Origin of the sequence: Blautia faecis (assembly GCF_020554845.1) — a bacterium.
GTDB lineage: Bacteria > Bacillota > Clostridia > Lachnospirales > Lachnospiraceae > Blautia_A > Blautia_A faecis.
Genome location: NZ_JAJCIA010000005.1, coordinates 57,672 through 164,551, shown reverse-complemented (window position 1 = coordinate 164,551; position 106,880 = coordinate 57,672). Strand labels below are relative to the sequence as shown.

99 protein-coding genes, 3 pseudogenes and 1 riboswitch (1 of these 103 only partly in view) are annotated in these 106,880 nt (G+C 44.3%); of the genes and pseudogenes, 85 read left to right on the top strand and 17 right to left on the bottom strand.

Translation table 11 applies throughout. The annotated features are described in order from the left end of the window. The first annotated feature begins 256 nt into the window (after positions 1 to 256). A complete protein-coding gene (locus LIZ66_RS04435) occupies positions 257 to 1,936 on the top strand; it encodes an AAA family ATPase (protein WP_148460987.1) in 1,680 nt (559 codons plus the stop codon). A gap of 43 nt (positions 1,937 to 1,979) precedes the next feature. Here the strand turns inward: LIZ66_RS04435 and LIZ66_RS04430 are convergent, their stop codons facing one another. Further along, the gene (locus tag LIZ66_RS04430) at positions 1,980 to 2,804 is read right to left on the bottom strand and encodes a TrmH family RNA methyltransferase (protein WP_148460988.1); all 825 of its coding nucleotides are present in this window, start codon (positions 2,802 to 2,804) and stop codon (positions 1,980 to 1,982) included. A gap of 513 nt (positions 2,805 to 3,317) precedes the next feature. Between LIZ66_RS04430 and LIZ66_RS04425 the strand changes: the two genes are divergently transcribed. Then, positions 3,318 to 3,752 (top strand): RrF2 family transcriptional regulator, encoded by a 435-nt coding sequence (locus tag LIZ66_RS04425; protein WP_148460989.1) that lies wholly within the window; start codon positions 3,318 to 3,320, stop codon positions 3,750 to 3,752. A gap of 377 nt (positions 3,753 to 4,129) precedes the next feature. Then, entirely contained in the window at positions 4,130 to 4,546 is a 417-nt protein-coding gene (locus tag LIZ66_RS04420; RefSeq protein ID WP_227198921.1) for an ABC transporter permease family protein, read from the top strand. Positions 4,547 to 4,618: 72 nt separating this feature from the next. Here LIZ66_RS04420 and LIZ66_RS04415 read toward each other — a convergent pair whose 3' ends face one another. Both LIZ66_RS04415 and LIZ66_RS04410 read right to left on the bottom strand, forming a co-directional pair. After that, positions 4,619 to 7,510: a sensor histidine kinase gene (locus tag LIZ66_RS04415; protein ID WP_227198922.1), complete on the bottom strand. Its 2,892-nt coding sequence runs from the start codon at positions 7,508 to 7,510 to the stop codon at positions 4,619 to 4,621. Between the two features lie 90 nt (positions 7,511 to 7,600). Continuing rightward, positions 7,601 to 8,296 carry a response regulator transcription factor gene (locus tag LIZ66_RS04410; protein ID WP_148460991.1) on the bottom strand — a complete coding sequence of 232 codons (696 nt, stop codon included), beginning with the start codon at positions 8,294 to 8,296 and terminating at the stop codon, positions 7,601 to 7,603. Positions 8,297 to 8,755: 459 nt separating this feature from the next. Here LIZ66_RS04410 and LIZ66_RS04405 point away from each other — a divergent pair, with 459 nt between their 5' ends. From LIZ66_RS04405 to LIZ66_RS04390, 4 genes are all read left to right on the top strand, one after another. Next, a complete protein-coding gene (locus tag LIZ66_RS04405) occupies positions 8,756 to 10,873 on the top strand; it encodes an EAL domain-containing protein (RefSeq protein WP_215659914.1) in 2,118 nt (705 codons plus the stop codon). A 133-nt stretch (positions 10,874 to 11,006) separates the two neighbouring features. After that, complete coding sequence (locus LIZ66_RS04400; protein ID WP_215659916.1) at positions 11,007 to 11,588, top strand: TetR/AcrR family transcriptional regulator; 582 nt, start codon at positions 11,007 to 11,009, stop codon at positions 11,586 to 11,588. Positions 11,589 to 11,753: 165 nt separating this feature from the next. Further along, a complete protein-coding gene (locus tag LIZ66_RS04395) occupies positions 11,754 to 12,338 on the top strand; it encodes an HdeD family acid-resistance protein (protein ID WP_195380081.1) in 585 nt (194 codons plus the stop codon). 12 nt (positions 12,339 to 12,350) lie between these two features. Further along, complete coding sequence (locus LIZ66_RS04390) at positions 12,351 to 13,724, top strand: radical SAM/SPASM domain-containing protein (protein WP_118582075.1); 1,374 nt, start codon at positions 12,351 to 12,353, stop codon at positions 13,722 to 13,724. 119 nt (positions 13,725 to 13,843) lie between these two features. Here the strand turns inward: LIZ66_RS04390 and LIZ66_RS04385 are convergent, their stop codons facing one another. Then, a complete protein-coding gene (locus LIZ66_RS04385; protein WP_118582078.1) occupies positions 13,844 to 14,032 on the bottom strand; it encodes a hypothetical protein in 189 nt (62 codons plus the stop codon). 326 nt (positions 14,033 to 14,358) lie between these two features. Between LIZ66_RS04385 and LIZ66_RS04380 the strand changes: the two genes are divergently transcribed. The 8 genes from LIZ66_RS04380 (at position 14,359) to LIZ66_RS04345 (ending at position 24,008) form a co-directional block, all read left to right on the top strand. Further along, positions 14,359 to 15,219 (top strand): class I SAM-dependent methyltransferase, encoded by an 861-nt coding sequence (locus tag LIZ66_RS04380; protein ID WP_173773551.1) that lies wholly within the window; start codon positions 14,359 to 14,361, stop codon positions 15,217 to 15,219. 267 nt (positions 15,220 to 15,486) lie between these two features. Next, positions 15,487 to 16,767 (top strand): aspartate aminotransferase type Ic, encoded by a 1,281-nt coding sequence (locus LIZ66_RS04375; RefSeq protein ID WP_195380082.1) that lies wholly within the window; start codon positions 15,487 to 15,489, stop codon positions 16,765 to 16,767. Between the two features lie 316 nt (positions 16,768 to 17,083). Further along, positions 17,084 to 18,484, top strand: a complete 1,401-nt coding sequence (locus LIZ66_RS04370) for a L,D-transpeptidase family protein (RefSeq protein WP_195380083.1) — start codon at positions 17,084 to 17,086, stop codon at positions 18,482 to 18,484. Positions 18,485 to 18,629: 145 nt separating this feature from the next. Beyond that, positions 18,630 to 19,664, top strand: a complete 1,035-nt coding sequence (locus LIZ66_RS04365; RefSeq protein WP_148461004.1) for a D-alanine--D-alanine ligase family protein — start codon at positions 18,630 to 18,632, stop codon at positions 19,662 to 19,664. A gap of 213 nt (positions 19,665 to 19,877) precedes the next feature. Beyond that, positions 19,878 to 21,245 carry a UDP-N-acetylmuramoyl-tripeptide--D-alanyl-D-alanine ligase gene (locus tag LIZ66_RS04360; RefSeq protein ID WP_148461005.1) on the top strand — a complete coding sequence of 456 codons (1,368 nt, stop codon included), beginning with the start codon at positions 19,878 to 19,880 and terminating at the stop codon, positions 21,243 to 21,245. A 266-nt stretch (positions 21,246 to 21,511) separates the two neighbouring features. Next, positions 21,512 to 22,150: a hypothetical protein gene (locus LIZ66_RS04355; protein WP_148461006.1), complete on the top strand. Its 639-nt coding sequence runs from the start codon at positions 21,512 to 21,514 to the stop codon at positions 22,148 to 22,150. A 155-nt stretch (positions 22,151 to 22,305) separates the two neighbouring features. Beyond that, on the top strand, positions 22,306 to 23,262 hold the full coding sequence (locus LIZ66_RS04350; RefSeq protein ID WP_195380084.1) for a D-2-hydroxyacid dehydrogenase: 957 nt from the start codon (positions 22,306 to 22,308) through the stop codon (positions 23,260 to 23,262). 128 nt (positions 23,263 to 23,390) lie between these two features. Continuing rightward, complete coding sequence (locus tag LIZ66_RS04345; RefSeq protein WP_195380085.1) at positions 23,391 to 24,008, top strand: ribonuclease H1 domain-containing protein; 618 nt, start codon at positions 23,391 to 23,393, stop codon at positions 24,006 to 24,008. An 86-nt stretch (positions 24,009 to 24,094) separates the two neighbouring features. On the opposite strand, the gene LIZ66_RS04340 is transcribed toward LIZ66_RS04345, so the two are convergent. Both LIZ66_RS04340 and LIZ66_RS04335 read right to left on the bottom strand, forming a co-directional pair. Further along, complete coding sequence (locus LIZ66_RS04340) at positions 24,095 to 24,919, bottom strand: transglutaminase-like domain-containing protein (RefSeq protein ID WP_118582104.1); 825 nt, start codon at positions 24,917 to 24,919, stop codon at positions 24,095 to 24,097. Continuing rightward, positions 24,916 to 25,191, bottom strand: coding sequence for a hypothetical protein (locus tag LIZ66_RS04335; RefSeq protein WP_173717839.1), 276 nt, complete (start codon positions 25,189 to 25,191; stop codon positions 24,916 to 24,918). The genes LIZ66_RS04340 and LIZ66_RS04335 overlap by 4 nt, the downstream gene beginning before the upstream one ends. Before the next feature lie 279 nt (positions 25,192 to 25,470). Here LIZ66_RS04335 and LIZ66_RS04330 point away from each other — a divergent pair, with 279 nt between their 5' ends. Beyond that, positions 25,471 to 27,729, top strand: coding sequence for a hydratase (locus tag LIZ66_RS04330; protein ID WP_173717840.1), 2,259 nt, complete (start codon positions 25,471 to 25,473; stop codon positions 27,727 to 27,729). A gap of 147 nt (positions 27,730 to 27,876) precedes the next feature. Here the strand turns inward: LIZ66_RS04330 and LIZ66_RS19795 are convergent, their stop codons facing one another. Beyond that, on the bottom strand, positions 27,877 to 28,062 hold the full coding sequence (locus tag LIZ66_RS19795) for a DUF6783 domain-containing protein (protein WP_408611495.1): 186 nt from the start codon (positions 28,060 to 28,062) through the stop codon (positions 27,877 to 27,879). A 1,105-nt stretch (positions 28,063 to 29,167) separates the two neighbouring features. Here LIZ66_RS19795 and LIZ66_RS04325 point away from each other — a divergent pair. The 3 genes from LIZ66_RS04325 (at position 29,168) to LIZ66_RS19790 (ending at position 31,281) form a co-directional block, all read left to right on the top strand. Further along, positions 29,168 to 29,899, top strand: coding sequence for an RluA family pseudouridine synthase (locus LIZ66_RS04325; protein WP_148461010.1), 732 nt, complete (start codon positions 29,168 to 29,170; stop codon positions 29,897 to 29,899). 141 nt (positions 29,900 to 30,040) lie between these two features. Beyond that, positions 30,041 to 31,141: a substrate-binding domain-containing protein gene (locus LIZ66_RS04320; RefSeq protein ID WP_148461011.1), complete on the top strand. Its 1,101-nt coding sequence runs from the start codon at positions 30,041 to 30,043 to the stop codon at positions 31,139 to 31,141. A gap of 62 nt (positions 31,142 to 31,203) precedes the next feature. Then, positions 31,204 to 31,281 (top strand): hypothetical protein, encoded by a 78-nt coding sequence (locus LIZ66_RS19790; protein ID WP_368361887.1) that lies wholly within the window; start codon positions 31,204 to 31,206, stop codon positions 31,279 to 31,281. A 93-nt stretch (positions 31,282 to 31,374) separates the two neighbouring features. Here LIZ66_RS19790 and LIZ66_RS19005 read toward each other — a convergent pair whose 3' ends face one another. Next, complete coding sequence (locus tag LIZ66_RS19005) at positions 31,375 to 31,428, bottom strand: hypothetical protein (protein WP_308768375.1); 54 nt, start codon at positions 31,426 to 31,428, stop codon at positions 31,375 to 31,377. Here LIZ66_RS19005 and LIZ66_RS19000 point away from each other — a divergent pair. The 15 genes and pseudogenes from LIZ66_RS19000 (at position 31,423) to LIZ66_RS04255 (ending at position 43,380) form a co-directional block, all read left to right on the top strand. After that, positions 31,423 to 31,601 (top strand): annotated as a pseudogene (locus LIZ66_RS19000) (DUF6783 domain-containing protein). The gene LIZ66_RS19005 and the pseudogene LIZ66_RS19000 sit on opposite strands and share 6 nt — an antisense overlap. A 204-nt stretch (positions 31,602 to 31,805) precedes the next feature. Further along, the gene (locus LIZ66_RS04315) at positions 31,806 to 32,069 is read left to right on the top strand and encodes an AtpZ/AtpI family protein (RefSeq protein WP_227200259.1); all 264 of its coding nucleotides are present in this window, start codon (positions 31,806 to 31,808) and stop codon (positions 32,067 to 32,069) included. 14 nt (positions 32,070 to 32,083) lie between these two features. Beyond that, a pseudogene (locus tag LIZ66_RS19785) lies at positions 32,084 to 32,146 on the top strand (DUF6783 domain-containing protein); the annotation flags it as partial. A 9-nt stretch (positions 32,147 to 32,155) separates the two neighbouring features. Continuing rightward, positions 32,156 to 32,581, top strand: coding sequence for an ATP synthase subunit I (locus tag LIZ66_RS04310; RefSeq protein WP_118582119.1), 426 nt, complete (start codon positions 32,156 to 32,158; stop codon positions 32,579 to 32,581). A 108-nt stretch (positions 32,582 to 32,689) separates the two neighbouring features. After that, complete coding sequence (locus LIZ66_RS04305; RefSeq protein ID WP_195391857.1) at positions 32,690 to 33,448, top strand: F0F1 ATP synthase subunit A; 759 nt, start codon at positions 32,690 to 32,692, stop codon at positions 33,446 to 33,448. 122 nt (positions 33,449 to 33,570) lie between these two features. Continuing rightward, complete coding sequence (gene atpE / locus LIZ66_RS04300) at positions 33,571 to 33,849, top strand: ATP synthase F0 subunit C (RefSeq protein WP_179962564.1); 279 nt, start codon at positions 33,571 to 33,573, stop codon at positions 33,847 to 33,849. A gap of 143 nt (positions 33,850 to 33,992) precedes the next feature. After that, entirely contained in the window at positions 33,993 to 34,496 is a 504-nt protein-coding gene (gene atpF / locus LIZ66_RS04295) for a F0F1 ATP synthase subunit B (protein WP_118582125.1), read from the top strand. Beyond that, on the top strand, positions 34,493 to 35,032 hold the full coding sequence (gene atpH / locus LIZ66_RS04290; RefSeq protein WP_118582128.1) for an ATP synthase F1 subunit delta: 540 nt from the start codon (positions 34,493 to 34,495) through the stop codon (positions 35,030 to 35,032). The genes atpF and atpH overlap by 4 nt, the downstream gene beginning before the upstream one ends. A gap of 15 nt (positions 35,033 to 35,047) precedes the next feature. Next, entirely contained in the window at positions 35,048 to 36,577 is a 1,530-nt protein-coding gene (gene atpA, locus LIZ66_RS04285; RefSeq protein WP_118582131.1) for a F0F1 ATP synthase subunit alpha, read from the top strand. 22 nt (positions 36,578 to 36,599) lie between these two features. Next, the gene (atpG, locus tag LIZ66_RS04280) at positions 36,600 to 37,454 is read left to right on the top strand and encodes an ATP synthase F1 subunit gamma (RefSeq protein WP_195590908.1); all 855 of its coding nucleotides are present in this window, start codon (positions 36,600 to 36,602) and stop codon (positions 37,452 to 37,454) included. Positions 37,455 to 37,676: 222 nt separating this feature from the next. Further along, positions 37,677 to 39,080 (top strand): F0F1 ATP synthase subunit beta, encoded by a 1,404-nt coding sequence (gene atpD, locus LIZ66_RS04275; protein WP_148461013.1) that lies wholly within the window; start codon positions 37,677 to 37,679, stop codon positions 39,078 to 39,080. Positions 39,081 to 39,092: 12 nt separating this feature from the next. After that, positions 39,093 to 39,494, top strand: coding sequence for an ATP synthase F1 subunit epsilon (atpC, locus tag LIZ66_RS04270; protein ID WP_118582140.1), 402 nt, complete (start codon positions 39,093 to 39,095; stop codon positions 39,492 to 39,494). 340 nt (positions 39,495 to 39,834) lie between these two features. Further along, the gene (locus LIZ66_RS04265; RefSeq protein WP_173770104.1) at positions 39,835 to 41,301 is read left to right on the top strand and encodes a sodium-dependent transporter; all 1,467 of its coding nucleotides are present in this window, start codon (positions 39,835 to 39,837) and stop codon (positions 41,299 to 41,301) included. A 45-nt stretch (positions 41,302 to 41,346) separates the two neighbouring features. Further along, positions 41,347 to 42,540, top strand: coding sequence for a pyridoxal phosphate-dependent aminotransferase (locus LIZ66_RS04260; RefSeq protein WP_173735282.1), 1,194 nt, complete (start codon positions 41,347 to 41,349; stop codon positions 42,538 to 42,540). A 129-nt stretch (positions 42,541 to 42,669) separates the two neighbouring features. Beyond that, positions 42,670 to 43,380, top strand: a complete 711-nt coding sequence (locus LIZ66_RS04255) for a glycosyltransferase family 2 protein (RefSeq protein ID WP_148461016.1) — start codon at positions 42,670 to 42,672, stop codon at positions 43,378 to 43,380. Between the two features lie 299 nt (positions 43,381 to 43,679). On the opposite strand, the gene typA is transcribed toward LIZ66_RS04255, so the two are convergent. Continuing rightward, positions 43,680 to 45,515 carry a translational GTPase TypA gene (gene typA, locus LIZ66_RS04250; protein WP_118582152.1) on the bottom strand — a complete coding sequence of 612 codons (1,836 nt, stop codon included), beginning with the start codon at positions 45,513 to 45,515 and terminating at the stop codon, positions 43,680 to 43,682. A gap of 275 nt (positions 45,516 to 45,790) precedes the next feature. Here typA and LIZ66_RS04245 point away from each other — a divergent pair, with 275 nt between their 5' ends. The 12 genes from LIZ66_RS04245 (at position 45,791) to LIZ66_RS04190 (ending at position 55,558) form a co-directional block, all read left to right on the top strand. Next, positions 45,791 to 46,414, top strand: a complete 624-nt coding sequence (locus LIZ66_RS04245) for a single-stranded DNA-binding protein (RefSeq protein ID WP_118582155.1) — start codon at positions 45,791 to 45,793, stop codon at positions 46,412 to 46,414. Positions 46,415 to 46,680: 266 nt separating this feature from the next. Then, positions 46,681 to 47,184, top strand: coding sequence for a cob(I)yrinic acid a,c-diamide adenosyltransferase (locus LIZ66_RS04240; RefSeq protein WP_118582158.1), 504 nt, complete (start codon positions 46,681 to 46,683; stop codon positions 47,182 to 47,184). 24 nt (positions 47,185 to 47,208) lie between these two features. After that, entirely contained in the window at positions 47,209 to 48,102 is an 894-nt protein-coding gene (gene dapA, locus LIZ66_RS04235; RefSeq protein ID WP_118582161.1) for a 4-hydroxy-tetrahydrodipicolinate synthase, read from the top strand. A gap of 173 nt (positions 48,103 to 48,275) precedes the next feature. Next, on the top strand, positions 48,276 to 49,034 hold the full coding sequence (dapB, locus tag LIZ66_RS04230) for a 4-hydroxy-tetrahydrodipicolinate reductase (RefSeq protein ID WP_148461017.1): 759 nt from the start codon (positions 48,276 to 48,278) through the stop codon (positions 49,032 to 49,034). A 364-nt stretch (positions 49,035 to 49,398) separates the two neighbouring features. After that, entirely contained in the window at positions 49,399 to 49,761 is a 363-nt protein-coding gene (locus LIZ66_RS04225) for a transporter substrate-binding domain-containing protein (RefSeq protein ID WP_408611494.1), read from the top strand. A gap of 291 nt (positions 49,762 to 50,052) precedes the next feature. After that, a complete protein-coding gene (locus tag LIZ66_RS04220) occupies positions 50,053 to 50,703 on the top strand; it encodes an amino acid ABC transporter permease (protein WP_118582170.1) in 651 nt (216 codons plus the stop codon). Next, positions 50,704 to 51,444 carry an amino acid ABC transporter ATP-binding protein gene (locus LIZ66_RS04215; protein WP_207741815.1) on the top strand — a complete coding sequence of 247 codons (741 nt, stop codon included), beginning with the start codon at positions 50,704 to 50,706 and terminating at the stop codon, positions 51,442 to 51,444. Positions 51,445 to 51,450: 6 nt separating this feature from the next. Next, the gene (locus LIZ66_RS04210) at positions 51,451 to 53,154 is read left to right on the top strand and encodes an N-acyl-D-amino-acid deacylase family protein (RefSeq protein WP_195380088.1); all 1,704 of its coding nucleotides are present in this window, start codon (positions 51,451 to 51,453) and stop codon (positions 53,152 to 53,154) included. Positions 53,155 to 53,359: 205 nt separating this feature from the next. Next, positions 53,360 to 53,806 (top strand): LptM family lipoprotein, encoded by a 447-nt coding sequence (locus LIZ66_RS04205; RefSeq protein WP_118582182.1) that lies wholly within the window; start codon positions 53,360 to 53,362, stop codon positions 53,804 to 53,806. A 146-nt stretch (positions 53,807 to 53,952) separates the two neighbouring features. Continuing rightward, complete coding sequence (gene hisA, locus LIZ66_RS04200) at positions 53,953 to 54,723, top strand: phosphoribosylformimino-5-aminoimidazole carboxamide ribotide isomerase (RefSeq protein WP_195380089.1); 771 nt, start codon at positions 53,953 to 53,955, stop codon at positions 54,721 to 54,723. Between the two features lie 94 nt (positions 54,724 to 54,817). Next, positions 54,818 to 55,345 carry a ribosome hibernation-promoting factor, HPF/YfiA family gene (gene hpf / locus LIZ66_RS04195; protein ID WP_118582188.1) on the top strand — a complete coding sequence of 176 codons (528 nt, stop codon included), beginning with the start codon at positions 54,818 to 54,820 and terminating at the stop codon, positions 55,343 to 55,345. Between the two features lie 48 nt (positions 55,346 to 55,393). Further along, positions 55,394 to 55,558, top strand: coding sequence for a hypothetical protein (locus tag LIZ66_RS04190; protein WP_173770386.1), 165 nt, complete (start codon positions 55,394 to 55,396; stop codon positions 55,556 to 55,558). 3 nt (positions 55,559 to 55,561) lie between these two features. Here LIZ66_RS04190 and LIZ66_RS04185 read toward each other — a convergent pair whose 3' ends face one another. Then, entirely contained in the window at positions 55,562 to 56,182 is a 621-nt protein-coding gene (locus LIZ66_RS04185; protein WP_187565128.1) for a 4'-phosphopantetheinyl transferase family protein, read from the bottom strand. Positions 56,183 to 56,419: 237 nt separating this feature from the next. Here LIZ66_RS04185 and secA point away from each other — a divergent pair, with 237 nt between their 5' ends. Then, positions 56,420 to 58,996 (top strand): preprotein translocase subunit SecA, encoded by a 2,577-nt coding sequence (gene secA, locus LIZ66_RS04180; RefSeq protein ID WP_148461021.1) that lies wholly within the window; start codon positions 56,420 to 56,422, stop codon positions 58,994 to 58,996. Between the two features lie 824 nt (positions 58,997 to 59,820). On the opposite strand, the gene LIZ66_RS04175 is transcribed toward secA, so the two are convergent. Continuing rightward, positions 59,821 to 60,666: an AraC family transcriptional regulator gene (locus LIZ66_RS04175; RefSeq protein WP_227227633.1), complete on the bottom strand. Its 846-nt coding sequence runs from the start codon at positions 60,664 to 60,666 to the stop codon at positions 59,821 to 59,823. 251 nt (positions 60,667 to 60,917) lie between these two features. On the opposite strand from LIZ66_RS04175, the gene dapF reads away from it, so the two are divergent. The 7 genes from dapF to LIZ66_RS04130 all read left to right on the top strand — a co-directional run bounded on the left by dapF (position 60,918) and on the right by LIZ66_RS04130 (position 70,311). Continuing rightward, complete coding sequence (gene dapF, locus LIZ66_RS04170; RefSeq protein ID WP_195379610.1) at positions 60,918 to 61,766, top strand: diaminopimelate epimerase; 849 nt, start codon at positions 60,918 to 60,920, stop codon at positions 61,764 to 61,766. 82 nt (positions 61,767 to 61,848) lie between these two features. Beyond that, complete coding sequence (locus LIZ66_RS04165; RefSeq protein WP_173735271.1) at positions 61,849 to 62,019, top strand: hypothetical protein; 171 nt, start codon at positions 61,849 to 61,851, stop codon at positions 62,017 to 62,019. A gap of 162 nt (positions 62,020 to 62,181) precedes the next feature. Beyond that, positions 62,182 to 65,544 (top strand): penicillin-binding Tp47 domain C-containing protein, encoded by a 3,363-nt coding sequence (locus tag LIZ66_RS04160; RefSeq protein ID WP_227200257.1) that lies wholly within the window; start codon positions 62,182 to 62,184, stop codon positions 65,542 to 65,544. A 135-nt stretch (positions 65,545 to 65,679) separates the two neighbouring features. Next, complete coding sequence (locus tag LIZ66_RS04155; protein ID WP_264467151.1) at positions 65,680 to 67,638, top strand: FMN-binding protein; 1,959 nt, start codon at positions 65,680 to 65,682, stop codon at positions 67,636 to 67,638. Positions 67,639 to 67,641: 3 nt separating this feature from the next. After that, a complete protein-coding gene (locus LIZ66_RS04140; RefSeq protein ID WP_227200255.1) occupies positions 67,642 to 68,277 on the top strand; it encodes an FMN-binding protein in 636 nt (211 codons plus the stop codon). Continuing rightward, positions 68,274 to 69,062 carry a 4Fe-4S binding protein gene (locus LIZ66_RS04135; RefSeq protein ID WP_227200254.1) on the top strand — a complete coding sequence of 263 codons (789 nt, stop codon included), beginning with the start codon at positions 68,274 to 68,276 and terminating at the stop codon, positions 69,060 to 69,062. The genes LIZ66_RS04140 and LIZ66_RS04135 overlap by 4 nt, the downstream gene beginning before the upstream one ends. Positions 69,063 to 69,255: 193 nt before the next feature. Then, positions 69,256 to 70,311 carry an FAD:protein FMN transferase gene (locus tag LIZ66_RS04130; RefSeq protein WP_227200252.1) on the top strand — a complete coding sequence of 352 codons (1,056 nt, stop codon included), beginning with the start codon at positions 69,256 to 69,258 and terminating at the stop codon, positions 70,309 to 70,311. A gap of 297 nt (positions 70,312 to 70,608) precedes the next feature. Here LIZ66_RS04130 and LIZ66_RS04125 read toward each other — a convergent pair whose 3' ends face one another. Together LIZ66_RS04125 and LIZ66_RS04120 are read right to left on the bottom strand one after the other, a co-directional pair. Then, positions 70,609 to 71,094: a Gx transporter family protein gene (locus tag LIZ66_RS04125; protein ID WP_118580355.1), complete on the bottom strand. Its 486-nt coding sequence runs from the start codon at positions 71,092 to 71,094 to the stop codon at positions 70,609 to 70,611. A gap of 3 nt (positions 71,095 to 71,097) precedes the next feature. Next, entirely contained in the window at positions 71,098 to 71,466 is a 369-nt protein-coding gene (locus LIZ66_RS04120) for a NusG domain II-containing protein (protein ID WP_227200250.1), read from the bottom strand. 383 nt (positions 71,467 to 71,849) lie between these two features. Here LIZ66_RS04120 and prfB point away from each other — a divergent pair. From prfB to LIZ66_RS04065, 11 genes are all read left to right on the top strand, one after another. Next, positions 71,850 to 72,978 (top strand): peptide chain release factor 2 gene (gene prfB / locus LIZ66_RS04115; protein ID WP_148461030.1). Its coding sequence is split into 2 segments (ribosomal slippage): positions 71,850 to 71,924 and positions 71,926 to 72,978, totalling 1,128 coding nucleotides; the frame shifts between segments, so codons are not numbered across the junction. A gap of 123 nt (positions 72,979 to 73,101) precedes the next feature. Then, the gene (locus LIZ66_RS04110) at positions 73,102 to 73,554 is read left to right on the top strand and encodes an ACT domain-containing protein (RefSeq protein ID WP_173735268.1); all 453 of its coding nucleotides are present in this window, start codon (positions 73,102 to 73,104) and stop codon (positions 73,552 to 73,554) included. Between the two features lie 7 nt (positions 73,555 to 73,561). Further along, positions 73,562 to 74,779 (top strand): homoserine dehydrogenase, encoded by a 1,218-nt coding sequence (locus LIZ66_RS04105; RefSeq protein WP_173735267.1) that lies wholly within the window; start codon positions 73,562 to 73,564, stop codon positions 74,777 to 74,779. Between the two features lie 97 nt (positions 74,780 to 74,876). Next, positions 74,877 to 76,085 (top strand): aspartate kinase, encoded by a 1,209-nt coding sequence (locus LIZ66_RS04100; protein WP_118580501.1) that lies wholly within the window; start codon positions 74,877 to 74,879, stop codon positions 76,083 to 76,085. A 31-nt stretch (positions 76,086 to 76,116) separates the two neighbouring features. Next, positions 76,117 to 77,328, top strand: coding sequence for a hypothetical protein (locus tag LIZ66_RS04095; protein ID WP_148461033.1), 1,212 nt, complete (start codon positions 76,117 to 76,119; stop codon positions 77,326 to 77,328). Positions 77,329 to 77,377: 49 nt separating this feature from the next. Further along, positions 77,378 to 78,265, top strand: a complete 888-nt coding sequence (locus LIZ66_RS04090; RefSeq protein WP_148461034.1) for a DegV family protein — start codon at positions 77,378 to 77,380, stop codon at positions 78,263 to 78,265. Between the two features lie 162 nt (positions 78,266 to 78,427). Further along, positions 78,428 to 79,255: a DUF975 family protein gene (locus tag LIZ66_RS04085; protein ID WP_173716544.1), complete on the top strand. Its 828-nt coding sequence runs from the start codon at positions 78,428 to 78,430 to the stop codon at positions 79,253 to 79,255. Between the two features lie 30 nt (positions 79,256 to 79,285). Continuing rightward, positions 79,286 to 81,445, top strand: a complete 2,160-nt coding sequence (locus tag LIZ66_RS04080) for a Tex family protein (protein WP_173717867.1) — start codon at positions 79,286 to 79,288, stop codon at positions 81,443 to 81,445. Positions 81,446 to 81,555: 110 nt separating this feature from the next. Beyond that, positions 81,556 to 81,819, top strand: a complete 264-nt coding sequence (locus LIZ66_RS04075) for a DUF1294 domain-containing protein (RefSeq protein ID WP_227200248.1) — start codon at positions 81,556 to 81,558, stop codon at positions 81,817 to 81,819. Positions 81,820 to 81,997: 178 nt separating this feature from the next. Next, positions 81,998 to 82,906 (top strand): mechanosensitive ion channel family protein, encoded by a 909-nt coding sequence (locus LIZ66_RS04070; protein WP_227227632.1) that lies wholly within the window; start codon positions 81,998 to 82,000, stop codon positions 82,904 to 82,906. A gap of 94 nt (positions 82,907 to 83,000) precedes the next feature. Continuing rightward, positions 83,001 to 83,138, top strand: a riboswitch (FMN riboswitch). A 163-nt stretch (positions 83,139 to 83,301) separates the two neighbouring features. Further along, the gene (locus LIZ66_RS04065; RefSeq protein ID WP_118580386.1) at positions 83,302 to 83,937 is read left to right on the top strand and encodes an ECF transporter S component; all 636 of its coding nucleotides are present in this window, start codon (positions 83,302 to 83,304) and stop codon (positions 83,935 to 83,937) included. On the opposite strand, the pseudogene LIZ66_RS18995 reads toward LIZ66_RS04065, so the two are convergent. Beyond that, positions 83,901 to 84,053 (bottom strand): annotated as a pseudogene (locus LIZ66_RS18995) (DUF6783 domain-containing protein); the annotation flags it as partial. The gene LIZ66_RS04065 and the pseudogene LIZ66_RS18995 overlap by 37 nt on opposite strands. Here LIZ66_RS18995 and LIZ66_RS18990 point away from each other — a divergent pair. Continuing rightward, on the top strand, positions 83,991 to 84,155 hold the full coding sequence (locus LIZ66_RS18990) for a DUF6783 domain-containing protein (RefSeq protein WP_306797058.1): 165 nt from the start codon (positions 83,991 to 83,993) through the stop codon (positions 84,153 to 84,155). The pseudogene LIZ66_RS18995 and the gene LIZ66_RS18990 sit on opposite strands and share 63 nt — an antisense overlap. A 15-nt stretch (positions 84,156 to 84,170) precedes the next feature. Next, entirely contained in the window at positions 84,171 to 84,785 is a 615-nt protein-coding gene (locus LIZ66_RS04060) for an NUDIX hydrolase (RefSeq protein ID WP_118580392.1), read from the top strand. An 88-nt stretch (positions 84,786 to 84,873) separates the two neighbouring features. Here LIZ66_RS04060 and LIZ66_RS04055 read toward each other — a convergent pair whose 3' ends face one another. Then, a complete protein-coding gene (locus LIZ66_RS04055; RefSeq protein ID WP_227200245.1) occupies positions 84,874 to 85,368 on the bottom strand; it encodes a hypothetical protein in 495 nt (164 codons plus the stop codon). 308 nt (positions 85,369 to 85,676) lie between these two features. Between LIZ66_RS04055 and LIZ66_RS04050 the strand changes: the two genes are divergently transcribed. From LIZ66_RS04050 to LIZ66_RS03995, 12 genes are all read left to right on the top strand, one after another. Next, entirely contained in the window at positions 85,677 to 86,024 is a 348-nt protein-coding gene (locus tag LIZ66_RS04050) for a (2Fe-2S)-binding protein (protein WP_118580398.1), read from the top strand. After that, positions 86,021 to 87,598 (top strand): FAD-dependent oxidoreductase, encoded by a 1,578-nt coding sequence (locus tag LIZ66_RS04045; RefSeq protein ID WP_195699567.1) that lies wholly within the window; start codon positions 86,021 to 86,023, stop codon positions 87,596 to 87,598. Before LIZ66_RS04050 ends, LIZ66_RS04045 begins: the two co-directional genes overlap by 4 nt. Positions 87,599 to 87,612: 14 nt before the next feature. Further along, positions 87,613 to 87,945 carry a (2Fe-2S)-binding protein gene (locus LIZ66_RS04040; protein WP_330634116.1) on the top strand — a complete coding sequence of 111 codons (333 nt, stop codon included), beginning with the start codon at positions 87,613 to 87,615 and terminating at the stop codon, positions 87,943 to 87,945. Beyond that, positions 87,938 to 89,065 carry an NAD(P)/FAD-dependent oxidoreductase gene (locus tag LIZ66_RS04035; RefSeq protein ID WP_195699566.1) on the top strand — a complete coding sequence of 376 codons (1,128 nt, stop codon included), beginning with the start codon at positions 87,938 to 87,940 and terminating at the stop codon, positions 89,063 to 89,065. The genes LIZ66_RS04040 and LIZ66_RS04035 overlap by 8 nt, the downstream gene beginning before the upstream one ends. Before the next feature lie 148 nt (positions 89,066 to 89,213). Then, positions 89,214 to 90,341: a tyramine oxidase subunit B gene (locus tag LIZ66_RS04030; protein ID WP_195379616.1), complete on the top strand. Its 1,128-nt coding sequence runs from the start codon at positions 89,214 to 89,216 to the stop codon at positions 90,339 to 90,341. Between the two features lie 39 nt (positions 90,342 to 90,380). Beyond that, positions 90,381 to 91,217, top strand: coding sequence for a helix-turn-helix domain-containing protein (locus LIZ66_RS04025; RefSeq protein WP_195379617.1), 837 nt, complete (start codon positions 90,381 to 90,383; stop codon positions 91,215 to 91,217). An 81-nt stretch (positions 91,218 to 91,298) separates the two neighbouring features. After that, entirely contained in the window at positions 91,299 to 91,643 is a 345-nt protein-coding gene (locus LIZ66_RS04020; RefSeq protein ID WP_195379618.1) for a P-II family nitrogen regulator, read from the top strand. Positions 91,644 to 91,754: 111 nt separating this feature from the next. Beyond that, positions 91,755 to 93,164 (top strand): APC family permease, encoded by a 1,410-nt coding sequence (locus LIZ66_RS04015; RefSeq protein ID WP_195379619.1) that lies wholly within the window; start codon positions 91,755 to 91,757, stop codon positions 93,162 to 93,164. A gap of 274 nt (positions 93,165 to 93,438) precedes the next feature. Next, entirely contained in the window at positions 93,439 to 95,403 is a 1,965-nt protein-coding gene (gene rsxC / locus LIZ66_RS04010) for an electron transport complex subunit RsxC (protein ID WP_195379620.1), read from the top strand. Position 95,404: 1 nt separating this feature from the next. Further along, positions 95,405 to 96,025 carry a methylenetetrahydrofolate reductase C-terminal domain-containing protein gene (locus LIZ66_RS04005; RefSeq protein ID WP_195379621.1) on the top strand — a complete coding sequence of 207 codons (621 nt, stop codon included), beginning with the start codon at positions 95,405 to 95,407 and terminating at the stop codon, positions 96,023 to 96,025. Between the two features lie 41 nt (positions 96,026 to 96,066). Continuing rightward, positions 96,067 to 96,945, top strand: coding sequence for a methylenetetrahydrofolate reductase (locus LIZ66_RS04000; RefSeq protein WP_118071790.1), 879 nt, complete (start codon positions 96,067 to 96,069; stop codon positions 96,943 to 96,945). A gap of 365 nt (positions 96,946 to 97,310) precedes the next feature. Further along, positions 97,311 to 99,032 carry an MATE family efflux transporter gene (locus LIZ66_RS03995; protein ID WP_173771536.1) on the top strand — a complete coding sequence of 574 codons (1,722 nt, stop codon included), beginning with the start codon at positions 97,311 to 97,313 and terminating at the stop codon, positions 99,030 to 99,032. A 300-nt stretch (positions 99,033 to 99,332) separates the two neighbouring features. Here LIZ66_RS03995 and LIZ66_RS03990 read toward each other — a convergent pair whose 3' ends face one another. Both LIZ66_RS03990 and LIZ66_RS19780 read right to left on the bottom strand, forming a co-directional pair. Further along, positions 99,333 to 100,235: an AraC family transcriptional regulator gene (locus LIZ66_RS03990; protein ID WP_148461043.1), complete on the bottom strand. Its 903-nt coding sequence runs from the start codon at positions 100,233 to 100,235 to the stop codon at positions 99,333 to 99,335. Beyond that, on the bottom strand, positions 100,232 to 100,396 hold the full coding sequence (locus LIZ66_RS19780; protein ID WP_368072602.1) for a DUF6783 domain-containing protein: 165 nt from the start codon (positions 100,394 to 100,396) through the stop codon (positions 100,232 to 100,234). Before LIZ66_RS19780 ends, LIZ66_RS03990 begins: the two co-directional genes overlap by 4 nt. A gap of 98 nt (positions 100,397 to 100,494) precedes the next feature. On the opposite strand from LIZ66_RS19780, the gene LIZ66_RS03985 reads away from it, so the two are divergent. From LIZ66_RS03985 to LIZ66_RS03960, 6 genes are all read left to right on the top strand, one after another. Further along, on the top strand, positions 100,495 to 101,676 hold the full coding sequence (locus LIZ66_RS03985; RefSeq protein WP_118580427.1) for an MFS transporter: 1,182 nt from the start codon (positions 100,495 to 100,497) through the stop codon (positions 101,674 to 101,676). Positions 101,677 to 101,888: 212 nt separating this feature from the next. Next, entirely contained in the window at positions 101,889 to 103,646 is a 1,758-nt protein-coding gene (locus tag LIZ66_RS03980; RefSeq protein ID WP_173771534.1) for a S8 family peptidase, read from the top strand. 471 nt (positions 103,647 to 104,117) lie between these two features. Next, the gene (locus tag LIZ66_RS03975; RefSeq protein WP_173771532.1) at positions 104,118 to 105,434 is read left to right on the top strand and encodes a glycoside hydrolase family 32 protein; all 1,317 of its coding nucleotides are present in this window, start codon (positions 104,118 to 104,120) and stop codon (positions 105,432 to 105,434) included. A gap of 46 nt (positions 105,435 to 105,480) precedes the next feature. Continuing rightward, positions 105,481 to 105,747, top strand: a complete 267-nt coding sequence (locus tag LIZ66_RS03970) for a hypothetical protein (protein ID WP_173771530.1) — start codon at positions 105,481 to 105,483, stop codon at positions 105,745 to 105,747. A gap of 11 nt (positions 105,748 to 105,758) precedes the next feature. Continuing rightward, positions 105,759 to 105,830: an SEC-C metal-binding domain-containing protein gene (locus LIZ66_RS03965; RefSeq protein WP_227200264.1), complete on the top strand. Its 72-nt coding sequence runs from the start codon at positions 105,759 to 105,761 to the stop codon at positions 105,828 to 105,830. 954 nt (positions 105,831 to 106,784) lie between these two features. After that, a protein-coding gene (locus tag LIZ66_RS03960) for a helix-turn-helix domain-containing protein (RefSeq protein WP_173771526.1) crosses the window boundary here: on the top strand, positions 106,785 to 106,880 show its 5' portion. 111 nt of this gene lie beyond the right edge of the window; 96 of the gene's 207 nt are visible here — the first part of the coding sequence; the start codon lies at positions 106,785 to 106,787; the stop codon falls past the right edge of the window.

The following is a 106,880-nucleotide window of genomic DNA, read 5'->3' as shown; positions in this document are numbered from 1 at the left end:
GAAGTGTGGTAACACACGGAGCTGACTGTTACTAATAGGGTGAGGGCTTGACCAAGAAATGAGAAAGACGGCTGCAAAGCGGCTGCCGGACTCACGCAGAGGTAAAATGATTCCATTAGGATGTAACATGTATGTAGTTTTGAAGATACAGTAAATGAGACGGTAACCATTTGGTTATCGTTTTTTTATTTGCTGAAACTATACTGCTGTGTTATCATGTTTATATAAAAAATATCTGTTTAGGAAGGAAGGGCATATGGGAAATCCTAATATTCCAGTAGGTATCTCTGATTTTAAAGAGATACGTGAGAATAATAACTATTATATTGATAAAAGCGGTTTCATATCTGAACTCCTAACCGATGGTGCAGCGAAAGTAACATTGATTACCAGACCGAGACGATTTGGGAAAACATTGGGCATGAGCATGCTCTACTATTTCTTTAATGTTCGAAATGAGAGTCAGAAATTATTCGAAGGGCTTGAAATTTCAAGAAATCACGAGCTTTGTGAAAAATGGTTGAATAAGTGGCCTACTATTTTTTTGACATTTAAAGATATAGATGGACTTGATTTTGCAAGTGCGTATGACCAGCTGGTATTTACCATCTCTGATTTGTATCAGAAATACAGTTTTTTGCTGGAAAGCGAAGAAATTGATGAAGAAGATCGTAAGCGCTTTAAACTTCTGAAATCTGGTGAGGGAAGCAAAATTTTGGTTATCAGATCTCTTAGTCTGCTTATGCGTCTGCTCGAGAATTATTACCATAAGCAGATGATTTTGCTTATAGATGAATATGACGTTCCTATAGCAAAAGCCAGCAGCAAAGGATATTACCAGCAAATGCTGGAAATTATCAGAGGTATGATGAGTACTGCATTAAAAGATAATACTTCATTGAAATTTGCTGTTATCACAGGCTGTTTGCAGATTGCAAAAGAGAGCATTTTTACAGGGACAAATAACTTTGTTACAGATACGATTGCAAATACCGGATTCAATGAATATTTCGGATTTACCCAGCAGGAGGTCAACAAAATCCTGGAAGATACAGGGACAGTGCAGTATGCAAAGCAGATGAAGGAATGGTACGATGGATATCATATGGGAGAAATTGATGTGTACTGCCCGTGGGATGTTATGAATTATTTGCGGGAACTTCAGAGAAATCCCAAAGCGCAGCCAGTCAGTTATTGGAAAAATACCAGTGACAACGCAATTATCCGCTCTTTCATCGATTTTGCAGGCAATAGCATTACGGACAAAATGGAAACATTGCTTTCTGGTGGATATATTCTTCAGGATATTGATGAGAACCTGACTTATGATTATTTGCATTCATCCGAAAGTAATCTTTGGAGTATTCTTTACATGACTGGTTATCTGACAGAAGCGCGGATTTCAGAAGGGAAAACTGCATTTTCACCGGATACCAAAGCATTAAAGATACCAAATGCGGAAATAAGAGAAATTTTTGAAACTACGGTAATGAAGTGGTTTGCTGACAGTGTGAAAAAATGGAATCGAACAGCGATTTTTCAGGCTCTCTGGAATCAAAAACCAGAAATTATAACCAGAGAAATGAATCTATTGCTGTGGAATACCATCAGTTATCATGATTATAAAGAAGACTTCTATCATGCGTTTCTCACAGGCATTTTTATGGGAGATGGTGAACAGATTGAATCGAACAAAGAGCATGGATTGGGAAGACCAGATCTTGTGATTATTGATAAAGCCAATGGAAAGGTAGCGATTTTCGAAGTAAAATATTCGCAAAGCATGAAACAGTTAAATAAAGATTGTGATAAAGCACTGGCGCAGATGAAAGAGAGAAAGTATGCAGAGGATTATAAGGACAGGTATAAAGATATCTTTTGTTATGGAATCTCATTTTATAAAAAGGAATGTCTGGTGAAAATGCTGGAGTCTTAGAACCTGTTTAAACACGCTCTGGAAAAGGTGAGGAAGCATTCCCTCACCTTTTTCCAAGTTCCCAGAAAGCCACAGCACTTGCGGCAGCTACATTCAGGGAATCCACTTCATGGGACATGGGGATTTTTACGGTGTAATCGCAGCCGGTGATGGTTGCATCCACCAGTCCGTCTCCTTCAGCTCCAAGGATAATCGCCAGTTTTTCTTCGGCTTGAAGGGCTGGGGCGTCAATGCTGATGGAATCGTTCCGAAGAGCCATTGCTACAGTTTTAAATCCGAGAGAGCGAAGCTGCTCCATTCCAGCTTCCGGCCAGGACACTTTTTTATGAAAATAAGTCCATGGAATCTGAAAAACAGTACCCATACTTACCCGGGTGGCTCTGCGGTAAAGAGGATCACAACAGCCTGGGGTGAGAAGAACCGCATCCATATGAAGCGCGGCAGCTGAACGAAAAATGGCTCCGATATTGGTTGGGTTCACTACATTTTCCAGAATGGCGATACGGCGGGCATTTTTGCAGATATCTTCCACAGAGGGAAGGTCCCGGCGAGTCATGGCACAAAGCATTCCACGGGTAAGTGCAAAGCCTGTAAGCTTTACAAGTACCTCATAATCTGCTGTATAAACCGGAATTCCCGGGAACTTTTGTAACAATTCTTTTCCTTCTTTTTCCAGATCCTTGTGTTGAACTAAAAAAGAAACCGGCTGATATCCGGCATTGGCCGCGCGTTGGATTACCTTTGGGCTTTCTGCGATAAAAAGTCCTGGTTTGGGCTCATAGAATCGTAGAAGCTGCACCTCCGGAATTCTGGCGTAAACATCCAGCTCCGGGGCAGTGAAATCTGTTATTTCAATTCGGTTACTCATTTCGTTTTCTCCTGTTTTTCAAGTGCTTTTTAAATGATACTTGTTTGATAAAGCATTTTATTATCAGCATTATTATAAGGGAAAGACAGGTAAATTGCGATTCTTTTTTCAGCATATTTCTGCAATCGACACGCTCTAGCTCGGGAAAGGAAACGATATGAGAAAAATTAGAATTTTAGGGACTGCTGTTATTACCCGCCAATTGATGGGGAAAAGGATGTCACGTTTAAAATCATCCAGAATGATCAGGCAGTTGAAACTCTTGACAGCCTTATGACGACACAGCAGTTCCGGTAATTTATGAGGGAACATCAGAGAGTGAGAAAAAGTTCACATTGCGAACCGGCTTATCAGTTCGCGCAGCGGCTCATGCGCAGACGATAACTATTTCCGGAATACTGGATTATCTGCGAATAAAAAGGTAATTTCCTATTGAAATAATAGGAATTAGAAGGTATAATCTTCTGTAGAGTGATTTTGCATTTGCAGAATCACAGAGCAGGAGGAATGAAGATGAGAATATCCACTAAGGGTAGATATGCAATAAAGTTAATGCTTGATCTGGCTACCAATGACAATGGAGAGCCGATCAGGTTAAAGGATGTAGCGCGCAGACAGGAGATTTCTGAGAAATATCTGGAGCAGATCATTTCTGTATTAAATAAGGCTGGATATGTGAAGAGTGTCCGCGGACCACAGGGCGGTTACTCCCTGCAGCGAAGACCAGAAGAGTACACAGTAGGCATGATCCTCAGACTGACAGAAGGCTGTCTGTCACCGGTAGACTGTGTCGCACCAGACGGAGGCGGCTGCGAGAAAGGTGATGCATGCGTCACACGTATCCTCTGGAAGAAGATTGATGATGCTATCAATGAAGTGGTAGATAATATTACATTAGGAGACCTTCTTGACTGGCAGGCTGCAAGCGCAGATGATTATGTAATTTAATTGTAACTATTCAGAAGGCAGTATTCCGCCAGGTGTTTTTTGTAAACGTAGTTCACAGAAAATCCGAGAATTGCGGCGCGAAATCATGCAAAGCATGATTTCTGTGCATCGCGGAGCGTGTAACTGTGAAGGTACTGAACAGTTACATTTAATTATAAAATGCATATTGAAAAGAAAAAAACATATGCTATAATGCCAATGGGCAAAGAGATGTGAAAAATCCATGTAGTTCAACTACAAACGAAAACCCCAGTGTTGCAGCACTGGGGTTTTCTATTCCAAATTTTTGATGGAATGTCCGCCGCATAAACACACCTGCCCTGCGTGAAGCGCTGTATGTAAAGTACGGTCTGGATCAGCCAGTAGCTGTCCAGTTTGTGAACTACGCAAAAAATATGTTAAAAGGTGATCTTGGTGTCAGCTACAATATTTCCAAGAACACTCCTATTTCCCAGATGATTCAGACAAGACTTCCAATTTCTATTGGAATCGGAGGACTTGCCGTTATCATCGGAGCGATAGTAGGACTGCTACTGGGACTATTGGCAGCCCTGAAATATAACACCATATGGGATTCGCTGGCCACGGTCATATCGGTAATCGGTGTGTCGGTGCCGTCTTACGTATTTGCTCTTGCTCTTAGCTACAGCCTTGGTTTCCGCCTCCAGTGGTTCCCGATGCTGTACAAAGCGAACAATGCAGGCATGTCCAGTGTACTTCCAAGCATTGCTCTTTCCATGTTTACCATTGGAGAGTTTGAGAAATTTAAGAGTATGCCGAGACTGGAATATTAATTGCAAAACAGCAGCAGAAGTAAACTAATCGCTTACTCCTGCTGCTATTTTTATAGCTGCATATGATAAAAATCATCTCGCTTCCGGTTTGGGCTGAGCAGGGACTTCTGCGTCAGTGCACTTGGAATTCTGCGCCTGGAAGGTGATAGTCACTTTGAATAAATCCCCATCCAGGTAAAGCTGGAATTTGCCGCCCTGGAGCTCAGTAAGACTTTTGGCGATGCTAAGTCCAAGCCCGCTTCCCTCGGTGCCACGGGCTACGTCACCGCGGACGAAACGCTCGGTAAGTTCCTCGGCAGCGAAATTTAACGGCTGGGCGGAAATATTTTTCAGGGTGAAAACCACCTGACCGTGGGCGTTCATTACTTCCGCGTAAACCCGGGTGTCTTCCATGGCATATTTTGTTACATTTCCGAAAATATTTTCCAAAACACGCCACAGCCGCTGGCCATCCGCATAGATTACAGAAGGCACATCTGGAAAATGTACTATCATGGTAAGATGGTGTTCTTCGAAACGCTCCTCGAACTCTCCGATTACCTGATGGAGCATTTCTACGAAATCAAGATTATTCATGTTCAGTGTCAGATTTCCGGTGCTGGCCTTGGAGGCTTCTACCACATCCTCTGTGAGTACTTTCAGCCGGGCTGCCTTGGCTTCCAGAATATCCAGATATTCCAGAACCTTAGGATCTGTAAAATTCTCACGTTTCAGAAGATCAACGTAGCTGATAATGGAAGTCAGTGGGGTCTTCAGATCGTGGGAAACGTTGGTGATCAGCTCGGTTTTCATTCGCTCATTTTTCACACTGTTTTCTACGGCTGCGTCAAGACCGCTTCCAATGTTATTAATATATTCTGCAATATGTTTATCATCGCCCCAAAGCCGTTCCAGAGGAATTTTATATTGCAGGTTTCCATTGGAAATTTCTCTCAGTCCTTTTATGATCTGTTCTCTGCTGCAGGCTTTTGTAATGACATATAGCAGTATCAAAAGATCAGCCAGACAGCTGAAGAAAAAGAACAGCTGCATGCTGCCAAGTAAGGGACCGCAGATTATATATTTGATGAAAAGAAAGCAAAGAAAAGCGAAGGTTGCTTTCAGTCTGGCAGCAGTGTTTCTGGAGTAGAGATCAGCAAGGGCGTGAAGCTTGTGACTGGCTGAATGAATCAGTCTGGAGGTCAGGACAAGAAGACGGCGCAGGATGCTGTTTTTCCAGAGCTGCTTTGCCTTGATCCGCCGTACCAGGCTAAGGTAGCCAATCTGGAACCAGAATAAAGTGTAAAGCCCCAGAATCATAAGCTTCAGCAACAGACTCACATCAAGGAGCGATGTGGCACGCAGTCGGTCAGTCTGATAGTCTGCAAAGGACAGGCATTGTAAAAGGAATATCAGGACAGGAAACCATGCAAGCAGAATCAGTCCTGCAGAAAGCTCGGTTGGCCAGCGGTCAAAAAAGCAAAGGTGCAGCTTTTGGTCGCTGTTTTTTCTTCCGGCAATTGCTGTTAGCCATACAAACGCAGCCAGGAAAAGAAAGCCGCACAGCAGGAAGAAAAGAAATACCGGCTTCTGATATCTGGAATAGTTTTCAAAAAATGTTTTGTCAGTGGCAAAGGTATCGGAAACAGGAAATGCCTGATCCACATAGGCGGCAAAGATGAAATTGCTGTTTACTGCTGGCAGCAGGGAGTTTGCCACCTCCTTCCAGGAGTCGCAGGTAACATTGTTTCCGGGGAAAGTATTGTATTTCCTGAGCCCTGCCAGGTTGCTGGTAAATCCATCTGGTTGATATTGGATAAGAACATAGGAAATACCATTTATAGATTTTAAAAGATCTGTCAGTTTTGTGCAATAATCGATGGTGCCCCCCATATTGTCAGCTGTAGGATTTTCTATGGCTGAATCAGCGTGTGTTACACTGCGTTCCAAGGTATAGCCCAGCTGGGCTTTCAGCTTGCTGTTATTGGAAATAACCTGTCCGTCATCCTCGTTAATGTAAATGTAACTCATGTTGGAGTGACCCTGGGAATAATTTTTCAGAATCTGCTCCTGCTGGATATAAAAGTCAGTTCTGGAAAGAAGGCTGTAAAGAGATTCGAAAGCCTCATCTATGCGGTCGTTCCATTTGGCATTGGAATTTAGAACATCCAGAATGCTGTCTGCGCCTTGGGGCGGATAAGCCTCTGTTGGTTCATAATATCCATCATAGAGGGAGATGGAATCATAGAGCACTTTGCCGCCCCCGGATGTGATCTGAATGCCGGAAAGATCATCCATTACACCATATTGCATGTCGTCTTTGATGTCTTCGATAAGCTGTTTGAGATTTTCATCGTAGGATGCTATTTCAGTTGCAGAGTCACTGAATCCGTAATACTCCATATCCACAGAAAAATCCAGTTCTCCGCTGTCAATTTTTTCCAGAAAATCCTGAACATAATAATAATGCCGGGAAAGTGACTCGCCGGCAGAAGAAGCCTGGTGGCAGATCACAATGGGATTTCCACTGGAGGTATCAAAGTCCTGCGCCCATTTTTCCAGGTCTGAAACTGAATAGGCCAGACCGGAGGTGTTTTGAAAAGAGATTTCTTCATCGTTGGCAATTTCATTAAGATCAACTACTTGGGATGCAGATGTCTGATTTAAAGAAGCGTGAGCCTCAGATGAGGCATTTTTGTCAGATGACTGGGAAGCTTCATTTTGGGCAAGGCCTTTCCAGGATACATTAGTATAGGGAAATGTAACAGAAATTCCGTACATCACGTCATAGGCTGCGTCGTAGAGGGTATTGGCAAATGCCGTGGAATCCAGATAATCTTTCCCGGAATCAGAAAGCCTCAGACCATGTGCCAAAGAGGTAATTAAAAATAAACCTGAGAAGATTACAGCTCCCAGAAAAATATATTGAAATAGGAGCAAAAGCCCTTTGATACCAGGGCTGCGGTGCCATTTTTTCTTTTCCATATGATTAATCCCTTTCTTGATAATGTGCTGCTTATCGTATTGGTAACGCCATTTGGCATATTCAATAGCGAATCTTTCAAATACTTTTAATCAAAGCTTTTCAATTTTATATCCAAGTCCCCAGACAACTTTTAAATACCTGGGCTCCTTGGGATTGATCTCAATCTTTTCCCGGATATGCCGGATATGCACGGCAATTGTGTTATCTGCCGCAATTGCTTCTTCATTCCAGATATTTTCATAAATTTGATTGATGGAAAATACCCGGCCCTGATTCTTTATGAGAAGAAGCAGAATATTATATTCAATTGGCGTAAGCCTCAGGGTTTCGCCATCCACCTGAACTTCTTTCTGATCGTCATTCACCGTCAGCCCGCCGGTTGTATAAATATGCTGACTTTCACAGGAAACCGCTGCACCCAGCTGGGTATATCTTCGAAGCTGGGAACGAACCCTGGCAATCAGCTCTAAAGGACTAAAGGGCTTGGTTACGTAATCGTCAGCTCCAACATTCAATCCAAGAATTTTATCTGCATCCTCGGACTTTGCTGAAAGAATAATAATAGGAAGAGAATGTTCCTCCCTGATTTTCAAAGTTGCCCTGATGCCATCCAGCTTCGGCATCATTACGTCGATGATCAACAGATCTACCTCATTTTTCTGTAAAACCAAAAGTGCCTGTTGTCCATCGTAAGCCTTTAGAATCTGGTGACCTTCCTGTTCCAGATAAATGCTGATGGCTTCTACAATATCTTTATCATCATCACATACAAGAATTGTTGCCATTTTCTTTTTCACCTCCCCTGTAATATATAAGGTATCAGACAAAATTTAAGATGAAAGGGGTAAAATCTTAAGATATTCTTATGAAAATATTGTACGTAAGCTTATGGATACACTGCACTGTGTAAAAACGTACTTGTCCGATAAATATAAGTGTAAAAGAAAGCCCCGCTAAATGCAACAATATTGTCGGCTTTTGTCAGCTTTTAGCTGCTCCACTCTTTTTTGAAAGTGAGCAATAGGGTCATCATACTGTTTTTCCAATTCATCCAGCCAGCCAATAGATTCTATTGTTTTCTGGCGGGAGTATTTCTTAGCTTTATCGTAATATGTGTCATTATGCCTAAAAAAAACAGAAAAACTTTCGCGAGTTGACCTGTTGCGTATTGAAAAGGAATAGCTTATAATATTTTTAATAGTTTTAATCGTTGGATTTACATTCAGAAATGGAAAAGGACGCGTATGAGACAGGAGAAGAGAACTGAGACAATTACATACATAGTAGATGAGTCATATCGAATTCAGTATATGAGTAAAGCACTGATGAAACAGTTTTCGGATTTTGAGCCCGGAGAGATCTGTTATGAGAAGTTTCGGGGAAGAGAGAAGCCCTGTCGTAATTGCCCGTTGGCACATCCGAACCGGAAGACCGATTTATTCTATAATGAAGATCAGAGGAAATGGCTGAAAATCAATGCCGGAGAGGTCGAGTGGCCGGGAGCAAGGAACTGTCATGTAATTTTGGCAAAGGATATTTACGAGGAAGATATGGATAATCTTTGCCGTTTTGTAAATATGAAGAAGGAGATCCTGGAACGGAGAAACCCGGGCAAGACGGAGAAGAATAAGCTTACAGGTTTATTTGCCAGAATTCCTTTTTTTACACAGACAGAAACCTTTCTCAGAATAAATGAAGCTGCGGCAGGGAAATACTGTCTGGTAGCCATTGATATTGAACATTTTAAGCTTTTTAACGAATGGTATGGTCAGGTGGCAGGAGACAAGCTCCTGAGAGAAATCGGGGCGCATCTTAATAAAATGCGTCAGGAATTTGGCGGGATTGCCGGATATATGGGTGGGGATGACTTTGTAATTGTTCTTCCAAATGATGAAAAAGTTCTCGAAAATCTGAAATGCCGTATTACCGGATTTGTGCGTGCATACGGTGGACATACCGGATTCCTTCCTGCTTTTGGTTTTTATGTAATTGATGATATCAGTCTCAGTGCTTCACAGATGTATGACCGGGCAATTCTTGCGCAGGAGACAGTAAAGGGAAATTATGCTGTACGCTGTGCTTATTACAGCTCAGATATGAAGACACGCCTGGAGAATAATCATGTGCTCCTTGCTGAAGTGCAGGCCGGTCTGGAAAGAGATGAGTTTATCTACTATCTTCAGCCGAAATGTAATCTGAACACAGGTAAGATCGTCGGACTGGAATCTCTGGTGCGCTGGAAGCATCCTGAGAAGGGAATTGTGGCACCTGGATATTTTATTCCGGTTATGGAGAGTAACGGACTGATCACAGAACTGGACATGAAGGTGTGGGAGCAGGTTTGCCAGACGCTGCAGGACTGGATAAAAAGCGGACACAAGGTAATTCCTATTTCTGTCAATGTATCCAGTGTGGATATTTATGCAATTGATGTAGTAGAGCATTTTAAAAATCTGGTTCGCAAATATGGGCTTCCGCCGGAATATGTAGAGCTGGAGATTACAGAAAGTGCTTATGTAGAAGAATATAAGGTGATTACCGGTGTGGCAGAGGCACTGCGAAATGCAGGCTTTACCGTTCTGATGGATGATTTTGGAAGCGGATATTCTTCTTTGAATATGCTGAAGGATGTAAATGTAGACGTTCTGAAGATTGACATGAAGTTCCTGAAAATGGATGAGAATACCATGGACAAGGGAATGGGAATTCTTGAGGCTGTTACCAGAATGGCAAATATTATGGGACTTCGCATGATCGCAGAGGGCGTTGAGACGGAAGACCAGATCAATTATCTGCTGAATATGGGCTGTATTTATGGCCAGGGTTATTTCTTCTACAAGCCTCTTCCGGTTGAAGAAATAAAAGTACTTCTCAATGATGAGAATAATGTGGATTACCGGGGGATTCAGGCACGAAAAATTGAGCATGTACGTTTCAAGGATCTGTTTCAGTCTGAGCTGGCAAGTGACAGCATACTGAATAATATTCTTGGACCAATTGCCATTTATGATGTATATTGTAATAATGTAGAATTGCTGCAGGTAAATGATAAATACTGTCTGCTGGTTGGACAGGATCCTGTGGATCTGGCAGAGAATGTTCAGGTTATGGAGGCAATACACCCGGATGACAGGAAAAAAATGCAGAATATTTTCCAACGGTCTTTCCAGAGACTGGCTGAAGGTGCAGAGGGAACTGTGCGCCGCAGAAGAGAAGACGGTCAGTATATATGGATAAATATCAAAGCATTTTTCCTGAGAGAACAGGATGGACATAAAATGTTTTATGGAGCTGTCCGGGACGTATCCGAAGAAATGAATCAGTTCCAGAAATTGATGTTTTATCAGAACAGGGGAAATTAATGTAAATGCAAGGGCGCGTTGTCCTTGCATTTTAAATTGGTTTGTGGCATAATCTGTGATAATAACTTAACAAGCCGGAAACATAGCCGATTAGGCTTTTTTACGGCTTCATTTCAAGATGACAGGTGAGAAAATGTCTGGTTTTACGAAAGAAATTATTATCAGGACTTTGTTTGAACTGCTTAATGAGAAACCTCTTGCGAAAATTACAGTGAAGGATATTGTGGAGCGCTGCGGTGTGAACCGGAATACTTTCTATTATCATTTCCGCGATATTTCTGATGTTGTGGAATCAGCTCTTCTTCGGGAAGTAGACAACGCTTTTGAACATCCGGTGGAAGTGGATTCTATGCTGGAATGCCTTGAGGTACTGGTGAAGCTGATCGGAGAGAACAAGAAGGCCATGCTCCATATTTACTGTTCCGTGCAGAGAGAAACGTTTACCAGTGCACTGGATAAAATGTGCCAGTATGTTATAAAGCAGTATATCGTACATAATTTTAAAGAAGAAATTATGGAAAAAGAAGATATGAAGGTGCTCATGCATTTTTATAAATGTGTAATGATCGGAGTGATTCTGGACTGGATGGATCACAGGATGTCTTATGATCTGACAGAATATGCAGGGAAGCTGCGTGAACTCTATGAAAATACTTTTGAGAAAACATTGGAAAAGGCGGCAGGAACCAAACCTGCTTATCTGAAAATCGTATAGGGAATTTATAAATCTGCTTTTTTCCTCGGAGAATGGAAATGCGGTAAGCTTTTAGGCAAATACAGGATTGTGTCTGAATTTCAGACACAGTCCTTTTTTTGTCCGTTCCTTTTTGAAATTTATCTTACTATAATAAATCCATGAAAAGCAGAAAGGAGAATCAGAATGAATTCGTCAGGAACTTTGAAAATAGCACGAAATGGATATATAGTGATAGCAGTTGTTTTCTGTGCTTTGGGAATTTTTTTGATGGCTGTTCCGGAAAAAGCCGTGAAAATAATTTGTGTTCTTGCAGGAATTCTGTTTATTGCAGATGGAATTATAAAAATAATCGGATATTTTTCCAGAGATTTTTACTGTCTGGCTTTTCAATTTGACCTTGGCTTTGGAATTCTCATGATTGCAGTTGGAATTCTGATTCTGGTGAGAAGGGAAGCCATACTAAGACTGATTTTCGTGATTTTCGGTCTGGTGATTCTGACCGATGCATTGCTTCGGATCCAAATGTCAGTGGAAGCGAAAAAATTCGGCTTGAAGCTCTGGTGGGCAGTTTTGCTTATCGCAGTAGCAACCGGAATATTTGGAATGCTTCTTCTTGTTGATCCGGCAGGAGGTGCAAAGCTGACTGTGGTTTTTACAGGCGTGGCATTTCTGCTGGAGGGAATACTGAAGCTTTGCGTGGTAGTATACACTGTGAAAATCCGTGAGAATGAAAATGTAGTCTGGGAAGATGAATTCAGAGAAATTTAAAGGAGGAGCATTATGAAACTGATTGATAAAGCAAAACAGGCCGCTATGGAAGGTGCTGTAACAAAAGCATTAGAATATCTGGAAAAGGATCCGGAGACAAACATTCCGAAGCTGATGGAGCTGGTAGATAAATTCACTCCGCAGGACTGGTATAAAGGTCAGAGAGATGCCATTCGTAATGCAATCCAGGACACAGACAGCAACTGGTATAAGCTGATCATGAACCTGTATCAGCTGGATCCAGGTGTTCGAAAAGTATTTTTCCAGAACTTTATTGTAAATGCCAGCTTAAAGGGAAGTGCAAGACAGGAAGAGGTTGCTGCACAGAACAATTGCAATGTTCCGTGGGCAATCCTTCTGGATCCTACAAGTGCCTGTAATCTGCATTGCACAGGATGCTGGGCAGCAGAGTATGGTCACAAGCTGAACCTGGATCTGGAGACCATTGACTCCATTATCAGACAGGGTAAAGAGCTTGGTGTTTACATGTATATTTATACCGGTGGTGAACCTACTGTACGTAAGAAGGATCTTATTAAACTTTGTGAGATGCATCCGGATTGTGAGTTCCTTTCCTTCTCAAACGGGACACTTTTCGATGAGGAATTCTGTGATGAAATCTTAAGAGTAAAGAACTTCGTTCCGGCATTCAGTCTGGAAGGTTCCGAGGAAGCCAACGACGGACGCCGTGGAGAGGGAATCTATCAGAAGGTTATGCATGCAATGAAACTGTTGAAGGACAGAGGTCTTCCATTTGGAGTTTCCACCTGCTATACAGGCATGAACGTAGACAGTGTAAGCAGTGAGGAATATTTTGACAAGCTGATTGACTGTGGTGCATTATTTGCATGGTTCTTCCATTACATGCCAGTTGGAAATGATGCTTCACCGGAGCTTCTTCTGACACCGGACCAGCGAGAAGAAATGTATCATGCAATTCGTAAATTCAGAAGCACAAAAGCAATCTTTACGCTGGATTTCCAGAATGATGCTGAATTTGTACATGGATGTATTGCAGGTGGAAGACATTATCTGCATATTAATGCAAATGGTGATGTGGAGCCTTGTGTATTCATCCATTATTCAAACTGCAATATCAAAGATACTTCTCTTCTGGACGCACTGAAGAGCCCGATTTTCCAGGCTTATCATGATAACCAGCCTTTCAACGAGAACATGCTTCGTCCATGTCCAATGCTGGAGAATCCGGAGATCCTGCGTAAATTAGTTGCAGAGACCGGCGCGAAATCCACTGATCTTCAGTCACCGGAGAGTGCAGAGCATCTTTGCGGCAAATGTGATAAATATGCAGCCTGCTGGAAAGAGAGAGCAGATCAGCTGTGGGATGAGAGACAGAAGGAAAAGGCAGAAAAAGCCAGATGCTGATAGTTTGCTGCAGGAATATGCAGAAAGAATGATTTCATAATAAAGTCTGAGTATAGTATGTCACTTGCAACGGCATCTGTACTCAGACTTTTTGTGCATGAGGAGCAAAAAACAGAGGACTAATAATTGTATGCACCCTCATAAGCATTGCAGCGCTCCTTGCGCTTCGACTGATTTTCGCAGCTGCTGCACCTGTCGCAGAATTCCTGTTCATAGCAGGTGGAACAGACGCAGCCCTTGCAGGCGTTGCGGTCGTAGGCGGAGGTACAGGTGTAAGGAAGTTTATTATCGGTAGTCTTTTCTGACATTTGAATCACGCTCCTTTTTAATGTGATTATAGTGCGAAAAAATATGTGGTTCAATGGGAAAAATCCGAAAAAAGTGAGGCAGATTTTTGGGCACTTTTTCAGGGAAGAAGATGAACAAAATTGACGTGGGTACAGTTTTCTGCTATCATAAATTTGTTCTTTGATATTAGGCGAAATGAAAGTCAGTTACATTGCGTTTGTGGCGATTCCCAGGGGTTGTCCGCATTCGTGCTATAAATGATTCATGATTTTACTTATACAGATATGATTCATGGATGACATTTAGGACTTTTGTGCGAAATAATAGAAAATGAGGTAAAAATAAAATGTGGATAGCAAATGGCTGGAAAGAATACGAAGTAATTGATACTTCCTGCGGCGAGAAACTGGAGAGATGGGGGAAATATCTCCTTGTCCGTCCGGATCCGCAGGTAATCTGGGATACACCGAAGACAGAGCCAGGATGGCGCAAGATGAACGCACACTATCACCGCAGCTCCAAGGGAGGCGGTGAATGGGAGTTCTTTGATCTGCCCCAGCAGTGGGATCTTCATTACAAGAATCTTACGTTCCATCTGAAACCATTCAGCTTCAAGCACACCGGTCTTTTCCCGGAGCAGGCAGCAAACTGGGACTGGTTTGGAGACAAGATCCGCAAGGCTGGCAGACCGATCAAGGTTCTGAATCTGTTTGCTTATACAGGTGGTGCAACTCTTGCGGCGGCAGCCGCAGGTGCATCCGTTACACACGTAGATGCCTCTAAGGGAATGGTTACCTGGGCGAAAGAGAATGCGGCAGCAAGTGGTCTTGCTGATGCACCAATCCGCTGGCTGGTAGATGACTGCGTGAAGTTTGTAGAGCGTGAAATCCGCCGGGGGAATCACTATGACGCAATTATCATGGATCCTCCGTCCTATGGAAGAGGACCAAAAGGCGAAATCTGGAAAATTGAGGATGCCATTCATCCCCTGGTGAAGCTTTGCACAAAGATTCTCAGCGATGATCCCCTGTTTTTCCTGATCAATTCCTACACCACCGGACTTGCTCCGGCTGTACTTACTTATATGCTGGCAACAGAGATGAAGAAGTATAAGGGACATGTAGATTCCCAGGAAATTGGTCTTCCGGTGAAGTCAAATGGGCTGGTATTGCCATGCGGTGCTTCTGGAAGATGGGAAGCGGTTTAAGTTACTGTTCACTGGTAACATTCCGCGAAGTGTTTTTTGTGAACAAAGTTCACAGAAAACCCGAGAGTTGCGGCGCGAAATCATGCAAAGCATGATTTCTGTGCATCGCGAAGCGTGTTACTGTGAACGAAGTGAACAGTAACCGGTTTAAGAGGGATTTTATATAAAATAGAGCCAAACACTTGACAACCGACAATTTAGCATACTAAAATGGAAAAGATATACGAGGAGGATACACCAAACAGGCAATTGCCGAAGGAGGAATTTATGAAAAAATATACCGAAATGAATCATGAAGAGCTTCTGGCACTGAAAAAAGAGCTGGACAAAGAATTTGAAGAGATCAAGGCACAGGGACTTGCCCTTGACATGTCAAGAGGAAAGCCAAGCAATGCACAGCTGGAACTTTCTATGGAAATGATGGACGTTCTGAAGGGCAATTCAGATCTGAAATGCGAGACTGGAGTAGATTGCCGTAACTACGGTGTGATCGACGGTATTCCGGAAGCCAAGCGTCTTCTTGGAGAAATGTCTGAGGTAGATCCGGAACACATTATCATATATGGAAACTCAAGCCTGAACGTTATGTTCGACAGTATCGCACGTTCCATGACTCAGGGTGTAATGGGAAATACTCCATGGTGCAAACTTGACAAGGTGAAATTCCTCTGTCCGGTACCAGGTTATGACCGTCACTTCAAGATCACCGAATTTTTCGGAATCGAGATGATCAATGTTCCGATGACTCCACAGGGACCGGATATGGACATGGTAGAGAAGCTGGTAAGTGAAGATGCAGCGATCAAGGGAATCTGGTGTGTTCCGAAATACTCAAACCCACAGGGTTACACTTACTCCAAAGAAACCGTAGAGCGTTTTGCAAGACTGAAACCGGCAGCACCGGACTTCCGTATTTACTGGGATAATGCATACAGCATCCATCATCTCTATGATGATAATCAGGATTTCCTGGTTGAAATTCTTGGTGAGTGTGCAAAAGCTGGTAACCCTGATCTTGTTTATAAATTTACATCCACTTCAAAGGTAAGCTTCCCAGGCTCCGGAATCGCTGCCGTTGCAGCTTCCAAGGCAAACCTGGATGATTTTCGCAAATATATGCAGGTTCAGACCATCGGTCATGATAAACTGAACCAGCTCCGTCACGTAAGATTTTTCAAGAATCTTGACGGACTTCACGCCCACATGAGAAAACACGCAGATATCCTCCGCCCGAAATTCGAGCTGGTTCTGGATACGCTTGACAAAGAACTTTCCGGACTTGGAATCGGTGAGTGGACAAAGCCCCACGGCGGATATTTCATTTCTTTTGATTCCCTGGATGGCTGCGCAAAGGCAATTGTAGCCAGAGCAAAAGAGGCTGGTGTTGTCCTTACTGGCGCAGGTGCTACTTATCCATACGGCAAGGATCCGAAAGACTCCAACATCCGTATCGCACCATCCTTCCCTACACTTGAGGATCTTGGCAAAGCAGCACAGGTATTCGTACTTTGTGTGAAGCTTGTCAGTGTAGAAAAACTTCTCGGCTAAAAGCGTGTTGCTGTGAACGGCAACCTTTCCGTAAAAGGTGAGCCACAATTTTCAAACAGGCTCTGAAATCGGAAATTTGCGCATAGAATGTAACCATGCCAGATCAGGAAAAGTACCTGATCTGGCATATAAAAAGAGGCAGAGTAATCTACTGTTATCTGTGAACAGTAATCATCTGCTTTTTATTGTCTTTACCCGTCTGCATTTGGAAGGCATAAATAAATGCCGACTATGGAGTTTATTTCCTGCATAAGGTTAAACAGAAGATGTGGTCGTGTAAAGGCAATAAGAATTCATCATAAGCAGGGAGGAATTTATGGCAAAAAATAAGGAAAAAGCAGGCGCAGGAAGAACGATTATTATTTTACTTGTGGTTTTGCTGCTGCTTCTTACAGCAGGAGCTTATGGATATGGCGTGCACTACTTTTCCAGTCATTTTCTTCCAGGCTCTATGGTGAATGGATTTAATTGTTCCTACATGACTTCGGAAGACACCGAGGACCTTCTGAACCAGCGTGTAAGCGCTTATGTTCTTGCTGTGGAGACCATGAAAAACGGTCAGGAAGCCATTTCCGCCCAGGATGTGGGGCTTTCCTATGTGTCTACCGGCATTGTGAAGCAGTTGATCAAAGATCAGGATCGATTTACCTGGTTTCTTGCTTTTAACCAGGATAAGAATTATGATATTTCAGAATCCCTCAGCTATAACGTGGAGCTGATGGGGCAGGCTGTTGATAATCTGAAATGCATGCAGCCAGAGAATGTAGTCCAGCCTGTGGATGCCCAGATCCAGGATACCGGAGATACTTTTGAAATCATTCCGGAAGTAGTGGGAAATGCTCTGGATCGCACTAAGACGGAGGAAGTGATTTCCGCAGCCATGCTCCGGGGAAAAACTTCTGTAAATCTGGAGGACGAGAGCTGCTACCGGAAGCCTTCGGTGTACAGCACAGATGAGCTGCTGAAAGCCAATTGTGAAAAAATGAATCAGCTTGTCAAGGTGATCATAACTTATGACTTTGCTGATCGTACTGAGACTGTGGACCGTACCCTGATCAAGAACTGGTTCGGTTATGATGAGGATGGCAATGTGATCCTGGATGAAAACCTGGTGCGGCAGTATGTGGCAGACCTTGGACTGAAATATGATACTATGGGACAGACCAGGACTTTTCTGACTTACGATAATCGCCAGGTGGAAATTAAAGGCGGCGATTACGGCTGGGTGATCGATCAGGACGAAGAAGTAAAAGCGCTGATCGCTGCTATCGAAAGCGGTGTTACCCAGGTTCGTGAGCCTGTTTATCTGTATTCAGGCTATAGTCGCGGAACCAATGATATTGGTTCCACCTACGTGGAGATAGATCTGACAAACCAGCGTCTTGTTTTTTACCAGAAGGGAACTCCAATCGTGGACACACCTATTGTAAGCGGAAATCCGGATATAGAAGGCTGTGGCACTCCTACAGGCTGTTATGCACTGGATGCCAAGGAATCTCCGGCAGTGCTTACAGGAGAGGACTACGAAGCAAATGTGACCTATTGGATGCCTTTTGCAGGAAATGTGGGAATCCACGACGCTTCCTGGCGGTCTGAGTTTGGAGGAAATCTTTATCTGTGGGAAGGCTCCCATGGATGTGTAAATGTTCCATATGACAAGGCTGCCGAGATTTATGCAAATATTGAGGTTGGCATGCCGGTGGTTGTGTATGAGTAACTATTCAGTAGAGAATATTCCGCGAGGTGTTTTGGGAAATTCAGCGCGAAATCATGCGAATGCATGATTTCTGTGCATGGCAAAGCGTGTAACTGTGAAGGAACTGAACAGTTACGTTTACGAACAAAAAAGGAGATATAAGATTATGAAGATAGTAGTTTTGGCTGGAGGAACCAGTACGGAGAGAGAGATTTCCATTGTATCCGGTACCGGAATCTGCGGTGCGCTGCGCCAGAAAGGCCATGAGGCAATACTTGTAGATATTTTCTGTGGAGTTGAGAATGTAGACTGGGAGAATCCTTTCCCGGCTGAATATGATGTGGAAAAGGCAGCAGAGTATATGAGCAGCTTCAATCCGCAGATCAAGGAGATGGAGAAAAAACGCAGAAGCTTTTTCGGACCAAATGTTCTGGAACTTTGCGAAAAATGTGACATTGTGTTCCTTGGACTTCACGGCGCAAATGGTGAGGATGGCAAGGTGCAGGCTGCATTTGACTTGATGGGAATCCGTTATACAGGAACCGGTTATCTCAGCAGCGCCATGGCAATGGATAAGCGCATTACAAAAGAAGTCTTTCTGATGAATAATGTGCCTACACCAGGCGGTTTTACTATGACAAGAGACAATCTGGAGAAAGACATTGCCAAATATAACCTGCAGTTCCCGGTAGTTGTAAAAACAAGCTGCGGCGGTTCCAGCGTAGGTGTTTATATTGTAAATGACCAGAAAGAGTACGAAGAGGCTCTTACAGATGCATGCCAGTATGGCGCAGACATTGTTGTGGAGGAATATATCAAAGGCCGTGAATTTTCTGTTGCAGTTGTAGATGAAAAAGCATATCCGATTATTGAAATTGCACCAATCCAGGGCTTCTATGATTATAAGAATAAATACCAGGCTGGCTCTACTGTAGAGACCTGCCCGGCTGAGATTTCTCCGGAGCTTACAGCAAAAATGCAGGAGAATGCAGTGAAGGCAGCGAAAGCACTGGGACTTACCGGCTACAGCCGTCTGGATTTCATGATGAAAGAGAACGGAGATATGTACTGTCTGGAAGCAAATACCCTTCCGGGAATGACTCCTACCAGTCTGATTCCTCAGGAGGCGAAGGTACTGGGAATGGATTATCCGACGCTTTGCGAGGAACTGATCCGGATTTCATTAAAGAAGTACGAATAATAGTAAAAGACAGGTCAAAAGAACGTTCGTGATACGTTCTATTGCATATATGAAATGAAATTACTTTAATTTGCATATTTCGTTTAGATTATTTATGAAAGTAACACTTTGATTTGTATGTTATAAATTGTGAAATAGTTATTTTAAATTAAAATGTCTTGCAAAGTATTATTTACCGAATGTTTATATTAAATATAAAAAGGATTAAATAAAATGAAAAATCTTACCCTGGAAAACCTGACCAAGGTCTGCGGCGGTGTTTATTTCGGACCGTCTGACAAGCTGGAGCAGGAGGTTTCCTCTATTACAACAGACAGCCGGAAAGCAGAAGCCGGAACCTTATTTGTTCCCATCGTAGGCGAACGTGTAGATGCCCATAAATTTATTCCCCAGGTGATGGAGGCAGGTGCGCTTGCTACCTTATCTGAGAGAATCCTGGAGAATGCTGATTTCCCATATATCAAGGTGGAATCTTCCCTTCAGGCTGTAAAGGACATTGCAGAATTTTACCTGCAGCAGCTTCAGATTCCGGTTGTTGGAATTACCGGAAGTGTGGGAAAAACAAGTACAAAAGAGGTAATTGCCTCTGTGCTGAAAGAGAAATACCGTACCCTGAAAACACAGGGAAACTTTAACAATGAGTTAGGTCTTCCTCTCACCGTTTTCCGTCTTCGTGACGAGGATGAGATCGCAGTTCTGGAAATGGGAATCAGCGATTTCGGTGAAATGACCCGTCTGGCAAAAATTGCAAGACCGAATACCTGTGTGATCACCAATATCGGTACCTGCCACCTGGAGAATCTTGGGGACAGAGACGGTGTACTGAAAGCAAAAACTGAGATCTTTAAATATCTGCAAAAAGATGGTCATATCGTGTTAAACGGTGATGACGATAAGCTTTGCATGGTAAAAGAGTACGAAGGAATCAAGCCTGTATTCTTCGGCATGGAAGCTGACAAGGATGTATATGCAGACGAGATTACAAGCAGAGGCTTAAAGGGAATGACCTGCCGTATTCATATAGGCGGAGAATCCTTTATGGCAGATATTCCGATGCCGGGAATCCATATGGTATACAATGCGCTGGCTGCTACAGCGGTAGGCCGCATTTATGGGCTGACACTGGAGCAGATCCGTCACGGAATTGAGACCCTGGAAGCCATCAGCGGCAGATTCCACATGATCGAGACAGACCGTTTCCTTATCGTAGACGATTGTTATAATGCCAACCCAATGTCCATGAAAGCATCACTGGATGTGCTGAAAGATGGTGCTGGCAGAAGAGTGGCAATCTTAGGCGACATGGGAGAGCTTGGAGAGAATGAAGTTCAGCTTCACGCAGAGGTAGGCGAGCATGCAGCCCAGTGTGGAATTGACGTATGCATCTGCACCGGTCCTCTTTCCGCAAACATTGCGAAGATGGCGAGAAAGAACCCGGAGCTTATCGTTATAGAAGAACCGGATCGTGACAGCCTTTTGTCCCATCTGTCTGATTATGTGCAGACTGGTGATACCATTTTGGTAAAGGCGTCTCACTTTATGCAGTTTGAGAAAGTGGTAGCTGCATTACAGGAAATGTAAGGAAGATAATATATTGCCCCTTAAACAGACTCTGTAGAAATAAGTAGAATCTGTTTAAGGGGCATTTATATTTATTTTCGCAATAAATCAAAAACTAATTGATATATTGTGGAAAGTCTTTATATAAGTGATCGTAAAATAGAAAAATATGCAGAAAAACAACAGAATAAGTGAAATTCTCCGAGAATTTGACGAACGATTTATGTTTCATACAGAGCAGGACAGCGGTATAATGGTCCTAAAAGTTAAGAGTATGGGAGGACATTATGCTGGAGAAAATTATGGATCTGCAGATATTGCTCTACAGTATGGCAGCCCTGGGGGCTCTTGGAGCAATTGGAATGCTGACGACAAACCTCACCTACAGAAGAATGCTGAAAAGTACCGGAAGCAAAACCACAGGCGCGAAAAACACCCAAGGAACAGGCAGCAGCCAGCGGATCAGCCTGAAGGAAAAATGGCTGAGGCTTTGGAAAACACGGGACAGGCTTCTTCACAGAATGAATCGGCTGGTGTGGTATCCGGCACTTTTGTCCACTGTGATCCTTGGCTGTGCCATCTATTTTTCCCAGACGTTAAGGATAGAAGAGGGGCTTCCTCTGACCTATCTGTATGTGGGCGCCACTGTACCAGTTACATTATTGCTTTTGCGTCAGGCTCTGGATTTTTCTTACAAAGAAGAGCTGGTGATGGACACGCTGACAGATTATGTGGAGCAGATGAGAAGCTGGGCAGAAGAGATTCCTGCTGCGAAAAAAGCGGACCCCGTTTTACAGGAAGAAATCGTGGACAAGATTACCAGCAGCATTAAGCAGACCGCTGCTTCCGGAAGTCATTTCAGTAAGATGCTGACTCCTGAGGAAGAGAAGATTATGCGTGAGATCATCCGGGAATTTATGGCTTGATAATTACAGACTGCTAAATAAGGGCGCAGGCACTATCAGCTTTGCGCTCTTATATTTTGGGGATTGCATTTTCCTGGAGAAAACGGTATTTTATAAAACAGATGAGGAAACGTACGACTATATAAGTGAGCACAGAAGAAAGAGAGGAGTACATTATGAAAATTGTAATTCTGGAAGCAGACAGCCTGGGACAGGATATGGTATTTACCCCATTTGAGGCGCTGGGCGAGGTAGTTATTTATCCTACTACAACCGCAGATGAAATGGAAGAAAAGACAAAAGACGCAGATGTGATCGTAGCTAACAAGGTTCCAATCTGCGAGTCTACCATTGGAAAAGCCCAGAACCTGAAGCTGGTCTGCCTGACCGCAACTGGCTTTAACAACCTGGATGGAGACTATCTGAAAAAGAGAGGAATTGCAGCTTACAATGTTGCCGGATACTCCACAAACGGAGTGGCACAGCATACCTTTGCTCTTCTTTTCTATGTTCTGGAAAAACTGAATTATTACGACAATTACGTAAAATCCGGAGAATATGCAAGAGGCACCTGCTTCTCTCACTTCGGTCAGAATTTCTTCGAGCTGGATGGGAAAACCTGGGGAATCATTGGACTTGGCGCAATCGGAAACAAGGTGGCGCAGATCGCTAAGGCATTCGGCTGCCATATTATCTGCTACTCCGCTTCCGGGAAGAAATACAATACAGAATATGAACAGGTAAGCCTGGATGAGCTTCTTTCCCGCTCCGATATTCTTTCTGTCCATGCGCCGCTGAATGGGTACACGGAGAACCTGATGACACTGGGAAAATTCCGTAAGATGAAGAAAACCGCTATTTTCCTGAATGTTGCGCGAGGCGCCATTGTAAATGAGCCAGATTTGTATACAGCTCTTACCGAAGGCTCCATTGCAGGTGCAGGCCTTGATGTTCTTTGCAAAGAGCCAATGGATCCGGAGAATCCGCTTCTTAAGATCCAGGACAGCAATAAACTGATCATTACTCCGCATATTGCATGGGCTGCGAAAGAGACCAGATTCCGCGTAGTGGATGAAGTGGTGAAAAACATTCAGCGGTTCCAACGTGACGACAGGACAAACAGGGTATATTAAAGTTTCGGGCCAGGGATAGATTAGAGTGTGTTGTGGACATGCTCTAATCTATTATTGAAGATAAGAAACAGTTTCGTTATAATTAAAGAAAAAGTGTTTGAGAATGTCTGATACAGAAGGGAGACTACATGGCAAAGAAATACTATGCAGTAAGAACAGGCAGAAAAACAGGTGTATTTATGACCTGGGCAGAGTGCCAGAAACAGGTCATGGGATTTTCGGGAGCAGAATTTAAGAGCTTTTCCACTATGGAAGAGGCACAGGCATTTGCCGGTGTGAGTGCAGAGGGCATCCCGGATACACTTTCCAGGGCAGAAAAACCTGCGTCAGACCAGGTGATTGCCTACGTAGATGGCAGTTACCGCTCTGACACCGGCGAATTTTCCTACGGAATGGTCATCCTGAAGGATGGAGAAGAGCACACATTCTGCGAAAAAATGACAGACAAAGAGCTGGCACTGATGCATAATGTAGCAGGAGAAATCAAAGGCTCCGAAGCGGCAATGCAGTATGCTGTGGATCATAATATTCCGGAAATCACCATTTACCATGATTATGAAGGCATTGCCAAATGGTGCACCGGTGCCTGGAAAGCTACCAAACCCGGAACAATTGCGTATCAGAGCTTTTACCGGGGGGTCATGAAGAAAGTAAAAGTCCATTTTGTAAAAGTAAAAGGACACTCCAACGACAAATACAACGATATGGCTGACCAGCTTGCAAAAAAAGCTCTCGGAATCCTGTAGCGGATCCGGGAGCTTTTGTAATCTGTGCGCCGCATATATTTTGTCTGAATTTAGTTGTTGTAGCCAGTACAGCGAATATTAACTATTTATGAGATCTTATATTTCAAAACCGGGTAAAGTCCATAAGAACCATAGGTTGCACCGTAATACTTGCTGTAACTCTTTGCCTCTGCGAAAAGCGGGTCATAAACATACCCGTTGATCTCACACCATGCGTGGGCATTGTTGTTGCTTTGCACAGCGTCGGCACATACATAAACATTCTTGTATCCGATTGCCTTGGCGAGGTAAGCAAATGCGCCAGCGTCAGAAACGCAGTCTCCGTTGTGATGCAGAAAATGGTCATTTGCAAAAGTAGCCGGCCAGTCCTTGCCGCCCTGGTCAAAATCACGCCAGATATTATAATAGCCCTTGATCACCCAGTTGAAACATGTCTGAAGCTTCTGGGATTTGGACATGCTGGAATTGGTGATCTCTGCTGCAATCTGCTTGGAGCGGAGGTTGGCAATCTGAACCTGAGTCATTCTCTTTCCGCTGGCAGTATAGTAGGTAGAACCCTTTTTTCTGCCGATTACATGACTTTTATTGTCGATGTAGTAAGTAAATCCCCTGTAACCTTTATTAACAGTAGTATTTTTTAATAGGGTTCCCTTGGCACTGAAATAGAAATAATTCTTGCCAATCTTCTGGAAACCGGTGAGGCGTTTTCCTTTTCGATAGTATCTTCTGATTCCGGATTTGGTCTTCACCCAGCCTTTTTTCTGTGGCTTTTTGGGTGTCGGAGTAGGGGTGGCAATAACAGTTTCCGTTACCTGAGAAGGTGCAGCTTCAGCTGCGTTTGCAGTTACCGGAGTAAGGGCAAGTACTGCGCTGGTGAGAACCAGCATAAACATTTTTGTCTTTTTCATCATTCTTCTCCATCTTCCTCTATTACCTGTATTTCCAGGTAATCAAAGTCAATCTGTTCAATAAAATTATCCTGATAAAAACGTGTTTTACTGTGCTTCTTAAAATCCCGCACCGTAGTATCCAGCCAGATTGGATTACCAAGATCCAGCTCATAACAGATCTGCTCCAGACAGTGAAAAACCTTGTGCGTTCTGGTCTCCTGGCGGTCATCACAGATCACGGTATCCTTCAGCATATGGTTATCTTTCCAGATTCGTCCCCAAAGGCGAAACATCTTAGAACACCTCCCATTATTTCAGTGTTGGTAGATTCTACCTTATCACTGATTTGAAAAAGTTGCAACAGAAATGTGGAGCAAAATTACAGACCATTTTTTGCAAAAAAAGCTTTTTAGCACGCTAAAGTGTTTTTGCTTGACCCTTTCGGAGAAATCTACTATAATTAACGATAATGTTGCTGCTGTTCACAAAAAATACCTCTCAGAATGTTGCTGGTGAACAGCTGCATAATATTTGTTACTTATAAATCTCTCAAGATGAGGAGGAGCTTTATTATGAAATTATATGATACTGGCGTGTATCTGCAGAATGGAAAGGAAATCATTCCGGCAGCTGAAGCCCAGCTTCCTGTTTCCAGAGAAGATGCAGCAAGAAATACCATTGCCTATTCTATTTTAAAAGCCCATAATACTTCCGGTAATATGGACAAGCTTCAGATTAAATTTGATAAACTGACATCCCATGATATTACTTTTGTAGGAATTATCCAGACTGCACGTGCTTCCGGACTGGAGCGTTTTCCGGTACCGTATGTTCTGACCAACTGTCACAACTCCCTCTGTGCAGTTGGCGGTACTATTAATGAGGATGACCATATGTTTGGTCTTACCTGTGCGAAAAAATACGGCGGTGTCTATGTTCCGCCACATCAGGCAGTTATCCATCAGTTTGCCCGCGAAATGCTTGCTGAGTGCGGCAAGATGATTCTTGGCTCAGACAGCCATACCCGTTATGGCGCTCTTGGTACCATGGCTATGGGAGAGGGGGGACCGGAGCTTGTGAAGCAGCTTCTTTCCCAGACATATGATATCAATATGCCAGGAGTTGTTGCTATTTATCTGAAAGGAAGCCCACGTCCGGGCGTAGGACCGCAGGACGTTGCTCTTGCTATCATTGGTAAAGTATTTGCAAATGGTTATGTGAAGAATAAAGTAATGGAGTTCGTAGGTCCTGGCGTAGCTAATTTAAGTGCTGATTTCCGTATTGGAATCGATGTTATGACTACTGAGACTACCTGCCTTTCCTCCATCTGGCAGACAGATGAGAAGATTCAGGAGTTTTACGAGATCCATGGAAGAGCCCAGAGCTATAAAGAGCTGAAACCGGGAGATGTGGCTTACTATGACGGCTGTGTGGAGATTGACCTTGGCGAGATCAAGCCAATGATCGCTATGCCGTTCCATCCAAGCAATACTTATACAATTGATGAACTGAATGCAAATCTGGATGACATCCTTGCCGATGTTGAGAAAAAAGCTCTGGTAAGTCTGGACGGCAAGGTTCCTTATACTCTCCGTAATAAGGTTGTAGACGGAAAGCTTTATGTTGACCAGGGAATTATTGCAGGATGTGCAGGCGGTGGATTTGAGAATATCTGTGCTGCAGCGGATATTCTCCGCGGAACCAGCATCGGTGCAGATGCCTTTACTTTAAGCGTATATCCGGCAAGTACTCCGATTTATATGGAGCTGGCTAAGAATGGAGTTCTGGCAGATCTTCTTGAGACAGGTGCTGTTGTGAAAACTGCATTCTGCGGTCCATGCTTCGGTGCTGGAGATACTCCGGCAAACAATGCTTTCAGTATCCGCCATACCACCAGAAACTTCCCGAACCGTGAAGGTTCCAAGATCCAGAATGGTCAGATTTCTTCTGTTGCACTTATGGATGCCCGTTCTATCGCTGCTACAGCTGCAAACAAGGGATTCCTTACCTCTGCTGAGAATTTCACAGGAGAGTACAGAGGACAGAAATATTTCTTTGATAAAACGATTTACGATAACCGTGTATTTGACAGCAAAGGCGTGGCTGATCCGTCTGTTGAGATCCAGTTTGGACCGAACATCAAAGACTGGCCGAAGATGCCGGCACTTGCAGAGAATCTGGTTCTGAAGGTTGTTTCCGAAATTCACGATCCGGTAACTACTACCGACGAGCTGATCCCATCCGGTGAGACTTCCTCCTACCGTTCCAATCCTCTTGGACTGGCTGAGTTTACTCTTTCCAGAAAGGATCCGGCTTATGTTGGACGGGCAAAAGAGGTTCAGAAAGCAGAGCATGCCATTGAGAACGGCGAATGTCCGCTGGATGCACTGCCAGAGCTGAAGCCGGTTATGGAAGCGGTGAACAAAGAGTATCCGGAAGCTGGCAAAGGCAATCTTGGCGTTGGAAGTACTATTTTCGCAGTGAAGCCCGGAGATGGTTCTGCCCGTGAGCAGGCTGCTTCCTGTCAGAAAGTACTTGGCGGGTGGGCAAACATTGCCAACGAATACGCTACCAAACGTTACCGTTCCAACCTGATTAACTGGGGAATGCTTCCATTCCTGATCCCGGCCGGTGATCTTCCGTTTGTAAACGGTGATTACCTGTTCTTCCCGGAAATCCGCAAGGCAGTGGAAGAGAAAGCCGACAGCATTACCGGTTATGTGGTAAAAGAGAGCGGACTGGTTCCGTTTACCGTAACACTTGGAGAGCTGACAGATGATGAGCGGGAAATCATCCTGAAAGGCTGTCTGATCAACTACAATAGAAAATAAAATGTTATGAGGCAGGTCATTCTTTTTGAGAGCGACCTGCCTTTTTATCAGAATTCCCTGTTACATAAAAAGTTCTACATGGTATGATCACACTGCAACGAAAAGGCAAATATCGCTCAATGTGTTTCTACATAGGCTAGAACGTGTTTAAAAAAGCATTTCCGCAATCTGCACGTCCCACTTTGCGGTATATTTTTCCCGAATTCGGTTGTCGTAGCCCGCTATGATACCCTCAACCGGACAAAATCTCCCACAAATCATGACGTATATCTTGCAGAAAGCCTTTTTTAAACACCCATTTAGCCTTTTGCAAAAAGGAGTCTTTCTTGTTATATAAACAAATATTCTGAATAATTACAATAATTAGTAAAAAACACAGAAATACAACGTGAAGTGCCAAAATAAAACAGAAATAAAACAAAAAATACAAGAAAAAGTATTGACAAATAAGATCAGAGATGGTAATATAAGCTCATCAAAAGAAAAACAACTTTATAAAGAAAGGAGCTTAGTGATTCCAATGGGAACATAAAATCTTTCTAATCAATATAAGAGAGACAGGAATCGCATTTCCTGCAAGAAGACCTGATACGAGAACCGTGTAAATAGAAAATAAAGTATCACTTGATTCAGCTGATACTTATAAACGTATCCAAGGTAAATAGAAGCGATTACTTATATTGAATAACTGTCCACCACTAATACAAAGATCTGGAACTTGTGTAAAGAAACATTTCTCCAGAGGATATAACCCCTTATCACAGATAAGCAGGATATCTTGAGATTCCTATTGAACCTTTAGAATATGAATCGAAACTTTGCATTAGAAGAATATCATAATTGATATTCCAGTCAGAAATAGATCAGGAACTTCCGCTCAAACTTTTTTGTATAATACATATAAGAGAGCATATGAACCAGTAAGTGGTTTTGGATTTAACCGAATTAAGTTTGAAATTGTTTATGATAATGATTCAGAGCCTGAGAAGTATATCCGATATTTCTGCAGAAGAAATTATAAAACGTGAATTATAATTTCAATCTATCAAACTTCTAAATAAACCGAATGATAAACATCATATCGTTTATGAGCAGGAAATAAGATAAGATATTTTAAATAAAAACTTAAAACTGAATATAGAACAACTGAATAAAGACCACGTAAATATTAAATTGTAAATCAATTTGAAAAACGAGGAAAAGACCATTGAATACTGAAGAATTTTAGGACGGTCATCATTTGAAATATAAGTAAAATGATGACCGTCCTTTTCCATGCTGTGAGAGACAAAAAAGCGGGATGATGTATTGGATACGAAGTGAACAGGAACCGATATGCAGCATAAAGCATACCGGAATAGAAAGTGTGAGCTTGTAAATCAGGCTTTAATCCGCTATAATGAGCGGAGAAAATTGGAAACTATGAGGGAAGCAGACGATGTTTAGTGGGAAAATAGAGGACTACATTCTTTTCGAAGATAAAGAAATTATAGTTTGCCGTAAGCCAGCGGGAATTGCGGTACAGAATGCAAGAATCGGTGCCATGGATCTGGAGAGCAGCCTGAAAAATTATCTGGCAATGCAAGACGGTGGTGGGAGAAGGATTCCATATCTGGCAGTAATCCACAGGCTGGATCAGCCGGTAGAAGGTATTCTTGTATTTGGGAAGACACCTGAGGCCGCGAAATCGTTAAGTGCACAGATTACAGCTGGAAAGATGGAAAAAATTTATCTGGCAGTAACATATGGAAAGCAGGCCGAGGCTGGGAAAAAAGAAAAAGTTCTGGAGGATTATCTGAAAAAAGATGGAAAATCCAATACTTCTTCCGTGGTAAATGCGCACACTCCTGGTGCGAAGAAGGCCAGACTTTCCTATGAGGTTCTCGGTGAGGCTGTGGATGCAATTTCCGGAAAGAAAAAATGGCTGCTTCGAATTCATCTGGATACAGGCCGTCATCACCAGATCCGGGTTCAGATGGCTCATGCAGGAATGCCTTTGGCTGGTGACCGGAAATATGGTGCCGGAACGAATGTGACCATCGGGGCAGGCAGCCTGGCTCTGTGCGCCGCAAGCCTTACCTTTTTCCATCCGGTAACCGGAAAGGTGATGAAATTCGTGACAAAGCCGGAAGGGACTGAGTTTAAGGGGATTTCTATCCCGCAAATGTGAAAAAACCATAAAAACTATAGACGTGGAACCGAAATTGTGTATAATGTAAAAGCAAGATTAAACAAAGATGAAGACTGCGAAAAATAGTTATAAAAAGTTTTTTTGAAAAAACTTTAAACATTCAGATGAGGAGTGAATAAAATGAAAAAAGTAGCAGTGATACCTGCTGTTGTTCTGGCTGCATTATGCACCTTCACAGGCTGTAAGAAAGAAGAAGTGGAGAAAGTGATCGCGCCACTGGTTTCTGACGGGCAGACTACGGAATCCACAGAAGAAGCCCAGGAAGAAAAGGATCCTCTTATTCCTGAAATTGATACATCTGTAGAACTCCAGGCAGGATCCCGGGTGGCAGTTGTAAGCAAGAGTACAAGCGGAGAGTTCTGGGGACTGGTTAAGAAAGGAATGGAGCAGGCAATTGCCGATGTAAACGAGGCATATGGCTTCAAGAAAGAAGATCAGGTGACCATGACCTTTGAAGGCGCCAGCGATGAGAAAGATGTGGAGAGCCAGGTAAATACCATAGATGCGGTAATTGCAGAGAATCCGGATGTACTTTGTGTTTCTGCCAGCGATATGGATTCCCTTCAGGCGCAGCTGGAAGCTGCCAAGGAGAATGGAATCCCGGTTGTGGCATTTGACTCTGGTGTTACAGACAGCAAGATGGTCCGTGCATTTCGTGGTACGGATAATACCAGGGTGGGCGAAATCGCTGCGTATAGATTAGCCACAGCCATCGGAAAAATGGGTAAGGTTGCAGTCTTTTCTGCGCAGGAAAAGACGCAGAGCATTCAGGAACGTGTAAGCGGTTTTACCAATTATATCACCAATTATCCGGATATTGAAGTTGTGGAGATTGTTTATCAGGATCAGGTAGATGATATGACAGCTGCCATGCAGGAGGTTCTTGACAAATATCCGCAGCTGGACGGTGTTTTCTGCGATAATGCAGATATTGCCGATCTGTATCTGGACATGAAAAAGGATGAGACAAAGGATTCCATTGTGATGGTTGGTGTGGATGCCACAGCGAAACAACAGGAGGCTATCTGGAATAGTAAAGAGGTCGGCGTGGTTTCCCAGCAGCCTTACGCGATGGGATATCAGACCATCTGGACAGCACTTTTGACTACAGCACCAAAGAAGAGTGTGGAAATCAAGCGGAATGTGCGTATCGACCCGGCATGGATTGATTCCTCAAACATTGATGATCCTACATACAGTTCTTATTTGTATGCAAATTAAAACAGCTTTCATAAGAGGCACGTCATAATTTTCAGGAATGATTTCACAAACACGCTCTACGAATTTGGGCAAAATATGCTGCAAACCGGGGCGTGCAGATTGCGAGAATGATTTTACAAATACACTCTAAAATAAGATAGAGCGGTTCATAAGAAACTATGAAAGAGAAACTGCTTTGTACAGCATGAATTTACCAGGAATGGGAATGCTGATACAAGGCGGTTTTTTGCATATCAAAGGATATTGCAGCTAGAGCGTGTTTCAAAAATCATTCCCGCAATCTGCACGCCCCACTTTGCGGTATATTTTGCCCTCTTTCAGTCGACGTAGCCCGCTACGCCGCCCTCAATCGGACAAATCTCCCACAAATTGTGAAGTACATCTTGCAGAAAGCCTTTTTCAAACACGCTCTAGAGCCTGTTTCAAACACATTCTAGACAATACTACCTGCCGTGTCTGAATTTTAGTCAATGTTTAACGATTGTATAACGACAAAATAACAAGAATTTGTTAGCATGTAATTACTTTTTGAAGTGTGAAAAAATTGACGATATGCAATAAAATGGAAGTCGATTTTTAAATAATGTGCACAATAAAAGTTGCTATCCACACTGAATTGTGTTAAAATCTGTCTATAAAATGAGACTTGAGACAGGAGGCTTTTATGAAAAAATGGGGAGATATTATCAAGAATATGACTTTGCTTAGTCAATTTAGTTTATCCTTTATCACTCCTCTGCTTCTGTGCCTGCTGATCTGCTGGTGGATGAGTACCAGCCTGGGAATAGGAGAATGGATTTTTATTCCTGGCTTTTTTTTCGGACTGGGAGGTTCCTTTACAGTAGCTTATAAGCTTTACCAGTCTGTAACCGGCCATCAGAAGAAAGAGAAAAAGAAGAATAAAGTTTCGTTTAACAGACATCATTAGAGTGTGTTTGAGAAATCATTCCCGCAAAGTGTGACGTACATTTTGCAGAAAGCCTTTTTCAAACACGTTTCAGAAGGGAGATTTGTATGAGCAAAATGTTTGCAGATGTGCAGCCGGCAGTGAGGAAAGAGACTAAGAAGGTGGCGATTGGTACATTTGTATGCGTAGTCCTGATGTGGGCTGTATTTGGAATCGGACATCTGGCAGTGCCGGAGCAGATTCCGTTTGATTATACAGTGCTTCTCGCCGGATTTATTGGCGGGATGGTGGCAGTACTGAACTTTTTCCTTATGGGACTGACCGTTCAGAAGATAGTTTCCATGGAGGACGATAAACAGGCTGCAGCGAAGATGAAGGCCAGCTATAGTCAGAGAATGATGCTTCAGCTTATCTGGGGCGTTCTGGCGATTGCGGTTCCCTGTTTTCAGTTTGTAGCCGGAATCTTACCATTGCTTTTTCCAAACATTGTGATCAAGACAGTTGGAATCATTGGGGGGAGGAAGGCCGCATAATGATATATACAATTTTATGTAACTATTCAGCAGGTACTGCTCCGCGAAGTGTGTGACAGATGTGGTACGGAACAGTTACAAATTTATAATGACAGGAGGTGAGAGTACATGGATATCGAAATAACCGGTGGCAGGATATTCTATACGTTTCCGTTCGAGATTCCCATCCTGGGGAAATTCCAGATCACGGAGACTCTGGTTGTAAGCTGGCTGGTTATGCTGTTGATCACAGGACTTTGTATCTGGCTGACACATGATCTGAAGGTGGAGAAAATATCCAGGAGACAGGCTGTGGCTGAGCTACTGGTGGAGACAGCAAATAAGTTCGTCATCGGAAATATGGGGGAGAAATTCAGCTATATGATTCCTTTTGTGGCGGCGCTTTTTGCTACCAGTGTGGTATCCAACCTGATCAGCCTTGTAGGACTGCGAAGCCCTACAGCAGATCTTTCCACAGAAGCTGCATGGGCAGTTGTTGTATTTACCATGATCACGGCACAGAAGATCAAGACAAATGGTTTCGGTGGATATATGAAGGGATTTACAACTCCAATCCCTATTATGACACCATTTAATATTCTTTCTGAGATTGCCACACCGATCAGTATGGCATGCCGTCATTTTGGAAATATTCTTTCCGGTGTAGTTATCAATGGTTTGATCTATGCAGCGCTGGCGCTGGCAAGCTCCAAACTGTTTGGACTGATTCCGGGTATTGTGGGAGAGGTTTTGTCGAAGATCCCATTCCTGGACGTTGGTATTCCGGCAATTATGTCAGTTTATTTTGACTGGTTTTCCGGAATCATGCAGGCATTTATTTTCTGTATGCTGACTGTAATGTATATCGCGAATGCAGCAGAAGAGTAGCGTAAAGAAGGCGGATGTTCACGAAGTGGGCAGAAAATCGGAAAATGCAGAAAATATTTTGCAGTTTCCGGATGAATTGAATTTTTAACAAGAGAAATCATAAATAACAGGAGGATTTGATTATGGATTTTACAGTATTGGCAAAAGGTATCGCACTGGCTGGTTGTGCAATTGGTGCTGGTCTTGCACTGATCGCAGGTATCGGACCTGGTATTGGAGAAGGTAACGCAGTTGCAAAAGCTCTGGAAGCAATCGGACGTCAGCCAGAGTGTAAAGGTGATGTAACCTCTACCATGCTTCTTGGTTGTGCGATCGCAGAGACTACAGGTATTTACGGTTTCGTAACCGGTCTGCTTCTGATCTTTGTTGCACCTGGTACCTTCATGAAGTTCCTTGGATAATTAAGGACAAGTATCACAGGCGTTACCATTCACAGACCGCTGTTATGGAAGCTCCATAGAGACGGCACCAAAGCAGCTGGTTTCTATACTGGTAAGATACTGGAACGGTATAAATGGTAGCAGTTACAACAGGAGGTTAGAACATGCAGGTACAGGAACTTGTAGGAATTGTGCCGTGGACGTTTATCGCACAGATCTGCAATCTTTTTCTTCAAATGTATCTGATAAAAAGATTTTTGTTTAAGCCTGTCAATGAAATGCTTCAGAAGAGAAGAGCAATGGCAGATGCCGAAATCCAGGATGCTACAAAGGCGAAGGAAGAAGCTCTTGCCATGAAGACAGAGTATGAACAGAATATGCAGCAGGCCAAAGCAAAGGCCAGCGATATTGTCACAGAGGCACAGAGGACAGCTTCCCTCCAGAGTGAGGAGATCCTGAAAAGTGCAGCCCAGGAAGCCCGTGCTATGAAAGAGAAGGCTGAGAGCGACATTGCACAGGAGAAACGAAAAGCTGTCAATGAGGTGAAGAATGAGATCGGCGGCATGGCAATGGAGATTGCCGGCAAGGTGATCGAGCGTGAGATCAAAGAAGAGGATCACGCGAAACTGATCGACGAGTTTATTTCGAATGTAGGTGAGGCATCATGACGCAGATTGCCAGATTATATGGCAGCAGCATGTATGATCTTGCTGCTGAAGAACAGCTTACCGACACTGTGCTGGAGCAGATGCAGACAATCCGGCAGCTTTTCCGGGAGAATCCCGATTATGTGAAATTGTTGTCAGAGCCTTCAATCCCGAAGGAAGAGAGGACAAAACTTCTTGATACTGCATTTGGAACAGAAGCAGAACGGTATCTGGTGAATTTTCTGAAACTGCTGTGTGAGCGCGGAATCCTGGGAGAGTATTCCGGATGCTGTGAGGAATTTACACGGCGGTACAATGTGGACCATAACATTGCCACTGCAGTGGTGACCAGCGCGGTTGCACTGACAGATGAGCAGATGGCAGCGCTTAAGGACAAGCTGGAGAAGATAAGCGGTAAGACCGTTACCCTGACCCAGAAGACAGATCCTACAGTGCTTGCAGGTCTTAAAGTGGAACTGGAGGGCAGACAGCTGGACGGTACAGTAAAGAGCCGTCTGGATGATCTTTCCAGGAAATTAAACGAGCTTATAGTATAAGGATGGATAGAGAAAATGCAGCTTAAACCTGAAGAAATTTCAAAAGTCATCCGCAGTCAGATCAAATACTACGATAACGCTATCAAACAGAATGAGACCGGTACGGTTCTTATGGTTGGTGATGGTATTGCAAGAGCCAGCGGTCTTATCAACTGTATGGCAGGAGAGCTTCTTGAGTTTGAGGACGGAAGCTTCGGAATGGCGCAGAACCTGGAAGAAAACAGTGTTTCTATCGTTTTATTTGGGGATGATTCCGGTATTGGCGAAGGTCAGACCGTAAAGCGCACCGGAAAGGTGGTATCCGTTCCGGTTGGTGAGGCTATGATCGGGCGAGTTGTAAATGCCCTTGGACAGCCTATTGACGGTGCAGGACCTGTAGTGACAAGTGAATACAGGGCGATTGAGAGCCCGGCACCAGGTATCTGCGAGAGACAGGGCGTTAACCAGCCTCTGCAGACCGGTATTAAGGCAATTGACTCCATGGTTCCCATTGGAAGAGGTCAGCGTGAGCTGATTATCGGTGACCGTCAGACTGGTAAGACCACTCTGGCAGCAGATACTATTATCAATCAGAAGGGGAAGGACGTGATCTGTATCTATGTTGCAATTGGTCAGAAGCGTTCCACCGTATCTTCCCTGGTTGAGACTCTTACAAGAAATGGCGCTATGGATTATACCATCGTTGTAGCGGCTACTGCTTCAGAAGCCAGCCCGCTGCAGTACATTGCACCGTATTCCGGATGTGCAATGGGTGAATATTTTATGTATAAGGGAAAAGATGTACTTATCATTTACGATGATTTAAGTAAGCATGCGGTTGCTTATCGTGCACTTTCCCTGCTGATCCGTCGTCCACCGGGACGTGAGGCATATCCTGGAGATGTTTTCTATCTCCATTCCAGACTTCTGGAGCGTGCCGCAAGACTGGATGAGGCACACGGCGGCGGTTCCCTGACTGCACTTCCGATCATCGAGACACAGGCAGGAGACGTTTCCGCATATATTCCCACTAACGTTATTTCCATCACAGACGGACAGATTTTCCTGGAGACAGAGCTGTTCCATTCCGGTGTTATGCCGGCTGTAAACCCTGGTATTTCCGTATCACGAGTTGGTGGAAATGCACAGATCAAGGCAATGAAGAAGGTTGCCGGTACTTTGAAGCTGATTTATTCCCAGTATCGAGAGCTGCAGAGCTTTGCTCAGTTTGGATCTGATCTGGATGCAGATACCAAGGCCAGACTGGAGCAGGGAGCCCGTATTGTGGAGGTTCTGAAGCAGAACCAGAATGCGCCGGTTCCAGTTGAGAAGCAGGTAGCTATCCTTTATGCAGTAACCAAGGGAATCCTTTCCCGGGTTGCTACAGAGGATGTAAGAACCTATGAAGCTGGTCTTTATACCTGGATTGACAGTGATGCACAGGGTGCTGCTGCAATGCAGGAAATCCGTTCCACAGGTGCATTATCTGCGGAGACAGAAGAGAAGCTGAAGGGCGCATTGGAACAGTATACTGAGAATTTTGTAAATACAAGACCTGAGAAATAAATTGTGACAAGGAGGACTTTTTATGGCTGCAAACATGAAAGCGGTAAAGCTGCGGATCAAAAGTGTGCAGAGCACTATGCAGATTACCAAGGCAATGGAGCTTGTAGCATCCTCCAAACTGCGTAAAGCAAAAGAAAGGGCGGAAGTCTGCCGGCCCTATTTTGAGACTATGCATCAGACTCTGGTGGATATTGCACAGGGGAATACAGATTTTTCTTCTGTATATGCCAGAGAATCCGGGAATGAGAAGTGCTGCTATGTACTGATCGCCGGAGACCGTGGTCTGGCTGGCGGATATAACACCAACTTGTTTAAATGTCTGGAAGCAGCCTCTGTGAATCAGGATTTCCTGGTTCTTCCCATTGGGAAAAAGGCTGTGGAGTATTCGAAGCGAAATGGATTTGCCTGTGTTACAGAAAGCTTTGGCGAAATTGCCGATGTTTCTGTTGCAGACTGCTTTGAGATGGCGAATCTGCTCTGCGGGGAATTTAAGAAGGGAGAATTTGGACACATTGATCTTTGTTACACAAAATTTGTTTCCATGCTTTCCCAGCAGCCATCAGCGATACCGGTGCTGCCTCTGAAGGACCTGACAGATGAACAGGATACAAAGAGCATCCGGAATCTGATTCTGTATGAGCCGGATGCGTCGGAAGTATTTGATGCCATCGTTCCAGAGTATCTGGCTGGTTTGATCTATGGTGCGGTTTGTGAGAGCGTAGCCAGTGAGCTGGCTGCAAGACGTACCGCCATGGAGGCTGCGACCAACAATGCCGAGGAAATGATCGAGAAGCTGAATCTGCATTACAACCGGGCACGTCAGGCAAGCATCACGCAGGAGATCACAGAGATTGTTGGAGGTGCGGAGGGAGTATAAGATAGGTGCAAAATATATTGCTGCCACGAAAAAGACAGTATTTACAATAGTAGTTGATATTTTGCATTTATAGAATATTCATCCGCGTGCTGGCTGGACAAAAAATAAGATATAGTGAAAAATATAACGAAATATCACTATATGGATTTTTCGGATGGTCAGTCACAGAAATAATGATGATTATGAAGGATTTTACCCTTCAATCTATAAGGAGATTGCTAAATGAGCGAAAAACACATTGGCGAGGTGGTGCAGGTAATCGGTCCGGTACTGGATATCCGGTTCGGGCATGACGAGCTGCCGGCACTTCTCAATGCCATCGAAATTGATCATGAAGGCACAAAGCTCACAGCAGAGGTTGCTCAGCAGATCGGGGATAATACGGTACGCTGTATCGCCATGAATTCCACCGATGGTCTGGTAAGAGGAACCAAGGCTGTAGATACTGGTGAACCCATCAAGGTTCCGGTTGGAGAAGAGTGCCTTGGACGAGTATTTAATCTTCTTGGTGATCCGGTAGACAATCTTCCGGCACCAGAGACGAAAGAGCACTGGGCAATCCACCGTCCGGCACCATCCTATGAGGAGCAGATGCCGGCAACCGAGATCCTGGAGACCGGTATCAAGGTCGTTGACCTGATCTGCCCGTATGCAAAGGGTGGTAAGATCGGTCTGTTCGGAGGTGCTGGTGTTGGCAAAACAGTTCTTATCATGGAGCTGATCCACAATGTTGCCACAGCACACGGCGGACTTTCCGTATTTACAGGTGTTGGAGAGCGTACCCGTGAGGGTAATGACCTTTACAATGAAATGAAGGAAAGCGGCGTTATCGACAAGACTGCACTGGTTTATGGTCAGATGAACGAGCCGCCGGGAGCACGTATGCGAGTTGGTCTTTCCGGACTGACTATGGCAGAGTATTTCCGTGATGTGAAGAATCAGGACGTGCTTCTTTTCATTGATAATATTTTCCGTTTTACACAGGCTGGCTCAGAGGTTTCCGCACTTCTTGGACGTATGCCTTCCGCTGTAGGTTATCAGCCAACTCTGGCTACTGAGATGGGTGCCCTTCAGGAGCGTATCACTTCTACCAGAAAGGGTTCCATCACATCTGTACAGGCTGTTTATGTACCTGCCGATGACCTTACAGACCCGGCTCCGGCTACTACATTTACCCATCTGGATGCGACCACCGTACTTTCCCGTGAGATCGCCAGCCAGGGTATTTATCCGGCAGTGGATCCGCTTGATTCCACCAGCCGTATCCTTTCCCCGGAGGTAGTTGGACAGGAGCATTATGAGATTGCACGTGCAGTACAGAGAGTTCTGCAGCGTTATAAAGAACTGCAGGATATTATTGCAATTATGGGTATGGATGAGCTTTCAGAAGAGGATAAGCTGACAGTAAGCCGCGCGCGTAAGGTGCAGCGATTCCTGTCACAGAGCTTCTCTGTAGCAGAGCAGTTTACAGGTATGCCGGGACAGTACGTTCCGCTGAAAGAGACTCTCCGTGGATTTAAGATGATCCTGGATGGCGAGTGCGACAGTATTCCAGAGAGCTGCTTCCTGTTTGCCGGAACTATTGACGATGTATTTGAGAAAGCAAAAAATAACCAGAATCAGTAAAGGAGGCTGCCTATGAGGACATTTCCCCTTAGAATCGGTACCCCCGACGGCCTGCTTTTTGAGGGAGAGGTGCAGCGCATTGTGTGCCGCAGCATTACCGGTGATCTGGCAATCCTGGCAGGACACTGCAACTTCTGTACCGCTCTTGGAATGGGCGAGGCCCATGTGATACTGGAGAATGGCACCAGCCGCAGTGCAGCCTGCATCGGTGGCATGCTCACCGTAATGGATGGCAATTGCAGTCTTCTTGCAACCACCTGGGAATGGCAGGAGGACATCGACGCCGACCGCGCTGGAAAAGCCAAAGAGCGTGCCCAGGAAAAGCTGGCCAAGGGTGGACTTTCCGATAAGGAATACAAGATCGTTGAAGCCAAGCTGCAGAGGGCGCTGGTGAGACTTAGTGTGAAAAGTTAAGGAATAATGAAAGAGGACAGTTTTGCCTGGAAAATGGTGTTTAAGGTGAGACTGTTCTTTTTATGTATAAAAGTTTGCGGACACCAATACATTGGTCTCTGTTACTGCGAAAAAAATCGTAAATTATCACCAATGATTTATTTTCGACTTTAAAACGTCAAATTTCCATCACATAAAAGCGTTGACATAAAAGTGTGGGCGCGTTACAATAAGATATCAGGAAAAATATGAAAAAGGGCTGGATATAACCGGTCCTTTTTATTACTTTCCAACAAAAACAAAGCCTGGAAGGTGCAGCTGCCAGGCACTATAAAATGAAAAAGAAAACAAGGGGGACGATTTGAAAGAACGAGAAACCTTTGGATCACGGCTGGGATTTATCCTGGTCTCTGCAGGATGCGCCATTGGACTTGGAAACGTGTGGAAGTTTCCGTATATGGCGGGAAAATATGGTGGAGCGGCATTTATTCTGATTTACCTGATATTTCTGGTTTTGTTGGGATTGCCAGTACTGGTATGTGAATTCGCAGTAGGACGTGCAAGCCGTAAAAGCACGGCAAGGGCATTTCACGACCTGGAACCGGAGGGCGCCAACTTCCATAATTTCAGCTACATGAGCATGGTTTCCAACTATGTGCTGATGATGTTCTACACCATGGTTGCAGGATGGATGCTTTACTACTGTTATGCAATGGCAGCCGGCAAACTGGACGGGAAAGATTCTGCACAGGTGGCAGACTATTTTACAGGACTTCAGGATTCAGCTGGTACAATGACTTTATGGATGATCATTGTAGTTGTTTTATCCTTCGGAGTGTGCTCTTTGGGAGTGCAGCGTGGCCTGGAGAAAATCACAAAAGTAATGATGATATGTCTTCTGGCGCTGATCGTAGTGCTTGCGGTTCATTCGCTTACGCTTGACGGAGCGATGGAGGGAGTGAAATTTTACCTGGTGCCGGATTTTGCCGCTATGGCCGAGATCGGAATCGGAAATGTGATCTTTGGGGCACTGTCGCAGGCATTTTTTACATTAAGTATTGGTGCAGGCTCTATGACGATTTTCGGAAGCTATCTTGGAAAGGATAGATCCCTTCTGGGAGAATCTCTGCATATTACGATTCTGGATACCTTTGTCGCATTGATGGCAGGATTGATCATTATTCCGGCATGCTTCGCATTTGGTGTGGAGCCAGGAGCAGGCCCGGGACTTGTATTTATTACATTGCCTAATGTATTTAACCAGATGACAGGAGGGAAAATCTGGGGAGCTCTGTTTTTCCTGTTTATGTCCTTTGCCTCCCTGTCTACTGTAATTGCGGTCTTTGAAAATATTATATCCTATTCAATGGACAGAAAAGGCTGGAGCCGTGGAAAAGCTGTTATAGTCAACATGGTGGCAATGATCCTTCTTTCTCTGCCGGCAGTATTTGGCTTCAACATTTTGTCAGGAATACAGCCGCTTGGAGCAGGAACGAACATCATGGATCTGGAAGATTTCATTGTATCCAATAATATTCTTCCACTGGGTTCTGTAGTATTTGTAATGTTCTGCGTGTCCAAATATGGCTGGGGCTGGAAGCGCTTTATTAAAGAGGCGGATACCGGAGAAGGGCTGAAATTCCCTGCAAACGTACAGAAATACATGCTGTATGTGATTCCGGCGATTGTAGTTGTGATTTATCTGAAAGGATATTATGATATGTTCAGCCCGAAGGGACCGGTTGTGCTGACCGTGTGGATGATTGTGAGTCTGCTGGTGCTGGGACTTGTAGGATGGATTATATTTGGGAAAAATAAGACGAAATAATAGAGAAATCTTAATAAGAAATAAGCAAAAGAGGAGTGACATAAAATGATAGCAGAAAAAATGAAACCATATGTAAAAAACAATTCTGCAATCCGTATGATGTTCGAGGAAGGCAATCGCCTTCGCGCGATTTACGGACCGGAAAATGTATTTGATTTCAGCCTTGGAAATCCAAGCGTTCCCGCACCGGATTGTGTTCGTCAGGCCATTATTGATCTGGTAAATGAGGAAGAACCGACAGTTCTCCATGGCTATATGAGCAATGCAGGATTCGAGGATGTTCGCCAGACAATTGCAGAGTCCCTGAACCGTCGATTTGGCACTTCTTTTGCAGCAAAAAATCTGATCATGACAGTTGGTGCAGCCAGCGGATTGAACGTAGCATTTAAGACAATCCTGAATCCTGGAGAAGAGGTGATCGTTTTTGCACCTTATTTTCTGGAGTATGGTGCATATGTACGCAATTATGACGGCAATCTTGTGGAAATCTCACCGGATACTACCACATTCCAGCCGAATCTGAAGGAATTTGAGGAGAAAATCACACCGAAGACCCGTGCTGTCATTGTGAATACTCCTCACAATCCGACTGGAGTTGTTTATTCAGAAGAAACAATCAGGAAACTTACGTCAATTCTGGAAGCGAAGCAGAAAGAATTTGGCACAGTGATTTACCTGATTTCTGATGAGCCATATAGAGAACTGGCCTATGACGGCGTACAGGTACCCTATCTGACAAAATATTATGCAAATACAATCGTAGGCTATTCCTACAGCAAATCCCTTTCTCTTCCAGGTGAGCGTATCGGTTATCTGGTTATTCCAGACGAGGCAGACGGAAGCGAGGAACTGATCGCAGCAGCAGCCATTGCTAATCGTACTATCGGCTGCGTAAATGCTCCATCCCTGATCCAGAAAGTAATCGCGAAATGCGTAGATGCAGAGGTAGATGTGGCAGCTTACGACAAGAACCGCCTTGCTCTTTACAATGGACTGAAAGAACTGGGATTTGAATGTATCAAGCCACAGGGAGCGTTTTATTTATTCGTGAAATCTCCAGTTACAGATGAAAAAGCCTTCTGCGAAGCTGGCAAAAAATACAATATCCTTATGGTGCCAGGAAGCTCCTTTGCCTGCCCTGGATATGTAAGACTGGCTTATTGTGTATCGTATGACACGATTATGAACTCTTTGCCCCAGTTTGGAAAATTAGCAGAAGAATTTGGGCTGAAAGCGTGATTTCTGTGTACCGCGAAGCGTGTAGCAGTGAAGGTACTGAACAGTTACAATATGATATATAAAGTACGGTTAAAGATATGCTGTTAAAGCTTAAAGCCTGTTTGAAAAATCAGTAAATGGGAGGAAGTTATGTCCAGTTTATATATCGTAATTCCGGCATATAATGAATCGGAGAATATTGAGAAAACCATTGACCAGTGGTACCCAGTAGTGGAACGTCATAACGACGAGGGAAATTCCAGACTGGTGATTATTAACGATGGAAGTAAAGACAACACCTACGAACTTCTGCAGAAATGTGCCGCTACAAGACCCCTTCTTGTCCCACTGGATAAACCAAACGGCGGTCACGGTCCTACAGTACTTTATGGATATCGCTACGCCATCCGGCAGAAAGCCGATTATATTTTCCAGACTGATTCCGACGGTCAGACCAATCCAGACGAATTCGAGCCATTTTGGAACCAGAGGGGCCGGTATGATGCAATAATCGGCAGCCGCGCTGTACGTGGCGACGGAAAATCCAGAAAATTCGTAGAGAATGTTGTATGCTTTCTGCTGAGAATGATCTTCGGTGTAAAAGTTTCCGACGCCAATGCGCCGTACCGCCTGATGAAATCCAGCCTGGTAGCCAAATATATCGACAAACTCCCAGAAGATTTCAACATCCCCAACATTATGTTTACAACATACTTCGTCCATTACAAAGAGAAAGTTAAATTCATTGAAATCACCTTCAAACCCAGACAGGGCGGAACTAATTCCATTAATGTGAAGAAGATTGTGAAAATTGGCTGGAAGGCTGTGAAGGACTTCTATAAACTAAAAAAAGAATTGTAAGGGCTTGCCTTTCCAGTAACCAGCGATTTTGCAATGTATATTCGCAAGCCGCGCATTTTAGGAGCGGTTTTAGTGGAGGCGAGATCCATGACTTACGGAGACTTAGGCGCGAAGGCTTTTCTGAGCGTCTTAGTCTCCGTAAGTCATTAGCTTGCCGGAACACCTGGACGCGCGGCGGTGAATATACATTGTGAAATCGCGTCCGGAATAACGACCAACTCACTAAATCGCAATTATACAAAAGAGCAGATAAATCTTACTCAACCTAAGATCTATCTGCTCTATTTTCTTATAATCCCTTACGCATTTTTCTTAATAGAAGCTCTCTTACGATCACGGGAATCCAGAATCTTCTTACGGATACGAAGGCTGCTTGGAGTAACCTCCAGAAGCTCATCTGTATCGATAAACTCAATAGCCTGCTCCAAACTGAGAACTCTTGGCGGAGTCAGTTTCAGTGCCTCATCAGCAGAAGAGGAACGAGTATTGGTCAGATGCTTGGTCTTGCAGACATTCAGCTCGATATCCTCTGCCTTGCCATTCTGTCCGATAACCATACCACTGTAAACCTTTGCACCAGGTCCGATAAATAAAGTACCACGCTCCTGAGCTGCAAACAGACCATAAGTAACAGCCTCGCCGCCCTCGAAAGCAATCAGGGAACCCTGTTTACGATACTGGAAATCTCCCTTATATGGAGAATAGCCATCAAAAATAGTATTGATAATACCAGTTCCCTTTGTGGAAGTAAGGAAATTTCCTCGGAAACCAATCAGTCCACGGGAAGGAATGTGGAACTCAAGACGAACGGAACCGTCGCTTGCAGTGCTCATTCCCTGCAGTTCACCCTTACGCTCGCTGAGCATCTGGATAACGGTACCGGAAAATTCCTCCGGAACATCAATGTAGGCAATTTCCATTGGCTCTAATTTCTTGCCACGTTCATCAATTTTGTAAAGTACCTCTGGCTTGCTGACTGCAAATTCATATCCCTCACGTCTCATATTCTCAATAAGAACGGAAAGATGAAGCTCACCACGTCCGGAAACCTTAAAGCACTCAGTTGTCTCAGTGTCTTCTACGCGAAGGCTGACATCTGTGTTCAACTCTCTGTAAAGTCTGTCACGGAGATGACGGGAGGTGATGTATTTACCCTCCTGTCCTGCAAGCGGGCTGTCATTTACCAGGAAGTTCATGGCGATAGTCGGCTCAGAAATCTTCTGGAATGGAATTGCCTCCGGGTTATCTCCGCCGCAAAGGGTATCTCCGATATGAATTTCAGCAATACCGGAAATTGCAACAATTGATCCGATAGTTGCCTCTTTTACCTCAACTTTATTCAGACCGTCAAACTCATAAAGCTTGCTGATCTTAACCTTCTGTTTTTTGTCCGGATCGTGGTGGTTCAGAAGAGTAAGCTCCTGGTTTACGGCAATAGTGCCGCTCTCAACCTTACCAACGCCGATACGTCCAACATATTCGTTATAATCAATGGTACTGATCAGTACCTGTGTGTCTGCATCCGGGTCTCCCTCCGGAGCCGGAATGTATTTCAGAATAGCCTCAAACAGCGGCTCCATGTTCTCTGGTGTATCCTTCAGATCCAGAACAGCGTGTCCTGTTTTTGCAGATGCATAGAGGAATGGGCAGTCGAGCTGCTCATCGGAAGCACCAAGATCCATAAGAAGTTCCAGAACCTCGTCAACAACCTCGTCTGGCCTTGCTTCTGGACGGTCTATCTTATTAATGCAGACGATTACGTGCAGATCCAGCTCAAGAGCTTTTTTCAGAACGAATTTGGTCTGAGGCATAGCGCCTTCGAAAGCGTCAACCAGAAGGATAACGCCGTCTACCATTTTCAGTACACGCTCAACCTCGCCGCCGAAGTCAGCATGTCCTGGGGTATCGATAATGTTGATCTTTGTGTCTTTGTAATGAACTGCTGTGTTCTTGGAGAGAATTGTGATACCACGCTCTCTCTCAATATCGTTGGAGTCCATGACACGTTCCTGAACCTCCTGATTGGCACGGAAAACACCGCTCTGTTTCAGAAGCTGGTCTACCAGAGTGGTTTTACCATGGTCAACGTGGGCAATGATGGCTACGTTACGTACATCTTCGCGTTTCGTCTTCATAAAAATCGAAATCCTTTCTTTATCGGGCAGAGGGATTCTGCCTCTTTCTTTCCATATTAATGTAGTTTCTTCTTTATATTGTCCAAAACCTCAGTTTACCACATTTTTCGCGAATTACAAGGTGTTGAAAAAAATTTTTGAATTTCTATGAAAAAAATATTTTAAATTTCTGGTTCTAAACAGGGTGATTTTCTCATAGATATTATAGACCAACAAGTAAGACAAGTATTATATGTCTGCAGAAAAAAGTGAAAATAAGGAAGGAGAACTACAACATGGCAGATAAAATTATTGAAAACAATCAGGTTTCCATCACGGGAAAAATCGTTACAGGTTTCACATTCAGCCACCAGGTTTACGGAGAAGGATTTTATACCATGGATCTTCTGGTAAAGAGGCTTAGCGATTCTGAAGACAGGATTCCGGTGATGGTATCTGAAAGGCTGGTGGACGTTACCCAGGATTACGTGGGACAGTATGTGGAAATTCACGGACAGTTCCGTTCCTATAACCGTCATGAAGAAAAACACAACCGGCTGGTGCTTTCCGCATTTGCACGGGAATTAAAATTTCTGGAAGAAGAGGATTCTCTGGCACCGGTAAACCAGATTTTCCTGGACGGATATATCTGTAAGCCGCCTGTTTACCGGAAAACACCGCTGGGAAGAGAGATTGCCGATCTGCTTCTTGCAGTGAACCGACCTTATGGAAAATCAGATTACATACCGTGTATTTGCTGGGGACGAAATGCCCGCTATGCTTCAGCCTTTGAAGTGGGCGGTCATGTACTGATCTGGGGCAGGATCCAAAGCAGGGAATACATGAAGCGAATCGGGGAAAATGAGACACAGAAGAGAATCGCTTATGAGGTATCGGTGAGCAAGCTGGAGTATGTGTAAACCAACTGCAGTGGCGGGAAATACGCCATGGTCTGCTAGTTGCTTTATGGAAGGCAGCCAGCCCAATTTTTCTCCAAGTTTCTTCTGCTTGCATTTCTGCTGGTTTTGCGGTAATATAAGCATATTAAAAATGGCGCAGTTTGCGGTTTCTATTTGCAAAGCGCGATATCTGAATGAATGGTATCATTTGCGGAGACGGCATTGCGAGGAATGTTATTGATCTATGGCAGACGGTAACATTATTTTTAACAATAAGAGGAATCAGTATGGAAAAAGAAATAACAGAAGTATATTGCGGAAATGGCAGAGGTAAGACCACACTGGCAATTGGTCAGGCACTGCGGGCATCTTCTCAGGGCAAAAGTGTGATCATCATTCAGTTCCTGAAAGGAAATGAACGGCGCGAGCTGGACTTTCTGGAAGAACTGGATCAGCTGGATATCAAGATCTTCCGCTTCGAAAAGATGGAGACCTGTTACGACCAGTTGAATGAGGAAGAGCAGGTTGAAGAGGAGCGCAATATTCTCAATGGTTTAAATTTTGCCCGTAAAGTGATTGCTACACAGGAATGTGATTTCCTGGTACTGGATGAAATTCTGGGACTTCTGGATAAGCATATTGCTACTGTTGATATGGTTGTCGGGCTTTTGAAACAGAAGGACGAATCTATGCATTTGATACTTACAGGAAATCGGGTAGACCCTGGCATTTTGGATTATGTGGACAGTGTGACTACCATTACCACTCTTGGAAGAGAGCAGAACTCATGATAAAGATGAATAGGAGGAAATAATATGGCAATTTTCAAAGGTGCAGCCGTTGCAATTGTAACCCCGATGCATGAAGATGGAAAGGTAAATTATGAGAAACTGGAAGAACTTCTGGAATATCAGATTGCGAACAGCACAGATGCAATCGTTATCTGCGGCACTACAGGCGAGTCTTCTACATTGACACACGGAGAACATCTCCAGACCATCAAATTTGCAATTGACAAGGTAGCTGGAAGAGTTCCTGTTATTGCAGGTACCGGTTCTAATTGCACAGAGACTGCAGTCATGATGTCGCAGGAAGCTGCTTCTTATGGCGCTGATGCACTTCTGATCGTGACTCCATATTACAACAAGGCAAGCCAGAAGGGTCTTATCCGTCATTATACAGAGATTGCCAATTCTGTACCGGAAACTCCGATCATTATGTATAATGTGCCAAGTCGTACAGGCTGCAATATCCAGCCTGCTACAGCAGTTGCTCTTGCGAAGAATGTGAAGAACATTGTGGGAATCAAGGCTGCAAGCGGAGATCTTTCCCAGATCGCCAAGATGATGTCCATGGCTGACGGAGCTCTCGAGCTTTATTCCGGAAATGATGACCAGGTACTTCCGATTCTTTCCCTTGGCGGACTTGGAGTAATCTCTGTTTTATCCAATGTTGCTCCGAAGAATACACATGACATGGTTATGAAATTTATGGAGGGAGACCTTGCTGGTGCTGCCAGACTTCAGCTTGAGGCTGTTCCTCTTATCAATGCACTGTTCTGCGAGGTAAACCCGATTCCGGTTAAGACTGCCCTGAACCTGATGGGCTGGAAAGTGGGACCGACCCGTATGCCTCTTTGTGAGATGGAGCCGGAGAACGAGGAGAGACTGAAAAAAGCTCTTGCTGATTACGGAATTAAGCTTGCATAAATAATGTTGAAATCCCGGACAGAGCCTGTCAGCTCTGGTGTGCGGCAGCATATTGTCTGACAGCGGCTGACGGGATTTCTTTGTAATATGTAAGCAGAGAAAAACAGAGCGCGTATATTGTTGAAATAATTTTTACAAGCTCGTTAATTTACAGTAAGAAAGGAAAAAATAAAATGGTTAAAATTATCATGCACGGATGTAACGGTCATATGGGACAGGTTATTTCCAATATTGTTGAGAAGGATGCAAATGCCCAGATCGTAGCAGGAATCGACATTGCAGACCAGGGGAAAAACAGCTATCCGGTATTCACAAACATTGACGATTGCCAGGTGGAAGCAGATGCTGTTATCGATTTTTCCTCCCCGAAGGCTTTTGATAAGCTGATGGACTACTGCGAGAAGAAAAATATGCCGGTAGTTCTTTGCACCACAGGTTTAAGTGAAGAGCAGCTTGCAAGAGTAGAAGAGAGTGCAAAAAAGATCGCCGTTCTGAAATCTGCCAACATGTCCCTTGGAATCAATACTCTTTTGAAACTGGTTCAGGATGCAGCTAAGGTTTTGGCAGCAGCTGGTTTTGACATGGAGATTGTAGAGAAGCACCATAACCTGAAAGTGGATGCACCAAGCGGAACAGCTCTTGCCCTTGCAGATAGTCTGAACGAGGCAATGGACAACCAGTATCATTACGTATATGACCGCAGCCAGAGAAGAGAGAAACGTGACGCTAAGGAGATCGGTATTTCCGCAGTTCGCGGAGGCTCTATTGTTGGCGAGCATGAAGTGATTTTTGCCGGACCGGATGAAGTGATCGAATTTAAGCACACAGCATATTCTAAGGCTGTATTTGGCAAGGGTGCTGTAGAAGCAGCGAAATATCTTGCCGGAAAACCAGCTGGAAGATATGATATGAGCAACGTGATCGAAGGTTAACAGAAATATACAAAAATTGTAAAATGCATACAAAATAATTGCTGAATTTATGGATTTACAGATAGCAATGTGTTTGCTATAATTCCATCATAAGTTGCAACGGAGCAAACTACTTAGAGAGTTTGCTCCGTTTTTTGCGTTTATGGTATGGCAGGTCAGAGTATTTGCTGATAAAGCATTTTTGCACTTGTTTCCATAACGTACCGAAACTTCATAAGAGAGAAATGCAATATCGCATTTCTGCCATGCAGAAAGGGCTGCCACAGGGCGGTCCTTTTTGCGTTAGTAAAGCTGGAAATTGGGATAGCATAACTGCGATGGTCTGAAGGTTGCCGTAAAAGAGGGCGCAACTTCTTATAATGTAGTGCAGAGCTTTCTGGATGAGAATCCGGATGTTTCCTATGAGATTGTTCAGTACAAGGATACAGTAGGATGTGTATCAGATCTTCTGGCTGGTCGTGTGGACGTTGTGGTAAACGACCTTTTGAACCAGAAGATCCTTTCCCAGGAATACGAAGGTGCCAAAATCGTGTGTGATCCATTTACCCACGCAGAGAACGCCATTGCCGTACAGAAGGGAAAAGATGATCTTCTTGCATTTATCAATGAATGTATTGACGAGTATTATGCAGACGGCACTTATGATACACTCTGGACAAAATGGATCGATGCTTCCGGTGAGGGAGAAGAAGCAGCTGCAGCAGAAGATGCGGAAACCGCTGAATAAAACAGGCATATACTTCTATGCAGAAAACAAGTTGCTGTGAACAAAGTGAACAGTAACCGGAAAGTTACTGTTCACTGGTAACATTCCGCGAGGTGTTTTTGTGAACAAAGTTCACAGAAAACCCGAGAATTAAGTTTGCGCAGCAAACGCTACTTCTTGTGCTTGTCACAAGAAGGTTCGTCTTTCTGTGCATCGCGAAGCGCGTTACTGGTCACGGAGTGAACAGTAATACCGGAAAAGTAAGGAAGAAAGGATAAACCGGCTATAATTACTGGTCACAGGGGAAATAGTATGGTAACATTGAAATGGTCACTTGTATTTGACAAAATGACATCACTGCTCCAGGGATGCGCAGTGACGATGGAAATATCGGTTCTCACGCTTATTTTTGGTACGATTCTGGGCGTTGTGCTTGCGCTGATGAGGGACAGCCATATAAAAGTGGTATCCAGACTGGCACAGCTGTACATCTGGATCTGGAGAGGAACCCCGCTGATGGTGCAGGCATTTCTGATCTATTTCGGTTTGCCAAACCTGGGCATTACTTTCAGCGCTATGACAGCAGGTGTGCTTTCCATGTCTTTAAATACAGGCGCATACATTGCAGAAATTGTCCGTTCCGGTATCCATGCTATTGACCCGGGGCAGAGAGAAGCAGCCAAAGCACTTGGAATGCCCTGGCATCTGGAAATGCTTCGAATTGTGGCACCACAGGCAACCAAGATCTGCATTCTTCCTCTTGTAAACCAGTTTATTGCCACCATCAAAAATACCTCTATTTTGTCCGCCATCACTTTGACAGAGCTGACAAGAGAGGGAACCCTGATCGCTTATAATTCTTTCCACTATTTTGAGCCGTACATAGCTGTTGCGGTATTATATCTGATCCTGACAACTATATTTACCCAGATTGCAGGAGTTTTGGAAAGGAGGATGGCATAAATGGCAGAAGATGTTATTTTAAGTGTAAAAAATATCAGCAAAAGCTTTGGGGATCTTCAGGTGCTGAAGGAAATCGGTTTTGACATACATAAAGGGGAAAAGATTGCAATCCTTGGTCCCAGCGGTTCTGGTAAATCCACAATTCTCCGGTGTATCAACCAGCTGGAAACCTACGACAGCGGCGAAATCGATTATATGGGAAAACCTGTGAATTCCGGTCAGGCACTGCATGAGCTGCGGCAGCATATTGGAATGGTTTTCCAGAGATTTAACGTTTTTACCCATATGAGTGTGCTGCAGAATGTGATCGAGGCACCGGTCCATGTGAAAAAAGTTCCCAAACAGGAGGCAATTGCAAAGGCAAAAGATTTGCTGAAAATGGTTGGGCTGGAAGGCAGGGAAGAGGCAATGGCAAAGAATCTTTCCGGCGGCCAGCAGCAGAGGGTTGCGATCGCAAGAGCAATGGCTATGAATCCGGAAGTGATCCTTTTTGATGAGCCTACCAGCGCACTGGATCCGGAACTGGTTGGAGAGGTCTTAAGTGTTATCCGTAAAGTAGCAGCGGAAGGAGTATCCATGGTCATTGTCACCCATGAGATGAATTTTGCCAGAGAAGTAGCGGATCGGATTTTGTTTATGGAAGATGGCGTGATCGTGGAGGATGCGCCTCCGGAAGAGTTTTTTGAGCATCCGAAGAATGATCGTATTCGTCAGTTTATCAGGAAAGTTGAGGAAAGGTAATTCGGGATGGACTACATAATCAAAGATGGCTGGATCGTAAATGGGAAAAAGGAAAAGCCATTTCATGGAGATCTTGTAATAGAAAATGGGAAAATTGCGGAAGTGGGAACTCATGTGGAGATTCCAGCCGATTTTCCAAAAGAGCGTGTTTTGAATGCGGCCGGTGGTTATATAACCCCCGGCTTCCTTGACATTCACAGACACGGAGACTGGCAGGCCTTTGGAAACGGGGATGATGAGCTTTTGAACCGGCAGGGACTGACGACTGTTGTGAATGGAAACTGTGGGCTTTCGGTGGCTCCGGCCGGGGAGAAATTTGGGAAAGAGATTGCCAGATTTCTCAGCAGTGTGACTGGGGATTTTCGTTGGGGAAAAGATGAAAATACAGATGATACCGAAGGTGTACTTTTCTCAAAAAAGAAAGAGGAGTCTTGCGGAATTTCAGAGAAAGAAATCGAGATAGCTGCTCTTAGAATTATGTCAACCATGTCCGCCTACATGTCAGCTCTTGGAAAAGAAAAGCGCAGCGTCAACACTGGAATGCTTGCAGGAAATGGAACCATCCGCGCCAGTGTAAAAGGCTATGCTTCCGGGAAGCTTTCCAAGGAAGAATTACATCAGGTGTGGAAGGCTGTGGAGGAAGCTCTGTCAGCAGGAGCGCTTGGAATCAGCCTTGGAATTGCCTATGCCCCGGAATTTGAATATGACAGAGATGGGCTTGTGGAAGCACTGCAGCCCTTGAAGGGGACGGACATTCCCATTACCACCCATATCCGAAATGAAGGAGATGGAATCCTGCTGGCTCTGCAGGAAGTGATTTCCGTGGCGGAAGAGCTGCAGATTCCCTTGCATGTAAGCCATATGAAGTGTATCGGGCGGAAAAACTGGGGCGGGACTCCGGTGAAAATCCTGAAGCTGTTTGACCAGGCGGCAGAGCGGGGCGTGAAGGTGGATTTTGACCTGTATCCCTATCTGACTGGTTCCACCCAGCTGGTACATCTTCTTCCCCCACAGTTTCAGGAGGGCGGTACCGATGCAATCTGCGCAAGGCTGGCAGATCCGTTTTGCAGGAAGGAGATTACGAAGGTGCTGAAGCAGCCTTCCGATATTTTTGAGAACATTGTGGAGCTGGCTGGCTTTGATATGATCTATGCCAGCACTTTACATACGGAGAAATTCGGCAGCTTTGCAGGACAGTCTATTGCGAAGATCGCAGAGCAGTTTGGACAGGATCCTTATGATACCCTGTATGACATTCTCCTGGAAGAGCGCTGCCAGGTTACCATGCTGGATACCATTGCCTCAGAGGAGGACATGCTGTATTTTTTGAAAGACAGCCGGGCAAATCTGATCTCAGATGCGATCTATCCCGCAGGGGGCAAATATCATCCCAGAGTTTACGGGGCTTTTCCGAAGCTGCTTACCGCTTATGTGCGTGATAAAAAGATTTTTTCCATAGAAGATGCTGTGTATAAGATGACGGCAAAACCGGCGCATGTTCTGGGTCTTCCTCTGGGAATCCTGGAAAAAGGAATGCCCGCAGATATCAATGTATTTCATCTGGACCGGTTAAATGTTCATGCAGATTTCCAGAATCCAAACCAGTATTGTACAGGATTTGATTATGTGCTGGTGGGCGGAGAGATTGCGGTAGCCCATGACGTGTGGAGAAATTCCAAAAGCGGCAGGATCGTGCGGAAACAACAGTGATAAGTGAAGAATGGAAATGTCCGGATTGATGGATTTTTAAAATGTAAATTTCTTCCAGAATAGTTTCTTTCTCATCTGTACATATTAGGAGCATACAGCAATGTTTACTGTTCGCAGGCTGAGTTCCGCCAGGCGGAACGGTCATTTTCGCGAAAGTGGACAGTAACGTGTTTTCAGCTGAAAATAAGAAAAGGAGACAGATGAGATGAAAAAAATGAAACGAATGCTCATAGGTACTTTGCTGGTATTTACATTATGTATGCTTACAGCCTGTGGAAATGACAATAACAATGCAGCGGATGAGGTTCAAAATAATGCAAATGAGGACGCCATTGATAAGGATAACGTGGAGAATGGAACTGCAGAGGATGAAAACATGGTGGATGACGCGGGCGACAGCGTAAATAATGGTGCAGACGGAGCTGGAACTGCTGATACCGCAGTACCAGATGATGCAGGCACTGCCGGAGATGCAGATGTTCCCGGTGATAATGTGACAGACAATAACAATTCCGTTTCCGGTGCTCTCGGAGAAGGTGTGGAAGAATTAGGTGATGGAGTAGCTGATGGTGTCCGTGATGTTGGTGAAGGTGTGGGCAACGCTGTAGAAGATGTTGGAGATGCTGTGGATAATGCAGCGAATGGAAGATAATAAAAAAATAGAGGTAAAATGAAAAGGTGTTGAATGAAGAGAGGTGTTTCATTCAACGCCTTTTTGTGATATGATTTCAATAAATTTGTGAGCAAAATACAGGATAGCTACAACTTAATTACAAATGCAAGAAAAGGAGGATCATCATGAAATTTCGTCCCTGCATAGATATACATAATGGAAAGGTAAAGCAGATCGTAGGAGGAAGTCTGAAGGATGAGGGAAACCAGGCACAGGAGAATTTTGTGTCAGAGCAGGATGCAGCTTTTTATGCTTCCTTGTATAAAGAAAAAGGTCTGAAGGGAGGACATATTATCCTTCTGAACAGTGCGGATTCTGAATACTTCCAGGCTACAAAAGCCCAGGCCATGCTGGCCCTTGACGCTTATCCAGGAGGTCTTCAGATCGGAGGCGGTGTAAACCCGGACAATGCGGCAGATTATCTTGCTGCTGGAGCCAGTCATGTGATCGTCACCTCCTATGTGTTCCGTGATGGCCATATTTCCTGGAAAAATCTGGAGAAGATGGTAGATGCAGCCGGAAAAGAACACCTTGTCCTTGATCTCAGCTGTCGTAAAAAAGAGGATGCATACTATGTAGTCACAGACCGCTGGCAGAAATTTACAGAGGAGGAGGTAACTCTGGAACTGATGGAAAAGCTGGGTGCCTATTGCGATGAATTTCTCATCCATGCAGTGGATGTGGAGGGCAAGGCAAAAGGTATAGAAGTTTCCCTGGCGAAGTTGCTTGGTGAATACAATGGGCACCCAGTCACTTACGCTGGCGGCGTTGGCAGCATGGAGGATATCCAGACCCTCAAAATGGCAGCAGGCGGAAAACTGGATGTGACGGTAGGAAGTGCCCTGGATCTGTTCGGTGGCACCATACCATTTGAAAAATTGATAGGTAATTTATAAATGTGAAAAAATTCGTAATTTTTTCAGAAAATGATGTTAATTTTTAGAGTAATGTGTTATAATATACCCATCAAACAGCAAAGGGGATGGAAGCATGAAATTCATTATCAGCGGAAAGAACATCACAGTGACAGACGGGCTTCGTACAGCAGTAGAGGATAAGCTCGGTAAACTGGAAAGGTATTTCACTCCTGACACTGAAGTTGTCGTAACTCTTAGTGTAGAAAAAGAAAGACAGAAAATCGAGGTGACGATCCCGGTTAAGGGCAACATCATCCGTTCCGAGCAGGTCAGCAACGATATGTATGTATCAATCGACCTTGTAGAGGAAGTAATTGAACGTCAGCTCAGGAAATACAAGAACAAGATCGTAGATAAGCAGCAGTCAGCTGCCAACTTCCAGAAAGCATATCTGGACAAGGATTATGAAGAGGACGAAGAGGTTAAGATCATTCGTACCAAGAAATTCGATATCAAGCCTATGTATCCAGAAGATGCATGTGTCCAGATGGAACTTCTTGGACATAATTTCTTCGTATTCTGCAATGCAGAGACTGATCAGGTGAATGTAGTTTACAAGCGTAAGGGGAATACCTACGGACTGATCGAGCCGGAGGATTAATAGAGATATATCCGTTTGAAAAATAAAACAGGTGAATAGGAAGGGCGTGTGAAAAAACGAAAGTTTTTTCACATGCCCTTGTTTTTTTGCTTTGACGGAGCAGCTGGAATTGGTCTGGCACTGCTGCAGCTTCATCTGGCAGAAACGGATCAGTATCATGTGACCAGATTTCTGGATGATCCGTTCCCTGATGAAAAAATTATAAAAGTTTGAATTTTAAAGTAATTCTTCAGCAAGCTCCCTGGCGGATAGTACGCGGACAGGGAGCTTGCTTTCGTCATAAATACTGTAGGCCAGAAATCCGGTTCCATTTTCTAATGGGATGGTATGGGTGTGCATATCCGGATGTAGAGTGAGAATCTCCCGGAAATTTCCGGTGATCCCTTCTCCGGTAAGTTTGACGGCGCTTTCCTTCATAGCCCAGATCCGGCAGAAATCCTGGGGGGACTTTAGGAAAATAAGCTCCTCCTGAGTGCAGACTCTTCGGATAAGAGATTCCCGGGGCTCGGTGAGCTTCTGGATATCCAGACCAATTTCTCTGTCATGCAAGGCACAGCCTACGAAATTTCCGCTGTGGCTGAGATTAAAAAACGGCATATTTTCCCCACGGAAAAATGGTTTCCCAGAAGAGGTTTTCTGGAAATCCGGGATTTCCCGGAAACCATATTCCTGTTTAAGTCCATAACGCAAAAGCAGCCAGGCCAGGGCAGAACGCTTCTGGTCTTCCGGCAATTTAAAATGCTGAACATATTCCCTGCGTGCAACAGGCAATGAGAAAATCATCTGGTGAAGCAATTCGTTTGAAATTAAGTCCAGTTCCTGAAAAAGATAAATCATATAAAAATTCTCCTAAAACATAAAATAATTTGAGGCTGATTTGGGGTATAAATTCATTTTACTTTAATATATCATATGGGAGACATATTTTGTTCATCAAATATTTATTGTTTTCCATGACAAAAAGTGTTAAAATAGACTGGTATGTTAAACAAAATAAATAATTTTAAATGAAATGAAATCAGTTATATTACACAATATAGCATCTAAAAAGATAGACAGGAGTATAAAAGCTAAATGAACATGTTTTCAAAAGTTTTCGGAACCCGCAGCCAGCGAGAGGTTAAGCGTATCATGCCTCTCGTTAAGAAAATCGAGGATCTGCGTCCCGAAATGCAGAAATTAACCGACGAAGAACTTCGTGGTAAGACAAGAGAGTTTAAGAAACGCCTGGAAGAGGGAGCTACCCTGGATGATCTTTTACCAGAGGCATTTGCTACCGTCCGTGAGGCTGCCAAGCGAGTACTGGGAATGGAGCATTTCGAAGTACAGCTCATCGGTGGAATCGTACTTCACCAGGGTCGTATTGCCGAGATGAAAACTGGTGAAGGTAAGACCCTTGTAGCTACATTGCCATCCTATCTGAATGCCCTGGAAGGCAAAGGTGTTCACGTTGTCACAGTCAATGATTACCTGGCGAAACGTGATGCCGACGAGATGGGACAGGTTCACAGATTCCTTGGGCTGACTGTAGGCGTAGTTCTGAACGACATGAAGCCGGAAGAACGCCGCGAGGCATATAACTGTGATATTACTTATGTTACAAATAACGAACTTGGATTTGACTATCTTCGTGATAACATGGTTATCTACAAGGAGCAGCTGGTACAGCGTGACCTTCACTACTGTATCATCGACGAGGTCGACTCCATTTTAATCGATGAGGCTCGTACTCCTCTGATCATTTCCGGTCAGAGCGGCAAGTCCACCAAGCTGTATGAGGTTTGCGATATCCTTGCACAGCAGCTGGAGCGTGGAGAAGCCAGCCATGAGATGACTAAGATGGCAGCCATCATGGGTGAGGAAGTTATCGAGACTGGTGACTTTGTTGTAAATGAGAAGGATAAGATTGTCAACCTTACCGAGCAGGGTGTGAAGAAGGTTGAGAAATTCTTTAATATTGAGAATCTTGCAGATCCGGAGAACCTTGAGATCCAGCACAACATTATCCTTGCACTTCGTGCTCATAATCTGATGCACCGTGATCAGGATTACGTTGTAAAAGATGACGAGGTTATGATTGTTGATGAGTTTACCGGACGTATCATGCCGGGCCGTCGTTATTCGGATGGTCTCCACCAGGCAATCGAGGCGAAAGAGCATGTTAAGGTAAAACGCGAGAGCAAAACTCTTGCAACCATCACCTTCCAGAACTTCTTTAACAAATACGATAAGAAAGGCGGTATGACCGGTACTGCCCTTACTGAGGAGAAAGAGTTCCGTGATATCTATGCTATGGACGTTGTTGAGATCCCGACCAATAAGCCGGTTCAGCGTAAGGATTTAGATGATGCCGTATATATGACAAAGAAAGAGAAATTCAATGCAGTTGTCCAGTCTGTAAAGGAAGCTCATGAGAAGCAGCAGCCTGTACTGGTTGGTACTATTACCATTGAGACTTCTGAGCTCATCAGCCGTATGCTGAAGAGAGAGGGAATCCCGCACAATGTATTGAATGCCAAGTTCCATGAGCTTGAGGCTGAGATCGTAGCACAGGCGGGTCAGGCCGGTGCAGTTACCATTGCAACCAATATGGCAGGTCGTGGTACAGATATTAAGCTTGATGATGTATCAAGAGCAGCTGGCGGTCTGAAGATCATCGGTACAGAGCGTCATGAGTCCAGACGTATTGATAACCAGCTGCGTGGACGTTCCGGACGTCAGGGAGATCCGGGAGAATCCCGCTTCTACATTTCCCTGGAGGATGACCTGATGCGTCTGTTCGGATCTGAGCGTCTGATGAAGGTGTTCACTTCCCTTGGTGTAGCTGAGAATGAGCAGATCGAGCACAAGATGCTTTCCAATGCAATCGAGAAGGCACAGGAGAAGATCGAGTTTAACAACTTCGGTATCCGTAAGAATCTTCTTGATTACGACCAGGTTAACAATGAGCAGCGTGAGATCATCTACAAAGAGCGTCGCCAGGTACTGGATGGTGAGAACATGCGCGATGCCATCTACAAGATGATTACAGATATTGTAGATAATGCAGTAGATATGTGTTTCTCTGAGGATGTAGATTCTGAAGAGTGGGATCTGAATGAGTTCAACAGTGTTCTCCGTCAGATCATCCCAATCGAGCCGCTTACATCTGAGAAGGTTAAGGGTAAGAAAAAGAATGAGATGAAGCATCTGATCAAGGAGGAGGCTGTGAAGCTTTACGAGGCGAAGGAGTCCGAATTCCCGGAGCCAGAGCAGCTGCGTGAGCTTGAGCGCGTTATCCTTCTGAAGAGCATTGACAGCAAGTGGATGGATCACATTGATGACATGGAGATTCTCCGCCAGGGTATCGGTCTGACTGCTTATGGACAGAGAGATCCGGTTGTTGAGTATAAGATGGCCGCATTTGATATGTTTAACAGCATGATCACTTCCATTCAGGAGGACACCGTCAGAATGCTGTATCATGTTCATGTGGAGCAGAAAATCGAGCGTGAGCAGGTGGCTAAGGTTACTGGTACTAACAAGGATGATTCCAGTGTTCGTAAGCCGGTTCAGAGAAAAGAAATTAAGGTTTATCCGAATGATCCGTGTCCTTGCGGAAGCGGTAAGAAGTATAAACAGTGCTGCGGCAGAAAGACTGCTAATGTTTAAATCAGAGTGACTAGAGAGAGCGAATTTCCAGAGGCGGGAGGTCTTGGAAATTCGCTCTTTTGCTATTTAGTGTGTTGAAAGTTGTTCAAGGCGGACGCATTCGGACAATGGTGATTGCTCACTCGCCGGCGCAACGCTCCAGCGAACTAACTGCTAACTGCGACTAAATCGTTCAGGAGAGCCTTCACGATTAAGTCTCCGTAAGCAGTGGATTTCGCCTACGCTAAAACCGCGCCTGAAATGGCTCGCTAGAGCAATCACCATTGCCCGAATGCTGTGTACTGGATGGGACTTATCTGTACATAGGAACTTTCAACAGGTGGGGAGGGTGAGTGACTGGTTTCCCTATACTGTATCGGAAACAAAAGTTTATGGGAATTTTGCCGGAAATTAGCGGCTTTTATAATTTCTATGAAGTATTTGCACATTCTTAGGGCTGTTTTGCAAACAAAGAACTTGACATATTATTTTATGTGTCTTCAATACCCCATTTAGATGGTTGATACTTCGCAGCTTTATTGGTTTTACCTAATCTATCATTGGTAAGAAAGTATCGGGAAACCAATCACTCCCCCTCCCCTCGTTAAAAGTTCCTAAATAACCTCAGTTCCAGCCGACACACAGCATTTGGGCAATGTGTATTACTCCAGCGAGCCATTTCAGGCGCGCTCTTAGCGTAAGCGAAATCCAGCGCTTACGGAGACTTATGCGTGAGGGCTCTCCCGAACGCATTAGTCGCAGTTAGCGATTAGTTTGCTGGAGCGTTGCGCCGGCGAGTGAGTAATACACATTGTCCAAATGCGTCCGCATTGAAGAACTTTTAATCAACTAAATAGCAATAATATTGTCTGGCTTGGCCCGGTGCCAAATTGTTTTTTATAGGCCCGGGAGAAGGTGGTATAGTCGGAGAAGCCGCTTAACTGGGCGGCCTTCAGGATGGGGGTGCCTTCGGAAATTTTTGTGCGGGCGAGAAGAAGGCGCTTGCTAATGATGTAGTTGTGGACGGTGTAACCGGTTTCCTCCTTGAATTTCCGCATCATGTGATACTTGCTCAGGTAGTATTTCCGTGCAAGGGTCTCAATGGAAAGATCTTCAGTAAGGTTGTGGTTAATATAACGTAGAAGCTCTTCTATCTGGGAATCACTGCTGTAGGAATGAGCGTCATAAATGTACTGCTTTTCCAGAAAAATGCGGTTTACATAAACCATGAACTGGGTGAAAAGAGCTGAGCCAAGAAGCTCGCTTCCAAATTTTTCGTCTTTCAGGGCAGCTTCCAGTTCGTAGAGAAGCTGCTTTAATTTTTCCTGAGTGTCAGAGTCCAGACGGATTAGATTGTAACTCCGGTCAATCGCCTTCTGAAAACAGCGGAGTAGTTCTGTGGATTTGATGTCGTCGCGGATCCATAGTACAAAACGTTCGTATGGAACCGAAAAATCAATTTCCGGTTTGTGGATGGCGTGACGGTTCACGAGGAGAATGTCCCAGGGCTTCAGGTAGTAGGACTTTCCCTCAATGTGGTAGGCTGCCTTTCCGGAAAGAAAGATGATCACCTTGTGAAAATCATGATAATGGTAGGAAAATTCTCGCTTGGTCTGATCCTTGATGTGAAAAAGCCGGAAATCCTGCTCCAGATAGCCGGTTTTTTCAGTAGGCTCATTGAAAGAATTCATATGTTATGGCTCCTGTTTTTACTATAGTGTGTATGGAACCGCAAACTTTGCTTGCAGCTACGTTTGCGTAGCGTCATAATTCAATTCTGCGCTTGAAATATGACTTTATTATAATTGAAATACCGCATTTTTTGCAATATATTTCGCAAGTTATTCTATGTACATGGGAAAAATAAACGCTATACTGGATATATAAGATGTGATTTGAGAAAAAAGATCACGGGCGCTTCGTCAGAAAGGAATTGAAAACAATGAGAGACAGCATTATCATGACAAAATATCAGGGCTTTGGAAATGATTATCTGGTACTGGATGCGAAGAAAAACCAGCTTCAGCTGCAGGGTAAAAAAGTTGCGCTTCTTTGCCAGCGGGGGTTCGGACTTGGAGCGGATGGTGTGCTTTACGGACCAGTTGACATTAACGGAAAAATGGGAATGCGTATTTTTAATTCCGATGGAAGTGAAGCTGCAATCAGTGGAAACGGTGTCTGTATTTTTGCAAAATATCTTATGGACAATGAGTATGTTACAGAGAAAAAATTTGCCATTGAGACTTTATCCGGAACAATCGAAGTAGAGTGTCTGAATGCCAGAGCGACAGAGTTCCGCGTAAATATGGGCAAAGCCTCTTTCCTTTCCAGAGAGATTCCGGTAACTGGCGAGGTGCGTGAGGTGATCGATGAGCCATTTACATTTAACAAGAAAGAATACAAGGCAACTTGTCTCACAGTAGGAAATCCACACTGCATTATTTTCATGGATCAAGTATCTCAGGAAAAAGTAAGGGAGCTGGGGCCATATGTGGAAAATGCAGATGAGTTCCCGGAAAGAGTGAACCTGCAGATCTGCCGCCAGATTGATAAAGGAAATCTGGATATCGAGATCTGGGAGCGTGGCTCCGGTTATACAAAAGCTTCCGGTACAGGAAGCTGTGCGGCAGCCATTGCAGCCTACCGAAAAGGTCGGATGGAAAACAGAATCAATGTAAACCAGCCAGGTGGTATGATCCAGATCGACATTAAAGAAGACGGAACTATTTTTATGACAGGAACTGTTGGATATATTGCGGAGATGAGCGTGGCTGAGAGCTTTTTCTCATAGAAAGAAAATATGGTGCATATGGCGCATCCCAACGGCCGGGGCTGTGTAGCGGTAGCTACGGCGACTGACGTAGGAGCAGCAGATGAAAAATCAGACAAGTCAATATGGCAGTTGCTTAATTTTCAATGTAGGAGAATCCAGGTATAGAAGTAAGAAGACTTCCGTGCCTGGATTCTTTTTTGCTGCAAATGGGGGGATGATGTCTGTAAGCGATATCATTATGCCTAAAGAGAGGAAAGCATTTTTTATATAAAATATGGAGACGGAATCAGCATGTTGATATACGAAACAGCCCCTCTTGTTGATAAAAAAAGTGCAATGTCTAAACTAAAAATAGATAGACATTTCTAACACAATTCTGTAAAATAAACAAAGATTAGAAAACACTAATAATAGTTAAACAAGGAGGAAGAGAATGGCTGACAAAAAGTTATTAAGAAAAATTGCTCCGATCATTATGAGTGCAGCTGTAGCGATGACCAGTTCACCGGTTGGAGTTATGGCAGAGGACTTTATTTCTGGAGAAGTAGCTGTTGAGGTATCTGAGGAGACTACATATGGTTCTGATGAGATTTCAGACGACTATGACGAATCATCAGAGGCTGACGATTCAGCAGATTTTGCTACAGACACAGAGGATGGTTTTGAGTCTGGAGAAGCCGCAGAAGAGGAGTCTGGATTCGAGGATGGTGAAACCGGAGACACAGAAGATGCTTTTTTAGCAGACACTGAGGGCGAAACCAACAATGAAGCGGGAGCTTTGAAAACAGTGGAGGATGGTCAGATCGTACTGATGAACATTCCCTATGAAGCTTTTTACAGATCTGAGTTGAAAAACAATGATGTAAAAGTAGATGCATTTACATCCGCGACGAAAGCAAAAACAAAGATGAGCGGCGTGATGAATGGAAATGCTGCTTATCATACAAGCGCGGAAGGAAATGAACTTGCAGGTGTTACTTTTCCGGTAAAAGTGAATAAAGCTTCTGATTTGGAAAATTTTAAACAGATTACAGACAGCACTACTATAGAGATTACTACGAACATGAAAGGCCAGGTAAGTACTAATACATATACTGGTGCAGCGGCTCTTATTGAACAGCCAAGCTATACTTATTATGTTCCGGCAGAAACTCCTGCATATTACAAGGAAATGAGCGTAGATGAGAACGAAAATATTTCTTTTGGCGCTGTTCAGGGAATGTCCGAACAGAATGTTAGTGTGAATGCTGAATTAAAGCTTAATTCCAAATATGGAGATTATCAGCTTGAGCTGGATGAGACAGCAGTAAAGGCAGTAGTAAATGCATCTAATGGTGATAAGATTTATGGTGTAATCATCAATACAACAGACGGAACCACTTATGCACTCCGTCATCTTGAGAATATCTGGAAAGGAAAAGAACTTGCATGGAGCACCGGCTTTACAACAGAATCTCACGGTTGCCCAATAAGCTCTGATCACTACAAATCCATGATGGGAAAAACTATTTCCAGCGTAACGTACTATACGGATAAGGGGGAAATTAATTTTGATATTCCAGATACTTATGTTCCGGTAAAAACAGGTGTCAGTGCAACCGTTGACAACATCAAGGTAACAGATGCAGAGGTTAAAGTTGAATTATCTGAAGCACTTCCATCTGATTATTCAAAGAAATATGCAGTTGATGATGTGGAAGCAGCGACAACAGAGACAGGAGTAAAGGTTACAAATCTTACACCTGGAACACATACTCTGACAATTTCCGATGCAAATGGAAAATATGCTCCTGTCAGCGCTACTTTTACAGCAACAACAGATACTGTAATGGCTTCCTATGATGAGTATGAAGGAAAACTGGTTGCTGCGGCAGATATTACCGCTGAGCAGTTTGTTGCATTTACCAAAACAGTTTCAAAAGTAAAAATTGGTGACCAAGAGTATGCTGCAAGCGGAAAAGGTGCTGTGAAGATTGTTCAGGAGGATGGAACTCTTGATTATTCTAAAACAGCTGTAAACGATGGAGATACAGTAGTTGTAAGTGCTGCCGGATACCCAGATGTAACATTTGTTTACAACGAAAACGTATATGTATACGCAGGTCTTACATGGGCTGAATACTGGTCTTCCGAGGATGTATACAATGCAGGCTCCACCGCTTCTTCTGAAGAAAAAGACAGAAGAGGTGAGTCAGACCTTGGAGCATTTGATGCTGTAACAAGAGCAACTGCAAACCATGGCCTTCACAGAGGAAGCTTCCAGGCAATCGCGGTTCTTAATGGAAAAACAGTTTCCCACTGGAGCGCAGACGGAAAAACAGTTTATTATGCCGATGGAACATCAGAAGTATTTAACCGGAACAATGTAACCGGATATACCGTAACTGGACTGAAATATGTACCGGTTGAGATTAAGAGAGCTGACCTTGCTGCTTTTGCAGAAAGCCATACAATTGTAAAAAATGGCGGACAGCTGATCGGCGGTTATGGCGAGAAAGAACTGAAATCCTATGAAGCTGTTGCAAATGTAACTGCAAATACAAATGGTTTGAAAAAAGTTACAAAAGCTGAAGACGGAAGCTTTGTAATCGGAGCAAGACAGAACGGAACTGAGTCTGGTATCAAAGATGCAGAGCTGAAAGTGGCAGACGGAATTACAGCAACTGTAAAACCTGGAAATGGTTCTTATGGTGAGTTCCTGAGAGTTGACCTGACTGGAAACTATGGCGATCTTGGTGCACATATGCAGTCTGTTGAGTGGGCATATTATGGAAATGATTCCACTTATACAAACAGACTTGCAAACTATGGAACAAAATTTGCAGCTGATAACTGGATGCATAAAATGATGGGTATCCAGCTTGGTCTTACAGAATCTGGAAGATGCAAGCTTCCGGAAGGAACTGACGGAACTGGTTACTGGATCCTTACTGTTCATGCCCTTGGATACCAGGATTACGTTGTAAAATTCCAGGCAACAGCTGAGAATATTGCAAAACCTGCAGGTGATGCAGATTCCACGCCACTGGAAAACATTATCGCAGAAGCAAAAGCCCTGAACGAGGCTGATTATACTCCGGAGAGCTGGGCTGCTGCAAAAGACAGCATTGCAAATGAGCTTGAAGAGTGCGAGGAAATGCTTGCAAATATTAAGAATCAGACAACTTATGGCGTAGAAGAGCAGATCGGACATTTAAGAGAAGCTCTCAACATGCTTGTAAAGGCTCCGGCTCCAACCGCAACACCGGCACAGCCGACTGCAACACCAGCCCCGGCACAGCCAACTGCAGCACCTGCACAGCCAACTGCAACTCCGGCACCGACTACAGCACCGGCCAAAGGAATTACAGCAACTGCAAAAGCTTCCACAATTTACACCAAAGGAAAAACATCTACAACCATTACGGTTGTAAAAAATGATGTAACTGGAAAAGTTAAATTTACATCCAGCAACAAGAAAGTAGCTACTGTTTCTTCCAAAGGCGTTGTAAAAGCGAAAAAAGCGGGAAAGACAACCATTACGGTAAAGGTTGGAAATTACACTAAGAAGGTAGTAATCCAGGTTAAGAAACCTTCTCTGAAGCTTGCAAAATCTTCTGCAACAATCAAGAAAGGCAAAACAGTAAAAATCAAAGCAACCGCAACACCATCCGGAAAAGTAACATACAAGTCCAGCAACAAGAAAGTAGCGACTGTTACTGCAAAAGGTGTTGTAAAAGGTAAGAAGAAAGGTACTGCAACCATCACTGTTACAAGTAATGGAGTATCTAAGAAATTCAAAGTAAAAGTAAAATAATGATTACAAAGCTTTTACGATAACAAATAATACTTGTGCAAAAACAAGGCAAAGGAACGGGGGCCGTTTTTAACAGCCCCTGCTTTTGCTTGTAAAGAGAAATTTAATTTGCTACATATTTTAACAGGAGACAGCATGAAAAAACGAGACAGTGATAAGAATCCTTTTGAAAAAAAGAATCTGGTGAAACTTGCTCCAGCAGCAGTGGTTATTGCGGCTGTGGCTGCAGCAGGTGCTCAGGCTGGCAGCAGTGGAAAAGAAGTGACTGCTGAAACCAGAGAGGTTGTAAAATCCCAGGATCTGGAATCGCTTCTGAAAACAGCCTATTCCTATGAGGCAGCAGATGACGAGGCAAAAGAGGAGAGTCTGCTGAAAGCAGGCAAAAATACATCATCATCTTCAAAGAAAAAAACCTCCAAAATTTCAAAGAAAAAAAGTGGTATAAAAAAAGGAAGCTCAAAGACCCTTCCAGTAAAAACGGCTGCATCTTCAGGGGTAGGTCAGGGCTCCACCACTACACCAACTACAGAAGTTCCAGAAGGCGGCTATAAAGATGGAACTTATCAGGGCAGCGGTACTGGCTTTGGAGGAACGATTACCGTACAGGTAACTGTATCAGGTGGGAAAATCACAGCTGTTGATATATTGAGTGCCTCTGGAGAAACAGGCTCTTATTTTGCCTCTGCACAGGGCGTTGTAAGTAAGGTTTTATCAAGCCAGTCCCCGAATGTGGATGCAGTCAGCGGTGCAACTTATTCCTCAAACGGGATTATCCAGGCAGTACAGAATGCCCTTTCACAGGCAGGAAACAGTGATTCTGCCACACCGGCTGCCACACCAACTCCAACGCCAAAACCTGCAAAGAAACCGAAGAAAGATACTTCTGTCAGCTATAAAGATGGCGTATATGAGGGACAGGCAGAAAGCTTTGATGGAATCGTAACGGTAAAGGTTACAATAAAAAATGGAAAAATCAAAAAAATAAGCAACACAAATACAGACACACCTGAATTTTTTAATAAAGCATGGAAAACAATCAAGTCCAATGTGATTTCCAGACAGAGTACTTCTGAAATTGATACTGTAAGTGGTGCAACATTTTCTTCCAATGGAATTCTTGGAGCTTTATCCCAGGCTCTTTCAAAGGCTGATCAATCAGGAACTACAGACTCAAAGGAAGAAGATATAACTCCAACCCCGACTACTGTACCTGATGAAACTGTAACACCAATTCCAACGGAGATTCCACATCCTACCAAGACTCCGGATAATCCGTCAGATGAACAGCCGGTTGTAAAGCTTTTGAAAGATGGTACCTATACAGGGTCTGCAATGGGATATTCTGGAAAGGTTAACATAACACTGACAATTAAAGACGGAAAAATTACGGAAGTAACCAATACAAACTCAGATACCAGAAGCTTTTTCAATAAGGCATGGAGATCCATACAGCCTAAAATACTGGAAAAGCAGAGTACAGAAGGAATTGACACTGTAAGTGGTGCAACATTTTCTTCTATGGGAATTCTGGATGCGTCCAAAATAGCATTGGAGCAGGCAAAAAATACAGAGGTACAGCCTTCAGTAACGCCAGAGCCCACTGAGGCGCCGGATTCCACCGAGAAGCCAGAACCCACAAATACGCCAAAGCCGACTTCTGTTCCGGAACCAACGACTGCACCGGAGCCTACAGCTGTACCAGAGCCTACTGAAACGCCAGCGCCAACTTCTGCACCGGAACCGACGGATACACCGGAGAATTCTGTGACGCCGGAACCGACAGCTACGCCAGAACCCACGCCTGTGCCTGCTGGTGCATATACAGATGGAACCTACACTGGCATTGGAGAAGGCAATGACGGACCAGACAGTGTACAGGTTACCGTAACAATATCCGGAGGACAGATTGTGGGAGCAACTTATTTTTCCTATGATGATGAAGAATATGCAGATACAGCCTGGGAGGGAATTCTTGGACAGGTTATGGGAAAGCAGTCCGCAGACAGTGTAGATACAGTATCTGGATGCACATATTCCTCCCAGGGATTTATTCAGGCATTTAGAAATGCATTAAATCAGGCAAAAGGAGCATAACCCATGAAATACCAGAGTTTTATTATGAGAGTTTTATGTCTGCTTCTGATCGTTGGTGCCGTCCTTGGCTACAACTCCATGCAGAAAAAAGATAGTGATACCGAAAAAGACCAGCAGATCGCCAGTCTGACAACCAGAGTGGAGGCCTTGGAAAAACAGCAGGATGAGATATTAAGTGCCCTTGAAGAGGCTGCAAAAGCGCAGGAAGAGGCGAAGAAAAAGGCAGAAGAGGAAGCGAAGAATCAGAAAGCCCAGACGGAAGAAGCGGCTTCCGGGGATGCTTCCGAGGACGCGAAAAAAGATGACAAGAATACAGATGAGACAGAGGCTGAGGACGCTTCTTCTGAGGAAGAAAGTGAAGATCTTGTCTACAAAAACGGGACCTACACAGGAGACGGCCAGGGCTTTGGCGGCAATATCCAGGTTCAGGTTACACTTGAAAATGACACGATTACAGACATTCAGGTGGTAAGTGCACCAGGCGAAGACTCTGCATACCTTTCCCAGGGACAGGGCGTGATCAGTACCATTCTGGCTGCCCAGAGTACAGATGTTGACACCATTTCCGGAGCAACCTTCAGTTCCACTGGAATTATCAACGCTGTAAATGATGCACTTGGAAAGGCGGAAAATCAATGAAAAAGAGACAGAGAAAAATCCGGCTGATCCGCGCCGGCATCCAGCTTCTGTTTTTCATTTTTGCTCCGGCACTTTTTTCCACAGCATTCGCAGGCGTGAAGTCCGTTTTTCAGGCAATCGCAGCACATCAGGCAATCAGCTGGAATTCCTTTCTGGATGTGACTGCTGTGCTGCTGGTGGTAACCTGCCTGTTCGGACGGCATTTCTGCGGATATGCCTGCGCATTTGGTTCCCTTGGGGATGCATTGTACGAGCTGACTGTGTTTATCCGCCAGAAGGTTTTTCATAAAAAAGGCCGTCACGGATACTCAGAAAAAGCCATCCGCATTTTGCAGAAGGTGAAATATATCTGGCTTCTGGTGCTTCTTGTATCTATCCTTACCGGCTGGTACAGCAAGCTTCAGGGCATGAGCCCCTGGGATGTGTTTTCCATGCTCACCGCTGGCAGACTTCCCGGTGCTACCTACAAGGTGGGGATTGTGCTGCTGATTCTGCTCATGATCGGAATGTGCACTCAGGAAAGATTTTTCTGCCAGTTCCTCTGCCCAATGGGCACAATTTTTGCTATAATGCCTATAGCGCCCTCTGCGCTGTTCAACCGTGACAGAGGCACCTGTCCGGCGAAATGCGGAGCCTGCAAAAAGAGCTGTCCTGCTCATCTGGACATTGACGGTGATACCCCTCTCTCAGGAGAATGTATCTGCTGCCACGCCTGCCAGGGAATCTGCCCGAAGAGGAACATCCGGATCGGGATTCCGAAGGCGAAAGATGAGAGCCTTTTTTAAACACGAGCTGGGAAAAGATGGGCGAACGCTATTGGAAAATAAGAGAAAATAAAATCAGAAAGAACAGGATATGAGTAAAAAAAGAAGTAAAGTAAGATTTCAGAATGAAGTCGATTTAATTAAGGTACATTATAAAAAGCAGTCCAGAGGTCAATCACTTACCTGCTTGGATATGTTTAATGGGAGAAGGCATTTGAGAAAGAGAAGTGCGGCAGGAATCCTCTGCGGCAGCCTGCTTCTCACTGTCATTTCTGCAATAGTACTGGGAAAAACAATTACAGTTGTTTATGCATCTGACATAGAAAAATACACCAACGCAGATTTCGCAATGGACACGGTAGTTTCCGAAACCCTTTACACCTCAGGCGCGGACATCAATACCCAGATTGGTGAAAAGCTCCGCGAAATGGAAACCACCCTCCTTTCCTGGACAGAGGAAAACTCCCAGATTTCCCAGCTGAACAATGCTGATGGCAAGACCATGGAAGTTTCTGATGATCTTGCCGCCGACCTTGAGAAAATCCGCCAGCTTTCCCAGGATTCCAACGGTGCTTTTGACCCCACCCTTGGAAAAATTATCCGCCTGTGGGACATTGCCGGCGAGAACCCTCATGTCCCAGATCAGTCCGAAATCGACACCCTTCTTCCCGAAGTGGGCTACGAGAAAATTCAGGTGGACGGAAACAATGTAACCCTTCTTGATGGCTGTACCCTGGATCTTGGTGCCGTTGGAAAAGGCATGGGCTGTGATTTGATCATGGATTACCTGCAAACCCAGCCAGATGTCTTCGGTATGATCCTGAACCTTGGCGGCAGCAGTGTCATGACCTACGGCGAAAAGCCCGACGGCTCCTCCTGGAAAGTAGCCCTTACCGATCCCCGTGACACGGAAGGCGACTATCTTGGAGCCATCACCCTGGACGCCAACCAGTTCCTTTCCACCTCTGGTGACTACGAAAAATACTTCATAGAAGATGGAATCCGCTACCACCACATTCTGGATCCAAAGACCGGCTATCCTGTACAGAACGGTCTCACCTCCGTCACCATCGTCTGCGACCAGGGTTACCTGGCCGACGGCCTCTCCACTGCCTGCTTCGTTCTGGGTCTGGACGCCGCGAAACCTCTTTTAGAGAAATATGATGCAGAAGCCGTATTCGTTGATGAAGACAAAAATGTGTATGTGACAAGTGGATTGATGGATAAATTCGAATTAATGAAAGACGGATATGTAGTAAACGAATTATAAGTTGTCCATGATAAATTCATAGAAAATGATAACTTATGGAATAGCAAGAAGAGCTCCCGACGATAGTTCAAAACTATCGTCAGGAGCTCTTTTTCAATCAACAGCATTTGGGCTGAATATATTCCTAAGCGGGGCATTCAAGGCGCGCCTTTAATGGAGCGGAGATCCACTGCTTACGAAGACTTAACATCGAAGGCTCTCCTGAGATGTTTAGTCGCAGTTAGCAGTTAGCTCCGCGGAATGTTGCGCCTCCCCGCGTGGAATATATTCAGCCCAGATGCGTACGGTGGTAACATATTACGGAATCCTCTTAAGCACTTCCTTCGTCAGCACTCCAATCAGCAGTCCTGTAATCACTCCCGACACCATCAGCGCCGGAGCATAATAATACAACAGTCCCACCGTATGTGTTGCCGGAATCGCCACCAGCAGCTGACCAATGTTATGGGAAACGCCACCAGCCACACTTACACCCAGCTGCCCGAATCCAATCTTATTTTTTACAAAAACCATCACGATCAAACTAAGGGTCGCCCCCGCCAGACTATACATAATACTGGAGCCGCTTCCAAACATAAAACCGATAATAAAAATTCTCACAATGGAAACCAGCGCCGCTTCTTTCCACGTATATCTCTCCAGCACAAAAAGCACCGCCAGATTTGCAAGCCCCAGCTTCATTCCCGGAATTCCCGCAAAAAATGGAATCAACGACTCCACATACCCGAAAATAATGGCAATGGCTGCAAACAGCCCAAGATACGCTGTCTTTTTCTGATCCATCACTTACACCACTGCGTCAAATCCACTCTCGGAATCCTGTGAATCTGAATCGCCCTCTCCCTGAATGACTACTCTGTTTGGCAGGCACACAATATATCCGCCTGCACTGCCCACTGCCGGCTGCTTCATGCAAAGATGATCCGGACAGTCCGCATCTGTCATCTTTACCTCGCCGTCCTTAATTTCACACACATTGGTATCCCCAATCTGGATCACCTGATCCTCCGCCAGTGAATAAGTCCCATAAAGCTCCCCATCCACCATAATCTGAATCGACCCATGAGTTCCATGTGGAACCGCATAAACAAAAATACAAAGCACCACTGAAATAACCAATAGTGCACCAATAAATACCGCTTCTTTTTTCTTCAAAAATGATACCTCTTCATTAATCGCTTTAACCAAAATCATTATATCATAGAACCATGACCCACAAACGGACTATTAGTTTATGATATAAGAAATACAGAAATTTTTCAACCTATTCTAAAATCCATTTTTGAGAAAAAATCGCAACAGAGAGAATGCCTGTTATTCATAAAGAAAACGGTAACGTGTGGCTGTTCCTTTCCACACCGCTTTTTATTGTAATTTTCCACGGAATATGCTATTGTATAGTTTGAAAGTCTGTGTGCCGTGCGGATCGCGGGAATGATTTTTCAAACACGTTCCAGGCCGGCGGCATTGTTGGAGAAATGTAACGATTCAGAAAACACTGGACTGTTACACAGAAATATTAGAAAGAAGGTGAAGCTATGGTTGAATTAGACCAGTTCAAGAGCATTCTTGCAACATACACAGAACCATTAGTGGAAGTGAGGGATTCACTTTGACCTGGCTAACAAAGAAAAGCGGGTTGAAGAATTAGAGCGCGAAATGGAAGCGCCTGATTTCTGGGACAATGCAGAAGTATCCCAGAAGAAAATGAAAGAATTAAAGAGCATGAAGGACGACATGGAAACCTATCAGAATCTGGTAACCCAGAAAGAAGATATGGAGACCCTGATCGAGATGAGCTATGAGGAAAATGATCCGTCCATGATCGAAGAAATCCAGGAAATGCTGGATGAGTTCCAGGCACAGTTTGACAGTATCCGCGTGAAGACACTTCTTTCAGGAGAGTATGACGGCGAGAATGCTATTATCAAACTGAACGCAGGAGCTGGTGGAACAGAAGCCTGCGACTGGTGCAGTATGCTGTATCGTATGTATACACGCTGGGCTGAACGCAAGGGCTTTTCAATTGAAGTTCTGGACTATCTGGACGGCGATGAAGCTGGTATCAAATCTGTTACGTTCCAGGTAAACGGAGAGAACGCATACGGACTTCTGAAGTCTGAGAAAGGTGTTCACCGTCTGGTACGTATTTCCCCGTTCAATGCGGCTGGAAAGCGCCAGACCTCTTTCGTATCCTGCGATGTAATGCCGGATATTGAGAAAGATCTGGACGTAGAGGTCAATGATGAGGACATCCGTATTGATACCTACCGAAGCAGTGGTGCCGGCGGACAGCATATCAACAAGACCTCATCCGCTATCCGTATCACTCATTTCCCAACAGGAATCGTGGTACAGTGTCAGAATGAGCGTTCCCAGCATATGAATAAAGATAAGGCTATGCAGATGCTGAAAGCGAAGTTATATCTTCTGAAACAGCAGGAAGCAGAAGCCAAGCTTTCCGGAATCCGAGGCGAAGTAACGGATATCGGCTGGGGCAACCAGATCCGTTCCTACGTTATGCAGCCATATACCATGGTCAAAGATCACCGTACCAATGAAGAAACCGGAAATGTAGATGCAGTTATGGATGGTGCCATTGATATCTTTATTAATGCATATCTGAAATGGATCGCACTTGCGAAGAGACCTGCAGAGCAGCAGTAAAAGCATGCTGCTGTTCACGAAGTAACGGTAACAGGGCAATGCCAGTTTCCGGATTATGTCTGGATACAGCGGCTGTAATGGCAGAGATTTGCAGGGCGCAGTGAAAGTGGAAGGAAATGCAGGATGCCAAAGACAACAGATAAGAATAAATATTTTGTAGTAAAAGAGCGGGCTGTGCCGGAAGTGCTTCTGAATGTAGTTGCAGCGAAGAAGCTTCTGGAATCAAAGCGGGCAGTTACAGTTCAGGAAGCTGCAGACGCTGTGGGAATCAGCCGAAGCTCTTTCTATAAATATAAAGATGATATTTTTCCCTTCCACGAGGAAGCCAAGGGAAAGACCATCACTTTTATTATACAGATGGATGATGAGCCGGGAATTTTATCCAATGTTCTTCGGGCTATTGCGGAAAATCATGGCAATATTCTGACTATACATCAGAGTATTCCCATCAGTGGTATTGCCACTCTTACCTTAAGTGTGCAGATCCTTCAGGGAGAAGGGGATGCAGAGGCAATGGTGGATGACATTGAACAGATGGAAGGAATCCATTATTTAAAAATTTTAGGCAGGGAGTAACGGACAGATGATAAATATTGCAGTGTTAGGATATGGCACAGTTGGAAGTGGTGTAGTAGAAGTCATCCGCACCAATCATGAATTGATTAACAAAAGAGCCGGGGAAGAGATTAAGATCAAATATGTACTGGATCTTCGTGAGTTCCCGGGAGATCCGGTAGAAGAGATTCTTGTTCATGATTTTGAGCAGATCGTAAATGATCCGGAAGTTAAAATTGTAGTAGAAGTAATGGGAGGAACCGGTGCTGCCTATACTTTTACAAAAAGAGCACTTGAAGCCGGCAAGAGTGTGTGCACCTCAAATAAAGCTCTGGTTGCCAAATACGGTCCTGAGCTTATGGAAATTGCAAAAGAGAAAAAGATCAACTTCCTTTTCGAGGCAAGCTGCGGCGGTGGAATCCCGATCATTCGTGCCATCAACGGTTCTCTTACCGCAGATGAGATCGATGAGGTCAGCGGAATTCTGAACGGAACTACCAACTATATGCTGGATAAGATGATCACAGAAGGTGCTGATTTCAATACTGTTCTGAAAGAGGCTCAGGAAAAAGGCTACGCAGAGGCTGATCCTACCGCTGACGTGGAAGGACAGGACGCATGCCGTAAGATTGCCATTCTTTCCTCTCTGGCATATGGAAAATTCCTGAATTTTGAAAATGTTTATACAGAAGGAATTACAAAGATCACACCAGAGGATATGGAATACGCAAGAGAAATGGGCAGAAGCATCAAGCTTCTTGGCACAAGCAAGAAATTGGGAGACGATTCCTTCTACGCACTTGTAGCACCTTTCCTTGTTGGACAGGATAATCCTCTTTATGGCGTAAAAGGTGTGTTCAACAGTATTTTTGTACATGGAAATATGCTTGGCGATGCCATGTTCTATGGAAGCGGAGCTGGCAAGCTTCCTACTGCCAGTGCAGTTGCAGCAGACGTTGTGGAGGCTGCAAAGCATCTTCATGACACCATTCCGAATAACTGGAGCAATGAAGAGATGACCCTGATGGAGCCGGATTCTGTAGAAGGCCGTTTCTTTGTCCGTGTGAAGGATACTTCCCTGGATGAGGTGGATAAGGCTTTTGGTAAGGTTGAGGCTGTGATCGAGCCGGATTCCCTTCCGGAAGAATTTGGTTTTATTACCAGACTTATGACACAGGGCGAGTACAAAGCGCGTGTGAAAGCGCTTGGAGAGAATGTTCTGGGCATGATCCGCGTGAAAGACTGATAACATGAAACCGCAGTTATTCAGGTAATGGGCAGCTGCGTGAAACTGTCTGTATGCGCAGATAAAAAATAAAACTGACAGCGTGAAAGGAAAAACTATGCTGATAGTTAAGAAATTCGGCGGTACTTCCGTTGGGGACAAACAGAGAATGTATAATGTTGCCAACCGTTGTATCGAGGAATATAAAAAAGGAAATGACGTGGTGGTGGTTTTGTCCGCCATGGGAAAATATACAGATGAGCTGATCCGTATGGCTCATGATATGGACGACAAGCCTCCGAAGCGTGAGATGGATATGCTCCTTACCATCGGTGAGCAGATGTCCGTATCTCTGATGGCCATGGTAATGCACAAGCTGGGCGTTCCGGCGGTTTCCCTGAATGCTTTTCAGGTGACCATGCATACCACAAGCAGCCATCAGAATGCAAGATTGAAAAGAATTGACACAGAGCGTATCCGCCGTGAGCTGGATGCCCGCAGGATTGTCATCGTTACCGGATTCCAGGGAGTGGATAAGTATGATGATTATACCACCCTGGGACGAGGCGGTTCTGATACCACTGCCGTGGCACTGGCAGCAGCGCTTCATGCAGACGCCTGCGAGATTTATACAGATGTGGACGGCGTTTATACAGCCGACCCACGTAAGGTTCCAAATGCCAGAAAGCTGAAAGAGATCACATACGATGAGATGCTGGATCTGGCAACATCAGGAGCGGGTGTACTTCACAACCGTTCTGTGGAAATGGCGAAGAAATACGGAGTGCCCCTTGTGGTCCGCTCCAGCCTGAATAACAGTGAAGGAACGGTAGTTAAGGAGGTAGTTAGCGTGGAAAGAATGCTGATCAGCGGTGTTGCGCTGGATACAGACGCTGTGAGGATCGCAGTACTGGGACTTCGTGATGTGCCTGGTGTTGCATTTAAGGTATTTGATACCCTTGCAAAGAAAAATATTAATGTAGATGTTATCCTGCAGTCTATCGGACGTGCAGGAACAAAGGACATTTCTTTTACCGTAAATAAGGATGATCTGGATGATGCAGTTGCCACTCTGGAGGAGAGCCAGGAGCGCCTTGGCTTCAAGGAGCTTCACTCTGAGCGCAATATCGCCAAGCTTTCCATTGTTGGCTCCGGTATGCTCAGCAATCCTGGCGTGGCTGCCAAGATGTTTGAGAGCCTTTACAATGAAGGCGTAAACATTAATATGATCTCCACATCTGAAATCCGTATTACCGTCCTTATCAACGAAAAAGACGGAATCCGGGCTATGAATGCAGTACACGATGCTTTCGGCCTTGCCGACTGATCAAATATACATTCTAAGGAGGAATTTCTGTATGAAAAGAAAAGTATTGGGAGTGCTTTTTACAGCAATGTGCCTGTGTGCGGTTCCGTCCGCGGCTTATGCAGAGGCACAGGAAGCCGAAACTACAGAGGCAGCAGGAGAGGCTGCTGATGAGCCTGAGGCTGGTGCAGAAACGGTTACAGAGCTGTCCGACAGCCTGTACGATTTTCAGGTGAAGATCGGGGATAAGGTTTACCAGTTCCCTATGTATTACCAGGATTTTGCAGCAGACTGGACACTTGGCAAGAACGAGGACCCGGAGATGGGCGTTGGAACCAATTCCTATGGTTCCATCAGTTTTTACAAAGGGGACGACCGCGTTTCCGTAGATGTGATCAATCTTGGAATCAACCAGCTGCCATTAAACCAGTGTCTGGTAGCAGGAATTGATATTGATGCAAGCTATGATTTTGATGTGGCGGCTACTCCTGTAGAACTGCCTGGCGGAATCGTAATGGGAAAATCCAATTTTGATGATATCAAAGCTGCTTATGGTGATCCAAGCGATACTTACGAGGGAGACCTGTATACCAAGTATTCCTACTCGAAAGATTATTACGAGGAAGTTCATTTCTATGTATATAAGGATGACAATACTCTGAAGCAGGTAGATATGCGTAACTTCGTAGAGCCAGAAGGATATGACAAGGGAAGTGTAAGCGAGGAAGTTCCAGAAATCGTATCTTCCTATACCGCTCCTACTGAGCTGGGAGATGATCTGCTGGCTCCACAGTTGGAATTCTGCGGAGATCTTTATTCCCTTCCGGCTCCGGTGTCTGCATTCCTTGAGAATGGCTGGGAGCTTCAGGATGTGGAAGATGGCGCTTATGTGGCTGGCCGGGATCTGGAATTTGTAGACATGATGAAGAATAACCAGAGTGTGCATTTCAGTGTTTACAATTTTACCCAGGATGCAACTGCCATCGAGAACTGTTTTGTACGGGAGCTTGAGGTAGGCAATTACGACAGTGATGCTCTTACCCTTACTCTTTCCGGTGGATTTACCCTGGGTGCGAAGAAGGCGGACCTGATCGCAGCTGCAGAGGAAAAAGGCTATGCGTGTGATGAGGACGGAGATTACCTGAATATTTATAAGACTGCAGATACCAAGATTGACAACCGGGCACAGTTCTGGTTTAACAAGGATGAGGATCCGGATACAGTGGCAAGTGTTGCGTACAGAAATGAAATTCTTCCAGAATAAGGGAGAACCCGATCTGGAGGTTTTGCAAAATTAGTAACAGGAGGGAAATATGAGCGACTATGTGATCAGCTGCTGTTCCACAGCAGACCTTACGAAAGAACATTTTGAGAAAAGAAATATTTCCTATATCTGCTTTCATTATGAACTAAATGGAAAAGAATATGCAGATGATCTGGGACAGTCTATGCCATTTGACCAATTTTATAAGGCCATGCAGGATGGTGCATCCACCAAGACTTCCCAGGTAAATGCAGATGAATTCGAAGAATATTTCGAAGGATTTCTGAAAGAGGGAAAAGATGTGCTCCATGTCTGCCTGTCTTCAGGAATTTCTGGCGTTATCAATTCAGCTAACGTTGCAAAAGCGGATCTGGAGGAAAAATATCCGGGGCGTAAGATCCTGGTGGTGGATTCTCTGGGAGCATCCTCCGGATATGGGCTTTTTATGGATAAACTTGCAGACCTTCGGGATGAGGGCAGACCCATTGAGGAGGTTCATGCCTGGGCGGAGGAACACAAGCTGAACCTGCATCACTGGTTTTTTTCCACAGATCTTACGTTTTATATCAGAGGAGGCCGTATTTCCAAGGCCAGCGGCTTTTTCGGCACGATGCTGAATATCTGCCCGCTGCTGAATATGGATGATCAGGGAAAACTGATCCCAAGATTTAAGATCCGTACCAAGAAAAAGGTGATCCGGGCTGTTGTAGACAAAATGGAAGAGTACGCTGAGGGCGGACTTGACTATAGTGGGAAATGTTATATTTCCCAGTCCGCATGTATAGAGGATGCCAGGGAAGTGGCAAGGCTGGTGGAAGAGCGTTTCCCGAAATTAAATGGGAAGGTTGAGATCAATAACATCGGAACTACCATCGGAAGCCATACAGGTCCTGGTACGGTAGCGCTGTTTTTCTGGGGAAACAAGAGAACGGCGTAATTAAAAAATTACAGATGTCAGATGGAAGAATGCTATATTGGGAACAACTGGCATGGCTTAATGGAGCAAAAAGTGAAAACAGCGAAATGGTGCTGCAATATATCTGGCCGGGATGCATCAGAATCCCGGCCTGCTGTTTCACTGCAAAGGAGAATGATGATTATGAAAAAAAGAAGTACGAAGGAAATCAAACTGCAGGCAAAAAAGGCATTGCAGGGACATGTTGGAACTGTGATCCTTGGGCTTCTGGCAGTGTATGGTCTGAATACTTTAGGAACAATCCTTTCTACCAATTTATTTTCTGGCACATCCGCGCTGGATCTGGTTCTCAGTGAAGTATTTATGCTGGTGGTGTCACTGATCGTGGGGATCATTTCCGCTGGTCTGGGGTATATGCTTTTGAATATTTCCAGGGGAAAGGAGTTTTCTCTGGGAGATCTGGGCTACTTTTTCAAAAACCAGCCAGACAGGGTGATCGTTGCAGGCTTTGTGCTGGCGCTGATCCAGCTGGTCACAGCAATCCCTTACTATTATGTGAGCTTTACCACAGATCCGGGACTGACTGTGGATTCCCAGATCCAGTGGCTTTCCATGACTCTGGGACTGCTGGCTGTAAGCACTTTGCTGAATTTTCTTATTTCCCTTCCATTTGCCATGACCTACTTTCTCATGGCGGATGACACAGAGCTTGGAGGAATCCAGGCACTGAAAGAGAGCGCAAGGCTGATGAAGGGAAATATCTGGAGATATGTGAAGCTGAATCTCAGCTTTATCCCGCTTTTGTTATTATCTGTGTTCACGTTCTATATTGCACTTTTCTGGATCATGCCTTATATGGAAATGTCCATGGTGGCATTTTATCGGGATCTGGATGGGGAACTGGACTACAGACTGCCAGGAGATGGAACTGCTGACGGCGGCTTTCATAACTGGACCAATGATTCTGGAAACGGATATGATACAGAAAATAATGACGGTTACAGAAATTAGAAATACAAGCAACAAGAGGAGATTGAAAAAATGGATATTTTACAGGTAATCACCCAGGAACTTGGGGTGCAGAAATGGCAGGTAGAAGCTGCTGTTAAATTGATCGATGAGGGAAACACCATCCCTTTTATTTCACGATATAGAAAAGAAGCTACTGGAACCTTAAATGATGAGCAGCTTCGTAACCTGAACGAGAGACTGACTTATCTTCGAAATCTGGAAGACAAGAAGAATCAGGTTCTTTCCAGCATTGAGGACCAGGGAAAACTGACAGAAGAGCTGAAAGCACAGATCCTGGCAGCACAGACACTGGTAGTGGTAGAGGATCTTTATCGTCCGTACCGTCCGAAGAGACGTACCAGGGCAGCAATTGCCAAGGAAAAAGGTCTGGAGCCGCTGGCAAATATTATTATGCTTCAGATGACAGGCAAGTCCATCGAGGAAGAAGCAGAAGCCTTTGTTTCCGAGGAAAAAGAGGTTGCTTCTGTGGCAGATGCCATTGCTGGTGCAAAGGACATTATTGCAGAGCATATTTCCGATGAGGCAGATTATCGAATCCACATCCGTGATCTTACTGCAAAAAAAGGAACCATCAGTTCTACGGCAAAAGATCCGGAGGCACAGTCTGTATACGAGATGTATTATGAGTTTGAGGAGCCGGTGAAGAAGCTGGCTGGACATCGTGTGCTGGCGCTGAACCGTGGTGAGAAAGAGAAATTCCTCACTATCAAGGTAGCTGCACCAGAAGAAGATATTCTTCGTTACCTTGAGAAGCAGGTGATCACCCGAGACAATCCATTTACTACACCGATTCTGAAAGAAGTGACAGAGGACAGTTACAAGCGTCTGATCGCTCCTGCAATCGAGCGCGAGATCAGAAGTGACTTGACTGAGAAGGCAGAGGACGGAGCCATCAAAGTATTTGGCAAAAATCTGGAGCAGCTTCTCATGCAGCCTCCAATCGCCGGACAGACTGTCCTTGGATGGGATCCGGCCTTCCGTACAGGCTGTAAGCTGGCCGTTGTAGATCCTACTGGAAAAGTTCTGGATACCACAGTTGTTTATCCAACTGCTCCTACTAACGAGAAGAAGATTCGCGCTGCGAAGGATACAGTAGAAGCTATGATCAAGAAGTATGGCATTTCCTTGATTTCTGTTGGAAATGGTACTGCTTCCAGAGAGTCTGAGCAGGTTATTGTTGATATGCTGAAGGAGATTCCGGAAGCGAAGGTTCAGTATGTGATTACAAATGAGGCAGGTGCTTCTGTTTACTCTGCAAGCAAGCTTGCTACAGACGAATTCCCAAATTTTGATGTAGGACAGAGAAGTGCTACCTCCATTGCAAGACGTGTGCAGGATCCTCTGGCTGAGCTGGTTAAGATCGATCCGAAATCCATTGGTGTAGGGCAGTATCAGCATGATATGAACCAGAAGAAGCTTGGCGAGGCTCTGACAGGTGTGGTTGAGGATTCTGTAAATAAAGTAGGTGTGGATTTAAATACTGCTTCTGCTTCCCTTCTTGAGTATATTTCCGGTGTTTCCAAGGCTATTGCAAAGAACATTGTAATTTACCGTGAGGAGAATGGCCGTTTCACAAGCCGAAAAGATCTTCTGAAGGTTGCGAAGCTTGGACCGAAAGCATTCGAGCAGTGCGCTGGTTTCATGCGTATTACAGGCGGCTCCAATCCTCTTGACGCGACAAGCGTTCACCCGGAGAGCTATGAGGCGGCTTCCAGGCTTCTTGAGAAACTGGGATATTCCGCTGAAGATATTGCAGGAGGCAAGCTTGCCGGACTTTCCAGACAGATCAGGGATTACAAGAAGACTGCAGATGAGCTGGAAATTGGAGAGATTACTCTTAGGGATATTGTAAAAGAGCTGGAGAAACCGGCACGAGATCCGCGTGATGAGATGCCGAAGCCGATTCTCCGCACAGACGTACTGGATATTAAGGATCTGAAAGAGGGTATGATCCTGAAAGGAACTGTCCGCAACGTAATCGATTTCGGAGCTTTTGTTGATATCGGAGTTCATCAGGACGGACTTGTTCATATTTCCCAGATGAGTGAGAAATTTATCAAACACCCATTGGAAGCTGTAAGCGTTGGAGATGTTGTGGAGGTTCGCGTTCTCGGTGTGGATGAGAAGAAGAACCGGATCAGCCTTTCTATGAAGGGATTAAATAAATAAAGAGAAGAGGGAAAACATTATTTCTCTTCTCTTGCCATTGCCTTGTAGAAAGCCTTTTTCAAACACGCTTTATAGCGTGTTTGGCAGGGAAATTAGAGAGTTGGATTAAAATGTTAGAAAATATTCTTGTTGTATATCTGGTTTTAGTTAATATCGCAGCCTTCGGGATGTACGGCATGGACAAGCAGAAAGCCATCAGAAAACAGTGGCGCATCCCGGAAGCCCAGCTTCTTGCGGTGGCTGCCATTGGCGGTTCCGCTGGAGCTCTTCTTGGAATGCAGTTTTTTCATCATAAAACCAGAAAATGGAAATTCCGTCTGGGTGTGCCGTTAATTCTGGCAGCGCAGTTGCTACTGTGGAGAGTCTTGCAGTAGACGGTGGATAATTTGTTTCCAAAATGAATTTCCGGTGGAAAACAGGCCAGATTGCCCTGTTTTAAATGGTATTAGTTCCTGCCGCCTTTGCGATTTTGAGCGGAGTGGACGAAATTGTTTTTGGATAACAAGGGACAGAGTTGTTTGTGGGAAAGGACTGAAAAAAGGAGATGGGAATTTGGAAGGACAGGTTATAGAGAATGCAGTTCAGGAGACTGTCCAGGAAACAGTGGATAAAGTAAACTCCAACTGGGATCAGATCAAGGCTTACTTTAACGGTCATATTCCGGATTTGATCAGCTTCGGAATGAAAGTGGTTCTTTCTATTGTAGCGTTTTATGTGGGAACAAAGCTGATCAAGTGGCTTCTGAAGGTTGCGAAGAGTTCCATGGAAAAGGCCGGTATAGACATGGGGGTTGCCCAGTTCATCTGTTCTTTTGGAAAATTTTTGCTGTATCTGATTCTGATTTTTAATATAGCTACTAATTTCGGTGTGAAGGAATCTTCCGTAGCAGCTCTTCTGGGAACTGCCGGCGTTACCATTGGTCTTGCTTTGCAGGGCGGTCTGGAGAATCTGTCTGGCGGTGTTATGCTGCTTTTGTTTAAGCCCTTTCAGGTAGGAGATTATATTATACAGGATCAGGCTGGTGGAACGGAGGGAACCGTATATAAGGTTGAGATGTTCTATACGACCCTGATCACCATTGACAATAAGCACGTAATCATTCCAAATGGAAAATTATCCAACAGCACCATTATCAATGTAACTGCGCAGAATTTGCGTAACCTGGAAATCAAAGTGGAAATTTCCTATGATTCCGATATTAAGAAAGCAAAAAAGCTTTTGCAGCACATTTTACAGGAAGATCCCGGAACCAAATCGGACAAAGACATGCTGGTCTTTGTAGACGAACTTGCTGACAGCGCCGTAGTCATGGGCCTTCGCGTCTGGGTGCCCACCGATAAATATTGGAAGATCAAATGGCGCCTCAATGAGAAAATCAAAGAATCTTTTGATGCCAACGGAATTTCCATTCCGTATCCACAGATGGATGTACATGTTGTGGAGACAAATAAAGACAAATGATAATAGATATATAATAGAAAATATGAAATAGATGTACAAATAGATTTCCTATTGAAATTATCTTATTTCTATTGTATAATCCACCATGAAAAGAAAATTTCTTCGGGGCAGGGTGATCGAAATCCTTGGAAATCGAAATTCCCTACCGGCGGTATAGTCCGCGACCCGCTTTGGCGGCTGATTTGGTGAAATTCCAAAACCGACAGTAAAGTCTGGATGAGAGAAGAACGCGCAGAATATTTAGATCGGTTGATTTTTTTGTACGTGCTCATTGCCCCGGAAGAGATTCCGGGGCTTTTTATGTGGTGATTTTAACGTTACTGTTTACTGGTAACATTTTAATCCCATACTTGCAGAAATTTTCTTTAAATATTATAATTTAAGGAGCAATGAGTATGAGCGAACAAGTAATCAAAAATGGAAACGTAATGGAGCGAAGCCGCACCAGAACCATTGCCCAGGTAGCAATGTTAGGTGCTGTGGCAGGTGTGTTGATGAATTTTGAGGTACCGCTGCCATTTCTGGCACCGTCCTTTTATCAGTTGGATTTCTCTGAGATTCCAGCACTGATCGGTTCTTTTGCAATGGGACCTGTAGCAGGTATACTGATCGAACTGGTGAAGATTCTGGTACATCTGGTAACCAAGGGAACTATGACAGCAGGCGTTGGTGATGTGGCAAACTTCCTCTTTGGCTGTTCTTACGTAGTTCCAGCCGGACTGATTTATCGTTATCAGCATAAGAAGACAAGAACACACGCAGTGGCAGGTATGGCAGCAGGTGTAATTCTTACCACAGTGCTTGCATGCTTTGTAAACGCATTTGTACTTCTTCCGGCATACGGCAAGGCATTTGGAATGCCGGTACAGGCATTTATTGAAATGGGTGCAGCAGTACACAGCGGTGTAACCAACCTTCTTACTTTTGCAATTATGATTCTTGTACCATTCAATTTATTCAAATACACATTAACCTCAGTGATCGTGTTCTTTATTTATAAAAGAATCCGTGTGATTCTTCGCGGTGACTGATTCTCTGTTCCTTGGTGAGATCTAGAGCCTGTTTGAAAAATCATTCCCGCAATCTGCACGCCCCACTTTGCGGTGTATTTTGCCCGAATTCGGTTGCCGTAGCCCGCTACGGCGCCCTTATCCGGACAAAATCTCCCACAAATTGTGACGCACATCTTGCAGAAAGCCTTTTTCAAACACGCTCTAGCGAGACCTCTGACCAGAACAGCAAGAACTGACGAAAAGAGGTTCCTATGGGAAAAATCAACAGCATTACCAAACAGACAGATAATCGTTATGTAAACCTTTATAATGTAAAAGCCACCAGTGTGCACAATACCCCGGTAAACTATTTTGTGTCTTCCCGTGCAAAAGATGTAGACAGCCTGAAAATGGTGACACATAAGAACAATCCGGACGGTGTGATCATTTATAGCATTTATGGCGAAAAACATGACAAAGTGGTGTTGATTCGCCAGTATCGTTATACATTAGGTGATTATATTTATGAATTTCCAGCTGGTCTGGTAGAGCCAGATGAGAATTACCATGAAGGCGCAATTCGTGAAATGTACGAGGAAACCGGACTGAAGCTTGATCCTATTCCGGTAGCAGAAGCTTACCAGAAGCCCTATTTCACTACTGTAGGAATGACAGACGAGTCTTGTGCGACTGTATATGGATATGCCAGCGGCGAAATCAGTTCCAAGGCACAGGAAGATACGGAAGAGATTGAAGTGATTCTGGCGGACCGCGAGGAAGTGAAGCGGATTCTGAAGGAAGAGAATGTAGCAATCATGACGGCATATATGCTGATGCATTTTCTGGAAGATAAGGAACCATTTGGATTTTTGAATAAAATCAGATAATAATAAAATCCCCGGAAATCCGGGGATTTTTATTATGTAACAGGAAATTCCGTTGGAATTTCCAAGCCCTGCCAGGCAGGATTCTTTTTTATTCATAGTATTCAATATCCTGATCGGAGGTATCCTCCGTATAGTCTCCTTCGCTATCGGAACCAGAACCATCTCCATTATCAATATAATCCCAGTTCTCATTGTTATCTTGTCCGGAATCATCGGAGGTATCTTCTGTATAATCCGGAATATCGGAAGTGTCACTTCCTGAGCTATCTCCAGAATCCTCAGTAGGATAAGTGATCTGGTCGCTTCCAGAAGAATCACCGCCAGAAGAATCATAGCTGTCATCGTAGGAACTATCTTCCTGGCTGTAATCGTAAGTCTCGTCATAATTACTGTCCTGACTGTAAATTGGAAATTCTTCCTGCTGTGCAGCTTCCGCTTCTGCAGCTGTTTCAGGAGCCTCTGTTAATGTGGTCTTGGCAGTTGGCACTCTGCTTTCTTTGGGAACGACTACGGAAATTCCAACCATAGCCACACTGAGCAGAATCGCAGTGGATGCAATGTGGAACTCATCTCTGTATTTCATAAGCTTTACACCTCGTAAGTATCTTTCATTAATGATTCAATGTTCTATGCTGAACGGAATCATAATATTTCTTTTAACGATATTCAACAGATATTCCCATTATAACATATCTTCAGATGATTTTGTAAAAATAGTATCGTTTTTTACAATACATATCCATTCCCATAAACTATAATACGAACAACTTAAGAAAAAGAACCAACAACGTAAAAGACAAAGGCGTCTGCAATTTATTTTGCAGGCGCCTTTTTGGCGAAGAAAGTCCCGGACAGCAGATTTGTCCGTCTATCAAAAAAGGGGGAAATACCATGGGTACACGTATTACAGAGCATCCGATTTTAGGAGTACCGCAGAAGGGAAGATTAGTAAATTTCACATATGATGGTCAGAAGATTCAGGGGTATGAAGGGGAACCAATCGCAGCGGCATTAAAAGCGGCGGGAATTTTGATTCACCGTTACACGAAGAAGGAGCATACGCCTCGAGGAATCTTTTGTGCAATTGGCCGCTGCACAGACTGTGTTATGGTTGTGGACGGAGTTCCAAACGTGAGAACCTGTGTAACCCCGCTGAAGGCAGGAATGAAGGTTCAGACACAATATGGTGTATCGGCAGAGCCATTTGAGGAACAGAAAACAGGAGGACAGACAAGATGAAAAGATATGATTTGATCGTAGTTGGCGCAGGCCCGTCTGGTCTGTCAGCGGCAATTGAGGCAGCAAAAAGAGGATTGAAGGTAGTTGTATTTGATGAGAATGAAAAGCCTGGAGGACAGCTGTTTAAGCAGATCCATAAATTTTTTGGCTCCAAAGAGCATAAGGCGAAGATCAGAGGCTTTGTAATCGGTGAAGAGCTTCTTGCAGAGGCGGCTAAGGCAGGTGTTGATGTAGAACTGAATTCCACAGTCATTGGAATGTATCAGGACAAAGAAATCGTGGTAAAAAAGGGAGAAGAAATTTTCCATTATAAAGGAGATGCCATTATTATTGCCACAGGAGCAGCAGAAAATATGGTTACCTTCGAGGGCTGGACGCTTCCGGGTGTGATTGGAGCAGGAGCCGCACAGACCATGATGAACCTTCACGGTGTAAAGCCTGGAAACCGGATCCTGATGCTGGGAAGCGGAAATGTTGGTCTGGTTGTCAGCTTCCAGCTGAAACAGTGTGGCTGTGATGTGGTTGCATTGGTTGACGCGGCACCGAGAATCGGAGGTTATGGCGTACATGCTGCAAAGGTTGCCAGAACGGGAGTTCCATTTTACCTTTCCCATACCATTGTGAAAGCAGAAGGAAAAGATCATGTGACAGGTGTAACGATTGCGGAAGTTGACAATCATTTTCAGTTTATTCCAGGAACAGAAAAGCATTTCGACGTGGATACCATTTGCCTGGCAGTTGGTCTTTCCCCAATGTCACAGCTGTTAAAAATGGCCGGCTGTGAGATGGAAGATAATCCGAAGCGCGGTGGCCAGGTGCCAATCGTAGATGAGTATGGGGAGACCTCCATTAAAGGAATTTTCGTAGCGGGCGATGTATCCGGAATCGAGGAAGCAAGCTCCGCTATGATCGAGGGAAGAATTGCTGGAATTGCAGCTTCCAGATATCTTGGCTACATAGAGGAGGCAGAACTGGAAGAAGGGGCAAAGGTAAACGAGGCAGCCCTTGACGGACTTCGCCAAGGCATGTTTGCCCCTAAGAACAGAGGCAGGCTGATCGAAAAGACAGAAGAGGGAATCGATGTTTCCATGAATCTTCTCACAAAAGGCTATGTGGCAGATGAGGAAATTGAACGCTTTCCGGGAGTTACCCACAGAGCAGGCGTTCATCCGGTGATGGAATGCACACAGAACATTCCCTGCAACCCCTGTCAGGATGCATGTCCAAAGCACTGCATTAAGATTGGGGCACATATTACCTCCCTTCCGGCTGTGGAGGAAAACGCCACATGTGTTGGATGCGGAATGTGTGTAGCCTCCTGTTCAGGACAGGCCATCTTCCTGGTAGACGAAACCTTTGAACCTGGTTTTGCCACAGTCACCATTCCTTATGAATTTCTTCCTTTGCCGGAAAAAGGGGAAAAAGGACTGGGACTTGGAAGAAACGGTCAGTCGGTTTGTGAGGCAGAGGTGATATCGGTAAAGAGTGCGAAAGCCTTTGACCATACCAATCTTCTTACCATAAAGGTTCCGGCAGATATGGCAATGAAGGCCAGATTTTACAGAGCAAAATAAGGCGGAGGGATTGTATGATGGAAAGTATTTATGACAGAACCGTTCAGCTGGGAGAATACGTCCCGGAGCCTGACGATGACAGAATTATATGCAGATGTGAGGAAGTAACAAAAGGAGAAATCAGAAGAGCAGTTCACGATGGAATGTTTACCATCACAGAGATCAGAAGATATCTCCGCTGTGGAATGGGGCTTTGCCAGGGACAGACCTGTGCCAAGCTGGTAAAGAGGATCGTGGCGGCAGAGCTTGGAGTTTCCCCGGCACTTCTGGAACCGGCAACCTCAAGAGCTCCCATGAGACCCTTAGAGATGAAAATTTACGCAAAGGAAGGTGAGGACGATGAGTAAGACAGCAGATGTGATCATTGTGGGAAGCGGCGTAATTGGATGTGCTACAGCCTATTATCTGGCCCAAAAGGGGACTTCCGTAATCGTCCTTGACCGTGATGAGAGTATTGGAAATGGCGGTTCTGCCAGAAATGGAGGCGGTGTCCGCCAGTCAGGCCGAGATCCAAGGGAGTTGCCACTTGCCATGTATGCAGTGAAAAATATGTGGCCGGTTCTTTCAGAGGAGCTTGGAATCAATGTGGAATATCACAAAGAGGGCAACCTGCGGCTTGGAAAAACAGCTCGTCATATGGAAATCCTCCAGGGGCTTACAGACCGGGCAACTGCCTGTGGGCTGGATGTAAAAATGATCGATGGAAAAGAGGTTCGGGAAATCAATCCTTTCTTAAGTGATGAGGTAATTGGAGCCAGCTGGTGCGCTACAGACGGACATGCAAACCCTCTTCTGACCACTCTGGGCTATTACAGGGCAGCAAGGAGACTGGGCGTTCAGTTTTTCACCGGGGAAGAAGTTGTGGAGCTTCAGAAGGTGAAGGGAAAGCTGAGAAAGGTTGTTACGCAGAAAAACGTTTACGAGGGCGATAAGGTAATTGTGGCGGCTGGTTATGCCAGCAGGAAGCTTCTTGGTACTGTGGGAATTGATGTTCCAATGTCAAATGATCTGATCGAGGCGCTGGTTACAGAGGCAGAGCCGAAAATGTTTGGTCAGATGCTTGGTACTGCGGATGCAGATTTCTACGGACACCAGACAGACCATGGCTCTTTTGTATTCGGCGGAGCTTCCGGATTTGAAACAGTGAATAAAGATAATGGACATAATATGACTTCGGGGATTACAGCTCCTTGTATCTGCCGTGGAATTATGAAGTATATCCCGAAGCTGGCAAATGCAAAGATTGTAAGGACCTGGGCTGGTTATGAGGATGTTTGCATTGACGGTGTACCGGTTCTGGGAAATGTGGACGAGGTACCGGGGCTGATCGTGGCCTGTGCATTTACCGGACATGGATTTGGAATTTCACCGATTGTGGGAAAATTGCTGGCGGAGACGGCACTGGAAGAGGAGACAACGTTGGATCTGTCAGCGTTCAGGTATGATAGGTTTCATGCCGCAATTTAAAATAAGCTAAAAATTTCACACGTTAAAATGCTAGTGTACAAAAATAAAAAGATGTGCTATACTCCATCCTAGCGAAGCCAAGCGAAATAAAGCGGCTCCTGGATGAGTATATATTTGACAGCTACAGACTCAGAAGGGAGACATGGATATGGATGCTAAAATTGATTTTTTATATTTAAGTGAACCGGATATGATCAAAGCAGGTGTGAAGGATATGAAATCCTGCGTGGATGTGATGGAGGATCTTTTGATTACATTATATAAAGGCGACTATGTAATGGGAGGTGCTAATCATAATTCCCATGGCTGCATGATCATGTTCCCGGATGATCCACAGTTTCCAGGAATGCCGAAGAATGCAGATGACAGAAGATTTATGGCAATGCCGGCGTACCTGGGCGGCAGTTATCAGATGGCTGGAATGAAATGGTATGGTTCCAATGTAGAGAACAAGAAAGTGGGATTGCCCAGATCTATTCTTATGATGATGCTGAACGATAAGGATACTGGTGCTCCACTGGCGCTGATGTCAGCAAATCTGGTAAGCGCTTACCGTACCGGTGGAATTCCTGGAGTTGGCGCGAAATATCTGGCGCGTAAAGACTCCAGGGTAGTGTCCATTATCGGACCTGGTGTTATGGGAAAAACATCTCTGGCAGCTTTCGTCAGTGTCTGCCCGAACCTGGATACGGTAAAAATAAAGGGAAGAAGCCAGCGGTCTCTGGATGCTTTTACCAGGTTTATCAGGGAGGAGCTACCTCAGATCAAAAATATTGAGATCTGTGATTCTGTGGAGGAAGCAGTAAAGGACAGTGATATCATCAGCTTTACCACAACTGTCCGCGATGATGTTTCTTCCTTCCCTTATATTAACGGAGACTGGATCAAAAAGGGCGCGCTGGTCAGTATGCCGTCAGCTGCAAGATTTGACGATGATTTTCTTGCAGGCTGTAAGCTGGTGGTAGATAACTCCAAGCTTTATGAGGCCTGGGAGGAAGAGTATCCTTATCCTACCTATCCGCAGGTTCAGATCATCGGAACCAAGTTCACAGACCTGAAGCATGATGGAAAAATTGAGGCAGAGGATATTATCGACATTACAGACATTATTGAGAAGAGACATCCGGGAAGAACAAGTGATGACGAGATTATTGTATATTCTGTAGGAGGCATGCCAGTTGAGGACATTGCCTGGGGGGGAACCGTTTATCGCAATGCAGTGAAGCTTGGCATCGGAATAAAATTACCGCTGTGGGACAAACCGGAGATGGCGTGAGGAAAGGCTCCATAGCGGTGAATTTCAGGAGCTGAGCCTATGGAAGACAAGAAAATCGTAACCCCGGTGCAGCCTTATCTGACACTGGATGCGGAAGATTATCAGGAATTATTGAACAGAAGAATGGGAATTTCCAGTTTTTATGAATTTAATGTAAAAAATGGAAACTCAGGGAATTTTCGGGCAGTTCCAGATGGGAGCACAGATCTTGTTTTTGGAATTGGAGAAAAAGATGTAAAAGTTCTGGTTGGTGGAACGGTGCTGAAGGCAAAGAACTGGGAGTTTGATGATGGTAGATATTATTTTGGGGCAAGATTTTTGCCAGGAAAATGTATTTTGCCAAAATCTCTTTCCATAAAAGAAGTGGTAAATGCAGACATGGAGATCGACCGGAATGAGTATGGAAGCGGACTTACGGAGTGCCTGGCGGAGGCGGCGGATGTGAAGCAGAGGGCGCAGATCCTGATGCAGTATCTTTCTAGCAATCAGGGAAATCATTCAAAGGATTCTGCACATGTTCTGGAAGAATATATGCGGCAGAGGATTTACGCTACAGATGGAAATATTTCCATTCAGATGCTAAGCCGTGAGACAGGATATTCTGAGTGTTACATCCGCAGAGTGTTTAAGGAAATCCATGGGATCTCGCCCAAAGAGTTTGAGCGGTTTATCCGTTTTCAGGCTTTTCTGGGAGAAATTACCAAGTCGCCAGAGCAGGCGGGAAGTGAGGAGACGGCTCTGAACTGCGGGTATTATGACCAGTCTCATATGCTGAAGGATTTCCGGGCTTTTGCAGGGACCACACCGGAGAAATATAAAAAGTATCTGGCGGCGAAGGACAGAAGTAAGAACTTAGCAGCGGGGAAAATAGAATAGAGAGTTTAAAATTCCAATTTTAGGATGAAAGATAACGGGAATAGAGGATAAAGATATTAATCTGGCTGGAGGATGATTGTTATGGAATTATCAAGAATTGAGATTATCACAGGAATGTCAAAATTTAACGGATTGAAATCTGCTTTGAGCAAGGCTGGCGTTCGCGGAATGACAGTGACACAGGTGCTGGGATGCGGTATTGAGAAAGGCACTAAGGAATATGAAGTGGATGAAAACTATGAGATGGAGCTGCTTCCGAAGCAGCAGATTGCGGTGGTTGTAGAGAAGTCCAGGGTGCCGGAGATCGTGGAGCTGATCAAACAGGAGCTTTATACAGGACATATTGGTGACGGAAAGATTTTTGTTTATGATATTACAAACGTGATCCGTGTGAGAACTGGCGATGAGGGAATCGATGCACTATAGAGCGTGTTTGAAAAAGGCTTTCTGCAAGCTATTCAGACAAAGCGCCAGCGTTATTCCCCTCAGACCGGTGCAGCGCGATATTTGATCAGTAATGAAGGAGAGTGATTCAGGATGGAAGAAAAGGACAGAACTTTGGGACTGCGAAGTGTGGTTTCCATCTCAGTGGGACTTGTTATTGCGACCAGTTGTCTGGTTTCTCTGGGACAGGGAGCCGGAAGTATTGGTGTGGTATTTATCGGGGCGATGGTGATTGCCTGTCTTTTAAATATGACCACGGTGGCATCGCTCTCTGAGCTGAATGCTCTGATGCCAAATACCACAGGAGGTCTGGCTCAGTATACCCTGGCCTGTATGGGACCTTTTCCGACACTGATTTCTATGGTAGGCGGATACTTGATCTGCAATATCATGTCATCAGGTGTTGAGGCTTCTATTTTTGCTTATGCTATGGCATCTACCATTCATCTGCCGATTCCAAGCCTGATGTACACCTTCATTATGACAGTAGTGGTTATGATAGCCAACCTGTACGGTGTGGATATGTTTGCCAAGATCCAGGATCTGGTAGCATTTCTTCTGGTCGGTTCCATGCTGATCCTTGGAGTGATCGGTATGCTGGGACTTGGTACTGGGGAAGTGGTGCATCAGCCTTACAGTATGGCTACGGATTTTAAAGGTGTTGTGTCCACCATAGCAGTGGCATTCTGGCTGTTTATCGGAGCGGAATATGTAATACCGGTATCTAAGAATGTGAAAAATGCCAGAAGAAATGTCCCTCTTGGAATGATGATCGGACTTGCCCTGATCTGTCTGGTGCAGTCTGTGATGGTTCTTGGTTTCCATAACTATACACCCTGGGCGGAACTGGAAAATTCCGCTGCACCACACCTGCTTTATGGTGGAAATCTTCTTGGTAATGCGGGAAAAGTGTGGATGACGTTTGTCTCGGCACTCGCAGTTGTAAGTACCCAGAATTCTACAGTAAACGGTCTGGCAGGAATCTGTCAGGGAATGGCGAAAATGAACATGATGCCTCGTGTTTTTGCAAAAACAAATAAACATGGGGTTCCGTATTTCGGAGTTGTATTTGTAAGTGCATTTATTTTCGTATTCGCAGCCCTCAGTGATGGCTCATCAGATGCCATTTCCTTCCTGATCCTGGTTGGCTCTGTTTTCTGGATGATCTCTTACATACTGGCTCATATTGATGTACTGATTTTGCGAAAAAGACTTCCAAAGGCACCTCGTTCCTTCAAGGTTCCCTGTGGTCCTCTTTTCCCAATTATCGGAATCTGTGGAACAGTATATATGATTCTGAATATTTCTACAGATCCTGTAGAGCGGAACATGATCTGGCTGGTAACCGGCATTACCTTCCTGATGCTTGGTATTTACTCCTTCTTCTGGATCAAATACAAGATGAAAATGCCCGTATTCAAAAGCGTGCCTCTTCAGAAGGTTATGGCCATGGAGAACAGTATGTATTATACCATTCGGAAAAGGCGGGGAATGTGGCGGTAATGCGTAGAATGCGGTAACAGATAAATAGTTTATAAAGAATGAGACGTTTTCTTTTCTGGCGAAGAAAGAGAACGTCTTTTTTGGCTTTTTAGAATTTTTGTAGATAATTTGAAGGCAGAATAGTCACAAAGACTGGATAAAATAGTCAGTTTGTGTTAAATTATAAAGGAAAAACAGTAACTTATTTATCTGCTTTTATAAGTTTTTTTGTGGAGGGAACGGATAAGAACAGATAGTATAAGAATATAATTTCTATTATAAGGAAGGTGAGCAATTGGAAAATTATACTAAGTACAAGCTGAAAAGCAGTGATGAGCTTGCATCAGTGCTGAACGGCAAGGACAACCTGTTTGTGATTGCCTGTAATAAGTGCTTTAAGGAATTTGAGACGGTTGAGGAACCGGATTGCGATGAATTCCTGAAGTTTGCCAAAGAACAGGGAAAGACGGTCACAGGTAATGCGAAAGTTGATTTCTTATGCAACAAAATGCACACAGAAAGAAAATTGCAGGACCTGCTTCCGGAAGGAACAGAGAATGTGGTAGTAATTTCCTGTGGCCTTGGTATTCAGACTGTTGCAGATCTGGCAGGTAAGCCGGTTGTTGCTGCAAGCAATACCCTTAACTACAGAGGTCATCATGGCATGGCACTTACCAAGAAGAGCTGTGATGCATGTGCACAGTGTTATCTGAATATTACCGGTGGTGTCTGTCCCATCGTTGACTGTTCCAAGAGTCTTGTGAATGGTCAGTGCGGTGGAGCAAAGAATGGAAAATGCGAAGTAGATCCCAATAAGGACTGCGCATGGGAGAAAATTTACCAGAGACTGGCGAAACAGGGACGTCTGGAAGAATTCCTCAATCAGCCCGTACAGGTTCGTGATTTCTCCAAGGTTAATTTCAAGGTGATCAACGATTATGTGAAATCAATCAGAGAAAACAGATTAGATGGTTACTATGGCGGTGTTCATCCGTCAGAGCGCAAGGAATTCAGTGAGCACATTGCTCTTAAGAAGTTCCCGGATCCGAAGACAGTTGTAATTTCCATGTCTCAGCATCTGGGTGCTCCGGCGAATCCCATCGTTCAGGTTGGTGATACAGTAAAAGTCGGTCAGAAGATCGGCGAAGCTGCTGGATTTATCAGCGCTCCTGTACATTCCAGCGTAAGCGGAACGGTAGTTGCTGTTGAACCTCGTATGCACGGCACAAGAGGCAGTGAAGTGATGGCTGTTGTTATTGAATCGGATGGAAAAAATACTCTGCACGAATCCGTACAGCCACATGGAGACCTTGACAAGCTTACTCAGGATGAAATCATTGATATCATTCGTGAAGCAGGAATCGTTGGTATGGGTGGTGCAGGTTTCCCGACCTGTGTCAAGCTGAAACCGGCGAAACCAGTTGATACCATCCTTCTCAATGGATGCGAATGTGAACCGCTTTTGACAGCAGATCACAGAGTACTTCTTGAGTATGCAGATGATATTATTTTTGGTCTGCGAGCAGTTCTTAAGACAACCGGTGCCCAGAAGGGTATCATTGTTATTGAGGATAACAAGCAGGATGCCATTGAATTAATGCAGGAAAAAGTTGCCAATATCGGAGATATGGAAGTATTTGTTGCCAGAACCAAATACCCACAGGGCGCTGAGAAAACTCTGATCAAGCGTGTTATGGGCAGAATTGTTCCAAGCGGCGGTCTTCCGGCAGATGTTGGTGTTGTAGTAGATAATATCAGTACAGTAAAGGCAATTTCAGATGCGATCCAGACAGGAATGCCTCTGATTGAGCGTGTTGCAACTGTTACAGGTGAGAAGATCAAGAATCCTGGAAACTTTATCATCAAAATTGGTACAAGTGTAAGAGAGTTGATCGACTACTGCGGTGGATTTACAGATGAGGATGTTCTGGTTAAGATGGGCGGACCAATGATGGGATTCCCACTGAATACACTGGATGTTCCTATGATGAAGGGATCCAACGGAATTATTGCCATTGATACAGATGAGACAAAAGAGCAGCCATGTATCAAATGCGGACGCTGTGTAGATGTCTGTCCGATGGAACTGTCTCCGCTGTACTTTGTAAAATATGCCAAAGATGAGAACTGGCAGGGCATGAAAGACATGAACGTTATGGATTGTGTTGAGTGCAGATGCTGTCAGTATATCTGTTCTTCCAAGATTCCGATCATCGACAGTATTAAAGCCGGAAAAAATGCAGTAAGGGGGATGAAGTGATATGTTGATTACCCAGTTAAAAGCAAAAGAAGCAATCACATCACTGACAGCCGGAAAAAAAGTTTTCATTATTAACTGTCATGGATGTAAAGAGGTTCATTTTCCGGAAAAAGAAGCTGTTGAACTTCAGAAGGAGCTTTCCGCTGAGGGAAATGTGACAGGAATTATGACTACTGATTATATTTGTAATCCGGAGAACATGGAGCTGCGTCTTCAGAAACATATGATCAAAATTCAGGAAGCAGATCTGGTTCTTGTATTTTCCTGTGGTGTTGGTGTGCAGACAATTTCTGAATATCTGGAAGATAAGATGGTCTGTGCTGCCTGTGATACATATCCGGTACCTGGTTTCCAGGGAGTGACACCATTAGAATATAAATGCGATCAGTGCGGTGAGTGTTATCTGAATCTGACAGGTGGAATCTGCCCGATCACAGCATGTTCCAAGAGCCTTGTGAATGGTCAGTGCGGCGGTTCCAAGAATGGAAAATGCGAAGTGGACAGCGAAATGGAGTGTGGATGGGAGCGTATTTACAGACGCCTGAAAGAGATTGGACGCCTTGATGTGCTGAAATGCCCGACACAGATCCACAATTTTGCTACAGATGATGAAGTGAAATAAAAGGTTAATCCTAAATTTTTAATGATTGGAGCAAATATAATATGAAAATGAAAGAATTATTCGATCGTGGTGAATTTGCAGTTTCAGCAGAAGTAGGACCGCCGAAAGGAATCCATGTAGATGAGCTGGTAGAAGAAGCAAAAACATACCTTACAGGTGTTCATGCAGTTAACGTAACAGATAACCAGTCTTCTGTTATGCGTCTTGGATCTCTTGCAATGTGTAAGGTTCTTAAAGATGCAGGCATGAATCCCATTTTCCAGCTTGCATGCCGTGACAGAAACCGTATCGCTCTGGAGTCTGATCTTCTCAGCGCAGCTATGTTCGGTATTGACAATATTCTCTGCCTTACTGGTGACCATACCAAGATGGGTGATCATCCACAGGCAAAACCGGTCTTCGACCTTGATTCCGTATCCCTTCTTCACACAGTGAAGCTTCTGGAGTCCGGTGTGGATCTTGGCGGAAACCAGCTTGTTGGAGAGCCTCCGAAATTCTCCAAGGGTGCTGTCGTGTCTCCATGCAGTGATTCTGTTGATGCACAGCTTGCGAAGATGGAGAGAAAGGTTGCAGCAGGCGCTGACTATTTCCAGACACAGGCTGTATTTGAGCCGGAGAAATTTATCAAATTTATGGAAAAAGCAAAACAGTTCGGAAAACCTGTACAGGTTGGAATTATTATTCCGAAATCCGCTGGAATGGCGAAATTCATGAATAATAACGTTGCCGGCATTCATGTTCCGGATGAGATGATCGAGGAGCTGAAGGCTGACAAAGAAAAGACAAAAGCTGGAATTACCGGTGTTGAGATCGCTGCACGTATTATCAAAGAGTGCAAGCCATACTGCCAGGGTGTTCATATCATGGCACTTGGCTGGGAGTCCAAGATTCCGGATCTGCTGAAATTAGCTGAAATCTAAAAAGTCAAGCGGATATTCGCAACCCCAGCAGGGGACTTACTTTATTCGGTAAAATTACACGGGCCGTCCGAACCATGAATGCAGGAATCTGCGTTTGTGGAGGATGGCTCGTTTTTTTATTTGCTATGAAAGTCCTGGACGGCAACCAAGAATGAGCCATGCTTGCATCAGCGAATTCTTGGGTATCGGACGGGCTAGACCGTATGAGTAAGTAGGGCGATAGCCCGGATTACGAATGCGGTCGGCAGCTGTGGGAGTGCCATAGGCGCGGAACAGCTGACTTTCATATAAAAATAGTATTGTTTTAAACAGAAATGAACGATATAATTTTATTATTGGGAAGTGATGGGCAGGAGGAAAATTATATGGAAACAAACTATGCAAAAAGTGCATACAGAACCTTTTTATTCTGGGGAGTATGTTCTTCTCTTGGGGTTACCGTATCCACCCTTGTGGATGCTACTCTGGTAGGAAATTTTATAGGCAGTACCGGCCTGGCTGTGGCGAACATTGCAACACCGGTATTTCTGCTTTATCTACTTATGGGAATCACCTTAGGCGGCGGTGCAGGCGTCTTAATTGGGAAAAAACTTGGTGAAGCAGATCTGAAAGGTGCAAATCGGGTTTTCGGCTCCGTATTAAGTGCAGGACTGATAACAGGTGTGCTTTTCGCAGCAGCATCGCTCGTATTTCGCAGCGCATTATGCAGTCTGCTTGGTGCCACACCGGAGCTTTTGCCACAGGCACTGCAGTATCTGACTGTGGTATTTGCTTTTGCCCCGATTTATGTAGTGTATAATATTCTTTCCATAGCAGTGCGTACAGACGGCGCACCAAAGCTGGCTGCCATTTCTTCTGCTGGCGTTATTGTCACCAATTTAAGCCTGGATCTGTTATTTATGAAAGTGCTGAACTGGGGACTGGTTGGGGCTTCGGCGTCTTTATGTATTGCGGAAACAGTAGGAACTCTGATTCTGCTTACTCATTTTTGGAACAAGCAGGCGCTTTTAAGCTTTCATTTTCACATTCCTACAGGAAATGAGATCAAAGAATATGTGGAAAATGGATTTGGCGTAGGCTCTGCATTTATTTTTCAGGCGGTGGTTATGCTGGTGTTTAATACTATGCTGTTAAAGGGAAACTCAGAAAATGGCACTTTTTCTGTGGCTGTATTTGGTGTTATTTATACCATGAGTACCATTCCGGGGGCTATGTTTGACGGTGCCGGAGCCGCGGCATCCACGGTTATCTCTATTTTAGGTGGTGAGAAGGACTGGAAAGGAATGCTGGCGGTGTACCACGATGGACTGCGGATTGTTGCAGCAGCAGGAATGATTATGGCATTGTTTTTTGCAGCCGGGGCAAAAAACATACTGATATTCTTCGGTCTGAATGATGGTCCTGCATTGGAAACAGCAGCAGCTGCATTTCGTATTTATGCATTAAGCGTTGCTCTGGCAGGAGTGAATGTGGTAACGACATCTTTCTGGCAAACAATTGGAAAGACAAGGTATGCTTCCGGGTTATCTGTTTTACGCAACTTCATTCTCATGCTGGTGGCCGGATTTTTGCTGATTGAGAAAAAGGGAATCGTAGGGCTTGCGCTTGTGTATGTGATAAGTGAGGGAGTTTGCCTGCTGCTGGTTTTGGCAATACAGATATTTGGAAAAATAAAAGATTATATAAAAGAAAAATACAGCTTTACCAACCGGGTTTTTGAGGAATATTATCCTATCGGGGAAGGCAGTATGGAAAAAATGTCCCAGAATCTGGAAGGGTTGTGCGATGAATGGGAACTTGATTTTAAACAGTCCTTTTTTATCCATCTGATCGTGGAGGAGCTGCTTCTGAATATTATGAAATTTGGTATCGGCAAAACAGATAAGAAATATTATGTATCCGTAAAAGTAATGGATAACAACGGTGAATGCATCCTGCGGATCCGGGATAATGTCAATTCCTACAATCCCTTCGACCTTCGCGGTGACGAGGTTGACCGTGCTGTAATGGAAATGATCAAGAAAAAGGCGAAGTATTATGAGTATCAGAGAAAGCTGGTGTTCAATTATCTTTATGTGACGATCTAACTTGTTTTACATATGGCAACATGCTAAACTGAGTTTAAATAAATTACCAGATGGAGGTGACCACTCATGAGCCAGACTGTGTCTCTGGGAGAATAAGGATTCTGTTACCTTGATCACACGTTCCCGGTATTTGGAAAGACATTTGTACTTGATAAAAAGGTAAAGAAAGTCCGCCTGTATGCAACCGCATATGGTGTTTATGAAGTGGCAGAGCTGCTTGGGGCTGCACCGCAGGCGAAACCGCTTTATGACGCTGTTGTGAATGCACTGAATGCGAAATGTAAAAATAACAAATAACAGCTATTTATCCCACTTTTCTTTTCGATATTCCCCAGGTGTCACCTGGTAGTGCTTTTTGAAAGCTCTGCAAAAATAATCTACATTGTGAAAACCGGTTTCGGCTGAAATGGTGCTGACTTTTTTCTCTGTATGGGAAAGCAGAAGGGCAGCCTGTTTCAGCCGATAGTTTATGAGATAATTGACCGGCGTGATGTAAAGATAGCGCCGAAAAAGGTTTAAGGCAGAGCTTTTACTGATCATAGACTGTGCAGCAATCTCATCCAAGGAAAGATTTTTTCTGTAATTTTCGTGAATAAACTGCATCATCAGCTGGAGCCTTGCGCGGTTTACAGAGAACTGTCCAGTGATTTCCGGTGAAGTGGAAAGGTCTGTATGTTCGTATATTTCCAGCCAGAGCTGCTGCATAAGGGCAGAGGTCAGAAGATGGCAGGAAGAACCGGAAGTCTGCGCAGAAAAAATCTGCTTCATAAGATCAAGAACTCTGGCCTGCCAGGAAATCTCTCTGCAAAAAATCCAAAAAGGAATATTCGATGTAACGATAGGCTTTACATAGTTCTGGTAGATATAGCTGTCTGTAGCTGCAAGGAAAGAGGGCATGCAGAGAAAGTTTGGGATGACAGCATCCACAGGAGAGGAAAAACGGTGAAGGAATTTGGAATTAATAAAAATGCCGCTGTCAGCTGGCAGCTCCAGCTGTTTTTCCCCAATCCATGCAGTTACGGTTCCGGATTGAATATACACAAATTCCAGCTCCGTATGCCAGTGCCAGTCTATGCAGTTAAAATCAAATTGGGCTAAATGCTCATAATAGTAGCGAAAGGGATAGTCCTGGCTTCCGTGGGGAATGGTCTCCATTAAATTTTCGTCGGTAATAATTTTGGTATATACGTTGGTTTCTTTCATATCTTGTTTATCCTCAAATCGAGACCTGGAGCCTGTTTGAAAATCATTCCCGCAATCTGCTCGTCCCACTTTGCGGTATATTTTGCAGAAAACCTTTTTCGAACCGCTCTGGGAAGTGCCCCGAAAAAATAGAAAATTAATGTTTTTACGATATTATACAATAAAAATCAGAAATAATCCAATGAAAAACACATTTAAATATAATATAATCCAATAAGACAAAAATCTTCTTTAAAGAAGAAAAAAAGGAGAACCAATCATGCCAAATTACCAGAAAACCAAACGAGCCTGTTATATGGGCTTTATCACCCAGGCTATAGCAGCAAATTTTGCACCTTTGCTGTTTCTGAAATTTCACACAGATTATCATATTTCCCTTGGAAATATTGCACTGATCTCCACCTGCTTTTTCTTTACCCAGTTGCTGGTTGACTTGTTTTGTGCCCGATTTGTGGACAAAATCGGATATCGCGTGTGCATTGTAACCTCTGAGATCAGTTCCGCTTTAGGACTGGTGGGGCTGGCATTTCTTCCGGAGCTTTTGCCAGATCCTTTTATGGGAATTATCATCAGTGTTATTGTTTATGCTGTTGGAAGCGGACTGATTGAAGTGCTGTGCAGTCCTATTATGGAAGCATGTCCTTTCAAAAATAAAGAAGCGACCATGAGTCTTCTTCATTCCTTCTACTGCTGGGGCTCTGTGGGAACCATTGCAGTTTCCACCCTGTTTTTCGCAGTTTTTGGAATGGACAGCTGGAAGTGGCTGGCAGTTTTGTGGGCAATCGTTCCGGCCGTTAATGTTTACAACTTTGCCACCTGTCCCATCGAACATCTGGTGGATGAAGGGGAAGGCATGAAAATCAGGGAACTGTTTCGTAAGCCTGTGTTCTGGATTGCCGTGTGTCTGATGGTGTGTTCAGGGGCATCAGAGCTGTCCATGTCCCAGTGGGCATCTGCCTATGCAGAGGCGGCACTTGGACTGTCAAAGACCATCGGAGACCTGGCCGGTCCCTGCATGTTTGCCATTACGATGGGAATCAGCCGTATGATCTTTGGAAAATACGGAGATAAAATGGACTTGATGAAATTTATGGCAGGCTCCGGAATTTTATGCGTATTCTGCTATCTTCTTGCATCTCTGTCCTCCAATCCGGCAGCAGGACTGATCGGCTGTATTGTCTGTGGATTTTCTGTTGGAATCATGTGGCCTGGAACCATCAGTATTTCCTCTAAGAAATTTCCGGCAGGTGGAACTGCCATGTTTGCCCTTCTTGCCATGGCAGGAGACCTTGGAGGCAGCATAGGCCCTGGAATCGTGGGCCGTGTCACACAGAATGCAGGAGATAATATCCGCGTGGGTATGGGCGTAGGACTGATTTTCCCAGTGGTGCTGCTGGTGATGATTTTTCTGCTGAAAAAGGTGAAAGTAGAGGAAAAATAACTGGTATTTGAAAATCTACAGAGGGTTTAGAACGTGTTTGAAAAAGGCTTTCTGCAAAAAAATTCCATAAAGCAGGGAGTACAGATGGTGGGAATGATTTTCAAACACGCTCTGAAATATAATAGGAAGGCTGAGGTATTATTTAAAACGGGTTGGCGTAAATTAAAGATAAGTATATTCTGAGTATGCATATGCTGCAAAATGGAGGAAATATGCCAGATCAGAAGCTGGATAATCTTTTGAACCTTGCGCTGGATGCCACAGAAGAGGAAAGAGAGAAATCCCGAAATCTGAATGTGGGGTATGAGAAGCAGACACGAAAGTGGGAAATTATTGTGAAGTATAGTGAAATGGGTGATTCTGTTGAGGCGTTGCTTGGTGGATCCGGAATTTCCGTGGTTCCTCTCCTTGGCGGGTATGCCATTGTGACGCTTCCTGAAAGTATGCTGGAAGAATATTCCCGACGTCCCCAGATAGAATTTATAGAAAAGCCCACCCGTCTGTATTTTGAAGATCTTTTTTCAAAAGAGGCAAGCTGTATTACCCAGGTACAGCGCGATGAACCGGGGAATCTGCAGCTGACAGGGCGCGGCGTGTTGATCGGAATTGTGGATTCCGGGGTGGATTACAGGCATCCTGCATTTCTTACAGCAGATGGAAAGTCCAGGATTCTGCGTTTGTGGGATCAGAGCATTCCCGGTAATCCCCCGGAGGGCTATGCAACAGGAACTGAATATACCAATGAGGAAATCAATGAGGCGTTGTCCCTCTCTGTGCAGGAGGGGCGGCGCCTTGTTCCGTCTGAAGATGGAAGCGGTCATGGAACCGCTGTGCTTGGAGTGGCAGCTGGCAGCGATTTTTCCCGTGGGGCAGTGAACCGGGGTGTGGCATATGAAAGTGACCTTCTGGTTGTGAAAATGGGTATTCCAAGACAGGACTCTTTTCCAAGAACTACAGAGCTGATGCAAGGTGTAGATTATCTGGTTCGGCAGGCTATACGGCTTGGAAGACCAATCGCGATCAATTTAAGCTTTGGAAATAATTATGGCTCACACAGAGGCGATTCTCTGCTGGAAACTTACCTGGACAATGTGTCCGGCATGGGGAAAAATGTGATCTGTGTAGGAATGGGCAACAATGGAAATGATGCTCTGCATACCGGAGGAAAGCTTTCGCCAGGTGAAATCCAGGAAATTGAACTTGGTGTTGGTGCCTTTGAGCCTACCTTAAATGTGCAGCTTTGGAAAAATTACGAAGATGAGATGGAAATCTATCTGGAACATCCAGCCGGGGAGCGTGTTGGCCCCCTTTTTGAAACACTGGGCGCCCAGCGTTGGCAGGCGGGAAATACGGAACTTCTGATTTATTATGGAAAACCGGCACCGTATCATGTGACGCAGGAGATTTATGTAGATTTTCTGCCGCAGGATGAGAAAACCCCCTATGTAGACAGCGGTGTGTGGAAAATAATCTTAGCAGCAAGAAATATAAAAAACGGGGAATATTTCCTGTGGCTTCCAGGTGGCAAAACGCTAAACCCAGGCACAGCCTTCTATCTTCCACGTCCTCAGGGAACCCTTACAATCCCTGCCACTGCCAGACGCGTGATCAGCGTCGGCGCCTACGACGCCCGTCAAAACACCTATGCTGATTTCTCTGGCCGCGGCTGTCGTGCCCTCCCCTATCCAAAACCCGACCTTGTCGCTCCCGGTGTTGATATCTATGCTCCCCGCTCTGGTGGAGGCTATGCATCCTTCACTGGCACTTCCTTTTCCACGCCTTTCGTTACCGGTGCAGCCGCCCTCCTTATGGAATGGGGAATCACCCGCCGAAAAGATCCCTACCTCTATGGCGAAAAACTAAAAGCCTATCTCCGTCGTGGTGCAAAAGCCTTGCAAGGAGTGGAAAAGTTGCCGAATGACTTAATTGGGTGGGGATATCTCTGCGTAGCGGATAGCTTGTTTGATTAAACAAAAGTAATTGCATATAAGTATGGAAAAAATGTTGAAAAGAATAACGAAACGTGGTAGCATTTTGAAAAATAATAAACATATATAATAAAATTGAACATTAAAATACTCAAACTGAACAAAGGGGAAAGAATGAGAATATCAACAGCTGAAATAAAAATAATGATAAAAGAGTGTATTAGGATACCTGGAATGTATACTGCAACTGATTTTTGAAATTATATAAATATGAATAGTCAGAAAGAAGTGACTCGAGGTCAAATTTCTGGCGCAATTTCTTAGTTGATTGATTCTAAGGAAATTATAAGAGTCGGAAGAGGGTTATATTCAAAAGATACCCTATCTATTAAAAAGACTACAAATGACGAAGCAGAAGACACTTTAAAAAATGACATTTATAGCATATTGAGTAAGATTGAAGATGAGTTAAAGAAATATAAAATTCATACGATTTTAGGAGAAAAACACGTCATGAAACAGGATTTTTTACACTTGAAAGCACCTGGAAACTGGATTAATGATCCAAATGGTTTTATATATTATGAAGGCAAATACCATCTCTTTTACCAGCATTTTCCCTATGCACCCATGTGGGGAACCATGCATTGGGGACATGCGGTAAGCACAGACCTGGTGCAGTGGCAGCATGAAAAAATAGCTCTTTTTCCTACGAAAAATTATGACCGGAACGGCGTTTTTTCTGGAAGTGCAGTAGAAAAAGACGGTAAAATGTATCTTTACTATACTGCCAACCGTTACCTGAAAGAACAGGATGAAAATATCCATGTGGCAGATGGCGGATACGAGGAAAGCCAGGCTATGATCATATCTGAAGATGGTTTCCACTTCGACAATTGGAATGGGAAGAAGCAGATTATTCCGGCTGTCAGGGATGATGAAATCGCAGATTCCATGGACACCAGAGATCCGAAAGTATGGGAAGAAAATGGCGTTTATTATATGATTTTGGGCAGTACATATAGACATGAAACAGGCAGAGTAATTCTGTATTCCAGTCCAGATGGGGAGAACTGGAGTTATCTTTCCCAGTGCAGAATGGAGAATTATGGCTATATGATCGAGTGCCCGGATTTGTTTGAGGTCAATGGATATCGCATATTTACAGGCTGTCCGGTGACTCCGGTAAAGTGTGGGGATGAGGTGGAATATGTGGCTGTTTCCGGTTATTGTTTTGCTGATTTTAATACGGAAACAGGGAAGTTGATGTTGGAAGATAACTATTCTCTGATCGACTATGGCGGCGACTTCTACGCCCAGCAGAGTAATCTGGATGAAGAAGGACGCAGAGTGATGATTGGCTGGATGCGTATGCCGAAGGCTGTGGAAGAAATTATACCCTGGAACGGTATGATGAGTCTGCCTCGCGTAGTAGAAGTTCAGGACGGCAAGGTTCGATTTCGGGTTCATCCAAACGTGAGAAGAGGATTGCTGGAAAAGTCCTTTAGCCGGAAAATTCCAGAAAGTCGAGAACCATTTTGTATTAAAAAAACATTTCATGAGGGAGATTGGCTGAACATCGGCGGTTATCAGATTTCTATGGAAAAAGGGGCCATTTGCACAGATCGTTCATTAGTATTTACGCATATAGATAGCAAAAAGCTACATTGCACCATTCCATATGGAGGAGAAAAAGCGGAACTGGAAATTTTTGTAGAGCCTAATTTAATTGAGATTTTTGTTAATGATGGGGAATATGTATTGAGTAATGTGGTGTATGAGTTGCAAAGAGAAATACAAGGCGAGATATATACGATATTCGGGTATTGATGCCTGCGTATGAAGATACACATGAAATTCTGACAGAATGGGACGAATGGGACAAGATTATCAATATCCAATAGATGCATGGCTGCAGGACTTGGAAATGGAACTGAGTAATGCAGGTGAGCATAAAAAGCGTGTGGAATTTTGCAGAAGAATTCTGGAAATGTTGGACTGGAGTTTTGATGATGCAAGCAACTTTAAATCCGCAATCGGAGAAGAGTTATATGCGGAAGGAAAAGTTGAACAGGGGAGAAAGCGGAACTCTATAATGACCTATATGATGATTTTGCACAGCCGATTCAGCAGCCAATTGTAAAAGAGAAGAAAGTGTATCCAAATGGTCCTTGTCCATGTGGCAGAGGAAAAAAATATAAGAAATGCTGTGGAAGGAAAAAGTAAGGGAGAACTGCCTTAAATGAAAGAAGAAGATATAAAAAAATTATCAAAAAAAGAATTGCAGAATATTGTCCTTAAAATGCAAAATATGATGTCAGGTAAACAAAAAAAGAATTTCAAAAGATAGTTGAAGCATCCGGAATTCAGTTTGGAAACGAGAAAGCATAGATAGTGCAGGTGAGAATGTCTGATGAGCTTGTAAATGAAAAAATGACACAAATACAGAAGTGGAAGGATCTTTGGGGTGGAGTAGCTCGTTTATAGATTATGGAATCAGATTGTTTTTACTTTATTTATATAATCGTCCATTTCCTTCAACAGCAGCAAAAAGTATCGCATCCTATATAGGATTTCATGATGAAAAAGAGAGAAAGAATCTGCTGAAGTTCGAAACAGACATTCAAAGTGAGTGTCAGGAACATAAAGTAACTGAATTCTGGAATTATTTTCAACGGTGGAAAACGTATTTTCCAATAGAAAAAACAGAATGTGAAAAATATCTGATATGGGCGGAAAGCATTGTATATAAAAGAGCAGATGCAATTGTATCCGGACAGCACAGAAGCCACTATGGCGAGGTTGCAGGACTTTTGGCAACTGTAGGAAAAATAAAAGAAAATATGGGAATGCTGGGGGCTAAAAGACATATTTATGAGCAATACAGGAAAAAATTTCCAAGACATTCTTCTTTTCAGGGAGAAATGAGAACGTATTTTAATATACAAAAGTGAAGTTATCATTTTGTGACAATTATATAACATCCTCTATACAGAAATATGCGGTTTTAAGCCATTTTCGTGGCAAAAAAGCCGCATATTTTTTGTAGCAATGATTTGACATCCTCAGGGGCACTGTGTACAGCTGGAAGTATACCAAAATAAAGATGATAAACGTTGTGACTGATAAAAAAATATGTTACAATATATACACAATGTGTAAAAAGAAAGAGGAAAAGAAATGGAAATAAAAGATGAAATAAAAAGATTACGGGAAAGTACCGGAATGAACAGAAAAGAATTCTGTGAATATTTTGAAATCCCGTACAGAACGGTA

Bases quoted from the DNA above. Each gene is read 5' to 3' on its own strand.
- LIZ66_RS04435 (WP_148460987.1), top strand. From the start codon at position 257: ATGGGAAATCCTAATATTCCAGTAGGTATCTCTGATTTTAAAGAGATA.
- LIZ66_RS04430 (WP_148460988.1), bottom strand. From the start codon at position 2,804: ATGAGTAACCGAATTGAAATAACAGATTTCACTGCCCCGGAGCTGGAT.
- LIZ66_RS04425 (WP_148460989.1), top strand. From the start codon at position 3,318: ATGAGAATATCCACTAAGGGTAGATATGCAATAAAGTTAATGCTTGAT.
- LIZ66_RS04415 (WP_227198922.1), bottom strand. From the start codon at position 7,510: ATGGAAAAGAAAAAATGGCACCGCAGCCCTGGTATCAAAGGGCTTTTG.
- LIZ66_RS04410 (WP_148460991.1), bottom strand. From the start codon at position 8,296: ATGGCAACAATTCTTGTATGTGATGATGATAAAGATATTGTAGAAGCC.
- LIZ66_RS04405 (WP_215659914.1), top strand. From the start codon at position 8,756: ATGAGACAGGAGAAGAGAACTGAGACAATTACATACATAGTAGATGAG.
- LIZ66_RS04400 (WP_215659916.1), top strand. From the start codon at position 11,007: ATGTCTGGTTTTACGAAAGAAATTATTATCAGGACTTTGTTTGAACTG.
- LIZ66_RS04395 (WP_195380081.1), top strand. From the start codon at position 11,754: ATGAATTCGTCAGGAACTTTGAAAATAGCACGAAATGGATATATAGTG.
- LIZ66_RS04390 (WP_118582075.1), top strand. From the start codon at position 12,351: ATGAAACTGATTGATAAAGCAAAACAGGCCGCTATGGAAGGTGCTGTA.
- LIZ66_RS04385 (WP_118582078.1), bottom strand. From the start codon at position 14,032: ATGTCAGAAAAGACTACCGATAATAAACTTCCTTACACCTGTACCTCC.
- LIZ66_RS04380 (WP_173773551.1), top strand. From the start codon at position 14,359: ATGTGGATAGCAAATGGCTGGAAAGAATACGAAGTAATTGATACTTCC.
- LIZ66_RS04375 (WP_195380082.1), top strand. From the start codon at position 15,487: ATGAAAAAATATACCGAAATGAATCATGAAGAGCTTCTGGCACTGAAA.
- LIZ66_RS04370 (WP_195380083.1), top strand. From the start codon at position 17,084: ATGGCAAAAAATAAGGAAAAAGCAGGCGCAGGAAGAACGATTATTATT.
- LIZ66_RS04365 (WP_148461004.1), top strand. From the start codon at position 18,630: ATGAAGATAGTAGTTTTGGCTGGAGGAACCAGTACGGAGAGAGAGATT.
- LIZ66_RS04360 (WP_148461005.1), top strand. From the start codon at position 19,878: ATGAAAAATCTTACCCTGGAAAACCTGACCAAGGTCTGCGGCGGTGTT.
- LIZ66_RS04355 (WP_148461006.1), top strand. From the start codon at position 21,512: ATGCTGGAGAAAATTATGGATCTGCAGATATTGCTCTACAGTATGGCA.
- LIZ66_RS04350 (WP_195380084.1), top strand. From the start codon at position 22,306: ATGAAAATTGTAATTCTGGAAGCAGACAGCCTGGGACAGGATATGGTA.
- LIZ66_RS04345 (WP_195380085.1), top strand. From the start codon at position 23,391: ATGGCAAAGAAATACTATGCAGTAAGAACAGGCAGAAAAACAGGTGTA.
- LIZ66_RS04340 (WP_118582104.1), bottom strand. From the start codon at position 24,919: ATGATGAAAAAGACAAAAATGTTTATGCTGGTTCTCACCAGCGCAGTA.
- LIZ66_RS04335 (WP_173717839.1), bottom strand. From the start codon at position 25,191: ATGTTTCGCCTTTGGGGACGAATCTGGAAAGATAACCATATGCTGAAG.
- LIZ66_RS04330 (WP_173717840.1), top strand. From the start codon at position 25,471: ATGAAATTATATGATACTGGCGTGTATCTGCAGAATGGAAAGGAAATC.
- LIZ66_RS04325 (WP_148461010.1), top strand. From the start codon at position 29,168: ATGTTTAGTGGGAAAATAGAGGACTACATTCTTTTCGAAGATAAAGAA.
- LIZ66_RS04320 (WP_148461011.1), top strand. From the start codon at position 30,041: ATGAAAAAAGTAGCAGTGATACCTGCTGTTGTTCTGGCTGCATTATGC.
- LIZ66_RS04315 (WP_227200259.1), top strand. From the start codon at position 31,806: ATGAAAAAATGGGGAGATATTATCAAGAATATGACTTTGCTTAGTCAA.
- LIZ66_RS04310 (WP_118582119.1), top strand. From the start codon at position 32,156: ATGAGCAAAATGTTTGCAGATGTGCAGCCGGCAGTGAGGAAAGAGACT.
- LIZ66_RS04305 (WP_195391857.1), top strand. From the start codon at position 32,690: ATGGATATCGAAATAACCGGTGGCAGGATATTCTATACGTTTCCGTTC.
- atpE (WP_179962564.1), top strand. From the start codon at position 33,571: ATGGATTTTACAGTATTGGCAAAAGGTATCGCACTGGCTGGTTGTGCA.
- atpF (WP_118582125.1), top strand. From the start codon at position 33,993: ATGCAGGTACAGGAACTTGTAGGAATTGTGCCGTGGACGTTTATCGCA.
- atpH (WP_118582128.1), top strand. From the start codon at position 34,493: ATGACGCAGATTGCCAGATTATATGGCAGCAGCATGTATGATCTTGCT.
- atpA (WP_118582131.1), top strand. From the start codon at position 35,048: ATGCAGCTTAAACCTGAAGAAATTTCAAAAGTCATCCGCAGTCAGATC.
- atpG (WP_195590908.1), top strand. From the start codon at position 36,600: ATGGCTGCAAACATGAAAGCGGTAAAGCTGCGGATCAAAAGTGTGCAG.
- atpD (WP_148461013.1), top strand. From the start codon at position 37,677: ATGAGCGAAAAACACATTGGCGAGGTGGTGCAGGTAATCGGTCCGGTA.
- atpC (WP_118582140.1), top strand. From the start codon at position 39,093: ATGAGGACATTTCCCCTTAGAATCGGTACCCCCGACGGCCTGCTTTTT.
- LIZ66_RS04260 (WP_173735282.1), top strand. From the start codon at position 41,347: ATGATAGCAGAAAAAATGAAACCATATGTAAAAAACAATTCTGCAATC.
- LIZ66_RS04255 (WP_148461016.1), top strand. From the start codon at position 42,670: ATGTCCAGTTTATATATCGTAATTCCGGCATATAATGAATCGGAGAAT.
- typA (WP_118582152.1), bottom strand. From the start codon at position 45,515: ATGAAGACGAAACGCGAAGATGTACGTAACGTAGCCATCATTGCCCAC.
- LIZ66_RS04245 (WP_118582155.1), top strand. From the start codon at position 45,791: ATGGCAGATAAAATTATTGAAAACAATCAGGTTTCCATCACGGGAAAA.
- LIZ66_RS04240 (WP_118582158.1), top strand. From the start codon at position 46,681: ATGGAAAAAGAAATAACAGAAGTATATTGCGGAAATGGCAGAGGTAAG.
- dapA (WP_118582161.1), top strand. From the start codon at position 47,209: ATGGCAATTTTCAAAGGTGCAGCCGTTGCAATTGTAACCCCGATGCAT.
- dapB (WP_148461017.1), top strand. From the start codon at position 48,276: ATGGTTAAAATTATCATGCACGGATGTAACGGTCATATGGGACAGGTT.
- LIZ66_RS04220 (WP_118582170.1), top strand. From the start codon at position 50,053: ATGGTAACATTGAAATGGTCACTTGTATTTGACAAAATGACATCACTG.
- LIZ66_RS04215 (WP_207741815.1), top strand. From the start codon at position 50,704: ATGGCAGAAGATGTTATTTTAAGTGTAAAAAATATCAGCAAAAGCTTT.
- LIZ66_RS04210 (WP_195380088.1), top strand. From the start codon at position 51,451: ATGGACTACATAATCAAAGATGGCTGGATCGTAAATGGGAAAAAGGAA.
- LIZ66_RS04205 (WP_118582182.1), top strand. From the start codon at position 53,360: ATGAAAAAAATGAAACGAATGCTCATAGGTACTTTGCTGGTATTTACA.
- hisA (WP_195380089.1), top strand. From the start codon at position 53,953: ATGAAATTTCGTCCCTGCATAGATATACATAATGGAAAGGTAAAGCAG.
- hpf (WP_118582188.1), top strand. From the start codon at position 54,818: ATGAAATTCATTATCAGCGGAAAGAACATCACAGTGACAGACGGGCTT.
- LIZ66_RS04185 (WP_187565128.1), bottom strand. From the start codon at position 56,182: ATGATTTATCTTTTTCAGGAACTGGACTTAATTTCAAACGAATTGCTT.
- secA (WP_148461021.1), top strand. From the start codon at position 56,420: ATGAACATGTTTTCAAAAGTTTTCGGAACCCGCAGCCAGCGAGAGGTT.
- LIZ66_RS04175 (WP_227227633.1), bottom strand. From the start codon at position 60,666: ATGAATTCTTTCAATGAGCCTACTGAAAAAACCGGCTATCTGGAGCAG.
- dapF (WP_195379610.1), top strand. From the start codon at position 60,918: ATGAGAGACAGCATTATCATGACAAAATATCAGGGCTTTGGAAATGAT.
- LIZ66_RS04165 (WP_173735271.1), top strand. From the start codon at position 61,849: ATGAAAAATCAGACAAGTCAATATGGCAGTTGCTTAATTTTCAATGTA.
- LIZ66_RS04160 (WP_227200257.1), top strand. From the start codon at position 62,182: ATGGCTGACAAAAAGTTATTAAGAAAAATTGCTCCGATCATTATGAGT.
- LIZ66_RS04155 (WP_264467151.1), top strand. From the start codon at position 65,680: ATGAAAAAACGAGACAGTGATAAGAATCCTTTTGAAAAAAAGAATCTG.
- LIZ66_RS04140 (WP_227200255.1), top strand. From the start codon at position 67,642: ATGAAATACCAGAGTTTTATTATGAGAGTTTTATGTCTGCTTCTGATC.
- LIZ66_RS04135 (WP_227200254.1), top strand. From the start codon at position 68,274: ATGAAAAAGAGACAGAGAAAAATCCGGCTGATCCGCGCCGGCATCCAG.
- LIZ66_RS04125 (WP_118580355.1), bottom strand. From the start codon at position 71,094: ATGGATCAGAAAAAGACAGCGTATCTTGGGCTGTTTGCAGCCATTGCC.
- LIZ66_RS04110 (WP_173735268.1), top strand. From the start codon at position 73,102: ATGCCAAAGACAACAGATAAGAATAAATATTTTGTAGTAAAAGAGCGG.
- LIZ66_RS04105 (WP_173735267.1), top strand. From the start codon at position 73,562: ATGATAAATATTGCAGTGTTAGGATATGGCACAGTTGGAAGTGGTGTA.
- LIZ66_RS04100 (WP_118580501.1), top strand. From the start codon at position 74,877: ATGCTGATAGTTAAGAAATTCGGCGGTACTTCCGTTGGGGACAAACAG.
- LIZ66_RS04095 (WP_148461033.1), top strand. From the start codon at position 76,117: ATGAAAAGAAAAGTATTGGGAGTGCTTTTTACAGCAATGTGCCTGTGT.
- LIZ66_RS04090 (WP_148461034.1), top strand. From the start codon at position 77,378: ATGAGCGACTATGTGATCAGCTGCTGTTCCACAGCAGACCTTACGAAA.
- LIZ66_RS04085 (WP_173716544.1), top strand. From the start codon at position 78,428: ATGAAAAAAAGAAGTACGAAGGAAATCAAACTGCAGGCAAAAAAGGCA.
- LIZ66_RS04080 (WP_173717867.1), top strand. From the start codon at position 79,286: ATGGATATTTTACAGGTAATCACCCAGGAACTTGGGGTGCAGAAATGG.
- LIZ66_RS04075 (WP_227200248.1), top strand. From the start codon at position 81,556: ATGTTAGAAAATATTCTTGTTGTATATCTGGTTTTAGTTAATATCGCA.
- LIZ66_RS04065 (WP_118580386.1), top strand. From the start codon at position 83,302: ATGAGCGAACAAGTAATCAAAAATGGAAACGTAATGGAGCGAAGCCGC.
- LIZ66_RS04060 (WP_118580392.1), top strand. From the start codon at position 84,171: ATGGGAAAAATCAACAGCATTACCAAACAGACAGATAATCGTTATGTA.
- LIZ66_RS04055 (WP_227200245.1), bottom strand. From the start codon at position 85,368: ATGAAATACAGAGATGAGTTCCACATTGCATCCACTGCGATTCTGCTC.
- LIZ66_RS04050 (WP_118580398.1), top strand. From the start codon at position 85,677: ATGGGTACACGTATTACAGAGCATCCGATTTTAGGAGTACCGCAGAAG.
- LIZ66_RS04045 (WP_195699567.1), top strand. From the start codon at position 86,021: ATGAAAAGATATGATTTGATCGTAGTTGGCGCAGGCCCGTCTGGTCTG.
- LIZ66_RS04040 (WP_330634116.1), top strand. From the start codon at position 87,613: ATGATGGAAAGTATTTATGACAGAACCGTTCAGCTGGGAGAATACGTC.
- LIZ66_RS04035 (WP_195699566.1), top strand. From the start codon at position 87,938: ATGAGTAAGACAGCAGATGTGATCATTGTGGGAAGCGGCGTAATTGGA.
- LIZ66_RS04030 (WP_195379616.1), top strand. From the start codon at position 89,214: ATGGATGCTAAAATTGATTTTTTATATTTAAGTGAACCGGATATGATC.
- LIZ66_RS04025 (WP_195379617.1), top strand. From the start codon at position 90,381: ATGGAAGACAAGAAAATCGTAACCCCGGTGCAGCCTTATCTGACACTG.
- LIZ66_RS04020 (WP_195379618.1), top strand. From the start codon at position 91,299: ATGGAATTATCAAGAATTGAGATTATCACAGGAATGTCAAAATTTAAC.
- LIZ66_RS04015 (WP_195379619.1), top strand. From the start codon at position 91,755: ATGGAAGAAAAGGACAGAACTTTGGGACTGCGAAGTGTGGTTTCCATC.
- LIZ66_RS04005 (WP_195379621.1), top strand. From the start codon at position 95,405: ATGTTGATTACCCAGTTAAAAGCAAAAGAAGCAATCACATCACTGACA.
- LIZ66_RS04000 (WP_118071790.1), top strand. From the start codon at position 96,067: ATGAAAATGAAAGAATTATTCGATCGTGGTGAATTTGCAGTTTCAGCA.
- LIZ66_RS03995 (WP_173771536.1), top strand. From the start codon at position 97,311: ATGGAAACAAACTATGCAAAAAGTGCATACAGAACCTTTTTATTCTGG.
- LIZ66_RS03990 (WP_148461043.1), bottom strand. From the start codon at position 100,235: ATGAAAGAAACCAACGTATATACCAAAATTATTACCGACGAAAATTTA.
- LIZ66_RS03985 (WP_118580427.1), top strand. From the start codon at position 100,495: ATGCCAAATTACCAGAAAACCAAACGAGCCTGTTATATGGGCTTTATC.
- LIZ66_RS03980 (WP_173771534.1), top strand. From the start codon at position 101,889: ATGCCAGATCAGAAGCTGGATAATCTTTTGAACCTTGCGCTGGATGCC.
- LIZ66_RS03975 (WP_173771532.1), top strand. From the start codon at position 104,118: ATGAAACAGGATTTTTTACACTTGAAAGCACCTGGAAACTGGATTAAT.
- LIZ66_RS03970 (WP_173771530.1), top strand. From the start codon at position 105,481: ATGGGACAAGATTATCAATATCCAATAGATGCATGGCTGCAGGACTTG.